At 44.4% G+C, this 106,351-nt stretch carries 96 protein-coding genes, 3 tRNA genes, 1 rRNA gene, 2 pseudogenes and 1 riboswitch; of the genes and pseudogenes, 48 read left to right on the top strand and 54 right to left on the bottom strand.

Annotated elements, in window-relative coordinates; genetic code table 11:
• Together BW947_RS15325 and metH are read right to left on the bottom strand one after the other, a co-directional pair.
• Positions 1 to 340, bottom strand: a pseudogene (locus BW947_RS15325) (transposase); the annotation flags it as partial.
• Positions 341 to 438: 98 nt separating this feature from the next.
• The gene (gene metH / locus BW947_RS15320) at positions 439 to 4,173 is read right to left on the bottom strand and encodes a methionine synthase (RefSeq protein WP_076501075.1); all 3,735 of its coding nucleotides are present in this window, start codon (positions 4,171 to 4,173) and stop codon (positions 439 to 441) included.
• 420 nt (positions 4,174 to 4,593) lie between these two features.
• Between metH and BW947_RS15315 the strand changes: the two genes are divergently transcribed.
• From BW947_RS15315 to cobO, 8 genes are all read left to right on the top strand, one after another.
• Positions 4,594 to 5,349: a histidine phosphatase family protein gene (locus BW947_RS15315; RefSeq protein ID WP_076501074.1), complete on the top strand. Its 756-nt coding sequence runs from the start codon at positions 4,594 to 4,596 to the stop codon at positions 5,347 to 5,349.
• A gap of 322 nt (positions 5,350 to 5,671) precedes the next feature.
• Positions 5,672 to 5,828, top strand: a riboswitch (cobalamin riboswitch).
• A 130-nt stretch (positions 5,829 to 5,958) separates the two neighbouring features.
• A complete protein-coding gene (locus BW947_RS15310; RefSeq protein WP_076501086.1) occupies positions 5,959 to 6,837 on the top strand; it encodes an ABC transporter ATP-binding protein in 879 nt (292 codons plus the stop codon).
• Between the two features lie 46 nt (positions 6,838 to 6,883).
• A complete protein-coding gene (locus tag BW947_RS15305) occupies positions 6,884 to 7,969 on the top strand; it encodes a FecCD family ABC transporter permease (protein WP_107881742.1) in 1,086 nt (361 codons plus the stop codon).
• A 100-nt stretch (positions 7,970 to 8,069) separates the two neighbouring features.
• Complete coding sequence (gene cobT, locus BW947_RS15300) at positions 8,070 to 9,134, top strand: nicotinate-nucleotide--dimethylbenzimidazole phosphoribosyltransferase (protein WP_076501072.1); 1,065 nt, start codon at positions 8,070 to 8,072, stop codon at positions 9,132 to 9,134.
• A 105-nt stretch (positions 9,135 to 9,239) separates the two neighbouring features.
• The gene (locus BW947_RS15295; protein WP_076501071.1) at positions 9,240 to 10,028 is read left to right on the top strand and encodes an adenosylcobinamide-GDP ribazoletransferase; all 789 of its coding nucleotides are present in this window, start codon (positions 9,240 to 9,242) and stop codon (positions 10,026 to 10,028) included.
• Entirely contained in the window at positions 10,025 to 10,636 is a 612-nt protein-coding gene (gene cobU, locus BW947_RS15290) for a bifunctional adenosylcobinamide kinase/adenosylcobinamide-phosphate guanylyltransferase (RefSeq protein WP_076501070.1), read from the top strand. The genes BW947_RS15295 and cobU overlap by 4 nt, the downstream gene beginning before the upstream one ends.
• Before the next feature lie 212 nt (positions 10,637 to 10,848).
• Positions 10,849 to 12,396, top strand: a complete 1,548-nt coding sequence (locus BW947_RS15285) for a cobyric acid synthase (RefSeq protein WP_425272283.1) — start codon at positions 10,849 to 10,851, stop codon at positions 12,394 to 12,396.
• Between the two features lie 29 nt (positions 12,397 to 12,425).
• Positions 12,426 to 13,049: a cob(I)yrinic acid a,c-diamide adenosyltransferase gene (cobO, locus tag BW947_RS15280; protein WP_076501064.1), complete on the top strand. Its 624-nt coding sequence runs from the start codon at positions 12,426 to 12,428 to the stop codon at positions 13,047 to 13,049.
• A gap of 154 nt (positions 13,050 to 13,203) precedes the next feature.
• Here the strand turns inward: cobO and BW947_RS15275 are convergent, their stop codons facing one another.
• Complete coding sequence (locus BW947_RS15275; RefSeq protein ID WP_076501052.1) at positions 13,204 to 13,647, bottom strand: CopD family protein; 444 nt, start codon at positions 13,645 to 13,647, stop codon at positions 13,204 to 13,206.
• A 618-nt stretch (positions 13,648 to 14,265) separates the two neighbouring features.
• Here BW947_RS15275 and BW947_RS15270 point away from each other — a divergent pair.
• A complete protein-coding gene (locus BW947_RS15270) occupies positions 14,266 to 15,090 on the top strand; it encodes a cobalamin-binding protein (protein ID WP_244153262.1) in 825 nt (274 codons plus the stop codon).
• Positions 15,091 to 15,149: 59 nt separating this feature from the next.
• On the opposite strand, the gene BW947_RS15265 is transcribed toward BW947_RS15270, so the two are convergent.
• Positions 15,150 to 16,541 (bottom strand): NAD-dependent succinate-semialdehyde dehydrogenase, encoded by a 1,392-nt coding sequence (locus BW947_RS15265; RefSeq protein WP_076501046.1) that lies wholly within the window; start codon positions 16,539 to 16,541, stop codon positions 15,150 to 15,152.
• A gap of 502 nt (positions 16,542 to 17,043) precedes the next feature.
• On the opposite strand from BW947_RS15265, the gene BW947_RS15260 reads away from it, so the two are divergent.
• Complete coding sequence (locus tag BW947_RS15260; protein WP_076501044.1) at positions 17,044 to 17,427, top strand: MAPEG family protein; 384 nt, start codon at positions 17,044 to 17,046, stop codon at positions 17,425 to 17,427.
• Between the two features lie 39 nt (positions 17,428 to 17,466).
• Here the strand turns inward: BW947_RS15260 and BW947_RS15255 are convergent, their stop codons facing one another.
• Both BW947_RS15255 and pyrC read right to left on the bottom strand, forming a co-directional pair.
• The gene (locus BW947_RS15255; protein ID WP_076501042.1) at positions 17,467 to 19,020 is read right to left on the bottom strand and encodes a methyl-accepting chemotaxis protein; all 1,554 of its coding nucleotides are present in this window, start codon (positions 19,018 to 19,020) and stop codon (positions 17,467 to 17,469) included.
• Positions 19,021 to 19,822: 802 nt separating this feature from the next.
• Positions 19,823 to 20,854, bottom strand: coding sequence for a dihydroorotase (pyrC, locus tag BW947_RS15250; RefSeq protein WP_076501041.1), 1,032 nt, complete (start codon positions 20,852 to 20,854; stop codon positions 19,823 to 19,825).
• 351 nt (positions 20,855 to 21,205) lie between these two features.
• Between pyrC and BW947_RS15245 the strand changes: the two genes are divergently transcribed.
• Genes BW947_RS15245 through BW947_RS15235 form a run of 3 tightly spaced genes read left to right on the top strand, consistent with a single transcriptional unit; the run spans position 21,206 to position 22,828 of the window.
• Entirely contained in the window at positions 21,206 to 21,616 is a 411-nt protein-coding gene (locus tag BW947_RS15245; RefSeq protein ID WP_076501038.1) for a curli production assembly/transport protein CsgE, read from the top strand.
• 10 nt (positions 21,617 to 21,626) lie between these two features.
• Positions 21,627 to 22,022 carry a curli assembly protein CsgF gene (locus BW947_RS15240; protein ID WP_076501036.1) on the top strand — a complete coding sequence of 132 codons (396 nt, stop codon included), beginning with the start codon at positions 21,627 to 21,629 and terminating at the stop codon, positions 22,020 to 22,022.
• Positions 22,022 to 22,828 carry a CsgG/HfaB family protein gene (locus tag BW947_RS15235; protein WP_076501034.1) on the top strand — a complete coding sequence of 269 codons (807 nt, stop codon included), beginning with the start codon at positions 22,022 to 22,024 and terminating at the stop codon, positions 22,826 to 22,828. Before BW947_RS15240 ends, BW947_RS15235 begins: the two co-directional genes overlap by 1 nt.
• 160 nt (positions 22,829 to 22,988) lie before the next feature.
• Here the strand turns inward: BW947_RS15235 and BW947_RS15230 are convergent, their stop codons facing one another.
• A complete protein-coding gene (locus BW947_RS15230; protein WP_076501032.1) occupies positions 22,989 to 23,594 on the bottom strand; it encodes a TetR/AcrR family transcriptional regulator in 606 nt (201 codons plus the stop codon).
• A 15-nt stretch (positions 23,595 to 23,609) separates the two neighbouring features.
• Positions 23,610 to 25,028: a coniferyl aldehyde dehydrogenase gene (locus BW947_RS15225; RefSeq protein ID WP_425272282.1), complete on the bottom strand. Its 1,419-nt coding sequence runs from the start codon at positions 25,026 to 25,028 to the stop codon at positions 23,610 to 23,612.
• 234 nt (positions 25,029 to 25,262) lie between these two features.
• On the opposite strand from BW947_RS15225, the gene BW947_RS15220 reads away from it, so the two are divergent.
• The 3 genes from BW947_RS15220 (at position 25,263) to BW947_RS15210 (ending at position 26,785) form a co-directional block, all read left to right on the top strand.
• On the top strand, positions 25,263 to 25,649 hold the full coding sequence (locus tag BW947_RS15220) for a SpoIIAA family protein (RefSeq protein WP_076501030.1): 387 nt from the start codon (positions 25,263 to 25,265) through the stop codon (positions 25,647 to 25,649).
• Between the two features lie 75 nt (positions 25,650 to 25,724).
• Complete coding sequence (locus BW947_RS15215) at positions 25,725 to 26,156, top strand: universal stress protein (protein ID WP_076501027.1); 432 nt, start codon at positions 25,725 to 25,727, stop codon at positions 26,154 to 26,156.
• A 191-nt stretch (positions 26,157 to 26,347) separates the two neighbouring features.
• Positions 26,348 to 26,785: a universal stress protein gene (locus BW947_RS15210; RefSeq protein ID WP_076501025.1), complete on the top strand. Its 438-nt coding sequence runs from the start codon at positions 26,348 to 26,350 to the stop codon at positions 26,783 to 26,785.
• A gap of 19 nt (positions 26,786 to 26,804) precedes the next feature.
• On the opposite strand, the gene BW947_RS15205 is transcribed toward BW947_RS15210, so the two are convergent.
• Positions 26,805 to 27,683, bottom strand: a complete 879-nt coding sequence (locus BW947_RS15205) for a substrate-binding periplasmic protein (RefSeq protein ID WP_083948227.1) — start codon at positions 27,681 to 27,683, stop codon at positions 26,805 to 26,807.
• A gap of 259 nt (positions 27,684 to 27,942) precedes the next feature.
• On the opposite strand from BW947_RS15205, the gene BW947_RS15200 reads away from it, so the two are divergent.
• A complete protein-coding gene (locus BW947_RS15200; protein WP_076501023.1) occupies positions 27,943 to 28,278 on the top strand; it encodes a winged helix-turn-helix domain-containing protein in 336 nt (111 codons plus the stop codon).
• A gap of 115 nt (positions 28,279 to 28,393) precedes the next feature.
• Here BW947_RS15200 and BW947_RS15195 read toward each other — a convergent pair whose 3' ends face one another.
• The 7 genes from BW947_RS15195 to BW947_RS15165 all read right to left on the bottom strand — a co-directional run bounded on the left by BW947_RS15195 (position 28,394) and on the right by BW947_RS15165 (position 34,002).
• On the bottom strand, positions 28,394 to 28,738 hold the full coding sequence (locus BW947_RS15195) for a DUF2956 domain-containing protein (protein WP_076501022.1): 345 nt from the start codon (positions 28,736 to 28,738) through the stop codon (positions 28,394 to 28,396).
• A 98-nt stretch (positions 28,739 to 28,836) separates the two neighbouring features.
• Entirely contained in the window at positions 28,837 to 29,664 is an 828-nt protein-coding gene (locus tag BW947_RS15190) for a heme ABC transporter ATP-binding protein (protein ID WP_083948224.1), read from the bottom strand.
• A 10-nt stretch (positions 29,665 to 29,674) separates the two neighbouring features.
• Complete coding sequence (locus tag BW947_RS15185) at positions 29,675 to 30,691, bottom strand: FecCD family ABC transporter permease (protein WP_076501019.1); 1,017 nt, start codon at positions 30,689 to 30,691, stop codon at positions 29,675 to 29,677.
• A 57-nt stretch (positions 30,692 to 30,748) separates the two neighbouring features.
• Positions 30,749 to 31,708, bottom strand: coding sequence for a heme/hemin ABC transporter substrate-binding protein (locus tag BW947_RS15180; protein WP_076501017.1), 960 nt, complete (start codon positions 31,706 to 31,708; stop codon positions 30,749 to 30,751).
• 105 nt (positions 31,709 to 31,813) lie between these two features.
• Positions 31,814 to 32,251, bottom strand: coding sequence for an ExbD/TolR family protein (locus BW947_RS15175; protein WP_076501014.1), 438 nt, complete (start codon positions 32,249 to 32,251; stop codon positions 31,814 to 31,816).
• The gene (locus tag BW947_RS15170; RefSeq protein WP_076501012.1) at positions 32,248 to 33,012 is read right to left on the bottom strand and encodes a MotA/TolQ/ExbB proton channel family protein; all 765 of its coding nucleotides are present in this window, start codon (positions 33,010 to 33,012) and stop codon (positions 32,248 to 32,250) included. Before BW947_RS15170 ends, BW947_RS15175 begins: the two co-directional genes overlap by 4 nt.
• Before the next feature lie 210 nt (positions 33,013 to 33,222).
• Positions 33,223 to 34,002 carry an energy transducer TonB gene (locus tag BW947_RS15165; RefSeq protein WP_076501010.1) on the bottom strand — a complete coding sequence of 260 codons (780 nt, stop codon included), beginning with the start codon at positions 34,000 to 34,002 and terminating at the stop codon, positions 33,223 to 33,225.
• Positions 34,003 to 34,259: 257 nt separating this feature from the next.
• On the opposite strand from BW947_RS15165, the gene BW947_RS15160 reads away from it, so the two are divergent.
• From BW947_RS15160 to BW947_RS15145, 4 genes are all read left to right on the top strand, one after another.
• Entirely contained in the window at positions 34,260 to 36,365 is a 2,106-nt protein-coding gene (locus BW947_RS15160) for a TonB-dependent hemoglobin/transferrin/lactoferrin family receptor (RefSeq protein WP_076501008.1), read from the top strand.
• Between the two features lie 131 nt (positions 36,366 to 36,496).
• On the top strand, positions 36,497 to 37,051 hold the full coding sequence (gene hutX, locus BW947_RS15155; protein WP_076501005.1) for a heme utilization cystosolic carrier protein HutX: 555 nt from the start codon (positions 36,497 to 36,499) through the stop codon (positions 37,049 to 37,051).
• A gap of 49 nt (positions 37,052 to 37,100) precedes the next feature.
• Positions 37,101 to 37,658, top strand: coding sequence for a heme utilization protein HutZ (gene hutZ / locus BW947_RS15150; protein WP_076501003.1), 558 nt, complete (start codon positions 37,101 to 37,103; stop codon positions 37,656 to 37,658).
• A gap of 345 nt (positions 37,659 to 38,003) precedes the next feature.
• Entirely contained in the window at positions 38,004 to 39,806 is a 1,803-nt protein-coding gene (locus BW947_RS15145; protein ID WP_181317903.1) for an ABC transporter transmembrane domain-containing protein, read from the top strand.
• A gap of 46 nt (positions 39,807 to 39,852) precedes the next feature.
• On the opposite strand, the gene BW947_RS15140 is transcribed toward BW947_RS15145, so the two are convergent.
• The 4 genes from BW947_RS15140 to BW947_RS15125 all read right to left on the bottom strand — a co-directional run bounded on the left by BW947_RS15140 (position 39,853) and on the right by BW947_RS15125 (position 45,781).
• A complete protein-coding gene (locus BW947_RS15140; protein WP_076501000.1) occupies positions 39,853 to 41,454 on the bottom strand; it encodes an AMP-binding protein in 1,602 nt (533 codons plus the stop codon).
• 445 nt (positions 41,455 to 41,899) lie between these two features.
• Positions 41,900 to 43,372 (bottom strand): cytochrome c oxidase accessory protein CcoG, encoded by a 1,473-nt coding sequence (ccoG, locus tag BW947_RS15135; protein ID WP_076500999.1) that lies wholly within the window; start codon positions 43,370 to 43,372, stop codon positions 41,900 to 41,902.
• Positions 43,373 to 43,544: 172 nt separating this feature from the next.
• Positions 43,545 to 44,999 carry a sigma-54 interaction domain-containing protein gene (locus BW947_RS15130; RefSeq protein WP_076500998.1) on the bottom strand — a complete coding sequence of 485 codons (1,455 nt, stop codon included), beginning with the start codon at positions 44,997 to 44,999 and terminating at the stop codon, positions 43,545 to 43,547.
• Positions 45,000 to 45,241: 242 nt separating this feature from the next.
• Positions 45,242 to 45,781, bottom strand: coding sequence for a thioredoxin family protein (locus BW947_RS15125; protein ID WP_076500996.1), 540 nt, complete (start codon positions 45,779 to 45,781; stop codon positions 45,242 to 45,244).
• Between the two features lie 210 nt (positions 45,782 to 45,991).
• Between BW947_RS15125 and BW947_RS15120 the strand changes: the two genes are divergently transcribed.
• Together BW947_RS15120 and BW947_RS15115 are read left to right on the top strand one after the other, a co-directional pair.
• A complete protein-coding gene (locus tag BW947_RS15120; RefSeq protein WP_076500993.1) occupies positions 45,992 to 47,533 on the top strand; it encodes a S10 family peptidase in 1,542 nt (513 codons plus the stop codon).
• A gap of 133 nt (positions 47,534 to 47,666) precedes the next feature.
• Positions 47,667 to 48,281 (top strand): LysE family translocator, encoded by a 615-nt coding sequence (locus BW947_RS15115; RefSeq protein ID WP_076500990.1) that lies wholly within the window; start codon positions 47,667 to 47,669, stop codon positions 48,279 to 48,281.
• A gap of 88 nt (positions 48,282 to 48,369) precedes the next feature.
• Here BW947_RS15115 and BW947_RS15110 read toward each other — a convergent pair whose 3' ends face one another.
• A complete protein-coding gene (locus tag BW947_RS15110; RefSeq protein WP_076500988.1) occupies positions 48,370 to 48,690 on the bottom strand; it encodes a DUF3144 domain-containing protein in 321 nt (106 codons plus the stop codon).
• A gap of 73 nt (positions 48,691 to 48,763) precedes the next feature.
• Positions 48,764 to 49,327: a prepilin-type N-terminal cleavage/methylation domain-containing protein gene (locus BW947_RS15105; RefSeq protein ID WP_076500986.1), complete on the bottom strand. Its 564-nt coding sequence runs from the start codon at positions 49,325 to 49,327 to the stop codon at positions 48,764 to 48,766.
• 183 nt (positions 49,328 to 49,510) lie between these two features.
• On the opposite strand from BW947_RS15105, the gene ung reads away from it, so the two are divergent.
• Positions 49,511 to 50,176, top strand: coding sequence for a uracil-DNA glycosylase (gene ung, locus BW947_RS15100; RefSeq protein ID WP_076500984.1), 666 nt, complete (start codon positions 49,511 to 49,513; stop codon positions 50,174 to 50,176).
• Between the two features lie 99 nt (positions 50,177 to 50,275).
• On the opposite strand, the gene ispB is transcribed toward ung, so the two are convergent.
• Entirely contained in the window at positions 50,276 to 51,247 is a 972-nt protein-coding gene (gene ispB / locus BW947_RS15095) for an octaprenyl diphosphate synthase (RefSeq protein ID WP_076501078.1), read from the bottom strand.
• A gap of 271 nt (positions 51,248 to 51,518) precedes the next feature.
• On the opposite strand from ispB, the gene rplU reads away from it, so the two are divergent.
• From rplU to BW947_RS15065, 5 genes are all read left to right on the top strand, one after another.
• Positions 51,519 to 51,830: a 50S ribosomal protein L21 gene (gene rplU / locus BW947_RS15090; protein WP_076500982.1), complete on the top strand. Its 312-nt coding sequence runs from the start codon at positions 51,519 to 51,521 to the stop codon at positions 51,828 to 51,830.
• A 15-nt stretch (positions 51,831 to 51,845) separates the two neighbouring features.
• Entirely contained in the window at positions 51,846 to 52,100 is a 255-nt protein-coding gene (gene rpmA, locus BW947_RS15085; protein WP_006080527.1) for a 50S ribosomal protein L27, read from the top strand.
• Positions 52,101 to 52,315: 215 nt separating this feature from the next.
• Positions 52,316 to 53,485 carry an Obg family GTPase CgtA gene (gene cgtA / locus BW947_RS15080; RefSeq protein WP_076500980.1) on the top strand — a complete coding sequence of 390 codons (1,170 nt, stop codon included), beginning with the start codon at positions 52,316 to 52,318 and terminating at the stop codon, positions 53,483 to 53,485.
• A 476-nt stretch (positions 53,486 to 53,961) separates the two neighbouring features.
• The gene (gene folA, locus BW947_RS15070; protein WP_076500975.1) at positions 53,962 to 54,444 is read left to right on the top strand and encodes a type 3 dihydrofolate reductase; all 483 of its coding nucleotides are present in this window, start codon (positions 53,962 to 53,964) and stop codon (positions 54,442 to 54,444) included.
• A 221-nt stretch (positions 54,445 to 54,665) separates the two neighbouring features.
• Positions 54,666 to 55,079, top strand: a complete 414-nt coding sequence (locus tag BW947_RS15065; protein ID WP_076500973.1) for a DUF3718 domain-containing protein — start codon at positions 54,666 to 54,668, stop codon at positions 55,077 to 55,079.
• 189 nt (positions 55,080 to 55,268) lie between these two features.
• Here BW947_RS15065 and BW947_RS15060 read toward each other — a convergent pair whose 3' ends face one another.
• The 7 genes from BW947_RS15060 to lptD form a co-directional block, all read right to left on the bottom strand.
• Entirely contained in the window at positions 55,269 to 57,290 is a 2,022-nt protein-coding gene (locus BW947_RS15060) for a methyl-accepting chemotaxis protein (protein ID WP_076500972.1), read from the bottom strand.
• A 92-nt stretch (positions 57,291 to 57,382) separates the two neighbouring features.
• Positions 57,383 to 58,207, bottom strand: a complete 825-nt coding sequence (locus tag BW947_RS15055; protein WP_076500971.1) for a symmetrical bis(5'-nucleosyl)-tetraphosphatase — start codon at positions 58,205 to 58,207, stop codon at positions 57,383 to 57,385.
• Between the two features lie 21 nt (positions 58,208 to 58,228).
• Positions 58,229 to 58,609: a Co2+/Mg2+ efflux protein ApaG gene (gene apaG, locus BW947_RS15050; RefSeq protein WP_076500970.1), complete on the bottom strand. Its 381-nt coding sequence runs from the start codon at positions 58,607 to 58,609 to the stop codon at positions 58,229 to 58,231.
• 49 nt (positions 58,610 to 58,658) lie between these two features.
• A complete protein-coding gene (gene rsmA / locus BW947_RS15045) occupies positions 58,659 to 59,465 on the bottom strand; it encodes a 16S rRNA (adenine(1518)-N(6)/adenine(1519)-N(6))-dimethyltransferase RsmA (RefSeq protein ID WP_076500968.1) in 807 nt (268 codons plus the stop codon).
• 14 nt (positions 59,466 to 59,479) lie between these two features.
• Positions 59,480 to 60,466, bottom strand: coding sequence for a 4-hydroxythreonine-4-phosphate dehydrogenase PdxA (gene pdxA, locus BW947_RS15040; protein ID WP_076500967.1), 987 nt, complete (start codon positions 60,464 to 60,466; stop codon positions 59,480 to 59,482).
• Positions 60,467 to 60,472: 6 nt separating this feature from the next.
• Complete coding sequence (gene surA, locus BW947_RS15035; protein WP_076500965.1) at positions 60,473 to 61,777, bottom strand: peptidylprolyl isomerase SurA; 1,305 nt, start codon at positions 61,775 to 61,777, stop codon at positions 60,473 to 60,475.
• Positions 61,778 to 62,019: 242 nt separating this feature from the next.
• Complete coding sequence (gene lptD / locus BW947_RS15025; RefSeq protein WP_076500963.1) at positions 62,020 to 64,317, bottom strand: LPS assembly protein LptD; 2,298 nt, start codon at positions 64,315 to 64,317, stop codon at positions 62,020 to 62,022.
• A 117-nt stretch (positions 64,318 to 64,434) separates the two neighbouring features.
• Between lptD and BW947_RS15020 the strand changes: the two genes are divergently transcribed.
• The 5 genes from BW947_RS15020 (at position 64,435) to BW947_RS15000 (ending at position 68,723) form a co-directional block, all read left to right on the top strand.
• A complete protein-coding gene (locus tag BW947_RS15020; RefSeq protein ID WP_076500961.1) occupies positions 64,435 to 65,520 on the top strand; it encodes an aminoglycoside phosphotransferase family protein in 1,086 nt (361 codons plus the stop codon).
• Positions 65,517 to 66,200, top strand: coding sequence for an N-acetylmuramate alpha-1-phosphate uridylyltransferase MurU (gene murU / locus BW947_RS15015; RefSeq protein WP_076500959.1), 684 nt, complete (start codon positions 65,517 to 65,519; stop codon positions 66,198 to 66,200). Before BW947_RS15020 ends, murU begins: the two co-directional genes overlap by 4 nt.
• Positions 66,201 to 66,266: 66 nt before the next feature.
• Entirely contained in the window at positions 66,267 to 67,055 is a 789-nt protein-coding gene (djlA, locus tag BW947_RS15010; protein ID WP_076500953.1) for a co-chaperone DjlA, read from the top strand.
• A gap of 40 nt (positions 67,056 to 67,095) precedes the next feature.
• Positions 67,096 to 67,728, top strand: coding sequence for an outer membrane beta-barrel protein (locus BW947_RS15005; RefSeq protein ID WP_076500950.1), 633 nt, complete (start codon positions 67,096 to 67,098; stop codon positions 67,726 to 67,728).
• 41 nt (positions 67,729 to 67,769) lie between these two features.
• Positions 67,770 to 68,723 (top strand): D-2-hydroxyacid dehydrogenase, encoded by a 954-nt coding sequence (locus BW947_RS15000; RefSeq protein WP_076500949.1) that lies wholly within the window; start codon positions 67,770 to 67,772, stop codon positions 68,721 to 68,723.
• 69 nt (positions 68,724 to 68,792) lie between these two features.
• On the opposite strand, the gene BW947_RS14995 is transcribed toward BW947_RS15000, so the two are convergent.
• From BW947_RS14995 to purT, 4 genes are all read right to left on the bottom strand, one after another.
• Positions 68,793 to 71,069, bottom strand: a complete 2,277-nt coding sequence (locus BW947_RS14995; RefSeq protein WP_076500947.1) for a hypothetical protein — start codon at positions 71,067 to 71,069, stop codon at positions 68,793 to 68,795.
• Positions 71,059 to 72,516 (bottom strand): DUF3142 domain-containing protein, encoded by a 1,458-nt coding sequence (locus BW947_RS14990; protein WP_076500945.1) that lies wholly within the window; start codon positions 72,514 to 72,516, stop codon positions 71,059 to 71,061. Before BW947_RS14990 ends, BW947_RS14995 begins: the two co-directional genes overlap by 11 nt.
• Before the next feature lie 139 nt (positions 72,517 to 72,655).
• Positions 72,656 to 74,380 (bottom strand): RluA family pseudouridine synthase, encoded by a 1,725-nt coding sequence (locus BW947_RS14985; protein ID WP_076500943.1) that lies wholly within the window; start codon positions 74,378 to 74,380, stop codon positions 72,656 to 72,658.
• A 303-nt stretch (positions 74,381 to 74,683) separates the two neighbouring features.
• Positions 74,684 to 75,859, bottom strand: coding sequence for a formate-dependent phosphoribosylglycinamide formyltransferase (gene purT, locus BW947_RS14980; RefSeq protein ID WP_076500938.1), 1,176 nt, complete (start codon positions 75,857 to 75,859; stop codon positions 74,684 to 74,686).
• Positions 75,860 to 76,127: 268 nt separating this feature from the next.
• On the opposite strand from purT, the gene BW947_RS14975 reads away from it, so the two are divergent.
• From BW947_RS14975 to BW947_RS14965, 4 genes and pseudogenes are all read left to right on the top strand, one after another.
• Positions 76,128 to 76,508 carry a DUF3302 domain-containing protein gene (locus tag BW947_RS14975; protein ID WP_076500922.1) on the top strand — a complete coding sequence of 127 codons (381 nt, stop codon included), beginning with the start codon at positions 76,128 to 76,130 and terminating at the stop codon, positions 76,506 to 76,508.
• A gap of 1 nt (position 76,509) precedes the next feature.
• Complete coding sequence (locus BW947_RS14970; protein ID WP_076500920.1) at positions 76,510 to 77,655, top strand: HlyD family secretion protein; 1,146 nt, start codon at positions 76,510 to 76,512, stop codon at positions 77,653 to 77,655.
• Between the two features lie 90 nt (positions 77,656 to 77,745).
• Positions 77,746 to 78,193 (top strand): annotated as a pseudogene (locus tag BW947_RS18470) (AAA family ATPase); the annotation flags it as partial.
• A gap of 315 nt (positions 78,194 to 78,508) precedes the next feature.
• Positions 78,509 to 79,915: a DUF1254 domain-containing protein gene (locus BW947_RS14965; RefSeq protein ID WP_076500918.1), complete on the top strand. Its 1,407-nt coding sequence runs from the start codon at positions 78,509 to 78,511 to the stop codon at positions 79,913 to 79,915.
• A gap of 326 nt (positions 79,916 to 80,241) precedes the next feature.
• On the opposite strand, the gene BW947_RS14960 is transcribed toward BW947_RS14965, so the two are convergent.
• The 4 genes from BW947_RS14960 to cysP form a co-directional block, all read right to left on the bottom strand.
• Entirely contained in the window at positions 80,242 to 81,372 is a 1,131-nt protein-coding gene (locus BW947_RS14960) for a sulfate/molybdate ABC transporter ATP-binding protein (protein WP_076500906.1), read from the bottom strand.
• Positions 81,369 to 82,235, bottom strand: a complete 867-nt coding sequence (cysW, locus tag BW947_RS14955) for a sulfate ABC transporter permease subunit CysW (protein ID WP_076500904.1) — start codon at positions 82,233 to 82,235, stop codon at positions 81,369 to 81,371. The genes BW947_RS14960 and cysW overlap by 4 nt, the downstream gene beginning before the upstream one ends.
• Positions 82,236 to 82,244: 9 nt before the next feature.
• Complete coding sequence (gene cysT / locus BW947_RS14950; protein WP_076500902.1) at positions 82,245 to 83,090, bottom strand: sulfate/thiosulfate ABC transporter permease CysT; 846 nt, start codon at positions 83,088 to 83,090, stop codon at positions 82,245 to 82,247.
• A 194-nt stretch (positions 83,091 to 83,284) separates the two neighbouring features.
• Complete coding sequence (gene cysP / locus BW947_RS14945) at positions 83,285 to 84,292, bottom strand: thiosulfate ABC transporter substrate-binding protein CysP (RefSeq protein ID WP_076500900.1); 1,008 nt, start codon at positions 84,290 to 84,292, stop codon at positions 83,285 to 83,287.
• 212 nt (positions 84,293 to 84,504) lie between these two features.
• Here cysP and cysM point away from each other — a divergent pair, with 212 nt between their 5' ends.
• On the top strand, positions 84,505 to 85,383 hold the full coding sequence (gene cysM, locus BW947_RS14940) for a cysteine synthase CysM (protein WP_076500898.1): 879 nt from the start codon (positions 84,505 to 84,507) through the stop codon (positions 85,381 to 85,383).
• A gap of 84 nt (positions 85,384 to 85,467) precedes the next feature.
• On the opposite strand, the gene BW947_RS14935 is transcribed toward cysM, so the two are convergent.
• Positions 85,468 to 86,004, bottom strand: a complete 537-nt coding sequence (locus BW947_RS14935) for a DUF4136 domain-containing protein (RefSeq protein ID WP_076500896.1) — start codon at positions 86,002 to 86,004, stop codon at positions 85,468 to 85,470.
• A gap of 160 nt (positions 86,005 to 86,164) precedes the next feature.
• Between BW947_RS14935 and BW947_RS14930 the strand changes: the two genes are divergently transcribed.
• Positions 86,165 to 86,470, top strand: coding sequence for a DUF1289 domain-containing protein (locus BW947_RS14930; protein WP_076500894.1), 306 nt, complete (start codon positions 86,165 to 86,167; stop codon positions 86,468 to 86,470).
• 51 nt (positions 86,471 to 86,521) lie between these two features.
• On the opposite strand, the gene BW947_RS14925 is transcribed toward BW947_RS14930, so the two are convergent.
• The 5 genes from BW947_RS14925 to BW947_RS14905 all read right to left on the bottom strand — a co-directional run bounded on the left by BW947_RS14925 (position 86,522) and on the right by BW947_RS14905 (position 90,395).
• A complete protein-coding gene (locus tag BW947_RS14925; RefSeq protein WP_076500891.1) occupies positions 86,522 to 87,787 on the bottom strand; it encodes an ATP-binding protein in 1,266 nt (421 codons plus the stop codon).
• Positions 87,788 to 87,798: 11 nt separating this feature from the next.
• Entirely contained in the window at positions 87,799 to 88,512 is a 714-nt protein-coding gene (locus BW947_RS14920) for a response regulator (protein WP_076500889.1), read from the bottom strand.
• Positions 88,512 to 88,922 carry a DUF3019 domain-containing protein gene (locus tag BW947_RS14915; protein ID WP_076500887.1) on the bottom strand — a complete coding sequence of 137 codons (411 nt, stop codon included), beginning with the start codon at positions 88,920 to 88,922 and terminating at the stop codon, positions 88,512 to 88,514. Before BW947_RS14915 ends, BW947_RS14920 begins: the two co-directional genes overlap by 1 nt.
• 5 nt (positions 88,923 to 88,927) lie before the next feature.
• The gene (locus BW947_RS14910; RefSeq protein WP_076500885.1) at positions 88,928 to 89,791 is read right to left on the bottom strand and encodes a MipA/OmpV family protein; all 864 of its coding nucleotides are present in this window, start codon (positions 89,789 to 89,791) and stop codon (positions 88,928 to 88,930) included.
• Between the two features lie 367 nt (positions 89,792 to 90,158).
• Positions 90,159 to 90,395, bottom strand: coding sequence for a hypothetical protein (locus BW947_RS14905; RefSeq protein ID WP_076500883.1), 237 nt, complete (start codon positions 90,393 to 90,395; stop codon positions 90,159 to 90,161).
• A gap of 912 nt (positions 90,396 to 91,307) precedes the next feature.
• On the opposite strand from BW947_RS14905, the gene BW947_RS14900 reads away from it, so the two are divergent.
• On the top strand, positions 91,308 to 91,871 hold the full coding sequence (locus BW947_RS14900) for an acetate uptake transporter (RefSeq protein ID WP_076500881.1): 564 nt from the start codon (positions 91,308 to 91,310) through the stop codon (positions 91,869 to 91,871).
• Between the two features lie 72 nt (positions 91,872 to 91,943).
• On the opposite strand, the gene BW947_RS14895 is transcribed toward BW947_RS14900, so the two are convergent.
• Entirely contained in the window at positions 91,944 to 92,414 is a 471-nt protein-coding gene (locus BW947_RS14895) for a YcxB family protein (protein WP_076500878.1), read from the bottom strand.
• 211 nt (positions 92,415 to 92,625) lie between these two features.
• Between BW947_RS14895 and BW947_RS14890 the strand changes: the two genes are divergently transcribed.
• The gene (locus BW947_RS14890; protein WP_076500876.1) at positions 92,626 to 92,964 is read left to right on the top strand and encodes a TehB family protein; all 339 of its coding nucleotides are present in this window, start codon (positions 92,626 to 92,628) and stop codon (positions 92,962 to 92,964) included.
• A 61-nt stretch (positions 92,965 to 93,025) separates the two neighbouring features.
• On the opposite strand, the gene BW947_RS14885 is transcribed toward BW947_RS14890, so the two are convergent.
• Positions 93,026 to 93,442, bottom strand: coding sequence for a VOC family protein (locus tag BW947_RS14885; RefSeq protein ID WP_076500873.1), 417 nt, complete (start codon positions 93,440 to 93,442; stop codon positions 93,026 to 93,028).
• A 56-nt stretch (positions 93,443 to 93,498) separates the two neighbouring features.
• Positions 93,499 to 94,113: an NADPH-dependent FMN reductase gene (locus BW947_RS14880; RefSeq protein WP_076500871.1), complete on the bottom strand. Its 615-nt coding sequence runs from the start codon at positions 94,111 to 94,113 to the stop codon at positions 93,499 to 93,501.
• Positions 94,114 to 94,260: 147 nt separating this feature from the next.
• On the opposite strand from BW947_RS14880, the gene BW947_RS14875 reads away from it, so the two are divergent.
• Positions 94,261 to 94,887 (top strand): helix-turn-helix transcriptional regulator, encoded by a 627-nt coding sequence (locus BW947_RS14875; protein WP_076500869.1) that lies wholly within the window; start codon positions 94,261 to 94,263, stop codon positions 94,885 to 94,887.
• 113 nt (positions 94,888 to 95,000) lie between these two features.
• Here BW947_RS14875 and BW947_RS14870 read toward each other — a convergent pair whose 3' ends face one another.
• Positions 95,001 to 95,918 (bottom strand): TPR end-of-group domain-containing protein, encoded by a 918-nt coding sequence (locus BW947_RS14870; protein WP_076500867.1) that lies wholly within the window; start codon positions 95,916 to 95,918, stop codon positions 95,001 to 95,003.
• A gap of 160 nt (positions 95,919 to 96,078) precedes the next feature.
• Here BW947_RS14870 and BW947_RS14865 point away from each other — a divergent pair, with 160 nt between their 5' ends.
• Positions 96,079 to 96,786 carry a pseudouridine synthase gene (locus BW947_RS14865; RefSeq protein ID WP_076500865.1) on the top strand — a complete coding sequence of 236 codons (708 nt, stop codon included), beginning with the start codon at positions 96,079 to 96,081 and terminating at the stop codon, positions 96,784 to 96,786.
• Positions 96,787 to 96,899: 113 nt separating this feature from the next.
• On the opposite strand, the gene hmpA is transcribed toward BW947_RS14865, so the two are convergent.
• From hmpA to BW947_RS14840, 5 genes are all read right to left on the bottom strand, one after another.
• Positions 96,900 to 98,093: an NO-inducible flavohemoprotein gene (gene hmpA / locus BW947_RS14860; RefSeq protein WP_076500863.1), complete on the bottom strand. Its 1,194-nt coding sequence runs from the start codon at positions 98,091 to 98,093 to the stop codon at positions 96,900 to 96,902.
• Between the two features lie 310 nt (positions 98,094 to 98,403).
• Positions 98,404 to 98,490, bottom strand: a tRNA-Leu gene (locus BW947_RS14855).
• 81 nt (positions 98,491 to 98,571) lie between these two features.
• Positions 98,572 to 98,658, bottom strand: a tRNA-Leu gene (locus BW947_RS14850).
• Between the two features lie 54 nt (positions 98,659 to 98,712).
• Positions 98,713 to 98,788, bottom strand: a tRNA-Phe gene (locus tag BW947_RS14845).
• A gap of 228 nt (positions 98,789 to 99,016) precedes the next feature.
• Positions 99,017 to 99,778 carry an outer membrane protein assembly factor BamD gene (locus BW947_RS14840; protein WP_076500861.1) on the bottom strand — a complete coding sequence of 254 codons (762 nt, stop codon included), beginning with the start codon at positions 99,776 to 99,778 and terminating at the stop codon, positions 99,017 to 99,019.
• Between the two features lie 122 nt (positions 99,779 to 99,900).
• Between BW947_RS14840 and rluD the strand changes: the two genes are divergently transcribed.
• The 3 genes from rluD to clpB all read left to right on the top strand — a co-directional run bounded on the left by rluD (position 99,901) and on the right by clpB (position 104,424).
• On the top strand, positions 99,901 to 100,875 hold the full coding sequence (gene rluD / locus BW947_RS14835) for a 23S rRNA pseudouridine(1911/1915/1917) synthase RluD (RefSeq protein ID WP_076500859.1): 975 nt from the start codon (positions 99,901 to 99,903) through the stop codon (positions 100,873 to 100,875).
• On the top strand, positions 100,876 to 101,652 hold the full coding sequence (pgeF, locus tag BW947_RS14830) for a peptidoglycan editing factor PgeF (RefSeq protein ID WP_076500857.1): 777 nt from the start codon (positions 100,876 to 100,878) through the stop codon (positions 101,650 to 101,652).
• 198 nt (positions 101,653 to 101,850) lie between these two features.
• Entirely contained in the window at positions 101,851 to 104,424 is a 2,574-nt protein-coding gene (gene clpB, locus BW947_RS14825) for an ATP-dependent chaperone ClpB (protein ID WP_076500855.1), read from the top strand.
• Between the two features lie 226 nt (positions 104,425 to 104,650).
• Here clpB and BW947_RS14820 read toward each other — a convergent pair whose 3' ends face one another.
• Positions 104,651 to 105,115, bottom strand: coding sequence for a DUF4124 domain-containing protein (locus BW947_RS14820; protein ID WP_076500853.1), 465 nt, complete (start codon positions 105,113 to 105,115; stop codon positions 104,651 to 104,653).
• A gap of 911 nt (positions 105,116 to 106,026) precedes the next feature.
• On the opposite strand from BW947_RS14820, the gene BW947_RS14815 reads away from it, so the two are divergent.
• Positions 106,027 to 106,351 (top strand): 16S ribosomal RNA (locus tag BW947_RS14815); the annotation flags it as partial.

The following is a 106,351-nucleotide window of genomic DNA, read 5'->3' as shown; positions in this document are numbered from 1 at the left end:
TATTTATTGCTCTCATTGAGCTTCTCGATTATCGAGAAGTGTTCAGCGAGTCCGACATCAAGAGAGCGGTAGCCTTTTTTAGGATTTCTTTCTCAAGGTTAATCCGCTCAATTTCTCGTTTAAGTGCCCTTATTTCAATCTGCTCAGGCGTCATGGGTGAGGCTTTAGGAGCAATCCCTTTGCGTTCGATCTGAAGTTGCGTTACCCACTTACTGACCGTTGATTTACCTACGTTCATGGCTTTGGCTGCCGCTTCTTGTGTATAGCCCTGGTCAATGACTAATTGGGCAGTTTCGAGCTTAATCGCTGCGCTATATCGTGCACGTTTACTTTTATTCATTTTGTCACCTAAATTCGCTATGAATGAGATCATAACATTTCTTATTAGGTGGCCAAATTCAGTGTGCCACTACAGCGTTAGCGTAATAAAGATCCTGATTATTCAGGATCATAATCCAATATTGGTGATAACCACCTTTCTGTTTCCTCAATGCTCATCCCCTTGCGAATAGCATAATCCTCCACTTGATCGCGGCCGATGTTGGTTACACCAAAGTAGCGGGATTTCGGGTGGGCGAAATACCAGCCCGATACTGCCGCTGTGGGGAACATGGCGTAGCTTTCGGTGATGTTCAAGTTGATAGTTTCATCGGGCTTGAGCAAGTCCCATAACAAGCCTTTTTCTGTGTGATCTGGGCATGCTGGGTAACCCGGTGCGGGGCGTATACCTTTGTATTTCTCGCGGATTAAGGCTTCGTTGCTTAACTGCTCATCGGCCGCATAACCCCAAAACTCTTTACGTACCCGCTCGTGCATCCGCTCGGCAAAGGCTTCGGCCAAACGGTCGGCTAAGCACTTGAGCATGATGGCGTTGTAGTCGTCGTGGTTGGCTTCAAAACGCGCCACATGTTCGTCTATGCCATGGCCTGTAGTCACCGCAAAGCCGCCCATGTAATCGGCGACGCCTGAGTCTTTGGGGGCAACAAAATCGGCTAAACAGAAGTTGTCGTTACCGACTCGTTCTAACTGCATCCGTAGGTGATGAGTGGTCATTTCTAAGGTGGTGCGCGACTCATCGGTATACAGCTCGATATCATCATGATTAACGGTATTGGCGGGGAATAAACCGATAACGGCTTTGGCGGTAAGCCATTTTTCGTCGATGATTTGTTTGAGCATCGCTTGGCCATCGGCGAACAGCTTTTGCGCCTCAATACCGACCACTTTGTCGGTGAGGATTTCAGGGTAATGCCCGTGTAACTCCCACGAGCGGAAAAACGGGGTCCAGTCGATGCGCTCGACTAAATCCTCTAACGGATAATCATCAAACACTTGGCGGCCAAGTACATGGGGTGTAAACGGTGTGTAGTTTCCCCAATCGTGTTGGCAGCGGTTTTCACGCGCAGCCTCAATGGTGGTAATTTGTTTGAGTTTGGTTTGCGACAAACGCTTAATACGCATTTCGTCATATTCCACATAGGCGGCGTCTATAGTGGCTTGGCGAGTTTCGTTATTAATCAGCTTGCTAACCATAGGCACAGCCCGTGATGCATCGGCGATGTAAATAGCACCGTGGGGATAATGGGGCGCAATTTTTACCGCAGTATGGATTTTAGAGCAGGTAGCGCCGCCGATAATGGCTGGAATGGTCAAGCCTTCGCGCTGGAAGGTTTTTACGTTATGCACCATTTCATCAAGGCTTGGGGTGATTAACCCCGACATGCCAATAATATCAATATTGTGTTCTTTAACCGCGGCGAGAATACGTTCAACCGACACCATTACGCCTAAATCAAATACTTCAAAACCGTTACAGGCGAGCACTACGCCAACAATATTTTTACCGATATCGTGCACGTCACCTTTTACCGTCATCATTAATATTTTGCCGTTAGATTGGCCAGCGACCTTTTCAAGCTCAATATACGGATTCAAATAAGCGACGGCTTTTTTCATCACCCGCGCCGATTTAACCACCTGTGGCAGGAACATTTTACCAGCACCAAATAGATCGCCGACCACGTTCATGCCGTCCATCAAGGCGCCTTCAATCACATCTAACGGACGTTTCGCTTCTTGGCGAGCGGCTTCGGTGTCCTCATCAATAAATTCGGTAATGCCTTTCACTAACGCGTGGGCCAAACGTTGGCTCACTGGCCAGCTGCGCCATTCTAAATCTTCTTTTTTACCGACCTGCGCGTTATCGCCACGGTATTTTTCAGCAATTTCAAGTAACTGCTCTGTGTTGCTCGAATCGGCAATGGGGCAAGGTAGGTTAAGCACCACGTTTTCGACTAACACTTTGAGCGCAGGATCAATATCGTCATAAATGGCTAACTGACCAGCGTTAACAATGCCCATATCCATGCCTGCTTGAATGGCATGGTATAAAAACACCGCATGAATCGCTTCACGTACTGGGTTGTTACCGCGAAACGAAAACGACACGTTCGATACGCCGCCCGAGATCATCGCGTGTGGCAAGGTGGCTTTAATTTCTTTAATGGCTTCAATAAAGTCGACGGCATAGTTGTCGTGCTCATCAATACCGGTGGCAATGGCAAAAATATTCGGGTCGAAGATAATATCTTCTGGCGGAAAGCCGACTTTATCGACCAATACCCGATAGGCGCGGGTACAGATTTCAATTTTACGCGCTTTAGTATCGGCCTGACCTTGTTCGTCAAACGCCATGATAATGGCCGCCGCGCCGTAGCGTTTAACTAAGGTGGCTTGTTCAATAAACTTGGCTTCGCCTTCTTTTAACGAAATCGAGTTAACTATGCCTTTGCCTTGAATGCATTTGAGGCCAGCTTCAATCACTTCCCATTTAGAGGAGTCGATCATAATCGGCACGCGACTGATATCGGGCTCTGAGGCGATTAAGTTTAAAAACTTATGCATAAACTCAGCACCATCGATCATGCCTTCGTCCATGTTGATATCGATTATTTGTGCGCCGTTGATAACTTGCTCGCGGGCAACATCGAGCGCTTGCTCAAATTTGCCTTCTTTAATTAGCTTTAAAAACTTAGCCGAACCTGTGACGTTAGTACGTTCGCCCACGTTAACAAACAAAGACTGCGCGTCGATAGTCAGTGGTTCCAAACCCGCTAAACGGCAGGCGACGGCAATGTTAGGTAACGCGCGTGGGTTGTGTTTATCAACGGCTTCTCGAATAACGCGGATATGTTCTGGCGTGCTACCACAACAACCACCAATAATATTGAGCATGCCTTCACGCGCCCAATCTTCGATAACGCTCGCCATATCCTCTGGGGTTTCATCGTAACCACCAAACTCATTTGGCAGGCCTGCATTCGGATGCGCCGACACATAACACTCACTAATGCGCGATAATTCTTCGACATAGGGGCGCAGCTCTTTTGGTCCCAAAGCACAGTTAAGACCGATGGATAACGGCTTGATATGGCGCAGGGAATTATAAAAAGCTTCGGTGGTTTGGCCAGTCAGTGTGCGGCCTGAGGCATCGGTAATCGTGCCCGAAATCATGATGGGTAATCTGTTTTCAGAATGCTGACCAAATAAGTCGTCAAATACCGATTCGATAGCAAACAGTGCGGCCTTGGCGTTTAGGGTATCGAATATGGTCTCGACCATAATGATATCTGCGCCGCCGTCAATCAGTGCCTTAGTGGATTCTCGGTAAGCGCTTACTAACTCGTCGAAGCTCACATTACGATAGCCTGGGTCGTTTACATCTGGGCTAATCGAGCAGGTACGGTTAGTGGGGCCTAATACGCCAGCAACGTAGCGCGGGACACCTGTGGCTGCGGCGACTTCATCACAGGCTTCGCGGGCGAGGCGGGCGCCTGCAAAGTTAATTTCGGCAGACAGCGACTGCATGTCGTAGTCGGCCATCGCGATAGGGGTGGCGTTAAAGGTGTTGGTTTCAATAATATCGGCACCGGCGTTTAAATAGTCGGTGTGAATTTGTTTGATGATGTGTGGCTGCGACAATACTAATAAGTCGTTGTTACCTTTAACATCCGTGTGCCAATCTTTAAAGCGTTCGCCGCGATAGTCCTCTTCTTCTAGCTTGTGGTCTTGGATCATAGTGCCCATAGCACCGTCTAAGATCAAAATGCGTTCTGCAAGCTGTTTGCGAATGTCTGCCAAAATTTGACTGGCTTTTGTAGAGGGTATCGTCATAAATAGCTACCTTAAATACAGCTAAGCTAAGCCCATGATTAAGCCTAGGATTAAATACAGGATTCGGTTCACAGCACTGCCTAACTATCGACCTTTATTATGCTCAGTGCATTTTATTCTGCGCAGTCGATATTATTAGATATTCACCGTGGACGTTTAAACGTATGGACGTCCATAGTACGCGACTTGTGATCGTCAGTGCAAGGCCAAAATCACCTGACGATTTACCCTGCTCATCGGAGGTTTTTGAGCGCTTTTAGCGGTGATTTATTGAGTGAATGTTTTAATGGCAAAGTAACAGGGCTGTTTTCATTGGCATTAAGCTATTTTTTAACAACATAATGGCCATAATATTAAGTATCACCGCCTGAATGATGTGTTTTTTGAACATTCGCTCTTGAATATTAGCCAAGGAATACGATGAAACAAATACAACTATTATTGCTACGCCACGGCGAGTGTGAAGGCGGCACCATCTTACGCGGGCGCGTAGATGTGCCGTTGAGTGAAACGGGTTGGCAACAAATGTCGACGGCGGTTGCGGCGCAGGCCAGCGTCTGTAGCGCTATTTATAGTTCAACCTCACGCCGCTGTGCTGACTTTGCCCAAGCTCTGGCCGCCGAGCTGCATTCAACTGTGCCGCTATCTTCAAACTTGACATCAGCAAGCACTATATTGACTGAGCATAAAAAACCATTACAGGCACAGTTTTTATCAGATTTACAGGAAATAGATTTCGGTGACTGGGACGGGCGCAGGCTTGATGAGCTTTATCAACAAGAGGGCGAATATTTAGCCGCCTATTGGCAAAACCCGTGGCAAACACCACCGCCCAACGGTGAGACTATGGCCAGTTTTGAGTCGCGAGTGAACCATGCTATTGAGCAAATACTTGCCGCTGAGTTTGAACAATTATCTATTGCCTTGGATTCAATAGCCTTCAATCAAGATGAGGCTCAAGACAGTACGCTCACGCCTACTGCTAAAATATGGTTAGTATCTCACGGCGGCGTTATACGCCATTTAATGGCGCGAGCACTGGGGGTTGAGCGAGCAGTAGGATTTTTCAGTCAACTTAATTTACCCGTCGCCGCAGTGGTAAAAATTAATGTGCTGCAAGATGAGCAAGGCAGCCGTTATTGGCGTTTAGATTGGCCGAGCGGTCGCTGCGAGTAACGGCGCAGTCAGATTACTCTTAACCGCTGCCAATCATGCGGCTAACACACAGTTAGTAAGCTCATTAGTAACAGCGGCGAGTAGTCATAGTTAGTCACATATTTTAGTCATATAGTTCGCCATTTGAACCGCCAGCTAAGTTGAAGATTTTTATCGTCTTAGCGGCGTGATTGCCGATTGCCTATTAGAGTAAATATAGGATAATGCCTTCTTCAGACGTTACTGATTGCATACGGCCTTGCTATAGCGTTGCGGCTAACGTCACAGAAATAGGTGTTGGAAGTTTTTAGTCGTGTGGGAAGATTTAGGCTGATATGGCTAAGCCTCTTTGCCAATTAAAGATTAATTTCAACATAATAGGGAATCGGGGAACTGCTCGCCAGTCAGCCCGAACTGTGCCCGCAACTGTGAGTCACTTTATAGCGCTTTAAATATAAAAAGTGACGAGTCAGGAGACCTGCCTATTTCTGTTATCGCTGCGTGCAGCTTAAATTCTTGAGCGGGTGACTCGAGGGAGCAGATGATTATGTGTATAACGATTATGTGTACAGCAACTATGTATATCCCTTTTTTAAATGCAGGTGTGGACTCGCTAGGAGCGCCACATTGGTGAAACTCTCTGCAATCCAAACAAGCCATGGGTTAAACAGCAAGGAGACCATTCCAGCCAGCCCACAAGTTGCGCTTGATGTGAGCCATTTAAGCTGGAGCATTGATGGCAAAACTATTCTTACCGATATTAACTTTGCGTTGCCGACGGGGCAGATGCTTGGGCTGATTGGGCCTAACGGTGCGGGTAAGTCTAGTTTACTGCGCTGTTTGTATCGTTTTGTGCGCCCGACTCAGGGCAAAATCACCTTATTTGATCAAGATATTGAATATTTATCGTCCAAGGCTTTTGCCTGTAGTGTTGCCGTTGTCCAGCAAGATACGCCGCATTATTTCGACATGACCACAGAGCAATTAGTCAGTATGGGGTTAACGCCGCACAAGGGCATGTTTGACACTAACTCTAGCAAAGATGGCGAACGCATTGCCAAGGCGCTCGAAAAAGTCGGCCTCAGCCATAAAATGCACCAGCAATATGAGCGGTTATCGGGCGGCGAAAAACAACGCGCTTTGATTGCCCGCGCCATAGTGCAGCAGCCACAATTACTGATTCTTGATGAACCGACTAATCATCTTGATGTGCGCTATCAAATTCAAATTCTTGAGCTGGTACGCAGTTTAGGTATTAGCGTGATAGCCTCCATCCACGATCTCAATTTGGCCAGCGCCCTGTGTGACAGTTTATTGCTCATTCACAACGGTGAAGTTAGTGCTATGGGCACACCGACAGAGGTATTAACTGAAGCGCGTATCGGCGATGTGTTCGGTGTTTGCGCTCAGGTGTCCGTCCATCCGCAACATAAAAAACCGTTAATTAGCTATTTTTATGGTTACTATGATGCCACTCATAACGCGGATGAACGAGGCGAGGGCGAATGATTAAGGGGAGTAAGCAAAGCTGTATTTCATCTCAAACTTGGGGTCTATGGTGACACTTTTAACAAGACAACAGTTTATGCTGCTGGCGTTAGCCATATTGACATTAATGACACCGATAGCCGCGACCAGTTTTGGCGCGGCAAACATCAGCTTTATGGATGTTATTCACGTGTTTACTAATAAGGTTGCCAACATTACTCAGGCAAGCGGTATGACTGAGCGCATTGTGATGGAGCTAAGACTGCCGCGTATTTTGCTAGCATTTGTGGCGGGGGCGGGTTTATCACTGGCGGGCAGTGTATTACAAACCGTAACCCGTAACCCACTGGCAGACCCTTATTTGTTTGGCATTAGCTCTGGGGCTTCCTTTGGCGCTGTAGTGATGTTGACGCTGTTTACCAGCTCAGGTTTTTTTGACAACGTTGCCATGGCGGCGCACTCGGGGATTTTTAGCGGTTCGGGCGCGTTATCGGGATTGTTGTGGTTTAGCTTACCTTTAGGGGCTTTTATTGGCGCCAGTTTGTCGGTGTTGATTGTGTTAGCGTTATCGGGTCTTGGGCTTAATAGTCAAGTTGAGCGCATGCTGCTTTCGGGCGTAGCAACCTCTTTTATGTTTGGCGCACTGACCAGTTTATTGTTGTATTTTGCCAGCCCGCAGGCCACGGCTTCGGTATTGTTTTGGAGTTTAGGCAGTTTTGCCAAGGCCAGTTGGTCGTTACTTATTTTGCCGACTCTGGTAGTTGGGGTGAGCTTATTGATTATCTTAGGCATGAAGCGGCAGATTATGGCGCTGCAAGCGGGGGATGAAACTGCCCATACCTTAGGGGTAAATGTACCTAAGTTACGACTCAGCATGTTGTTACTGTGCTCGTTAATTACCGCCGTTTTGGTTGCCACCTGTGGCGGTATTGGTTTTGTAGGTTTGATGATCCCCCATACTGTGCGCATGCTATTTCCTGGTCGTCAGCCGATTTTATTAACGGCGTTGGTGGGTGGATTGTTTATGGTATGGATTGATGTATTAGCGCGCTGTTTGTTGGGTAATCAAGAGTTGCCCGTAGGGATTATTACTGCAGCTATTGGTAGCTTATTCTTTTTACTGATTTTGCGTAGGCGCAGGGTGGTGGGGTAAGCCTGTGCGAGATGATTTTAAATCATGTAATTCAACCTAGTTCAATTCCATTAAGTTAAATTAAGTTCAATAAAGTTAAATAAGTATAAGCGGAGTAGGGATGCCTCAATCAGCTGTATCTTTTCAAATAAGCTCAGTGAGTAACGCGCAGGATCCAATGATTCAGCAGAAGATTGATCTTAAAACTAAACCGCTGGGCGCTTTAGGTCTGCTTGAATCCTTGGCGTTACAGATTGCCCGTGTGCAAGGCGCAATGTTGCCACAAGATACACTAAAAATCGCTCATCCAACTCTGCTAGTGTTTGCGGGAGATCATGGTATTGCCGCGCAGGGAGTGTCGATTGCGCCGAGCGAAGTCACGCGCCAAATGGTGCAAAACTTTGCCCATGGCGGCGCGGCGATTAATGTATTTTGTCGGCAGGTGGGCTTTAAGCTCGAAGTGATTGATTGCGGTATTTTAACGCCAGTTGAAGATGTTGATGGCATTATTAATCAACGTCTTGGCGCCGGGACTGAGGCGATTCATTTGGCGCCCGCCATGGCGCTAAATACTGTTGATAAAGGCTTTGCCATGGCGCGAGATTTAATTGAACGCCACCATCAAGCAGGTTGTAATTTGATTGCCTTTGGCGAAATGGGCATAGGTAATACCTCGGCAGCAGCAGCGATTATGGCGGCAATGATGCAATTTGATGTGGCTGATTGCGTGGGGCGCGGTACGGGAATTGATGCTGAAACCTTAGCGCGTAAACTGGCGTTAATAGAGCAAGCTTTGCAGTTGCATCAACGCGCCTTAACGGGACCCAAAGCCGTGTTAGCCTGCTTAGGCGGGTTTGAAATTGTGCAGATGACAGGGGCGATATTAGCCGCGGCTGAGCGCAAAATGCTGGTGGTGATAGATGGTTTTATCGCGACTGCTGCGGCGCTAGTGGCGGTAAAAATTGCGCCGAATGTGCGCGATTATTTAATTTTTGCCCATCAATCTGACGAACAAGGGCATCTGCGCATGTTAGATTTTTTACAGGCTAAACCCTTGTTGGCCCTCGGGTTAAGATTAGGCGAAGGTACGGGTGCCGCCTTGGCATTGCCGCTTATTCAAGCTGCAGTAAATTTTTACAACCAAATGGCGAGTTTTAGTGATGCAGGGATTGAGGCTGTTGTATGATGTACTCTGCTAAGTCTCTTATTTTACTTATTTAAAATAATAACTGTTAGCCAACTGTTTTAATCTTAAATCGTATAGCAAGTGTGAATTCACTAAGGATGCTTTATGTCAGAACGCGAAAGCTGGCACAAAGAGATAGATTTGTTTTTTGTTGCCATGGGCTATTTTACCCGTATTCCTATGCCGAGCTGGGTTGAGGTCGATGGCGATAAGTTGAATAAAGCCAGCCGTTATTTCGGTCTGGTCGGTCTTTTAGTCGGCCTGCTCAGTGCCATTGTGTTTTGGTTGACGCAGAACTGGCTCCCCGCTGGCGTTTCTGTGCTGTTGGCTATGCTCGTTGGCGTATTGCTTACGGGGGGATTCCATGAAGATGGCCTCGCCGATACCTTTGATGGTTTTGGTGGTGGTTGGACGGTCGAAGATAAGCTACGGATCATGAAGGACTCGCGCCTTGGCAGCTATGGCGCCTTGGCGCTAATGTTGGCTCTGCTGCTGAAATGGCAGTTGTTGGTCGAGTTAGCCCTGTACGATCCTGTGGTGGCGGGCTCGGCGCTTATCGTGGCGCATACCGTGAGCCGTGTGGTGTCGGCGAGTATCATCTTTAGCGAAAAATATGTTCGCGATGATGAGACCAGTAAGTCAAAGCCGTTATCGCAACATCAAGGCATTAATGATCTGTTTATCCTGCTCGCCAGTGGCGTGCTAGTACTGTTATTCCTCAAGGGATTAGCGGCATTGTCATTATTGTTGGTGATGATAGGATTACGCCGTTTGATCATCGTGATATTCAGACGTCAAATTGGCGGTTACACAGGTGATACCCTAGGTGCTGCGCAGCAAGTGGCTGAAATAGTGTGTTATTTTGTATTGCTCGTTGTTGGTAGCATACAGTGATCCACCTCGTGCTAGGCGGCGCCCGTAGCGGAAAAAGTCGTTACGGTGAAGCCTTAGTGCGTCAATATACAGCGCTGGGTTTTGATGCCTGTTATGTGGCAACGGCGCAGGCGCTAGATGATGAAATGGCAACACGCATTGCCAAGCATCAAGTGAACCGTTCTGACGATGGCGTTGAGTGGCAATTGTTTGAGGAGCCACTGGCATTGACGGCCACATTAGCGCGCTTAGCCAAACCTGGGCGAGTGATTTTAGTCGACTGTTTAACCCTGTGGTTAACCAATCAATTACTCGCATCCAATCCGCAAGTTGATAATGAACCCGCGCCGACCGAGTGGAATGCCTCAGACTTTGCCATTGCAACGTCAACAGATAAAGCTTTAGCGAATTGGCAGACAGAAAAAACCGCTTTTGTGGATGCGCTGACTGAGCTTGAAGGTGTAGTGATTTTGATCAGTAACGAAGTCGGCTCTGGCATAGTGCCCTTAGGTGAGTTGAGCCGACAATTTGTTGACGAAGCTGGCTGGTTAAACCAGGCCGTTGCTGCCTTAGCGGATAATGTTACCTTAGTCGTTGCGGGCTTACCCCTAGCATTAAAACCGCTTTAGATAGTCTTAGGTTGTCTTAGATAGTCTGAGACTTTAGTGGCTTAAATGATGTTCAGCTGAGTTTTTATGTTAACTCCTGCAAATTGAGAATAAATTTTTAACCTATGCCCTCTTCAAACACCAACAGCACAGCCTGTGCGAATGCACTCGATAATACCCAAACAACGGTGTTGAGCACTGTGCCTTTGAGCAGTACTACGCCTGTGGCAGGCATGAATCATCGCGCTAAGGTATTGATGATACAGGGCACAACTTCAGACGCTGGCAAAAGTACTTTAGTGGCTGGGTTATGTCGTTTATTTGCCCGTCAAGGTATTAAGGTCGCGCCCTTTAAACCGCAAAATATGGCACTCAATAGTGCCGTCACCGTTGATGGCGGCGAGATTGGCCGCGCACAAGCATTGCAGGCTGCGGCTTGTTACCTTGAGCCACATACGGATTTTAACCCCATTTTGCTTAAACCTAGCTCAGACACGGGCGCGCAAATTATTGTTCAGGGTAAAGCGTTGACAACGCTCGAAGCTTCGGCCTTTTTTGGGCCTAAGTCTAAGGACTACAAAGCAATGGCACTTGGCGCCGTGCTGGGATCCTTCGAGCGATTATCCGGCCAATATCAGACTATTGTGGTTGAAGGTGCGGGTAGTCCGGCTGAGATCAATTTACGTGAGGGCGATATTGCCAATATGGGTTTTGCCGAAGCGGTGGATTGTCCGGTGGTTATTATTGCCGATATCGATAAAGGCGGTGTATTTGCACATTTGGTTGGGACGCTGGCGCTGTTATCTGTATCTGAACAAGCGCGGGTAAAGGGCTTTGTGATTAACCGTTTCCGTGGCGATATTAGCTTGTTGCAATCGGGGCTGGATTGGCTTGAAGCCTATACAAACAAGCCTGTTTTAGGCGTGTTGCCTTATCTACATGATCTGCATTTAGATGCCGAGGATGCGCTGCAAAGTGCGCCGATTAAGGACACCCATCGTCGCTTAACAGTGCGGGTGCTAGTGTATCCAAGGATCAGTAATCATACCGATTTTGATCCGTTGCGGTTACATCCTGATATCGATTTTGACTATGTGTCGCTGCAAACCCAAGCCGCTAATCACGTCACTCATTTACCCGCTGCCGATTTATTGATTTTGCCTGGTAGTAAGAATGTGCGCGCCGATTTGGCCTTTTTACGCCAGCAAGGCTGGGATAATGATATCGCCACACATCTGCGTTATGGCGGAAAAGTGCTGGGCATTTGTGGCGGTTATCAAATGCTAGGCCAGTACATTGCTGATCCCCTAGGTATTGAAGGCAGTGCCGGCGATAGCATTGGGCTTGGATACTTGCCGCTAAGCACTGAACTTAAAGCCGACAAACAATTACGGCGGGTCAGTGGACAGCTTAACCTGCTTGGGCAAACTGTTGATGTGAAGGGATATGAAATCCACTGTGGTGAATCAAGCTATCTCACGCCTCAACATGCATACAATAATGCGCTTTTACAGTTAACCCCAGATTTTACCAGTGTAAAAGTGCCTGCGGTGAGTTTTGCCGATGGGTTGCAAAGTGCTGACGCGCAAATTTTAGGTAGCTATTTACACGGCTTGTTTGATAGTCCTGATGCCTGCCAACTTATTTTGCACTGGGCGGGATTAAGTGATGCTAAGGCGATAGATATCAATCAAATACGTGAGCAACAACTCGACCGTTTAGCCGATGTGTTAGCAAAACATTTAGACATGCCAAAATTACAGGCTATTTTAGAATCATAAGTTTTTAGCAGCAGAGCGAAGGAAAGACCATGACAGCACAAACCGATAACGAGCAAACGCAAATCAAGGCCGACCGCCACAAAGAGCGTCAACAGAAACTCAAACAAGGTGTTGATGCCAAAATTGCAGCAGCCCAAGAAGAAAAGGGCATTCTGCTGGTGTTAACCGGTAATGGCAAAGGTAAGTCTACCTCAGGTTTTGGTACCGTTGCCCGCGCTGTCGGTCACGGTAAAAAAGCGGCGGTAGTGCAATTTATTAAAGGCACTTGGGAGTGCGGGGAGCGCAATTTACTTGAAGGTGCTGGGGTTGCGTTTCATGTAATGGGCACAGGTTTTACATGGGAAACCCAAGATAAAGAGAAAGACACCGCAGCCGCCTTGCTCGCATGGGAAGTTGCCGAGCAATTATTACAAGATGAGAGCATAGATTGCGTGATGCTCGATGAATTGACGTACATGGTGAGTTATCACTATTTGGATGTGGAGCGCGTGCTCACTGCGCTGCGTAATCGCCCGCCAATGCAACATGTGATTATCACCGGCCGCGCTTGTCACCGTGCCATTATTGAACTGGCCGATACGGTGAGCGAAGTACAGCCGCTGAAACATGCCTTCGAAGCGGGTATAAAAGCGCAGCAAGGTTTTGATTATTGATTTATGGTTTTGTCGCTGAACTGTTGTGGCTGAGTTATATTGGCCACAACTTTATACTTTTCTATCTCACTGTGGGTTAAAAGTGCGTCCGTTCGAATCCAATGAAAACTGTTTTCGTGCGGCTACGCGCGGCATATCCTTATTTGTTAGCATTCTAATATAACCAGCCAGTTCTAAATGAAACACCAACGAAAACAAATAGTATTGAAAAAATTGTCACAGGTATAATATGCCAAGCCATGACTTTAAGGTTGCTTGGTGACAAAGCAGGGATTACGCGAAACCTAGCATCTATGGCAAAGCAAACAGTTAAAAATAGAAGTAGCAACTTAGCTGAAATAACATGAGAAATAGGATTGCTCATATTAAACCATTCACTAATGTTAGGTACCAATCTATATGCCAATAACAACCCTGTAATAACTTGGATTATCAAGGCAGGCATGCCAATTTTTTCATAAACTGATTCGAAATCTAATAACTGCTCTGGTGACTTGTCTCTTAGCACCTTAGGCAAAATAACGATAGATAAAACAATATGCCCTCCGGTCCAAATTGTCGCAGAAATAATATGCAGTAATAATAAAAATCCAAACATGCTTTTCTCCTAAAATACTAACGCTGTTAACACGGACTAGCGTAGCGAATCGACCCAGTTTGCTAGCGTTTGTGATTGCTCAATATGGGAATGAGTTAATGAGATGACAGTCCTTAGTAGGAAGTCACCATTCAATAACATGCCGTTATTAAACGTTAACTACTAGTGCATAGCAAGGGGTTACCCGTGAGGATTGGTCTGAAGGGAGCCATTAGCAAATTTGCGAGCTGATAAACCAGAATATTATACGATGCGTAGCGATTATGTTTACCAAAGGTGCATTTCTGACTGTGATACTCGTATGCATAAATTGTTTGGTTAATTAATAAACCACATGAAACTGACCTCTTCCTTTTGACTGCATTTTAACTCCCATCCTAATGCCTAGTATTTATGCGCGTTCCTCTTTGTCAGGCTATGGGCATATTTTATGTCAGTGTATGGTTACATTATTTAGCTAAGTAATTGTTTCTAGGTATACTGCTATGTCATGGTTTGGTGTCAGCGACAATGGCTAATAAGTATATGGCTATTTGATTAAAGGCTACCTTCAGCAAATAGCCATGGAATGATATCTATGGTGCCTATGATTGTAGGATTAACATTAAAGGGATGACGATGAAACGCTATTACGTTGGCTGCATATTGGGTCTGAGTATTTTGCTTTCTCAGCAGGCATTAGCCAAACCTGCCCAGCGTATTATTGCGCTTTCGCCCCACGCGGTAGAAATGCTCTATGCCATAGGCGCGGGTGATGCGATTGTGGCGGCGACCGATTATGCAGATTACCCTGAGGCAGCTAAAAAAATCCCGCGGATTGGTGGCTATTATGGTATTCAAATGGAGCGGGTGCTCGAGCTCAACCCTGATTTAATTGTAGTGTGGGATTCGGGTAATAAAGCCGAAGATATCAATCAGCTTAAATCGCTTGGCTTTAATCTTTATGGTAGCGACCCCAAGACCTTAGACGCAATTGCTAAGGAACTTGAAGAGTTAGGGCAATTAACCGGACACGTTGAAGAAGCGCGTAACGCCGCGGCTATTTATCGTGCTGAGCTGAGCCGTTTACGGGCAGAGAATGCCGAAAAATCAGCGCCCAAGGTGTTTTATCAACTCTGGTCATCGCCCTTGATGACGATTTCTAAAAACAGTTGGATCCAGCAAATTATGGATGTGTGCCATGGTGAAAATGTGTTTTACACTGCCGCCAGCGATTATCCGCAGGTGAGTTTAGAAAACGTGTTGTTGACTCTGCCCGAGGTGATTTTACAAAGCCAAGAAGAAGGTAATGTTAAAGGTGTTGATTGGAGTCAATGGCCCGAGATCCCAGCGGTTAAAAAACAACATATCTATCAAATCAATGCCGATTTATTGCACCGTGCTACGCCCAGAGCGTTACTTGGCGTGCAAGCTTTCTGTAGTGCATTAGATAAAGCACGTTAAAAATAAAAGCCAGACAGATAATCCTGCCTAGCTTTTAGTCGCATGTCTTAATGAATAGATTAGAACGGTGCGTTAATATCAACCACATTAATCAGTTTGTGGTTTACAAACTCTTTTAAGCCTAAACCAATGAGCTCGCGGCCATAACCTGAGCGGCGCACACCACCAAAAGGTAAATCGGCCTTGACCATAGTCGGATGATTAACAAACATCATGCCGGTTGAAACCTGCTTAGCGACCGCTAAACCGCGTTTATTATCAGCCGTAAACACTGAGCCACCCAGACCAAAGGGTGAGTCGTTGGCGATATCAATCGCTTCTTGTTCATCTTTCGCTTTGAGGATCATCGATATAGGGCCGAAAAACTCCCAATAGTAGGCGGGGTTATCTGGCGTGACATTAGTTAATATCGTCGGCTGCACAAAGGCACCTTTTTCTGGCACTTTAGGGCCTACTTCGGTGGCAGTTGCACCATGTTTTACCGCATCACGCACTTTTTGCTTCACTTCATCGGCAGCAGCCTGAGAAGATAACGGGGCCAATGTGGTAGTGGGATCCATAGGATCGCCCGCTTTTAGCGCTTCGACACCTTTGATATAACCTTGCATAAACTCATCATAAATGGCTTCAACTAAGATCATCCGCTTGGACGACACGCAAACCTGACCAGCGTTCCAGTGACGGCCAAATACTGCCCAATCAATGGTTTTTGGCAGCTCGGCATCTTCAAGCACGATAAAAGCATCAGCCCCGCCTAGTTCTAAGGTGGATTTTTTCAGCGCTTTACCAGCTTGTGCGGCAATAATTGCGCCTGCACCCTCAGAACCTGTGAGTGCTACTCCGTGTACTTTGGGGGAATTAATAATATATTCAATTTGATCGCGTGTTGCATACAGGTTTTGGAATACACCTTGTGGCAGCCCTGCATCGCGCATCAGGCCTTCAAAGGCCGCTGCGCATTGCGGCACATTGGATGCGTGTTTGAGCAGTAAAGTATTTCCGACGGATATCTGCGGCGCCAAAATTCGGGCAATTTGATAGTAAGGGAAGTTCCAAGGTTCGATAGCCAGCAACACGCCAAGGGGGTCGTGAACCAGTATCGCTTCACCTTCTGCAGGATCGGCTACTGGCAGTTTTTGCGGAGCTAACAGTCGCTCGGTATGTTCGGCGTAATATTCGAGAATTTGCGCCGAAAGCTCGACCTCAGCTTCGGCTTCTGCAATTACTTTGCCCATTTCTAACGTCAACAACTTAGCATATTGCCGCTTGTTATCTCTGAGAATGGTTGCAGCCTTAGACAGTATTACTGCCTTGTCGGCAAAGGGAGTGGTTCGCCAAGCCAAAAATGCCTGATGGGCGGAGTCTATCGCCTGCGTGACTTCGGTATCTGTTGCATTGGGAAATTCTTTGATGAGTTCTCCCGTAAAGGGATTGATCGTTGTATAAGCCATATGTTCCTCCAAGCGTTCAACGAATAGAGTGTCAATGCCAAGCCTTGGCATTAGGGATAAATGTCTTTATTTACCATCGCCCTTGTCATTACCTTTGTCATTGAAGATAGATAAGGTAAGGGATTAATCACCTACCTTTCTACTCACTCTAATTAGATAGCGATGTGAGTCGGATCACAGGGATGTAGATATCAGCCTTGTTTTTAGGCTTTTCATACTTTCGTTTTGGGTGGGTGGAGCGTGTTGTTAAACAACCCGAGTTAAGTAGGGTTGGCGCGACAACAAAGCCGCCAAAGATAGGTTAAGGGTGCACTAATGCTGTGAGTATTTGGGTTGATATCTTGCCTATGGCAAAGGTATAGGACAGTGAGTGATTTAATGATACGGCTGCATTTTGTGAATCACATCAGGTATTGGATGAAATAATCTTGCTGTGGACATACACTCATAGGCTCAACCTACTGAATACACTCAAATACTAAAATAATAGGAAGTGCCGCCCATGAATACCTTACTCATTTGTTTATTTATTGCGATGTTATTGCCGTATTTAGCCAAAGGCCCAGTTGCTTGGGCAATGGCGAAAACGGGTGGTTATGACAATAACCATCCTCGTGCCCAGCAGGCGCAGCTGACCGGTTTTGGTGCCCGCGCTTTAGCAGGGCATCAAAATGCCTTCGAATCACTCTTAGTTTTTGGCCTAGCGGTATTAGTGGTCATCGCCACTGGCAAAGTGACACCGACTGCAGAATGGCTTGCCATCAGCCATGTAGCAGCCCGTTTTGTGTATCACATCTTGTATCTTGCCAACAAAGGCACCTTAAGATCCCTCTCATGGTTTGTGGCTATTTTCAGCGCCTTCGGCATATTTTTTCAGGCTTTTTAGCATATTTGAGCGGTGACATCTCAATGATGCAGTGCTTTTCTAACGCTTGAAACGAACCACCAATTCGTGCAGATCATCGGCGGTATTTTTAAGCTTGGTAATGGATGTTGAGGTATCTACAGCACTTTCAGAGCTAGTGCTTGCTAAATCAGAGATACTTACCACTTGGCGGTTAATATCTTCAGCAACATGGGTTTGCTCTTCTACTGCCGCCGCCATTTGCGTCGACATATGGGCGATGTGACCAATGGCGTCTGAAATACCGTTAAGCATAGCAGCGCTTTCAACGACCTTTTCAAGTCCTTCATTAGCTGCTTCAGTGCCAAAATGGGCGGCATCAACAGCATGCTTGGCTTTTGCCGTTAACTCATTAATGATCCCATGAATACTGTGGGTTGATTCTTGTGTTCGTTGCGCCAGATTACGCACTTCATCTGCAACGACGGCAAATCCTCGGCCTTGCTCTCCGGCTCTGGCGGCTTCAATGGCCGCATTTAATGCCAGTAAATTAGTTTGTTCGGCAATTTGCTCAATGATTTGTGCCACTTGTGCAATACGAACCGTTTGATCTGAAAGCTCGGTCACTGAAATACTGATATCGCTAACGGTACTTTTAAGTTTTTGAATCGACTGTTGGGTAACCTCGGCCATATTTCTACCTTGGATCGCTAAATTATTCGCGGTATCTGCATGGTTTGCGGTTTCTGATACGTGTATTGAAACCTCGGCAATTGTGGTGGTCATTTGATTCATTGCTGTAGCCACTTGGCAAGTTTCTGCCTGTTGCTGCTCAATTGCGGCGCAAGTGTTAAGCGTTAACTGAAAGCCATTTTCTGACTCTTTAGCCACATTTAATGCCGCATTTTCAATCCGAGTAATGACTGTTCCTAGATGGGCATTCTGACTCAAAATACTGACCTTTAATAAACCGAGTGTACCGCTTGAATCTGTATAAGCTCTGGCGGCAAGTTCGTTAGAAAAGCTCATTTTCAACATGGAGTTTAGCGACTCAACTGTAGATGTATATTTGTATGTCATTGAAATAGCATATAAGATTGCGGCGCTCACCAGTAAAATAGTAAACAGAGTTGGGTATCCTGCGACATAAAGTGCACCGGCTGAAATTAAGGCCAAAATAAGACATAAGTTCGCAACAGAAATGCGCCGTGATGTGGCAAAAGATTTACCCGCATTAATTTGTTGATATAAAGTATCGGCCCTTGCTACGTCATCTCGCCTAGGACATGACCTTACTGACTCATAACCGACCACTTTGCCAGCGGTAGTGACTGGCGTAACATAGGCATCTACCCAATAAAAATCGCCATTTTTACAGCGATTTTTAATCACACCCATCCAAGGTTCGCCCGCTTTGAGATAAGACCACATTTGAGCAAATGCAATTGAAGGCATTTCAGGGTGCCTGACAATATTATGGTGTTGTCCGATTAATTCCGCTTTGTTAAAACCACTCACATCGACAAACGCATCGTTACATTCGAGGATCGTGCCTTGCAAATCGGTCACAGAAATGAGTTTTATCGATTCGGGGAAAGTTCTTTCTTGACGGGTAATCGGTTGGTTATTTCTCATGCCACACTCCTTTGTATATTGGCTGTTTCTCAACAAGATAAGGCTAAATAACCATTTGGTTAATGTTACCATTAGTTAAACCGATTAATCGCCATTTATAAGTATTTTTCTTGTGAAACATATACGTTATTCCTATGGAAACGTTGGATTTAATACTCTATTTACAATGTGTTTTCATCGGGGGTTATTAATTAGGCTAGTGCTAAAGTCAACCCTAAAAATGTTCGTATCAATGAAAGTAGCTACTCATTATTAGTATTGCGTTCGCTAAGAGTCGATTAAAAAACTCTCATTCACGTTGGGCTAATGTAAATGGTTGTAAATTGGTTATATTAGAGTAGAACATCCTCGAAGAATTTGCCTTCTAACTGCGGTTAATTAGATTTAGTACAGTGTTTGTACATGGATATGCCATTTGAGCCGTTAGGCAATTTTTATTAATGGATGAGGTTGGGAGTAAGTTTTTACCGCAAACATAAGTCGTTTAGCGACGGACATACTAAAATATTTATGAAATGAATCGCTTGTATGTCTGTGACCGTTGGCAGCGATGGATAACGCCGTCGAGTCCTCAGGGAGGCGTGTATGGCGTGTCACTGAAATGCAAGTGATTGACCCTATGTATTAAGTCATGAATAGTTCTTTAAACTAACAAGAGTATTGCCGTTAATTTCCCCTTGATTGAATGTGCGCGGCTAAAAAGAAAGCCGCAGATGCAGCTTTCTTTTTGATAGTATTGGCCTGATGTTTTTTGCTCAATAGCAAGAGGAAAACTTACCTAACTCAAGCTTAACTCAAGCGCTTATTCAACCTGCCAATCAATGGCTTCACCTGCGCGGATTGGTACGACGTTGGTGTCGCCCAGCGGATAGGTTGCAGGTACATCCCATGATTTTTTAACCAACGTAATAGTGTCTGTGTTGCGTGGTAGATTATAAAAATCTGGGCCATTGAAGCTGGCGAACGCTTCGAGTTTATCGAGCGCATTCACTGATTCAAATGCTTCGGCATACAACTCAATGGCGGCGTGGGCGGTATACGAACCCGCGCAGCCACAGGCGGCTTCTTTTTTATCTTGGGCGTGTGGCGCTGAATCGGTACCGAGGAAAAACTTCTTGCTACCACTTGCCGCAGCAGCCAATAGCGCCTGCTGGTGGGTGTTGCGTTTTAAAATCGGTAAACAGTAAAAATGCGGACGAATACCGCCAGCTAACATGTGGTTACGGTTATACAGCAAATGATGGGCTGTGATAGTTGCGGCCACATTATCAGAGGCTTGAGTGACAAAATCGACCGCATCTTTAGTGGTGATATGTTCAAGCACGATTTTAAGATTTGGGAAATCGGCAACAATCTTGCTGAGGATATTTTCGATAAAAACGCGCTCGCGATCGAAAATATCAATCGATGAGTCCGTGACTTCGCCGTGCACTAAAAAAAGCATACCGACTTCTTGCATGGCTTTAAGGGCGGGGTAAATGTTTTCAAGCGTGGTCACGCCAGAATCTGAGTTGGTTGTTGCGCCCGCAGGGTAAAGTTTTGCAGCGACAATTTTACCCGATGCCTTGGCTTTGCGGATTTCATCGGGGCTGGTTTTATCATTTAAATACAACACCATTAAAGGTTCGAACTGTGAGCCTGTGGGCACCTTGGCTTTAATGCGGTCGTAATAAGTTAATGCTGTTTGCGTATCGATAGCGGGCGGCACTAAGTTTGGCATAACGATAGCGCGGCCCATATAGCGGCTAATATCACGCACGGTATCTTTAAGTTGGGCACCATCTCTTAAATGGATATGCCAATCGTCTGGGCGAGTGATCGTTATTGTCGTCATAGGGTTTTATCTTTTGATTGTTTTGGCTACGAGGGTGGTAGGATCTTATGTGGCAAGGATTTTACTGTAAAGGGAAACTCAGTATTTTGGAGCAATAAGTTATCTTAGCCACCGTTTTAGCGATTTAATCGTGATACGAGCGTATATCATGCTGGATCCCGTATTACCCAAATGGGCTATTTTTGCTTTTTCACCTTAGCTTTTAGAGCTAATTTGACCTTGCACGTAATGACGGGAGATCTTCAACCCTGTTAACCTGCTCTATCAAAAAATTAGTGTCATCACTCTGGTTACGTTAACTGAGGCGGCAATGATTTTTAAAGCACGCTTACAAAGGTAAAGGATGAACCAGTGAAACCGTTAAAACAGCATCTGCTGATCTGCGTTTTATGCCCATTCCTGCTACTGAATTCCCCTATCGCACTTGCCGATAACGATATTGAAATTAGTGGTTTAGTGATAGATAGAACCTTAACTCGATTTGGTAAAGACTTTGGCTTTTATTATTCAAGCTATTGGCGCGAGCTGCCTTTTACGCAAGGCTTTAACGTCACCCTGTATGAGACGGTATTCCCTCAGGCCGGGACTGTTTTAACTTTAGAGGTAAACGGTACACGGATTTACACCACCCATTTTGGTCGTCGTGCAAATCCGATAAAAGAGAGCGCAGAGCAGGCAATTCTACTCACGATTGATTATTTAGCGCAAGTGAGAGCCAATGCAGTAACAGGCGATTTTTCAAAAACATCGGATGATTTTTAGGATAATAAGAATGACCTACAGGACGTTATTTGCTCTTGTTACGCTATGCGTAGCAGGTAGTGCTCAAGCCACTGAATTGATATATACCCCCATTAACCCCAGTTTTGGTGGCAATCCGCAAAATGGGGCCTTTTTATTAAATAAAGCCCAAGCGCAAAATGATAATAAATCAATGTCGAGCGAGAAGGACTTTGTCACTCGTTTTAAGGAATCCTTAGAGCGTAATATTATCAACTCGATTACCCGAGGTGTGGCCGACGGGGAAATCACCGATGGTGTTTACGATACTGGTGATTTTCGTATTGAAGTGGCAGCGACCGGCAATGGGGTAATGTTAACGATTACTAATATTGAAACGGGTGAAGTCACGGTCATTGAAATGCCAACATTTGGAGGTATCAACTAATGGCCCGTTTAGTATTAATCAGCCTGATGTTAATGAGTGTTTCGGCGTGTAGTTTAATCTCAAAACCAGATCTCAATATCACCACTGCAGAAGTGAATCCCATTAGTGAAGTAATGCGTGGGCTGCAAGCTCAGCCTGGGCCTAAGTTTCCTATACCCGTGGCGGTATATTCTTTTCGCGATCAGACGGGGCAATATAAACCACAGGCTAACGTAAGTTCGTTTTCGACCGCTGTGACTCAGGGCGCGACGTCGATGTTGATGCAGACCTTGCTTGACTCGAAATGGTTTACTCCCGTTGAACGTGAAGGGCTACAAAACCTGCTGACCGAGCGCAAAATTAGCAACAAACAAAGTGGCAGTAAGGGTGATGAAGTTCCCGTATTATCCACCGCCAGATTATTACTCGAAGGAGGCGTAATTAGTTATGAGACTAACACCAGCACTGGCGGTAGCGGTGTCGAATACTATGGTATTGGCGCATCAGAAATGTATCGTGAAGATCTAGTGACCATTTATTTACGCGCTGTGGATGTGCATACCGGCAAAGTGATGATGTCGGTTTCAACCAGCAAACGGGTTTTATCCCAAGAAATGCGCGCGGGTTTATTCCGTTACACCAGTTTAAATCGACTCGCAGAGGCTGAAGTCGGTTTTACTACTAACGAGCCTGTACAATTTTGCGTGCTGCAGGCCATTGAACTGGCGGTTGCAGAGCTGATTGATAAGGGAATTAAGCAAGGCTATTGGAACCCAACTCAAATAGCGCAACCTGCTGAAAAAGCGCAGGAGCTAAGCCAGAGTTAAGCTAGAGCTAAAGCAATCTAAGTTTTAACTCAGTCAGCGCTAGGTTTCGCTTTAGCCAGAGTTAAGGGATTTAATCTTCAAGAGTTAACCAGAAAACCGAGCCATTTAATCTGGCTCGGTTTTCTGGTTATCTCGCTCTAAGCTGTAAAGCACCTTTTTGTTAATCGGCTTGCATGGCCTTCCAAAACAGTTCAAAACTGGCATTGCGATATTGGTTATCACGGCCTAAATGTGGGTTATCAATAAAAAAGCGTGTGGCAGCTAGATACTGGCCATGGCAGTTTTCTAGCATCAGCTCCACAGGGTAGTGAGCGATTAATCCTATCATTTGCCCCTGCTTAATCAGTTCGCTAATAAAGCCTAAAATACTGTTCATGGCTTGATCTCGCACATTTTTTGCAATCATAGGCGACATTGAGTATTGCTGGAAAAACAATTGCTTAATTGGGTTTTCAAGCGACCAATCTATCGCACTTTGCCAGAGTTGTTTGGCATTGTGTTTAAGATTGCTGCCTTGTTGTGCATTTAACAGTAAAGCATTAGCAAACTCTTGTTTTATAGTCAGAAACAAACATTCCATCAGGGCTTCTTTAGAAGGGAAGTGATGGAATAAGGTGCCCGTGGCTACACCAGCTTGCTTTGCTATTGAGGCGGTTGAAGTGCCATGGAATCCTTGGCTGACAAACAGCGCCAAAGCAGTATCGAGAATGGCTTGGCGCTTGTCTGTCTTAGTTTTTATGGGTTGTTGCATTAACGGTGTGTTCACTATTTATCCCCGTTACTAGCGCAAGAACAGCTTCATCAACATACGTTGGATAAATGTACCGTAGGGCGGGTGTACAAACTTACCTGTATTGAATCGACCTCGGCTGAGTACAGTTTTAGCATGGCTGAAGGTTAAAAAGCCTTCTTTACCATGGTAATGCCCCATACCCGAGGGACCAATACCGCCAAAGGGAGCGTCGTCGGCGGCCACATGGAATACGGTCTCATTAATACAGACGCCACCAGAATGGGTTTGTAGGAGGATTTTTTGCTGGCTGGGCTCATCAAAACTCATGATATAAAGCGCTAAAGGCCTTGCTCTGTGATTGATATATTGAATCGCTTCATCTAGGGAGTTATAGCCAATTATCGGCAATAATGGGCCAAAAATTTCCTCTTGCATTAATAGCATATCTTCATTGGTATTAGTGATTAACTGAGTCGCGAGTTTACGGTTTTGGCTATCAATGGCTTCATCAGTCGCCGATATAATTCGTGCGCCTTTGGCCTTAGCATCGGTTAACACTGTGATAATACGGTCAAACTGACGGGTATTAATGATACTGCCGTAGTCCTTATTGCTATTTATGGCGCCATACATGGTATTAAACTTAGCTCGATAGGCGGCGATAAAATCATCGACTTTGGCTTTAGGGCACAACACATAATCGGGGGCAACGCAGATTTGCCCTGCATTGAGGCACTTGCCGTAAATCATTCGTTCTACTGCTATCTCAAGCGGCATATCGGGGGCGATAATCACTGGGGATTTTCCGCCAAGCTCGAGTGTAACAGGGGTTAGGTTATTGGCTGCGGCGCGCATCACATGACGACCCACTGTGGTGGAGCCGGTAAAGAGTAAATGATCGAAGGGTAGGGCAGAAAACTCCGCCGCCACATCTGCTTCACCTTCGATAACAGCAACATGGGATTCATCGAAGACTTCTGCTAATAGCTGTTTTATCACTTGATTGGTAGCAGGGGTAAACTCAGACAATTTGAGCATGGCATGATTACCCGCGGCAATGGCGGTCACTAACGGGCCAATGGATAGCATCACGGGGAAGTTCCACGGCACGATAATGCCAATAACCCCTAGGGGCTGATAATGCACTGTGACTTTAGCGGGCGCGAGTAAAATACCCGCATGACGAGGGCTAGGCTTGAGCCACTTTTTCAGATTTTTTAGGCTGTAATTGATGTTGTTGATGACCGGCATAATGTCTGAAATCAAGCTGTCATCAATCGAACGGTGACCATAATCTTGACTTAGTGCTTCAACTAAAGGGGTTTTAAAGCGTAGTACTGCGGTTTTAAGTTGGTTCAATCGCTCGCGGCGCATATCGTGATCTGGATTAGGCGCTGCCAAATAACTGCTGCGTTGTCGTTGAAATAATTCACTTAAAAGGGATATTTTTGCTTGTTCTGTGGTCATATTTATCGCCGTGATTGTAAGTGTTAGATGTTAACAACGGGTATTGGAACAGTTGGTTAATTCACCAATAAAAAACCGACTGATTAGTCGGTTTACTCTAGCGTGCTTAGTCTGATGATACAAGTCGTTTGGTGCATTTTTGAGCATGGTCACGGCATATGCTAGGGTTAACTTTTAAACTGAAGTCAGATATTTACTAACCGATTGATGATCAATTTTACATAAGGAGGATGTATGGCACTGTTAAAGCATGGAATTTCGATTGGTATTGAGCGTCATGGTGACGATGACTTTTTTGTTGCGGTTAAAGCTATTGGTACTTTGACGCATCAAGACTACGAGATGATGGTACCTGTGTTGGAATCTGCACTGGAAGGAGTCAAAGATCCCGATATTTTTGCCTTAGTGGATGTTACTGAACTAGAAGGTATGGAGTTAAAAGCCGCTTGGGATGATATTAAACTTGGGGTTAAACATATTCGACATTTTGAAAAGATTGCTATCGTCGGTAAAACAACGCTGCAGGAAGTATTAGCTAAATTGGCGAATTGGTTTACGCCTGCTGAAGTTAGATTCTTTGTCGATAATGGCGACGCTATTGCTTGGCTAAAAAACGAATAGCATTAATTGGGTTCTGTCAGGACAGTTCAGCTAACACTGCTCAGTCATCGATTAGCACTTAAAGGAGTACAGATTATGCGTACAGGTCAAATACTTTGGCCCACAGATTTTTCGGAAACTGCGGCCCATGCACTGAGCTATGCCATTGAAATGGCAAATCTATACCATGTAGGCTTAAAAATTTTACATGTGGTAGAGCAGCCGATCGGTGATGAGAACTTTATGATTTTGTCTATCACTCCTGAGGAGCTTATCAAGAGCATGGAGCAAGCTGCCGCAACCAAAATGCAGGCACTGTTAGAAAAGCTACATACTGATTTACCTGTCACTACCTTGATCCGTCGCGGTGATCCCGTTAATGAGATTTTAGATGAGGCTAACAGTAAAGATACTGGCATGGTGGTGATTGCGAGCCATGGCCGCACGGGTATTTCGCACTTTTTGCACACCAATGTCGCCGAAGCGGTGGCTAACGGTGCCGCTTGCCCTGTACTTGTGGTGAAGTAAGTTAGCGGCATGACTGACAAGGTGAAAGGACGCTCAATGCGTCCTTTCTTTTTGATTGATAAAGAATAATTAATTAGTCTGAGAATGCAAGAAGCATAGCTAATGGCTATAAGTTAATGGTATTTTTAGATTGATAATAAATCGTTAAGCCTGATAATCAGCTGATTAAAACTCAAATAATGGATAAGCTTATGCGTACTCAAGAAGTGTTATGTCCTACGGATTTTTCATCAACGGCGGCGCTCGCGCTAAAATATGCTGTTGAAATGGCAAATCTTTACCATGTCGATATCCGCTTATTACATGTGACAAGTCCTGCCCGTGGCGCTCATTGTTATGGTATTGCCGTTGATATTCCATCCACATTAGAAAGTGAACTCAAGGCATTTGTTGATGCAAAGATGCAAAGTTTGCAGCAAGAAATGCAGCAGGGACTTACCGAAGGGCTTAATATCAAACTCGTGGTGCGTCATGGCGATGCAATTGATGAAATTTTAGCAGAAGCTGTTGATGTAGGTATGCTCGTAATCGCTAGTCATGGCAGTAGTGGCTTAGCTGATTTTTTAAAGCCTCATGTCACGCAGGATATTGTGAAATATGCCAAATGTCCGGTGTTAGTGGTGAAATAGTTCGACACCAACAGTAAACCTAAAGGGGATCGTGCTTGATCATCTTGGGGACAATTAAATCCGGTGACGTCTCAGTATGATTATCAAAAGAGATGAGGCGTCGATATTTTTCTTTTAGTGCCCACAAAGTCCCATTGTCAGTAATTTGCTTGAGTCCAATATTAAAATCATCACGAATTTGTGCATTCAGAAACGCAAAACGGTATTGAGTGGGGGCAAATATGGGATGGCAAACAGTCTGTTGTGTTAAATCTTGTGGAGTCAGCTTGCCTTCAATAAAAGCCTGCTTTAAGTAGTATTCAAAAATATATTTATCCATCACAATCACATCGGCCCTGTGCTTCATTAACATATACACCTGTTGTATTTGCTGTGCTTGCTCTTGATAACCTTTGTTGCTCTTAGCCATTTGGGCAAATTCATCCCCAAGTAAGCTTGATGCGCGCTGGAAAGTGACGACATGTTTGTGATTTAAATCAGCGATACTATTGATATTATATTGGTTTGACATGAGGCTGATCGCGCAGTTTTGGTACGTTATTGCCACATCGGAATAAAAGACATTTTTAACCATACCTTCTTGAATATTAATAACACCATCAAGTTTAGCTTCTTTTAACTCGTGAAAAGTACGTGCTAATGGTAGGTAATGAATTGAGGCAGTATGCCCTTTAACCGCCAGTGCATTGAAGAGTAATTCCAGTTCTAATCCACTATTGGTTTCTTGAATGACATAGGGCGGTATAGATTGGCTCGCTCCAATTTTAAGCTCTAGTGCTTGGCACGGTTGAACGCAGCACAATGTAAGTAATCCTGCCCACTTATACTGACAATAGTGATACCGGTAGTGATTATGCCAAATGGCTGCTCTAGCGGATTTATGTGCAATATTGAACATAAATTATCAATACCTCCTGCTTTCAATTTGCAATGGCTAGAGGCCAAAGTAATGAGTCTCGATAGTCAGTGTAGTATGCCGTTGGATTGAAATATTCAATGTCTTTAAATTAAACATAATCATGTTAGACAGCAAATTTCAAGTCCTTACAATGTCGTGATTTCTTGAATGAAGGTTATTTAGTGCTGGCTCTTGCCTTATTAACTGAATATCAAGTAATTTTAATGCTAATTCAATTTGTCATTCGCCAGGTTATTTTATGTCACTTGCCATACCTACACCGCAAGCCGTTTCAAAGCAACATAAGGCGTTTCTTCGAAAGCTGTATTTAGCACATTTAATGGATGATGAGCGGCATAATATATTATCACTCAATAGGTTAACCGGTATGCCACGTCGCACCTTACAAGATGCTATTGCCGCCTTTGAAGATATTGGTATTAGAGTTGAGTTTGTGCAGGATGGGAGTCGTAACAACTCAGGTTATTATCGTATCGTCACCTGGGGGCCTATCAGTAGTGCTTGGGTTGATACGCATATCACTGAAATAGAACAGCAGATTGGTGTGGCTGATAATAACGCGGCGAGTGCGTGAACTCGCCAGTGTTGCTGATATCGAGTCAGCAGTCGGGCTTAGCTAATTATTTAGCTGTTAATCCTTAAGTGCATAACCGCTTAGTCATTATCCCAATGCTTGCCCAGTGTTCCAATCAAGCGGTGATAATATAGGCACCGAACCCCACCCAACTTAACAGCAGCATTACTATGACTATCCAAGTCGTGGTAGTGAACTGACTTTGGGGTTCACTATTATCGTCAAGTTCGTCAGTATCATCGATATTATTTGTTGCTTGAAATTTAGCTTTTAATTGTTGTTTGCGGGCTTTATCCCGTTCACGAGATTTGGCTTTTTGGAGCTTTTTGTATTCCGCGATACCTTTTTCAATCCCTTGGGCAATGAGCTTAGTTTGCTCTTTGTTTTGCCCCGGTTTTTGGATGGCTTTTGCCGCTGCGAGTGCGTTTTGCTGTGTTTCTGTCGAGATGGTGGGTTTCATTTGGATCTGCCTCAGTTAAAGCGGCTGTACTAAAAGTATATGTTATTGATTATACCCATATTCAGACTCAAAAACGTCAGGCTAGTAGTTTCATTGTGTTAAAAAATCAATGGATGGCCGCCCTGCGGAGCGGGTACATATATTGGTTCGTAGTCCCAGACTTGGCGGATGGTATCAACTGACAATGCCTCAGCAGGAACACCTTCACTTACAATTCGTCCTTGTTTTAACACAATTAATTGGTCGCTATAACGAGCGGCTTGATTAAGATCATGCAGTACGACGATGACGGTATACCCCTGTTGGTGGGCTAAACTTCGAGCCAATTCGAGCACTTTATGTTGCTGTGCAAGATCTAGGGCTGATGTTGGCTCATCTAATAACAGTATGGGCGCAAACGGTGATTGGCTCAGTTGAGTTAGTACGCGAGCGAGTTGTACGCGCTGTTTTTCACCCCCCGATAGCGTTGGATAACTGCGATTTGCCAGCGAGGTTAACCCCACTTCAGCTATTTGGTTAGCCACTAAAATCTCGCCTGCTTTTTTACTGATGGTTAAGGGATACAAACCCATGGCGACGACTTCACTTACCGTGAAGGGAAACGTCAAACTGGCGTGTTGTGGCAGTACCGCTAAGGACTTTGCGAGTTCAGCCCTCGGCCAGTCAGCCAGTTGGCGATGACCTAAGCGTATGCTTTGCCTTAGTGTGCTGATTTCTTGGCATAACGCTTTAAGTAGAGTGGATTTACCCGCACCGTTGGGGCCAAGAAGGGCGGTGACCGCGCCCGGCTTAAATTGCACATTGATATCACTAAGCACCGTTTTTTGTCCAATGGCCACATTAAGTTGGCAAATGCTTAGCTGGGTGTGCTCAATGTGCGCCTTAGCTGGGTGAGCGGTTATATTTAAATCAGAGGTGACGGCCATAGATATTCGCTTAGGTTAATTTGCTGCGCTGTTGCAGCAATAAAAAGATGAAAAATGGCGCGCCAATGAGTGCAGTAACTAGCCCAACGGGTAATTCGGCGGGCGGTAATAATGCGCGGGCGCCGATGTCGGCCAAGGCTAATAACGCTGCGCCCAATAATGCACTGATGGGTAATAGTTGTTTATGATCTGGCCCTAACATCATGCGGACTAAATGCGGCACCACTAAACCAATAAAACCGATAATTCCTGTTGCGGCAACGCTGACCCCCACGCCTAAAGCACAGAGTAAAATCAGCCGGAGTTTGAGTTTATCTACATCAATCCCTAGATGGCGTGCTTCAGCCTCGCCGAGCAGTAAGGCATTAAGCGCTGCCGCATCTTGGCGAAAGCGCCAACTGATCAAGATTAACGTTGCCAGGCTTAAGCTGACATAAATCCACTGCGCGCCCGCAATAGAGCCCATTTGCCATAGAGTTAAGTCACGTAGTGCCATGTCGTTGGCGAGGTAAGTCAGCACGCCAATACCCGCTCCCGCGAGTGCTGCTATGGCAACGCCCGAGAGTAGCAGTAATACGACTGATGTTCCTGTTGGGCTGCTGGCAAGGCGATAAACCACCAATGTGGTGATAAGTCCTGATGCAAACGCTGCAAGGGGGATGAATAACGCATTAGCATTGGGTAATAGCACAATACAAATCGCGGCCCCAAGTGCTGCACCAGACGACACGCCAATAATGCCAGGATCGGCTAAGGGATTACGAAATAATCCCTGCATCACTGCACCGCACTGGGCCAGTATGGCGCCGACCGCCAAGGCTAATAATGTGCGAGGTAAACGCACTGTGTTGATCACCAGTTGCTCGTGTGGCGCAATATTACCCATGTTTTGTTGGGTAGCCCAGTTCATCACCGCGCTTAAGGAGTCAATCAAGCTAATACTGACGGGCCCTGTGCTCACCGAGAGTAAACAACTCAAGGCTAACAATGTGAGTAAACTGGGCCACAGCCAGCGGCTAAGTAACATGGTTAAATTCCTATATTTATTTGCTGATCTATTTTCCGCTAGTGTTGGCGCAACAACTTACTGATGCAGAGTTAATAACGTGCTCGCAAGCGTATCTGCGGCGCTAATTGCGCTTAATCCTAAACCGCCTAATAAGGCTTGTGGAGCAAGAGTTTGAATATGTTTATTTTTACCTGCTGGTGTATGGGCGAGTAATGGCATTTCTTTTATTAACTCTTGGGCTATTTGACTGTGAGTTTGCTCGGAGGCTTGTTCGCTACGTGTTGACAGCAAAATAAGATCGGGTTGTAAGGATAATATCCCTTCCTGGGACATGCTTTTATAGCCTTCAAAATCGGCGACATTCTGTGCGCCTGATAGCTCAATAATGGTATCTGCGGCAGTGCCTTTACCGCCAACCCGTGCGCCGCGACCTTCTTGCAATAACATAAAGAGGATTTTGGGTTGAGTGCCGCCATCCCGTACTTGCTGTTTTTTATCTGCTAGGTGTTGCAACTGTTGATGTAGGTCTTGTTTAAGCTTGGTTGCCTTATCTTGGCGATTGAGTAACTGACCTAAAGTATCCACATTGTTCATTAGCTGCGGCTCATCGGTGGTAGTCGGTAATTGCACTACTTGAATATTGGCTTGTTTTAGCACCTTGAGTGTGGTTTCTGGCCCCATCACATCAGAACCCACTACGACGGTTGGCGATAGGGCAATAATGCCTTCGGCGGAGAGCATTCTGTGGTAGCCAAGTTTAGCGATATGGCTCAAATTTTCAGGGACGTAACTAGTGGAGTCGATGGCAACCAGTTTATTGCCGGCATCAAGGGCTAGTACCAACTCAGTGACTCCCGCCCCCGCACTCACTAGACGTATTTGTTGCTCAGCGCTGGAGGCATTAGGCGCAACTAACATAGTGATAGCAGCGCTAAAAAATAGGCATTTATTCAGCGATTTACTTATACGGTGAGGTAAAAAACTTAACATGCGAGAGCCTATTTTTATCGGCACTTTAGTGGCTTGAAACAACATGGTTTAACTCCTATGAAATCTGGGTCGCCACAGTATTAGGCTCAGACTTTGGGTTTATAGACAGATGGTTAAATACGTTCTGTTAACTTAACGTCGTGTAAATATTTAGTGTTCCATCAATATTTGTGTCTGACTGATGGATTGTGTTTGTAATAGCGCAAGCAGTTGCATTAGTGGCTCAACGGGCGCAGCTTTATCTGCGGCGATAACCACAGTTGCCTCGGGCATTACTTGTAAACGTTGTATCAATACAGTGGTAAAACGGGCTAAATCCATAAATTGCTCGCCATCGATAGCCCAATAGGGGGCCGTTGCCATAATATTAATGGCGATAGAAGGTTGGTTTTTTACCGCTGTAATGGCTGAACTTGGGCTTTGCGGCACCGCGATGGGTAAGCTAAGTAATTGGCTGTTTGCGGTGAGCAGTAAAAAGACTAATACAATAAAAATAATGTCGATTAATGCGGTCAAATCAACGCTTGGCAGTTGTTCTGGTGAAGATATGCCATTATGCGACAGCGAAGATTTATCTGTGCTTATCATCTCAGTGTCTCAAAGTGGTTATTAAGTGGCTGTTTAGGCTCTACACTCGACTGGCTGACGTGCTCAAATGCTTGATAATCAGGTGCATCGTGAGAGTCGTCTTTAATGCCGGCTAACCAAAGGTTAATTTGATTGAGTACATGGCTGGTGCGTTGACATTGATTTTGAGCCCAGATCCCAAAAAGATGTGCTGCTGTGATGGCGGGAACCGCGATAATAAGCCCCGCAGCAGTGGTATTCATTGCGAGCCCGAGCCCCGCACTTAATTGTGCGGGTGTGACCGGACCTTGCGATTGACCGAGCTGATTAAACATTTCAATCAAACCTAAAACGGTGCCGAGTAAGCCAAGTAACGGGCTAATGATGCCAATGACTTGTAATACTTTGAGCCCAGCCTGTAAGTCTCGTTGCTGTTTATTCAGCCACAGACTGACTAATTCTTCCCGTAAGATTTTAGGCTGGTGGGCTTGTTTGAGCAGTAAAGTTGCACCGCGTGAGAGTAAATCTTGCTGTGTGCTCGTCTGTATTAACAGTGTGTTGATGTTGTCAGTGGTGGCTATTGACGATGATTGGCGTAGCGTTTTTACCCAAGCTTGTTTTTTGGGCCATAGTGACAATAGCGTTTGATGCAAAAATAAAGCACCACGCTCAAGGCAGATCATAAAAGCCAGAAAAGCACATAACAATAGCGGCCATGTCAGTACGCCGAGCTGATTATGTAAAGCCGAAAAATGTAAAGTCGAAAAATCAGTTATGGGCATTAAGCCTCTCCAATCTATGTTAATTTCAATATCTAGGTGTTTCAGTATCTAGGCATCAACCAATACATAAGTTATTGGGTCAACATTAAGCAATGAACGCGTATATGTTGGGGATTGAGATTGCTTACATTTGTGTTTTTAGGGCAATTATTCAATTTAGTACAATCGTTCAATGAGATGCTCAGTAGTTGAGGTTATTAGTTGAGGTTATTAATTGAGTGCAAAACGTATAGGCACTGTGACCTTGTAATGATTCGCTAACTTTGGCGCAGGGGCCTCAAACTGCCAAGTCTCAACCGCTTGTAGTGCCGCTTGATCTAACAAACTAAATCCAGAACTTTTAACCAGTGTTAGCGCCAGTTGTTCCCCTAATTCATTAAACATTACTTCTACTGTTGCCGTTCCTTCTAGCCCTTTTCTACGCGCTATCCGTGGATATTCAGGCTTAGGTGGTTGCGTAGCAAAAAGTGGCTTTGTTAATTCCACTATGTTGGTTTTAGCGCTCGAGGTATCAGGTTTGGCCGTACTGGTGGTTGATTCTATTGGCTCTATATTGATGTTTTTATCCACTAAATCGGCAGCAACATCTTGTACCGCCAAAGCTTTATTTAATATTGAAGCTGAAGCTGAAGGTGTTGCTAGGTTCTGCTCAATTTGTTTCGCCACTTTAGCGTTATCCGCCGCAGCAACTATCGACTTATCTATTGGTTTTGACCTTAATCGTGGTTTAGCCGCGTTGTTAATATTTTTCGTACTGGATGTGGATTGCTGTATAGGCGTGGTGCTCGTGGTGTTTGCTGCGGCGCTGACACTTTTACTCGGCGTGATAAAGCTCAGCGTGACACGATTTTGATTCGTGTCTACGGATGGCTTTGCCGCGCTAGATAGCAGCGAGTTTTGTAACATAGCGGCCGAAGGCTGTGAGGCAATAACTACGGTTTGTATCGCAATCGTCAAGGCGCCAAAAGCCAGATATCGTTTTGGTGTCACAGCAATCTCTTATCCATAAAAACATTTCGCTAATTAAGATACTGCAATATAAACAAGATCGCAAATGATAATGATTAGCATTTGATCTATTTTATTATCTCAGGTAGAGTGCCTGCAATAGCTCGACTGAGCGCTTAAAAAAACAGCTAAGCTGCTAATTTACGCCACTTAATTGGCCATGAGTTTGTTTGATAACAATCTATAAACTCAGCATTAAATTACGCAGTAACCGCTGATTATCACTTGAGGATGAAGAGATGAAGAAAAAGCCGTTAGTGATCGCCATGGCGATAGCACTCAATGGTACGGCCCTTGGTTTAACGGCGCTCAGTTTTACTGTTGCGGCTGAAGAAAACAAAGCGCCTATTATTCAACAGGATGTGCAAAAAAAGCTAATCACAACCGAATTTGATGAAGTATTAGTGAGCGCAACAAGAGTCAGCGAAAAAGCGTCCGAAACCAGTCGCAGTGTTGCTGTGGTGGGTGAAGAACAACTCGCCGTTGCTCAAGCATCGTCCGTTGCCGATGCCCTTAAAAACGAAGCGAACATCACGCTGACTAATGGCCCAAGAGCATCATCACAAGGGGTTGAGATCCGTGGTTTAAGTGGCGATCGAGTATTACAAACGATAGACGGTGCAAGGCAAAACACTAGCTCTGGCCACCGAGGATCTTATTTTATGGATCCAGAGTTATTGAAATCTATAGAAGTATTACGTGGTCCCGCGAGTAGCTTATGGGGCAGCGGAGCTTTGGGTGGCGTTGTCGCGCAGAACACTAAATCGGCACAGGATTTTTTAGCGGCCAATGAGACTTTTGGTGGGTATTTCAAACAAGGTTATGAAACCAATGGCTCGCGCACTAAAACCAGTGGTGCTATTTATGGTCAACAAGACAGCATCGATTGGTTATTGAACGGCTCTTACACCGACTCAAATAATATAAAAACTGGCAATGACGAAACCCTAAATAACAGTGCATCTAACGGCAGTAGTGGTTTGGCCAAATTGGGTTGGCAGGCCGATGAAGCGTCACGGTTGGAATTATCAGCAAGAGTGAATAAAACCAACGAATTAGTGCCAAGTAATCCTGCTGCTGCCGTGAGTAGCTCAGTGCCTTTGGTGCGCCGCAAGACAGACGATCAAAATATCACCGTAAATTACAGTTTTAATCCTGCTAATAATCCGTATCTGGATACTAAGATGCAAGTGTACTGGAACAGTACTGACTACGATGAAGACCGCATTACTAAAGGCCAGCAAGACAGCACTGAGTATCGCACTGTGGGCATTAACCTCAATAACAGTTCGCGCTTGGGCAGCACTTTACTGACTTATGGTGTTGACGGCTATCGCGATACCATAGAAACGCAGCGTGATGATTCTGGGCAAGTGGGCCAACGTCCGGGGGATATTGATGGTGAAACCACAGTGTTGGGTGCTTTTACGCGCGCAGATATTGAGCTGACTGAGACATTAAATCTCGATGCCGGTCTGCGTTATGATCGCTATAAAAATGACAGTAATAACCTTAATCTCTCATCCGATGACAATGAGTTATCACCTTCGCTGGGTTTAATTTGGCAAACTCAATCTTGGTTAACCTTAAGTGCCCGTTACGATCAAGCCTTTCGCGCGCCTACGGTAGAAGAGATGTTTTCTAGTGGTACCCACTATTGCATTCCGCCTATTCCTGGATTTTTACCCCAAGGTTTATGTAATACGTTTGCGACTAATCCTGATTTAAAGTCTGAAACTGCGCGTAATAAAGAAATTAAAGCAGACTTACGTTTCAGTGAGTTAGCGGGCGATGATGAGCTGGCGTTAACCTTTAATATCTTCCGTAACGATGTGGATGATTTTATCGTGCAGCAGGTATCTAACCCTTGGCGCGGCATTCCTGGGTTCGAGCAAACGACCTCGTGGAGTAATGTTGAAGATGCGCGCTTAACTGGTTTTGAAATTAGCGGACGTTATCGTATTGGTCAAACTCATTTGGCGATGAATTATGGTCAAACACACGGTGAAGATCGCAAAAGCGATGATGATATTGAGGGGATACCCGCCAATAAATTCAATGTCGATTTATCCCAAGGCATTATGGATGGCGACATGAAACTCGGCACGCGGGTCACGTATGTAGCGAGTCAATCGAATACGCCTGATGGTTTTAAAGTGGCAAAATACGATGATTATACTCTATGGGATGTGTATGTCGCATGGGAGCCCACTATGGGCGCTATGGCTGGCGTTAGAGTCGATTTCGCCATTGAAAATATCGGTGATGAACAGTACTTACAAGCGTGGCAAACATTACAACAACCGGGCCGTAACATGAAGTTATCGGCGCGCTATATGTTCTAAGTAGCACATTGAAGAGGCTTGATCTTCGTGTTGATGGCGTTAAAACCCATCAACGCGGCCAATACATTTATATCGGTGCGCAAGTCTTTTATCTGCGACCACTTAGTAGCCACTCTATTTGGAGAACATTAATGAAGATGACACTCGATACCGAGCTTGATGTTGCGTCAGACTTAACCGCTCAGCAAATTGAGCAACAGGCGCAATTACGTCAACGATTTGAGCAACAAGCCGATGTAATGCCGGCGCAACTCGCCAGTGAACTCGGTATTGCCGAGCTTGATGTGGTTGCTGCATTGCCGCCGGAACAAGTGATATTTGTGCCTCTAGCTCAGTTAGATGAATTATTACAAGCCTTACCCAAGTGGGGCAAATTAACTACGATTGTGATGCTTTCAGGCAGTGTGTTTGAATTTAAAGGTGACTTTCCGCAGGGGAAATATGCCCACGGTTATTACAACCTTTACTGCAAGGGCGACGGTTTACACGGGCACCTTAACGTCGATACCATGCGTGCCATTGCATTAATCAGTCGACCATTTCGAGGCAGTGAAAGCCACTCGATTAACTTTTTTGGCAGTGCTGGCGAAGTGGTATTTAAAGTGTATTTAGGCCGCGATAAACAAAGGGCGTTATTTCCTGAGCAAGTTCGCCAATTTAAAGCGCTGGCAACGGCCTTTACATAATCACAATCAAGCCGCTGAATTAAATTATTATATTTAAGGAACATAACTCATGAAGCCTGAAATAACCGAACAAGAAAAGCGTTTAAGAGACAAGCTGTTACCTGAAATAGAAGCTTTTAAACAACAACATAAAAGCTTGCAGCTGGCCACGCTTGGTATTGATGGACAGCCAAATGCGAGCTACGCACCTTTTGCGCTGGCCGATGATGGTTTTTACATCTTGGTCAGTGATTTAGCTCGTCATGGGCATAACCTTAAGCACTCGGCTAAAGTCTCGGTCATGTTGGTTGAAGATGAAACTGTGGCTAAATCAGTTTTTGCCCGCAAACGTTTAACCTTTGATGCGATTGCCGAAGTGGTTCCCCGTGGCAGTCCAGCCTTTAGCAAAGGGGTTGGCGTATTGTCAGCGCGGTTTGGTGAAATGTCTGAGAATCTTGCCGCATTAACCGATTTTAACTTATACAAACTCGCGCCCCATCAGGGATTATATGTAAAAGGTTTCGGCCAAGCTTTTGTTCTTAGTGGTGTAGAGTTATTAGATGTGGGTTGGAAGCGCGATGGGCACCATGGTTCAGCCCAGCTGACTGAAAACACACAGTCTGCTTAACGTTCAATGTCACTACTTTAATGAGTATATCTAACCAAACCCGCACTTGATGCGGGTTTGGCTTTTATTATTTAGTTATAATATTCTGTAAGCGCTTGAATTTAGCATTCACTGCCAGCATCTCTTTTATATGCCTTATATAATATCGCGCAGCAGGCACTTTTATTCATGCCGATGTAATGCTTGACCTGCAATTCTACCTTAAGGATATCAAGAGTGAACGAGCCAACATCTCAGCCGCCTGAACCGATTCAATCTGTTGCCGATCCATTGAACCGCTCGCAGGAATGCGCTCATCAAGCGGCTAATGTTACAAATAATATTACAGATAACGTCACTGCTAACATTACGTCAAATGTAACGGCAAAGAGTAAAGCTGACATCTTTAACAGACAAAGGTCAGTGCTACCTTGGATTGCGGGGTTTCTCAAGCCTTACAAAATGAAAGTCGTCGCCTCGATTATTTTTCTCATAATAGGTTCACTTGCTTGGTTGTCCCTTGGTCAAGGTGTGCGGCTGATGGTCGATGAAGGCTTTGTGCGTGATAACGCGCAAAGGCTTAATGAGATCATATTACTCGTGCTGGGGATCACCGCGCTGAGTGGTGCTGCTGTGTTTTGCCGTTTTTATTTGATGACTTGGCTAGGTGAGCGCGTCAGTGCTGATATCCGCCTTACTGTTTATAACCAATTACTTAAACTATCGCCTGCATTTTATGCCAAGGTGCGAACGGGTGAAGTGATCTCTCGTTTTACCGCCGACTCAACCTTGCTACAAACCGTAGTGGGGTCAAGCCTTTCTATGGCCTTGCGCTCTAGTGTTACTGTGCTTGGTGGTTTGGTCATGATGGGGATTACCAGTGTAAAGATGACATTATTGGTGTTATTAGCAGTGCCTTTAGTATTAGGGCCTGTATTATTTTTCGGTCGTAAAGTGCGCGTACTGGCACGTGAAAGCCAAGATAGAGTTGCCGATCTTGGTGCTTATGTGGATGAAACGCTGCACGAGATCCATACAGTACAAGCCTATGGCCATGAGGATAAAGACCGCAGCTTATTTAACTCCCGCGTCGAAGACGTCATGACGGCAGCCAGTGGGCGGATCCGATATCGCGCTTTGTTGATTTCATCAGTCATGTTTTTAAGTATTGCAGCCATCGTGCTGGTGACTTGGGTGGGGGCGCAAGATGTGATGGTTGGCAAGATGACTGGCGGCGAATTGTCTGCGTTTATGTTTTATGCAGTTATGGTCGCAGGCGCAGTAGCCACCATCAGTGAGGTTATCGGCGATATTCAGCGAGCCTCGGGCGCCGCCGAGCGGTTAATTGAGCTGGCTGAAACGCAAGTCGATATCCCTGTCGCCGCAAATCCTGTGACATTACCAATAAATATTCGTGGTGAGCTCGCGATAGAATGCCTCAGCTTTTCCTACCCAGAACACGATACCTCAGTCTTAAAACAGCTCAATATGATCATTGCTGCGGGCGAGCGGGTTGCGTTAGTTGGCCCTAGTGGTGCGGGTAAAAGTACATTATTCCAGCTGTTACAGCGTTTTTATGTGCCGTCTAACGGGCGTATTCGATTAGATGGAATTGATATTGCCGATCTAACGCCCCAAGATTTACGCGCCCAATTTGCCTTAGTGCCGCAGGATTCGGTAATTTTTGCCACCAGTGTGCTTGAAAATGTGCGTTATGGACGAGTCGATGCAAGTGAGCAAGAAGTGATTGATGCTTGTATTGCGGCACGTGCCCACGAGTTCATTAGTGAATTTAGTGACGGTTATCAAACCTATTTAGGTGAACGTGGTGTACGGCTTTCTGGCGGACAAAAACAACGTATCGCCATTGCACGGGCGATTTTAGCGGATAGACCGATATTATTGCTCGACGAGGCAACCAGCGCTTTAGATGCGGTGAGTGAACAAAAAGTGAAGCAAGCGTTAGATATTTTAATGGCGGGTAAAACCACCTTGATTATCGCCCACCGCCTATCAACGGTTATTAATGCAGACAGAATTTTTGTATTTGATAAAGGGGAAATAATTGCCTGTGGTCGTCACCAAGAACTTATGCAATCGAATGATTTATATCGTGAGTTTGCCAGTTTGCAATTGTTAACCGAAGAGGCTAATGCCAGTTTTGCCTAAGGGTAAAATCCAGTGACATGTTTCATTCACTGGGAATAGCTAAGGCTCATACGTGGTCTTTAAGCTCGCGGCGCAAAATTTTACCGACGGTGCTTTTAGGTAATTGACTCTTAAATTCAATCACTTTAGGTAGCTTATAGGCGGTTAATTGTTTGCGGCAATAGAGTAGGATGTCACTTTTCTGTTGCTCTTGGTCAACACCATTATCTTTGAGTACGATAAAGGCTTTGACCGCTTCCCCCGAATGCTCGTCTTTTATCCCGACGACCGCGCATTCGATCACATTGGGGTGGCTGGCTAATACGTTTTCTACTTCGTTAGGGTAAACGTTAAAACCAGAGACAATGATCATGTCTTTTTTGCGATCAATAATCTGATGAAACCCTTCTTCGGTGGCAATAGCGATGTCACCGGTTTTGAAGAAGCCATCTGCTGTCATAGCATTCGTCGTTTCTTGTGGATTGTTCCAATAACCTTGCATTACCTGTGGACCGCACACGGTTAATTCTCCGGCGATGCCGAGGGGGGCTTCAAGGTTATTTTCATCTAACAGTTTAACCTCAGTGCCAATTACGGGTTTACCAATAGTGCCAAGCTTTTGATAACCAGGCGCATTAAGTGAAACAACTGGTGAGGTCTCAGATAATCCATACCCTTCGCTAATCATGTTACCTGTGGTCTTTTGCCAAATATTTGCTGCAGCTGCAGTGAGCGCAGTGCCGCCTGATATAGTGATTTTCAAATGGCTAAAATTCAGCGCGGTAAATTCGGGTTGATGGCATAGGGCGACAAACAAAGTGTTAAGTCCCGCAAAACCCGTAAAAGGATATTTAGCTAACGTCTTAATTAAGCCACTAATATCCCGAGGATTAGGGATAAGTACCGAGCAACCACCACATTCGAAATACAAGACTAAGTTCACCATAAACGCGTAAATATGATAAATCGGTAGTGGTGCAACGAAGATATCTTCTCCTTCGGTGATGACGCTGCCAATGCGGGATTTTACCTGCGCGGCATTGGCAAGCATATTACCGTGGGTCAACATGGCACCCTTAGATAATCCAGTGGTGCCACCGGTGTATTGCAATGCACTGAGAGTCGCCAATGTAGGGGCTATGCGCGTAAAACTAAGTTCAGCACCTTGTTTAAGTATTTGGCAAAACTCGATATTTTTAAGCCTTGTTTTTGGCTGTACCTGTGGGGCAATTAAATCTAATGGATGGGTGGAAATGACCAGTTCTATTTGGGTGCTGTCGATAACTTTGGCTAAGGTTGGTAATAAGTCAGACAGCACTACCAACGCCTTAGCGCCAGAATCATTAAACTGATGAATTAACTCGCGTTCGGTATATAGGGGATTGGTGTTAACCAGAATCAACCCCGCCCTGATTGCACCGTAGGCTGCAATGACAAACTGGGTAATGTTAGGTAATTGAATCGCAATGCGATCGCCGGGTTTGAGTGCTGTTTCATTTTGTAAGTAGGCGGCAAAGTAGCGAGAATCGCGCTCTATCTCATTAAAACTGCTGGTTTTACCAAGGCAAACATAGGCAGGCTTATCGCCGTAACGCAGACTGGTTTTCTCGATCAAATCGACAAGTGAGCTGTAGTTTAGTTTAAGTTGGGAATCTTGATCGTATGCCATGCTGAACTACCTCAAAGATGATGTTTATTAGTTGTTATTATTTTGGGGTTAAACAGGTGTTTAGATTAGAGGTTGTCTGTACTTAAGGTCAATGCTTATCGCGAAACAATCGTGATGCCAATAATGCTATCTTTATGTAAAAAAAGTATTTTTACTCTAAAGCCTAGGGCTTAACTGTAGCTTAAGTTTGAACTTTTTGATTGTGTTTTAGCTGTGCTTTAATATTGGCTTGAGTGAATTTCTGTACGACAATGAGTTAAGTTTTAGTTAATTTTTTATTGCAACGGTATCAAAAGATAGCGTGGATAATCAATATCATGGTTTGACTATCGATGGCGTGGTGAGTTTATCGGTAGTGATGTTAAATGGATGGCATAAATCAGCACTTAAGTTGGTTCCTTCAGTGCTGATTTAACGGTTAATACTATTCATTAAAGGTTAAGTTTTAAGGGCTAAAAAATCCTGTTTTTTGACTGACTTGCTGATCGGGTTGTTTAATATCAGTCACTGAGAATTGAATTATTTTACGCCCCGAGGCGAGGTTATCTCTATCGGCTAACACAGTGACTGGGTAGTCGAGTTGTTCACCAGCGGCTAGGGTAATAATTGGATTGGCAATAAGGCTAAAGGGCATTTCACTATCAACGGCGAGTTGATATTGTTTAGTCTCTTGGGTTTTGTTGCGGATCTTAAGCTGATAAGTATTTTCAATCTTATTGTCTGCCGTTTCGCGGTACAGACTTTGTCGATCGCGAATAACATTTAGCTGGATTTCGCTACGGCCATGTAAATCTAAGCCGATGACAATTAACATGATGATGACCGCAATCCCATAACCTAAGAAACGCGGTGAGCGCCAATAAGTGTAACGCACTCCTTTTATGTCATTTTCACTCATATAACCGATAAGATTTTGTTTATAATCGAATTTGAGCATTGTTTCATTGCAAGCATCAACACAGGCGCCGCAGTTGATGCATTCATATTGTAAACCGTTGCGAATATCTATGCCTGTTGGGCATACTTCAACACATAAATTACAGTCAACACAGTCACCCAAAGTAGGCTCATTTAGGCTTGTTTGTTGCTTACGTTTACGAGGGCCACGCGATTCACCGCGCTGTGCATCGTAGGTCACTGTTTTGGTGTTCGCATCGAACATGACTGCTTGAAAGCGAGAATAAGGGCAGCAATGTAAGCACATTTGCTCACGCATCCAGCCCGCATTGAGATAGGTACAAACGGCGAAAAACCATACCCAGCAAGTCACCCAAAAGCTGGCGTTACTTGTAAATATATCCACATAGAGTTCACGGGCAGGAATAAAATAACTAATAAAGGCACAGCCAGTAAGCAGAGCTGTGAGCCCCCAAAGAAGGTGTTTTGTTGTTCTTTTCGCTATTTTACTGGCAGACCACGGCGCTTTGTCGAGTTGCTTACGTTTGTTACTGCTGCCTTCAATGCGCGTTTCGATCCACACGTACATAAAAGTCCATGCTGTTTGCGGGCAGAGGTAACCACACCAAACACGGCCCCAAAATACAGTGATAAAAAAGAGGCTAAAAGCGGCGGCGATAAAAATCCACGCCAGTAGCGTAAAATCCTGTGGCCACAGTGTGATACCAAAAAAGAAAAACTGTTGTTGGCTGACATCTAACAGTATCGCTTGGCGGCCATCGATAGAGATAAATGGCAGAGTGAAAAATAGCACGATCAGCAAGCTATTCATCATGGTACGCAGGCGTTGAAAATAGCCTTTCTGCTCTCGAAAATGTATGTTGCCAGATGGTGTACTTGTTGTCAGCAAGCTGTGGCTAGAGAGATTTTTAATCGGGATGTGCAGTTCTACAGCGGGCGGCTTCGCACCCACACACTTATTCACATTTGGAGAATTTGGGGTAACTTCGCACTTTGGCATAAAGGGTCCTAACGGCTTAAATAAGATCTGCCTCCCTATAGCAAGCGCTAGGCCAAGTTAGCGTTGATTTAACTGTTTGATATATGTGGTTATTTTTAGGTTCAGCCCAAGTGCTAGTCACGATATATCACACATTGGCGATATATCGTGCATTTTCGTATGTATGCTGCGCTTATATCTCAGTAGATTGACGCTTAATCCCCAGTTTTTTCATTCGTGATCTTAACGTACTTGCTGGCACGCCGAGTACATTTGCTGCACCTAATGGACCCGATATACGCCAATGTAAACGTTTAAGGGTTTGTTCTATATGTAGGGCTTCTGCTTCAGCTAAAGTTTGCCCGTGAGCCTGAGTGAGTGGGTGGCTATTAGGCATAGCGTGAATGTGTAAAATATCGCTTTGGGATAAAATCGCTTCGCGTTCAAGAATATTTTGCAGCTCACGCACATTACCGGGCCAAGTGTATGCCATAAGCTTTTGCAGTCCCTTCTGGCTCACTCCGCGAATTTTTTTACCAAGCTTTCGATTTAAACTGTGCAGAATATGGCTGACTAGCTCAGGAATATCGTCGATCCTTGCTCGCAGTGGCGGCACTTGAATAGGGAATACATTTAGGCGGTAATACAAATCCATTCGAAATAATCCCAGCTCAACTCGCTTGAGTAAATCGTGATGACTGGCAGCGACTAAACGGATATCCACTTGAATAGTTTCACTGCCGCCAAGGCGCTCGAAGGATTGCTCTTGAATAACGCGCAATAATTTTGATTGCGCTTCTAAGCTCAGTTCCGCCACTTCATCGAGAAACAAGGTGCCTTGATGGGCGAGTTCAAAGCGACCTTTTCGGCGGCTTATGGCGCCGGTAAATGCTCCTTTCTCATGGCCAAAGAGCTCACTTTCTAATAAAGAGGCTGAGAACGCAGCGCAGTTAACACTGATCATTGGCTTGTCTTTACGATGGCTTAATTGATGTAAATTACGGGCGACTAACTCTTTACCTGTGCCATTTTCACCACAAATCAACACTGTGCTATCGGTATTGGCGACTAGATGCAATTGCTGGATCATATGGCGGATCACGCCGCTATTTCCTGATATATCCACATCGCCAGTTTTATCTGCGAGTGCGGTTTGTAGGTAATGGTTCTCTGAAGCGAGTCGTTCTGAGAGGGCTTGTACTTGGGCTAATGCTTGGCGTAATGACAGCTCAGTTTGTTTTTGAATGCTAATGTCGCGAAATATCGCGACCACGCCAACCAGTTCATTGGCGCGGTAAACGGGCGTAGAGCTGTAATGAACCGGAAAACTGCTACCATCTTTACGCCAAAATACGTCATGGGTTATCTCACGCGTAATGCCATCTTTTAAAGTGTTATAAATGGGGCAATCTTCTTGTGGGTAGTGGCTCCCGTCTGCGTGGCTATGGTGATGACAATCATGGATGTTTTTCCCGAGTAACTCTTCATTCTTCCACCCTGTCATGCGTTCTGCCGCAGGGTTAATAAAAACGGCATTACCACTTAAATCAAAGCCATAAATTCCTTCGCCAACAGCATTAAGCAATAATTGGTTCTCGGGTAAAAAATGGTTGTTTATGAGTGCTGCAGTAGATGAAAGCTGAGACATAGGCTGGTTTGCTCGATTCGCTAGCAGATAGCTTGAGTGTACCTTTAAATATAATCACGCGATATATCGCGGATTAATGGGCGGCTTTAAATGTGTTCGCAAAACTTGGTTTTAATATGCTTTTTGTGGCCATAGACAGACTGATAGCTAATATTTTTGGATCGAATAAATTGTTTGGTTACATTTTAACTGCTGTTACTAAAAAGGCTGTCAGGCAGCCTTTTTATGTATAACTGATGAGCTTAACGAGCAGCTGTTAGGCCATTGAGTACGTCGCTAATACTGAGTTTTGATGGCAAAAGAATGCCATTGGGGTGGCTTGGACCGTAGATTTTATTGTAGGGTGTTCCTGGCACGCCTTCATTTCGCATATAGCTTTCAATTGTTTTGTTGGCTTCACTCCAGTTGCCTTGCATAAGAATAATATTGTCGGCCATCAAAGCATTGACAACTTTTTCTCTATGGGTGACTTCGGCTTGATTGGTTTTGCAAATCATGCACCAATCAGAGGTGATATCAACAAAGACGGTATAACCTTTGGCAACTAAAGGCGCAATTTGCTCTGGTGCTAAGGTGCGCCACTGTAGTTTTTGGTAGGCTTGGTAATCCTCACCCTTATGTACAAATCCAATAATCGAGCCGAGTCCCACAGCGAAAAATCCCAGCACAAATATCACAGCTAGCGGTATGGTTTTGCCTTTTTGTCTTTGCCAAAGTAGCAGCAAGATAGCGCCTATTAATAAACAAAGAATGAAAATACTAATAAGAGTGATGGTGCTCATAAAACTTCCTGCTTGAGATCTGCCGATAGAGGCTTAGGTTGCGCTTATCTTAGCGGCTAACGGCTTAAATTAGCGTTAATTTATGGCTTTTTAGTCGGCAAGTTTAACCCTCAGTATTGACGCATTTAGTTGCAATTGTGTTTTGCGCCTTTTGTTAAGTATTTGTAAGCTTAAGCAGATTATGAATATAACGACTTATAAGGGAACAAGATGACAAGTTTAAGCTGGCGTAGACGAGAGTCCGCTGTATCACTGTGGCCACTATTAGTGCTGCCTCTGTTGCTATTATTTTCGATGATTGGCCATGCCGAGTCGGTGAAAAAGGTTGACGTTAAAGCTGAAAGTACAGTCCCCGAAGTGGTTAAAACAGATCATAAAATGACGATTCAAGGGCAGAAAATAAGTTATCAAGCGATAAGCGGCGAAACTATTTTAAAAGATGATAAGGGTGAGCCGCTGGCAAGTATTTTTTCAATTACCTATCTGCGTGATGACGTTAAAGATAGTCGTCAGCGTCCGGTGACCTTTGTGTTTAATGGTGGGCCAGGTTCGGCGTCGCTTTGGTTGCATATGGGCTTGTTTGGTCCTAAACGTGTGGTGGTACCCGATGCTAAAGATGATGGTGCTGCGCCTTATCATATTGAATCAAATGATTACTCTATGCTTGATGAATCCGACTTAGTATTTATCGATCCTGTTGGCACCGGCTTTAGCCGTGCTTTGGGGGATAAAAAAGGAGCTGATTTTTGGGGCGTAAAGGAAGATGCTCAGTCAATTGCTGAATTTATGCGCCGTTGGTTGATTGAACATAAGCGTTGGAACTCACCTAAATATCTGGCCGGTGAAAGTTACGGTACTACCCGTGCAGCCGCGCTAGTCAATGAATTACAAGGTGGCTGGACTGATATTTCTATTAACGGGATTATGCTGATTTCATCCATTCTTGATTTTAGTCATGCGCGTTATCAACCAGGTAATAACCAACCTTATATTGGTTTTTTACCGACAATGGCGGCAACGGCTTTTTATCACAATAAAGTCAGTGATGCAGATAAAGCCTTGGGATTAGAAACATTTATTGATGAGGCGCGCCAATTTGCTATTAAGGATTATGCCCTCGCATTACTACAAGGCAGTCGTTTAACCCCCGAGGTATATCAAACGGTACGTAAAAGCTTGGCGCGTTTTACCGGTTTAACAGAGCATTATTTAGATCGGGTTAATTTGCGCGTCAGTGCCAGTCGATACACGAAGGAGTTGCTAAGAGATCAAGATTTAACTATTGGACGCTTAGATAGCCGCTATATAGGTAAAGACTACGACAGTGGCGGCGATTCAACCGACGATGATCCATCAGGTTATGGGGTTGATGGCGCTTATACGGCTGCCATGCATCAATACCTATATGACGATTTGGGGGTCACTTTATCGCGTCCTTTCAACGTACTCTCCGTTGATGTGAACCGTAGCTGGAATTGGAATATCAGTGGTAAACAGATGCACTATGTCAACGTCGCGCCTTACCTTGGTCAAGCGCAGCGCGAGAACAAAGATCTGCGGATTTTTGTCGGTAACGGTTACTTTGACTTTGCTACGCCATTTTTTGCCACCGAAAACACCTTTGCCGATAACGGCATAGATATGAGCCGCGTTAGCATGCATTACTATAAAGCGGGACACATGATGTATGTCGAACCCACATCGTTAGGGCAACTGGTACAGGATATTCGTGCTTTTTATCATCCTAAATAGTCGTTGTTGTATGTTAAAACTGATTTATTCGCGTTAACGCCCTTATGGCGTGATGTTAGAATCGTCAGCAAGTTTACGGCCCCAGAGTTTACATACATCATAGGGGCCTTTTTATTCGGCGTAGGATGTTTTAATGAGTTTGAGTACCTGGTTAGGGTTATTGGCCATTTGTTGTTTGGGCGCTATGTCGCCGGGTCCCAGTTTAGCGATGGTGGTGCGCCACACATTAGGCGGTGGGCGAGGTAAAGGGATTGTTTGCGCGTGGGCACATTCGATTGGCATTGGGATTTATGCGTTGGTGACCTTGCTCGGTTTAGCCGTAGTGTTAAAAAAAGCGCCTTTAGTCTTTAACGGTATTGCAATTATTGGAGCGTTATATCTGGCTTGGATGGGAGTTCAAGCGCTGTGCTCAAAAGGTGGCATGCAAGCTAAGTTAGCCGCAGGTGAAGCAACTGATACTTTAACCGCCGCCCGTGACGGTATCGCGATTTCTTTATTTAATCCTAAGATAATGTTGTTTTTTCTCGCGCTTTTTAGCCAGTTCGTTATGGTGGCCGATAGCATAACGGCAAAGGCATTAATCATCTTTACGCCTTTAGTGGTCGATGGTCTCTGGTACACCCTGATTGCTTTACTGTTATCTCACTCGAGTGTATTGCCTAAGTTGAGAGAAAAAGCCAGCTTAATTGATAAATTATCCGGCGTGGTATTGATACTGTTGGCTATCCGCGTGGTGTATACGCTTTAGCTATTTATCGGCGATTTTTTGTTTCAACAAACAAAAACGCCATCAATCGATGGCGTTTTTATGTTATCGCTATGCATGAAGGGCGTGCTTAGCCTTTAAACATTTGCACCGAATTATCAGCTTCTTCTGCCGCTGCTTCTTGGGTGATTGGTGGATTTGCGATGTGATCATCTAAGTTATCACTCAGCATTTCTTTAAATTCACTGCTAAACCATTCTAATGCGCTTTCTTTCTCTGCGCCGAGATCCGCTGATTTAATCGCGGCTTCAAAGGCGTTAAAACGTGCGGCAGCAAAACGGAGGGCAGTGCCTACTTTACCTACATCGGTTTCTTGCTGACTTAGCTGGTTGGCTAAGGCAATAAACTGATCGGCAAGTTCGTAAATGGTGGTATTGCTCGTGTCTGTCATGGCGTTCACTTTAGAAAATAGCGAAATAAAACTCGATTCTAACTTAATTCGCGTAATAAGGAATCGTTAGGCATTAACTATTGGGATCTGTGTCAGTAATGACGGTTCCTGTTTGTGAGTCATAGCTAATTGACAGCTTATTGTTAACTCGATAGAAATAAGTGCACTTGCCTGGGTTGGTATAGCGGGTTTTGTAGTCGGTTTCAGTCGCATCTATATCTAAGCGAGAGACACTAGGTTGAGTGTTTTGAAATAACACTTCCCATACTGAGACACAATCTTCAACATTATCAAGGGATGGTGAGGCTTCATTGCCATAGATATAGTGCTGTGCAGGCCAGCCAAAGGCATTAAAATCAATTTGTTCAGATTGCGCCGTACCAAATACGGGTAAATCTTCTTTTGGGCCTGAGCCAACCTTAACCGCCCAAACGGCACGTGCTAGATTAATGGCTGACTTAAAGCCGCCGCCAGCTGCTTTAACAGTGGCGATTTGGGCATCCTGTTGCACATTGATAAATTTCGGTAAGGCAACGACGGCTAGAATGCCCAGTACGATGACCACCACTACAAGCTCAATCAGGGTAAAGCCTGTTTGCTGTGTTTGAATCGATTTATCAGAATGTTGGATCATCATAGCGTATTAGACAGTGCGAGAATGGACGCACTATAGCACTGAAAGTAATATGTTTTAAATGGGACTAAACATAAAATATGATGAAGCGCCCTGTATCACTTAACCATAGATACCTTTTCAAACTTGCCATTGAATGGCAGGGCTTTTAAGCTAGCTCAATAATGGAATTGAGGAAGTAGAATAGTGACTCTGGCGACATGGCAAGCATTTATCAATGAGCAAAAGGCATTGCCTTATTTTCAGCAGCTCAGTGCTTTTGTAGACAATGAACGCAGGGCGGGGAAAGTGATTTATCCACCAAAGGCCGATGTTTTTAATGCCCTTAATATTACTCCTCTCGAAAACGTCAGAGTTGTTTTGATTGGACAAGACCCCTATCACGGCCCTAATCAAGCCCATGGCTTATGTTTTTCAGTTAAGCGTGGTATTAAACCGCCGCCTTCTTTAGCCAATATGTACAAAGAATTGACAGCGGATATTACTGGCTTTTCAACACCGTCTCATGGCGACTTGTCTGCATGGGCAGAGCAGGGGCTGTTGATGCTTAATACTGTGCTGACAGTTGAGCAAGGCAAGGCGCATTCCCATGCCAAAGCAGGTTGGGAAACCTTTACGGCCGCTGCACTGGCGTTATTAAATCGCCAGACACAGCCGATTATTTTCATACTTTGGGGCAGCCATGCGATAAAGAAAGGCCAAGTGATCACCGCACCGCAACATCATGTACTTACAGGTCCACACCCGTCTCCTTTATCGGCTTACCGTGGTTTTTTTGGTTGCGGACATTTTTCTAAAGTGAATCAATTACTAATTGAACGGGGCGAAGCGCCCATCCTCTGGCAGGTTTAATGTTAAGATTAAAGGCTGAGTAGACCAAAAATCAAACAATAAAAAGGTCTTACCTAGTAAGACCTTTTTATTGGGCGATAAATAAAAATTAGCAAATAATCAATGATTACGGTCGACTGATATTTTAGCAAGTGTGACTAAAGCTTGCTTGTAGTCGCTATCGGGCAAAATAGACAGTGCGGCAATGGCTTTTTCTGACTCTTCTATCGCTTTTTGCTGGGTATAGTTTAAGGCGCCGCAATGGTGCAATGCTGCGACTATTTTATCTATAGCTTGTGTACCATCACCTTGCTCTATTGCTTGACGTATGAGCAGTTTCTCTTCTTCTGTACCATGGGCAATCGCATAGATTAGCGGCAGAGTCGGTTTACCTTCAGCAAGGTCATCACCTATGTTTTTACCTAAATCGTCACTGTCAGCGGTATAGTCGAGTAAATCGTCCGTGAGCTGAAAGGCCGTACCAAGATACTTACCATAGTTACCTAGCGCCGTTTCTTGCTCAGGCGTTGCATTTGCTAAGACCGCAGCGAGTAAAGTTGCAGCTTCAAATAGTTTGGCTGTTTTACAATAAATGACCCGCATATAACTTTCTTCAGTGGTATTAGGATCGTTGCAATTCATTAATTGCAATACTTCTCCTTCTGCCAGCACGTTAGTGGTATCGGCGAGCACTCTAAGCACTTTCATGCTGTCGAGCTCTGTCATCATTTGAAACGAGCGCGTATAGAGGAAGTCACCGACCAGTACGCTGGCGCTATTGCCGAACAGTGCGTTGGCGGTTTCGCGCCCACGGCGTAGCGTAGATTCATCAACCACATCATCGTGTAGCAATGATGCTGTATGGATAAACTCAATAATCGCCGCAAGCTTAAGATGCGCTTCGCCTTCATAATTCACCGCACGGGCGGCTAATACCGATAGCAGAGGACGAAGACGTTTACCACCACCATTAATAATGTAAAAACCTAATTGATTAATTAGGGCGACATCTGATTCAAGCTGTTTATATATCAGCTGATTGACTGCTTGCATATCAGTGTCAGCCAGTTGACGAATAGCGTTTAAATCCATAATAGACTCTGGTTGTGGGGTCATGCGTATCGGCCCCTGTTTAGGCTCGCGTGTTATAATGAAATGAATTTTACCTAAAATTTTGACATATGACAGCACTAGCTCAACTAATGTGAGAGTTAATCCGGTCTTTTTTTATTCTTTCCTAATTAGGGGTTGCCAGAGTTGGGTTCTTCGCGTAAACTCCGCGCCCATTGTCAATAAAGTTTTTTATAGCACCCTGCCTCATCAAAGTATGAGCCCGCGTGTTAGGAATTGGAGTAAAATAGCTATGTACGCTGTTTTTCAAAGTGGTGGTAAACAACACCGTGTAGCCCCAGGTCACACTGTTCGTTTAGAAAAGTTAGAAGTTGAAACTGGTTCTACTATCGAGTTTGATCAAGTTCTTTTGATCGCTGATGGCGAAACAGTTCATGTTGGTGCTCCTTTAGTTGCTGGCGGTAAAGTCATTGCTGAAGTTGTAAGTCACGGTCGTGGTGATAAAGTTACTATCATCAAGTTCCGTCGTCGTAAGCATCACGACAAGAAGATGGGCCACCGTCAGTGGTTCACTGAAGTTAAAATTACTGCTATCAACGCATAAATAGGAGTCTAACTCATGGCACATAAAAAAGCTGGCGGTTCTACTCGTAACGGCCGCGATTCAGAAAGTAAACGTCTAGGTGTAAAACGCTTTGGCGGCGAATCAGTTCTAGCTGGTAACATTATCGTTCGTCAACGTGGCACTAAATTCCACGCTGGTGTAAACGTAGGTATTGGTCGTGACCATACTTTGTTTGCTCTGACTGACGGTAAAGTTAAATTCGAAGTTAAAGGCGCTAATAACCGTAAGTTTATTAGCATCGAAGCTTAATTTTCGAAGCTAGCCTATACTGTGAAAGCCCCGCCATTGGTGGGGCTTTCTGTTTTTTACGCTTCTATTTACACATGTAAGTGGCTGTTTTTTGGTAATAAATTATCAAGGAGCTTCATTGGCAGGTAAGATTGGGGGCAAAGTATCTCGAGTTTTTTGGCGACCAATGAAGTTAGACGGTATAATTGCTTCATTCAGTGGTGCCAGGAGTAAGTATGAAGTTTGTCGATGAGGCAGTAATTAGGGTCGAAGCAGGCGACGGCGGTAGCGGTTGTGTTAGCTTTAGGCGCGAAAAATATGTACCTGATGGTGGTCCTGATGGTGGTGATGGTGGCGATGGCGGCAGTGTTTTTTTGCAGGCTGACGAAAACTTCAACACGTTGATCGAGTTCCGTTTTGAACGTTTTCACATGGCTGAACGTGGCGAAAATGGTCGTGGCCGTGATTGTACCGGTCATAGCGGTAAAGATTTGATCTTAAGAGTTCCTGTCGGTACGCGCGCTGTTGACCATGATACTGAAGAAGTGCTGGGGGATCTTACGACCCATGGCCAAAAACTATTGGTTGCCAAGGGCGGTTTCCATGGTTTAGGTAACACCCGTTTTAAGAGCAGTACTAACCGTGCTCCGCGTCAAAAGACATTAGGAACACCGGGTGAAGTTCGTAGTCTTAAATTAGAGTTGTTACTGTTGGCTGACGTGGGTTTACTTGGTATGCCTAACGCTGGTAAGTCGACATTTATTCGTGCCGTTTCCCGTGCAACGCCGAAAGTAGCAGACTATCCGTTTACCACTCTTGTGCCAAACTTAGGTGTAGTTAATCCTCGCCCAGGTCAAAGCTTTGTGATTGCCGATATCCCAGGTCTGATTGAAGGCGCTGCCGATGGTGCGGGTTTAGGTATTCGCTTCTTAAAGCATCTTGAGCGTTGCCGTATTTTACTGCACATTATCGATATCGAGCCGATTGACGGAACCGATCCAGTTGAATCTGCACGCGCAATCGTGGGTGAACTCGAAAAGTATTCACCTAAATTAGCGGGTAAGCCACGTTGGTTAGTCTTTAACAAAACCGATCTACTGCTTGAAGAAGAGCTGCAAGAAAAAGTGGACCGTATCGTTAAAGAAATGAACTGGGAAGGCGATGTTTATACGGTTTCTGCCTATAATCGTCATGGTACCAGCGAGTTAGCATTAAAACTGCTTGATTACATTGCCAGCTTACCACCAGAAGACAACAAGGTTGATCCTGATAGCGAAGTTGAGTTCAAGTGGGATAATTATCATCAAGCTAATATTGATTCATTGAATGAAGATTATGTTGATGAAGATGATGATGACGACTTTGATGATGATGACTACGATGTAGAAGTTATTTACCAAAGATAAGGTAATTGCTTGAATTTTGCGAGTTCTGTATACCTTGATACTCAAGGTGATATAACTCGCCAAGTTGTGCATGCTACACAACGGTTACTGACCTACGACGCAAGTGCTGATTTTGTTAAAGATCAGCTGGCGTCTAGGTCAGGTTTTAAATGTTACTCGCTTAAATTTTTCCATCCTTTCCAGTTCTCCGCGTTAGCCTATTTATACTCTCGTTTATGCACCACTTTGCGCTACCCTAGTAGCAAGCATGGGATTAATCAGCACATTATTCTTACTATTCTAAATATCTATGGCTTTAAAGTGTTGATAGCTTTAGTTCAATTCATCATCCAGCTAAAATCAGTACATCAATCATGGTTTATGGCTTATAAAGTGCTTTGATTTTAGATTCTTTGGCATTGACCTGAGTGGTATAAATAGCATGTTAGAGCGCTATTTCGTCATTTAATGATTTTTTATATAAATAAGGAGTACGCATGCGTATTGCTATGATAGCCGCGATGGCAAACAATCGAGTAATTGGGAAAAATAATAAAATGCCATGGCATCTGCCAGAGGATCTACGCCACTTTAAGGCTATGACCTTAGGTAAGCCTGTTGTCATGGGGCGTAAAACCTTTGAGTCCATCGGTAGACCGCTTCCAGGGCGACATAACATCGTTATTTCACGCCAAACAGATCTTGTTATCGCTGGAGTGACTTGCGTGACGTCCTTTAATGCAGCGAAACGTATGGCAGGTGATTGTGAAGAGCTTGTCATCATTGGTGGCGGCCAGCTTTATGCTGAATTATTACCTGATGCGGATACTTTATATTTAACGCACATTAATCTTGACGTCGAAGGCGACACTTTTTTCCCAAAATGGGATGATGGCTCTTGGTATGAAACGGAGTCTTTGCAGGGTAAAAGTGCCGAAGGTTTGGAATATCGCTTTATCAACTTAAGCAAAAGATGTTAAGTTACCCGTTCTGTTGTATGCCCTGTGTGTATGCGGTGTAGCTTTATTTGAAGTGTTTTATCCTATTGGACATAGAGTTAACCCTGAAAAGGGATCGTTTCACCTGGTGATTTTGGATGTAGAACGATAGCTAAAAACCAAAAGATTGGCATTATTTAGATAATAGATGCAGCCCATACAATATTAATTATAAAAAATAAGAAAGTATTGAGGAGTATCGGATGCGTCTTATACCTGTAGCCTTAGCTGCGATGATTGGATTTAGTTATGTTTCTGTACCTACATCTGCCGTTGCTGCTGGGGATCCATTGATCGATAGTATTTGTGATTACGTAAAAGCTAACGATAAAAACCGCTTACGTAAAAAACTAAAAGAAAGCCGTGTTAAATTACGTCAAATTTACAGTAATGTTAGTTGCGATGGCGTGAGCCTGTTAAGAACAGCCTATAGTGTAAAAGCTGATGATGTGGGTGAGTTTGTTGCGAAACGTTTGTCAGTAAATGAATTGAGTGTACCCGAAGCTGATGGTGTGACAATTTTTGCTTGGGCTGAAGCTAATGGGTATGGTGCTAGCCCAATCACAGCAGCAGTTAAAGAGCGCTTGGGCGCCGCCGCTGGTGGTGAAGAAGAGTAAGCTTACTTGAGCCTGAGCCGTGATTAGCTGGCGCGTAAGCCTAAGCGAAGTAAAAATGCCGAACTTTAGTTCGGCATTTTTATTTTTAATTCAAACTAAACGTTATACAGACTTTTGAGGATAAACCATCACCGGTTTAGCTCTTAACCTAGGGCTGCTTAGTAACGCTAGGTTACGTTATAATAACGATCAGAGTCTAAATTCCCCGACAGAAGCTTGTAGCTCTTCGGCTAATTTAGCTACCTGATGACTAGATTGAGCCGTTTGATCTGCACCCATAGCGGTTTCTTCTGAAATAGCGGCAATATGCTCAAGTTTTTCAGATACTTGTTGGCTTACTAAGTTTTGCTCCTGCGCGGCATGGGCAATATGAGTACCAGAGTCATAGGCTCTGTGGACCGATTGGATGATGGTTTCCAGCGCAGTGTTTGCTTGCTCTGTTTTCTCGACACAGGCATTGGCCTGTGTGCGGCCCATGTCCATTGCTGCGACGGCTTGCTCTGCACCCAACTGTAGTACTTCAATCATCTGCTGGATTTCTCTTGTTGATGCTTGAGTACGAGAAGCTAGATTACGAACCTCATCTGCAACAACGGCAAAACCACGACCTTGTTCACCCGCTCTGGCCGCTTCAATGGCGGCATTTAATGCGAGTAAGTTAGTCTGCTCAGCAATACTGCGGATCACATCTAAGATTGAGCCAATGGATGCACTATCTGATTGCACTTTATTGATCACTAGAGCCGCTTTGGCCACTTCATCGGCTAATGCCAAAATGGTCAGTTTATTCTCTTCGGCAATAGTACGCATATGCTGCGTTTCTTGGTCAGCCTGTTTGATTTGTTCAAGGGCTTCATCTGCACTTAGTGTGACTTGCTGAGCACTAGAGCTCAGTTCTGTTGTGGCTGCGGCGACTTGATCAACTTGACTTTTCTGCTCTTGAATCCCTGAAGTGGTTTGAGCTGTAATAGCTGAGGTTTGTTCGGCCGCTGCGGCAAGTTGGTTCGAGCGATCTAAAATACCAATAATCAAACTCCGCAAGCTGTCGACAAGACGATTACAGTTTTTCGCTAGTTCAGCAAATTCATCGTGTCCAGAATCATCAAGTTTATGAGTGAGATTACCTGAGGCTAGCACGTTAAGGGCGTTATTTACTTGGCTGAGCGATCGTTTTAGCGGATTGACTACGGCAAAACTGACTATTACAGCGACCAAAATAGCAATTAACACCACTAAGCTTGTCTGCATGCTGGCTGAGTCAATTTTATCTATGTTGTCTTTGCTCATATTGGCGGCAATAAGTTCGATGTTATCGCTGACATCATCCATATTAGCATTGATAACGGTGACATCTTTTTCAATAACGCTGAGTTTTACTTTGGCTTCTTTAGTATTACTGAGTTGGCTCGATTTCACTTGCAGCATAGATTGCGGCCCAGTAACGAGTGTTAGGACTTTTTCAATATCTTTTGTGACCGAGCTTAAAGTATCTGCTGCAATAATGCCTTGACCGTGGCGATTGACATAATCCAGCTTGTTCTTCGTTTCGCTAATAATGTAGTCAAGTTCTTTAGAGATCAGTTCGTGCTTGCTCTCTTCTTCGTTACTGACTAAGTCTGCGATAGTAGTGATAATATTGCCTAGACTGGTGTCTATGGCACTTGCTGATGCTGCAAGGCTTTGTAAGTCAGGTCTATCACTATTTTCTAAATCAACAATATCGAGTAATTCTGATGACGCATCATCAGCCGCATTTTCGAGTTTTTTCTTCAGATTGATTAACTGTTCTTGTTTACTTAATGCCGCTTCACGTTCGGCAAACATGGCTAGGCTATCGCGCTCAAAGGTAGAAAAACTGCTATTTAATTGAGTGATTAAAGAAGCAAGATTGGGTTGGTTTTTTAATAACTGACTCAGGTTTGTAATTTCATCTTTAAACCGAGCTGTATGACCGTCGAACACAGTGCGGATACTTGGGATCGCTGTGGCTTTTGGGGCGTGATAGGCAATGAGGATCTGTTTTTGTTGCTCACTCAATGTCTCACTTAAATGATTGGTTGATTTAAGCGCGGGCAGGCTTAACTCTTGCATCATAGTTGAACTTTTTTTGAGGCCATTGTTGGTGAGATAAGACGTAAACCCTAGCAGCACAAGTAACAGTATAACAATACCAAATCCACCAATGACTCTGGTGGCTACATTAAACTTCATAGGAGACTCCGATTTTTATTATATTTTTCCAAATGACAGTAGGATTATATCAGGGGAAGTACAGTCGTTTATCGACATCAAGTGACTTTAGTTTAACTCTTTTTTAACTTCTTTTGGGTAATTATTTGGTCTTTTTCGAGGTGCCATAGCGTTAAATGTTCACCCCAGCAACATCCGGTATCTAAAGCTTTTAATTTAGTATCGCTGACTTTACCCATTAGTGCCGCCCAATGTCCAAATACTAAGGTATGGCTCTCACGCAAAGGTGAAGAGAAGTCAAACCAAGGGCGTAATTGAGGATTGTTACACTTTTCTGGTGGCTGCTTACAATCAAAATTAAACCTCCCATCAAGATAGAGGTAACGCATGCGTGTTAATGCATTAATGCAATAACGTAATCTGGTTATGCCAGTCGCAGACGGATCCCACTGTTCTGTTCCATCGGAGTACATTTGACTAATTAATGCTTCTAAGTAGTCATCTTGTTGTAATGCTTGGCTGACTAACGCGACTTCTTGCCTTAATACATCTAATGACCATTGTGGCGGTATACCTGCATGGCTCATGATGATTTTATGCTCAGGTAGCTCACGCATAAGCGGCTGCTGCCTTAGCCAGTCAATGGATGCTGCAATGTCGGTAGACTCTAGAATCTCAGTAAGATGATCGCTAGGTTTAGGCCGTTTAAGCTTACCGTGTAATGCTAATAAATGTAGGTCGTGGTTGCCTAACACTGTTTTAGCTGCATCGCCTAAAGAGCGAAAAAAACGCAGCGTGGCTAAGGAATCTGGTCCGCGCGCAACAAGATCGCCTACGGCCCAAAGCTCATCGCGGGAAGGATTAAAATCGACCTTGGCGAGTATTCTTTGTAATTCAGCGAAACAGCCTTGAATATCACCAACAAAATAATGCGCCATAGCAATCTTTCCTAAATAATATCAGTGAAGTAACCCAGGCGTTGCTAAACGAAAGGGACGGATCGTTGCCTGAAAACGTTCACCTGATTCACTGACCATACCATAGGTACCGTGCATAATGCCTAGCGGTGTATCGAGCACTGTGCCACTGGTGTATTGATAGGCTGTATTAGGCGCTATGGTGGGGGTTTCACCGACCACTCCTGCACCTTGGACTTCACTGATATTGCCGTTGGCATCAGTGATGATCCAGTGGCGAGTTTCGAGCTTGGCCGCTTTATTACCTAAATTAATGATAGTGATGGTATAGCTGAAGAGATATTTTTCATCTTCGGGAGAGGATTGTTGCTCGATATACTCAGTTTTGACTTCGACCCGAATGGAGGTATCCAAAGCGCTCATTGTGGTTTCCTAAGCTCTGGTCTAAGGGCACCTAAGTGCCCTGACGGTGTTATGCTTGCTTATCACATACCATGTTAGCCATTGCCACATATTGCTGAACACTGATTTGCTCAGGGCGTTGACTGGAATCTATGCCTAATTGTTCAAACTCGGCATCGGATAGCATGTGCTTTAAGTTATTACGTAATGTTTTACGGCGCATGTTGAAAGCCGTAGTACAAAGGTGGCGTAGCACTTTTACGTCTTTACAAGGAAATGGCTTTACTGCGTAGGGTAATAAGCGAACTACTGCAGAATCTACTTTTGGTGCTGGAGTAAAGCTGTGTGGTGGCACTTCGAGTACAGGAACCACCTGGCAGAAATATTGCGCCATTACGGTTAAACGGCCATAAGCTTTACAGCCAGGGCTCGCCGATAAACGCAGTACCACTTCTTTTTGTAACATAAAGTGCATTGTTTCAATCTGTTCAGCAAACTCAAACAGATGGAACATTAGCGGCGTTGAAATGTTGTAAGGTAAGTTACCGAACACCTTCATTTTTTTGCCTGGTACACTCAATTGACCAAAATCAAACTGCAATGCATCGCCTTGGTGAATGGTCAGTTTATCTTTAAGTATTGGGTGCTGATGTAGGCGCTCAACCAGATCGCGGTCAAGTTCAACCACAGTTAGATTATCGATAGCATCTGCAACGGGTTCGGTTAAGGCACCAAGACCTGGACCGATTTCCACCATGACATGGTGATTGTCGGGGGAAATTGCACCCACAATGCGATCAATCACATTGCTGTCGGTAAGGAAGTTTTGTCCAAAACGCTTTCTGGCCGTGTGGCCTAAATGTACTTTGCTGCTCATTAATAATGTAATCGTTAGTTCTTTGAGGATAACTCAATGGCTTTATTCAGAGCACAAACAAAACTGCCAATATCGGCCTTGCCTGTACCCGCGAGATCGAGCGCCGTACCGTGGTCAACCGAGGTACGAATATAAGGTAAACCTAAGGTGATGTTTACCGATTTGCCAAATCCTTGTGACTTGAGAACGGGAAGCCCTTGGTCATGGTACATGGCTAAGACGACATCGGCGTCCTGTAAATATTTAGGTTGAAACAGAGTATCGGCCGGTAATGGACCGACAATATTCATTTGAAACTCTTCTCGCAACTCGTTGAGCGTAGGAATAATCACGTCGATTTCTTCACGCCCTAAATGGCCATCTTCTCCCGCATGTGGATTAAGACCGCTGACATAAATCTTCGGTGAAGCAATACCAAATTTATTAATAAGGTCAGCATGTAAGATTTTGATAATATGTCGTAAACGTCTGCGAGTGATGGCTTTAGCAACATAGGCTAATGGAATATGAGTTGTCACCAGCGCCACTTGTAATCCTGGTGTTGCTAGCATCATCACCACGTCGGGGCAATTTGCTTGATGGGCAAAAAACTCGGTATGGCCGCTAAAGGAAATCCCCGCTTGATTAATAATCCCTTTATGTACCGGGCCCGTCACCACAGCATCAAACTCGCCGCTCATATTTTTCTCGCCGGCATAACGCAACGTTTCAATTACATAGCTGCTATTTTGCTCATCGAGTTGGCCACAAATGACGTCAGTGACTAACTTGAACGGTGCAATCGTTAAGGTGCCGGCTTCTTGTGGTCTGGGCGCTTGATTAGGCTGGTAAGAACGAAACGTCACGGATAAGCCAAGTTGTTTAGCGCGGTGTGCTAATAATTCGGGATCTGCACAAACGACTAACTCAGCAGGCCAAGCCTGCTGAGCAAGTTGTACGACTAAATCGGGGCCGATACCAGCGGGTTCGCCTGGGGTAATGGCAATGCGTTTAGTGCTCAATTAGAATTAACCTCGGTTGGTCTCTGGCTGGAAGATTTCAATGTATGCGTCTGAACGCATTTCGTCTAGCCAGTTTTGCAGCTCTTCGTTAAATTTGCGACGGAAGATTAACTGATGCGCACGATTGCTATTAAATTGATCGGTTGCATCAGTTTTTCTGCGTTCTTCTAACTGCGTGATATGCCAGCCGTGTGTGGTACGAAATGGCTCACTGATTTGGTCTGTTTTTAAGCTATTGAGCGTTTGAGCGAACTCGGGCACATAAATGCTGGGTTCTGCCCAACCTAATTCGCCGCCTTTAGTGGCAGAGCCTGGATCTTCAGAATATTGGCGCGCAAGATCTTCAAATTTAGCTTCGCCTGAACGAATTTGCTTAACGAATTGCTCCAACATGGCTTTAGCACGGTCTTCAGACAGAATTGGTGATGGTTTAAGCAGAATATGGCGTGCTCTGACTTCTTCAATTTCTTTAGTTTGTAGACCACGTGCATCCATGATTTTAATGATATGGAAACCGGCACCACTTTTAATAGGGCCGAAAATATCACCTGTTTTCGCGCCGTTAATCACTTCGGCGAATAGGGTCGGCATTTCGTTGATGTTCATGTAATCCCAAATACCGCCTTCCAGAGCCTTTGGGCCTGAAGAGGAAGCAATTGCCGTACTACGGAAATCTTCACCCTTTTTCAAACGTTCCAATACGATATTAGCGCGTTTACTCGAGGCTTCTAATTGCTCGCTGGTTGGGTTATCGGGTACATCAATTAAGATGTGGCCAATTTGGTATTCCACATCTTTTATACCTTGCTCTTGGATGAGTTTAACTAAACTGGTTATCTCCTGAGGTGACACTTGAATACGGCGCTGTACCTGAATACGCTGAATTTCGCCTAAGGTGATTTCTTCACGTAGCTGTTCACGGTATTGGCTAAAGCTCAACCCTTCGCTTTCAATTTTTTGCTGCATCTGAGCGACAGAAACTTTTTGCTCACGGGCGATGTTTTCAATTGCCTGATCTAACTGTAAGTCACCAATGTGCAGACCAATACGGTCAGCCATTTGTAGCTGTAAACGTGTCAGAATTAAGCGCTCAATAACCTGAGTGCGCAGGGCGCTGTCAGAAGGTAACGATTGATTAGCAGCTTTAGCATTGGCTTTTACTGTGTCAATCATGTTGATGATTTCACTTTCGAGCACTATGCCGTCGTTAATTTGAACCGCAACTCGGTCAAGTGGCTCTGGTGCGGCCAATGTAGATTGGCTCATAGCGAGTGCAAATAAAGCAAAAATTAGATGTTTACTGGGTTTCATCCACAAAATCCTTGGCACGTTCTAAGGTCAGGTTCGACGGCTTAATTAAATTAATTTTACCATTTATATCGAAATTACAGCGAGTTGCCTTAATGTAATTTTTTGACGATGCATTTGAATGCAGAGTTAAACCTTAATATTCACTTTTGTAAGCGTTAATAAAAGGCACATCACCAAGCACTCATTAACCTGTTTGGACTCTCAGTCCTTGTTGAGGTTCAGCAATCTATCACAATTCTTTACTAATTCCTTAGATAAAGCGGTTTTCTATAGTTAAACAGACCGTCGTTGAGCATATCAGATACGCCTAATGGGCCTGAACCACCGAGTCCTTTGATGACTAAATTCAAGTAAAAACCGCTATCAAATTGTTCACGACTATCGATAGCTGCAGTACCAATATTATCATCGTAATTGGTTTTAATTCGGTAATGGTAACTAAATCGCAATGCGTAACAGCATGATTCATATTGAATACCGGTATAGGTTTCTATACTGCGGCTTTCATTCAAGTCGTAATACCAGTTACCCACAAAATAAAGATTATCACTAATTGGCCAAGCGCCGCGCACGCCTGCTTGGGAAATATTAACCGTATCATTGGTATTTGAGTTTAATAAGTCGGGTACGTAGCGATAGCTCAATTGCAGTAGTTTGTTCACTTCAGGCCTGAAGTCTAAGGTGACTTCAGTTTTTTTATTTTCACTGGTATTTGTGTCGTATTGAATCGCAGCGCCCATATACCAATCCTGCGTTAAACGAGTATCTAATTCTGCAGCGAGTACAGATGTTGATTGATTTGATTCAAAAATACTATCTTCGTAACCGACTTTACTGTCTTGAAGGTAAAAGATTTGGCCAAGGCTGAATTTAGTCACTTCTTGGTTATGATCGTCTAACAAACGTGTGGTTATACCCAAAGTCGCTTGATTGGCATCAGAAATACGATCGAGCCCCGAGAAACGACGATCACGGAACAGACCAAAGTAGTCATCCTGTAATTGAGCTGTATCATAAATACCGATACCACGTTGATCTTCGTAGCCTACATAAAGATATTGAAATTGTGGTTCGAGTGTTTGGCGATAATTTTCATCGAATAACTCGGTAAAACGCTCAAAGTTAATCTGACCATTAATACGAACCTGCGGCAATGTACGGCTTACCGTATCATCGACAACCCTATTGGGATCTTCATTCTGCTGCCAATAGTTAGTTTGCATCAGCTTAACTTGGCTGGTGAGCGAGCCTGAAGGCCCATGAATCGGTAGCGTTACGCTCGGCGACATATGTAAACGTGTCGCGGTATTGATGTTGTTGTCTTGATGAGCAAAATTTGTCAGCTCTGAATTAAAGCCAAAATCTAAGCTCTTCCAAAAATCGGCGGCACGATAATTAAAGTTGACCTGCGGCATTACCTGATAAGGTTTTTCATCTTCACCTAGCACTTTAATATCTTGTACACGAGTGCTCAGATCCCAGTTTTTTTCAAAGTAGCTGATTTCGCCAATCCGTGATAACTGGTTATCGGTTGCACGGTTAACGTCTGAATTTAAATCGTTGAAATAATTGTTATCTGAAACATCAGTAAAATTGGCTAATACGCGCCAATGTTTATCAATAGCCCCTTGATGCTGCCAGTTATACAGGTAGCGGTTGGGGTTGCCACTGATTAAGTCGTCATCACTTAAATATTCTAAATTTAACCGCCCATTTTGGCGCTCACCGGCTAAATAACGGAACTCAGTTTTAGTGAATAAGCCGCGGTTAGACATATAACTAGGGGTAAAGGTTAAGTCATATTCTGGCGCAATATTCCAGTAATAAGGCACCGAGAACTCAGCGCCATTAGTGGTGCTGGTGCTAAAGCTTGGGTAGAGAAAACCCGACTTTCGTTTATCTGAAACGGGAATGGTCATATAGGGAATATAAAATACGGGTACACCGTGAATTCTTAATTTAGCATTCCAAATTTCGCCCCATTCTTCTTCACTGTTGATTTTGATTTTTTCAGCTTCGAGCAACCAAGATACATTGTCTGGTGGACAAGTCGTAAAGTTGGTATTGGTTAAAATCAAATTATTATTGATGGTAATTTGCAGTTTTTCAGCATCGCCATGCACTTGTTGGCCGTGTAGCCAATATTGTGCCCCTTGTAACGTGGCGCGGTTAGATCGCATTTGCGCTTGTAAGGATTTGGCGGTGACGGTGAAATTGCTGTCTTGGAAAACTAAATTGCCATTGGCATCAAACTGTTCGGTCGCTTGGTCTAAAATAGCTTCATCGGCGGCTATGTGTCTATCGCCTTGGCTAAAAAGTACATCTCCACGGAAAATGGCTTGTTTGCCCATTTCAGCATTGGAGTTATCCGATACGATACGAATTTTACTCAGCTCGGCAGCGGTCATCCCCTGAGTTTGAGATACGATACGGGGTACTGGCGGTTCGATTAAGCATTGAGATGCTGAAGCGGTTGGAGAGTCGTCTGCCAGGACTAATTGCGGTAACAGGCTCAAGGCCAGAAAGTAACGGATCTGCATCTTTAGGTCAGTAATTATGATTTCTTAGTCTGGACAAGTATCGATGGGGAAAGTCGCAATGTACATATGCAACATCGTTAAATAAATCTCTCGATTTCTTAGCTGTTTCCAAATTATATGCCAGCTATAATAAAGCAATTTTTCTTTAAGAGCCATGAAATGACTTTATCCAATCCGAGATTTCTTTCCCTAAATCAGTGGCTGAAGGCTTATTTTTCCGATGAAGTGACTCCAGTGTTGATTTCCGGTGACGCGAGCTTCAGACGTTACTTTCGGATATCCACCCCTGATGCCAGTTTTATCGCAGCCGATTCACCACCCGATCTAGTGCCTATTGCGCCTTTTATTTCCTTATCGAATGCTTATGCGGCAGTGGGATTGATAGTTCCAAAAGTGATTCATGCTGATGCAAAGCAAGGCTTTATGTTGATGAGTGATTTAGGCGATACCCAGCTGTTATCTGTGCTTAGCGCCCAAAATGTGGGGCGCTATTATCGTCAGGCGCTTGATTTACTGCCGCAAATAACTTCAGTGGTAGAAAGCCAAGATGTTAATAGCGGCCTAATTCACGCATTACCGCTCTACAATGAAGCCTTCGTCCGTCGTGAATTGCATATTTTTACTGAGTGGTTGTTAGGCACCCACCTTAGTTTGTCCTTAAGCGATGATGAGCAACAATTGCTAAATCAGAGCTTTGATTACCTTGTCGTCAATGCGTTATCTCAACCTAGTGTGGGAATGCACCGGGATTTTCACAGCCGCAATTTAATGCTGCAAGCAGGCGAGTTGTGCGTTATTGACTTCCAAGATGCTGTCGTTGGCCCTGTGACTTATGATGCGGTATCGCTGCTGCGTGACTGTTATATTCGTTGGCCGCAGGCATTAGTCACCGATTTGATGCAGTATCATTATCAGCAAGCCGTAGCCCATGCATTTATTTCGCCAGTGACTGGCTTTGACCAATACCAAACTTGGTTTGACCTTATGGGCTTGCAACGCCACATCAAGGCGGTGGGAATTTTTGCGAGATTAAATTATCGCGATAGTAAGCCAGCTTATATGGCCGACATTCCACTAACTTTAACCTATATTGTTGATATCGCGATTAAGTATCCTGAGTTAACGTCATTTGCACAATGGTTAACTCGCCGAGTGTTACCTGCGTTTGCATCGAGTGAGCCTTTAACTGGGGTTAAGCCATGAGAGCGATGATTTTAGCGGCAGGACGCGGTGAACGCTTACGACCATTAACCGACACTTTGCCTAAACCTATGGTGCCAGTGTTGGGTAAGCCTTTGATTGTTTACCATATTGAAAAACTCGCCGCGTTAGGCATAGTCGATATCGTGATAAACCATGCTTGGCTTGGGCATAAGCTAGTCGAAGCCTTAGGCGATGGTAGCCATTTGGGTGTACGAATTCAATATAGTGCTGAAGAGCATGCGCTGGAAACAGGCGGCGGTATCAAACAAGCTTTGCCTTTATTGTGTGAGGACGGAAGTAATGAACCCTTTTTAGTGATTAATGGTGATGTGTTTATAGATGCTTTGCCACCCATCACGCCGCTTGCCAAGGATATGCTAGCCCACCTCTGGCTAGTACCTAATCCGCAGCAGCATCCGCAGGGCGACTTTGCCTTGAGTGGTAATCAAGTGCATGAGCATGGCGATACCAAGTATACGTTTTCGGGTATGGGCATATATCATCCCGCATTCTTTAACGACTCGCCAGCGGGTGCTTTTGCCTTGGCGCTTTTATTGAAAGCGTGCATGGCAGAGGGCCGCGTGACCGGTGCTTTGTTTGACGGACTTTGGTGCGATGTGGGCACTATTCCACGTTTACAGGCGCTTGAGTTAACATTGCAAACTAACATGTCAATCTAGGTACGTAGCGTATTTTGTCTCAATTGCGCTGGCACATTTAACACATTATAAATATCAGGATATAAGATGCGGCTTTGGGGTAAGTTTTTTGGGTTTGTTATTGGCTTTATGTTTGGTCGTATCTTTGGTGCGTTATTGGGTTTATGGCTTGGTCATCTCTACGATAAACGTGCGTCTTCAGGCGTAGGATTTCGTGAAATACTTGGTCAAGCTAAGAATCGCCAGGCGATCTTCTTCAATACTACGTTTGCCGTGATGGGCCATGTGGCTAAAGCGTCAGGGCAGGTAACCGAAACCGATATTCGTATCGCGACGTTATTGATGGATCAAATGCGTTTAACCGGTGAAGCGCGTAAAGAAGCGCAACAGGCATTTCGTGAGGGCAAATCAGCTGATTTTGACTTACGTAGCAGCTTACACGCTTTCCGAGCGATTACCATGGGACGCAAAGAGCTCGTGCAGATGTTTATTGAAATCCAGATCCAAACGGCGTTGTCCGATGGTGAGCTGGATGCCGCTGAACACGCTATCTTGATGACGATTGCACAAGAGTTAGGTTATGGTCGCTCGCAGTTGGATGCTTTACTTCAACGCTGGCAGGCTGAGTTTCGCTTTAATCAAACATCTAATGGCAATAAGACCTCGGTCACCGATGCTTATAGTTTGCTGGGTATTACCGACGAAGCCAGTGATCAAGATGTTAAACGAGCTTACCGTAAGTTGATGAACGAACATCATCCCGATAAGTTAGTGGCTAAAGGTTTGCCACCGGAAATGATGGAGCTGGCAAATCGTAAGGCTCAGGACATTCAAGCCGCCTATGATAGAGTCAAATCTGAGCGTGGTATGCGGTAAATTTGGTTATATTGAACATATAAAAGATAAGGAATTCTTTATGAAATATATACATAACGGCCTACTTTTTGTCACGTTATTACCAGTGGCATTGTTTGCGCAGGCTGACGTTTTTATCGCACCTTTCGGGGGTTACAGTCTTGGTGGCGGCCAATTTGATGTGAGTCAAATTAAGGTTAATACCGCCCAGACCAATGGTAATGAAAGCGTAAAGATTGAAGAGTCTAGCCATTACGGTTTGATGTTGGGAGTGAACACCAATGATCCCGGCAACATTTATTTGTTATATAGCCGTCAAGCCTCTGAGTTGAAAAGTAATGGCATGTTTACGCCAAATCTTTTGACCTCATTAGATGTAGATTATATCCATTTGGGTGGCACCTTATATTTTCCCCAGGGAGATATGCTGCCCTACGTTACTGCCAGTGCGGGGATCACCCGCATGCAGCCTGACGGTTGGTCGAACGAAACACGCTTCTCTATGGGCATTGGCGGCGGGGTTGAATATAAAGTGACCTCAAACGTGGGCCTTTTTGCCGATGTCCGTGGCTATGCGACGTTTATCAACAGTGACAACACACTGTTTTGTGATGAAAACGAGTGCCTATGGCACATTACTTCAGATGTGATGTGGCAAGCGCAGGCTAACCTTGGGCTAAAAATGAGTTTTTAGCCCATCGCTTAACTGAATTAATCGAAAGGAGATTTTACAGCATGAAGATAGTGGTACTTGATGGTGAAAGCTTAAACCCTGGCGATCTCAGTTGGCAATCCTTAGAACAATTGGATGAGTTTACGTGTTTTGCCCGCACGGCAAATGAGGACATTATTACTCGCGCTCAAGCAGCAGAGATCATTCTAACCAATAAAACCCCGCTTAACGCTAAGACATTGGCACAGCTTCCTGCGCTAAAATATATCGGGGTATTGGCGACGGGTACTAATGTTGTCGACTTAGCTGCTGCTAAAGCGTGTGGCATAGTCGTAACCAATGTGCCGGCCTATGCGCCAGACGCTGTTGCGCAAATGGTGTTTGCCCATATTTTGCATCACACCCAAGCGGTGGCTGCTCATCATCAAGCCGTGGTCGATGGTCAATGGGTAAATAGTAAGGATTTTTGTTTTACCTTAATGCCGCTGCAATCATTAAAAGGTAAAACGCTAGGCTTAATTGGTTATGGCGATATAGGCCAGCAGGTTGGGGCGCTCGGCCTCGCATTTGGCATGAATGTTCTGGTTAACACTCGCTCAGAGATCAAACATTTACCCCAAGGCGCTAGGTGGGTAGAGCGTGATACTGTACTTAGCGAGTCAGATATTATTTCGCTACATTGCCCGCTCACCCCCGAAACCGAGCAGTTTATCAACCAACAAACTCTTGCGTTAATGAAACCCAAAGCCTTGCTGATTAATACCGCGCGCGGTGGATTAATTGATGAGGCCGCGCTTGCCGCCGCACTTGTTCAAAATCGCTTATTTGCCGGTGTCGATGTGTTATCAACCGAGCCACCCAGTGCAGATAATCCCTTATTGCATGCGCCCAATATCAGCATCAGTCCCCATAACGCGTGGGCGACTAAAGAGGCTAGGCAAAGTTTGCTCAATATTGCTGTAGCGAATGTGAATAGTTTTCTAAAGGGGAAAGTGATTAACTGCGTAAATTTGTAAATTGATATGCGTCCTCTCTCTTTATGTTCATGGTGACATTTAAAGAGAGAGGACGTTAATCGATGTTGATTATTGAGTCTTTCTTCTACGTATCCACCATACACCCATTAATCCTGCGATGGCTAATAAGCCAAAGACGATGGGCTTTTTCAGCTTGTGGTATAGAGCGTTCCATTGTGCCATGTCATTGGCCCGTGCGCGTTTTGCTGCGCTATCAAAATCGGGTGCTTCACACTGCAAACCAAAGTTTTCGGCCCAAGGGACAAAGGCGCCATTAGTGACGTATTTTTTATAGTAACGCAGGGCAAGCTCCTGATCTCGATACAATACCCAACCGGTCGCTTGGCAGAGTAGTGCGGCGTAGGCTTGGCTATTTTGCGGCACAAAGTCGGCCGCTTTGTTGGCAAGCTCCGCTGCTGTGTAGCGATAATGGAAGCGTTTATCTGGGATGGCCTGGCTGGCGTTTACCCGTGATTGTTCTTTTTCACTCAGTTTACTAGGCTCATTCCAATCGCTTAAATCAAATACACCTTGGTAGATAGCGTAATCGGGTGCTAATTCAAACCCCAAGATCTCCATACCTTGATGGCGAGCAAGTCCAGCCGCCGCCCAATAGGCCTTGGCACTATCAATACCTTTTTCATTTTTTGCTAAGGTTAGCTGATTGCCATAGTCGAGGGCGCTGGCATTGAGATTAGGGTTAGGGAAGTAAGCAGGTGCTTCCTTTATCGCCCCTTCGCGTAATAGCCTGCGACCGAGTAAGTAGCGTAAGCGATTGTTTATTGGCTCGATATTATCGTACCAATCGCTATCTTTTGGGTATTCAAAGGCGATAAGCGGCACATGTTCATCGACAAAAAGTTTAAGTTCAGCTGTGGTCAGTACGCGCTCCGCCACATAGGCGATATCCTGCCAGTACTCATCACCACTTTCGAGTAAGTGATTTAACGCATCTAGGTATTCACCGCGCTCTAGGGATAACACGCCTTGCTCAGCGCGAATACGGCAGTAGGTGGCGATATCTTTATCAGCATCAATGGCTTGTTGCTGGGTTTCTTTGGCATCAACAGTCGCTAAGACTTTGGACTGCTCGGGAAAGTGGCGCGCTGCCTCGGCATAGGCCTTAGCTGCCTCAACTTGGTCACCCTTTTGTAGCATTAATTTTGCAGTGAGCCACCAGGTTAAGCCGCTGGGTTTAGCTAAGGCTAATAGGCGCTCTGCACTAGCATAATCCCCTAGCTGATAATAAATAGCGGCTAATTTATCGCCATGACTAAGTTGTAAGCCATCGATTGGAAATACCTTGAGTATTTCTGCGACCTTTAGGCCCATTTCAGACAGCTGGCCATCATAGGCAAATTCATTAGTGCTACTTTGCCAGTAGGCAATTAATAACTGCTGCACACTCGCTTGTTGCAATAGAGGCTTAAGTTCTGCAATGTCTTTGCCCATCAAGGTGCGGCTGAGCATCAACAATGAATCATAACCGCTACTATCGCCCTGTACCGATTGGGTTGCATAAAGCTCAATGGCTTTATCGAGTGCCGCAGGGGTAAGCGTGATGGGCAGTTTAGCGTCAGCTGTATCATCTTTTTTAGTGGCTTGGGTTAAGGGTTGACCTTGATGCAACAAAATATATGCTTGCTCACCTAAGCTCGCCAAGCTTAAACGTAGGGGATCAGCGGCGCCTTTGATCACCTCAGCTTGTAGCTGTGTTAAATAAGCATTAGCACGATTTAAATGTTCAGGATCCGCAGAGGTTTTACTTAAAATAAGCTCAATTCGTGAGAGCGAATACAGTGCCCACAAGCTGCGAGAAGCGCGTTCGCTTTCTGGTAGCTGCATGACTTTATTAAAGTAATTAGCGGCTCTTTCATAATCTTTGGCCTCAAATGCGACGGCCCCTAAGGTGTACCATATTAGAGCTTGGGGCAATTCTTGATCTAGCCTAGCCGCCATTTGCTCAGCCTCAATCGGGCCTGTCGCATCGCGTAGAGTGTTGACTAAAGCTAAATGAGCTTCACTTAATTCGCTACTTTCAAAGGCGCGGGTTTGTGACAGATAACGACCATGGGCTTCATCCCAGAGATATTCCTGCGCAGCTGGCGCACCTTGATACTGCCAAGGCAAAGGTTTTGCGAGGGTTGTGAGCTGCTGGCTAAAGGATGTTTGCGGCAAGTAGCTGAGATTACTCTGTCTGTCTTGAGTCAATTGCAACGGAAAATCGGGGCCGCATGCCAACAGCATTGGTGAGAATAAGCTTAAACAGATGAGCGTGGTTTGTTTAAGCTTAAAAGCCCGATGAGATGTTGCTATTGTGGTTGATAATGTTGGCTTATGGCGCATAAATCCCCTGTAAATATAATGACTCACAACGTGCCCAGCCTATCACTTTTTGGCCGTTTGGGTTGAGCATGTATTTTTGAGTCTCTCTGTTTGGTTGCAGTACTGACATCATGTTAGTACGTGGAGCTTCAATTGAGGTTAATGCGGCGGTCGTTTCAGCTTGCGATTGCCACGTTAACAGCCCATCTTTCTGTATTACGCGATAGCCATTTTGCGCATCATACGCGCTACAAGCGTGTCCCGCTAGCGACAAAATAGTGGGAGGTTCACCCGCAATATTACCGCGATTAATTAAGCTCAGTTGGAATAATTTCGACTGAGGCATAGTGTGGCTTTTTACCGTATTTTCAGCGGTTAATTGCGCTTGGTTGGTGACGTTGTTATCGCTTGATATCACCAGCTCAATTTTGGCTGCGAGTTCCCCGTGCTGCGCAACAGCAATTAAGGTGTTGAGCGGCCACACTCTTTTATCCCCTTCTAGCGGTAGCCGAAACCAGATAATGCCTTTAAGTTTTGCATCCGTTTGGTTTTGCAGTCTTTTCACAAAAGTCTGTAATACTTTGGGATCAGCCATTAATTCTTCTACGGCGTTAGCGGATTGGCGTTGATGGCGCAGCGGCGTTTCACTCTCAACTTGATAGCCTGAAGCTGTGCTGATAACCGCAGAGCCATAGGCGGGCAGTGCAATAAGATAAGGCACTGTGCTGATGCGTGACAGTTGCTCTACCCATTGCCAACCTTTAACAGCATCAAATAGGCCGTGGCGTGGGTCGCTTACGCTGTGAATTTGCAGTACGAGTTCATCGATAGTGGCCTGTAACGTAGGAAATTCAGCGCTATTGAGCCAAGCGGGCAGTGCGGTAATACTGAGTTTTAGCTGGGTGGGTAAATGTGCTTTAAGCTTTTTAAGAAACTCTCGATAAGCAGGCAGTTTACTGCTGGCGCTATCGTGATCGATTTCCACTCCAACAATGTGGGTGCCTTTAGCTTGCCAGTTTGCCAGAACTTGGTTGATTTTATGAATCACTTCTTCATCATTTAAATGAGTGAATTGACCATCTAAACGCACCACGAGGATTTTGGGCCTTGGGTCGGCCTGCAACCAAACATGATTAACCGCCACCTCAAACCAAATATCGGCGCCATTAGGCTTTGGGTGTGCTTGCAGTGCCAGAATGCGTAATCCCTGAAAGGCGTTTTGGCTTTGCACTAAGGCGGTTTGGTTCGCTGGGCGCCATTGGCGTTGCCAAATATAAACTTCTTGCGAGAATGGCTGTTCAGAAGTTATAGGTGCTAAAGCCGTTTTTACTGCATGAGGAGCATTCGGGTTTGACTTAAGCTCACTTTGATCCGCAGCGGGTTGGCAGGCACTCAGCCATAATGAGGCGATGAATAAAGTGAATAATCGCCACTGATTTCGCCTCATGTTGTTAATCAGATTGCCCATGTTACTGCTATCGTCCCTGCGTTTAATGAAATATGACTATGCCTGAAAAATACCGCTTATACATCGCGAAAAAGTACCAAATCTCTGATGCTTAGCCTTAAATGTCGATCTTAAAAATACTTATCTTTGGCATAAGCGCTTAAAACTCGGCATCAACTTGAAAGCGCATTGATTCACCAGTTACAGGATGTTGGAGTATCAATAAATCAGCATGTAAATGCAGGCGATTAGCGCGAGTCCCGTAGAGATCATCACCTAAAATCGGCGTATTTAACCCTTCTAAATGGGCACAATGCACTCTGAGTTGGTGGGTTCGACCCGTTTTAGGCGACAAATACACTCGGGTTTGATTGGCCGATTCATCGATTTGACTCGCTTGCCAATAGGTTTGCGCCGCTTTACCAAACTCATGGCACACCAGTTGCCTTGGTCTGTCGTCTAAATCTCCCCGCAGGGGTAAAGATATTTCGCCATTTGGCTGTTTGCTGGCCATTACAGCAGGGATCCCCGCTAAAAGAGCCACATAACGTTTAGTTACCGTGCGCTGGATAAACTGTTTTTGCAGTTGTTTATGGGCATCTTTTGTTAGTGCGATCACCATTAACCCCGAGGTCGACATATCGAGTCGATGAACGATAAGTGGGCCCGTGGCATTAGGAAAGGTTTGTTGCATGCGTGAATACACTGATTCTGTAATGTCTTTACCCGGCACGGATAAAAACTCGGCGGGTTTATTCACAATCGCCATGATATCGTCTTGATAGATAATAGCTAAGGTTTTGCCTAGTGCAGGATTAGCAAGTAGCGGATTGTCATCAACGCTGAGCCCTTCGAGCATATGCCCTAAAATTGGATGGCATTTACGTCGGCAGGCGGGATAAAACTGTTTATGTTGGCGGATTTCTGATTTTGGCGGTGCGCCCCACCAAAACTCGGCAATCGCCAGCGGTTTGAGATTGTGTTTAAAGGCGTAATGTAACAATTTTGGTGCGGCGCATTCACCCGAACCCGCAGGTGGCGTTAGTTCTACTGTGCCTTTAAAGATGCTGTAAAGGCTCTTTTCTACGCCCTGAATATTCAAAAAACGATACTGTTCAAACAGCTTTTGCTGCAGCGCCGCAGAGAGTTGTTTACGTTGCAGTCTTAATGCATCGCGATCATCGGTAAGTAGACTTAACTCTTGGCTGATGGCATTAATTCGCTCATCCCAATAGTGTTTAATATCTCTTAGCTGATTTTTTTCATTAATGCTTTCTTGGTTAAGCTTGGCTTCTATTACTGCATTTTCACGTAAGGTCTCATCAGTCGGCTTGATCGCCAATTGGACTGCGAGTTGATTGCGCTGCGCCTTGCGTGATTGGCGGCTGTCGATCATCAATTGTCTGTGGACGGCAAGTTTGGTTGCTGCTTGCGCTTGTTCAACATTAAGATTGATTGATAGACGGGGAATATCGGGATGATTTTCTAGCGCGAAGAGTTGGGCATTAAGCTGATTGATTTGCAGATTTTCAGCGTGAAAAAAATTATCCTTTGCTAGCATATCAAACACCGGTGGGACGAAGTGTGGCCAATGGTTTTGCTCGGCTAACTTGCCCGAAAATGCTGATAAATAACCCACTTCACCCTGCGGGTTTTGCACCAGTAATACGCCAAACATTTTGCCAATGGCGCCAGTTAACTCACCCGTTAGGCCAAAATTATGCTGCCAATTATTTTGAGTCTCAAGATGCTGCTGTAATTCGTTTGCGGCGATAACGCACAGTGGATGCGGCTCGTAATAGAAAGGAAACGTAAAACGCTGCGGCAGCGCATAGGCATCAATGGCTTGGGTGAAAGGGGTAAAGCATGAGGGCTGAAGAGGCATATTGAGTTCTACTTTCTACTACTGTTGGTTGCTGCTGTGGTGTTTTATAAGTCACACGCTTGACATAAAGAGTCTTAAATAAAAGCTTAAAATAAAAAAGTCAGGCACAGCGCTTATGGTGCAAGGCGTGGAAACACCGGCCATAGAATAAGGCCGCTAGTTTACTCTGTGCATTCTGCGTGGTCACTTTTTATTGAAGGTGGTTGATTATTCTGGTTCTGTATTAAAAAACGGGAAATGCGCAGATGCTTATCTCCCGTTTTTTAGTGTGTGCTTGAGCTTAATGTTAAGCGGCTAACATAGTTAAAAAATGACTTTTATCTTGCTAGCGCTATCGAGTGCCTTACTTATTGCGCTGTCGATATCGATATCACGTGCAAGCGCGACACCTAAGCGGCGGCGGCCATCAATGTCGGGTTTGGCGAATAATCTGAGTTGAGTGTTGACCGCTTCTAATGCAGCGGCAATACCTTGATAGCGAATATTACTTGAGGTGCCTTCAGCCAAAATCACCGCCGAGGCACTTGGCCCATGCTGGTGGATATTGGGTATGGGCAGGCCAAGAATCGCCCTTACATGCAGGGCAAACTCGGATAAATCTTGGCTAATGAGTGTGACTAAGCCGGTATCGTGCGGCCGAGGTGAGACTTCTGAAAAGTACACGTCATTGCCTTTGATAAACAGCTCTACGCCAAATAATCCATAACCGCCAAGGTTCTCAACGACTTTACTGGCAATCGTTTGCGACTTTGCTAACACTTCAGCGGACATGGCTTGTGGCTGCCATGACTCACGGTAATCACCATCTTCTTGCCTGTGACCAATGGGCGCACAAAAATGAATACCATTGACGGCGCTTATGGTTAACAGCGTGATTTCATAATCGAAGGCTATAAAGCCTTCTACGATAATGCGACCACCGCCAGCGCGGCCACCTTCTTGGGCGTATTGCCACGCTTTATGGTTTTGGGCAACATCGCGAATAACGCTCTGGCCTTTGCCCGATGAGCTCATGACTGGCTTAACCACGCACGGCAGACCAATTTTACTTATAGCTTGATTAAATTCGGCTTCAGTATCACAAAAAAAGTAAGGTGAGGTGGGTAACCCTAAGGTTTCGGCGGCGAGGCGACGAATGCCTTCTCTGTCCATCGTTAGCTTCGTTGCCCTCGCTGTCGGGATGATATTTACGCCCTGCGCTTCCATTTCAACTAAGGTTTGGGTGGCGATGGCTTCAATCTCAGGGATAACTAAATGCGGTTTTTCTAACTCAATGACTGCCCGCAGCGCGTTAGCATCGAGCATATTGATCACATGGGAGCGATGCGCGACCTGCATAGCAGGAGCGTTGGCATAACGGTCAACGCCAATCACTTCTACGCCTAAGCGTTGTAGCTCAATGGCTACCTCTTTGCCAAGTTCACCGCAGCCGAGCAACATGGCGCGTCGTGCGCCCTCAGTGTAGGGAGTGCCTATCATGTGTGGATACCTTTTAAACAGTTGTAGGGATTGCGTCATGGCGCGCAACTTAACCCTGAGTTTAGCGCGAACAGTAGTTGGGATCATGATGTAAATAAGCAAGTGTGCAGCGGATCACTGGGTTTAGTGTGAACTCAGTCAATTTTATAACCTACAAAGTTGTTAGTTTTTTGCTTAACTTGTTTATTAAATGTTAATTTGCAAAGTAAGGTATTCAATAAAAATTATTTTAGACGTCAACATGGCAAACAAAGGGGGGGGCTTGATAATGTTTTTAGATTACTTTGCGTTAGGAGTGTTGTTGTTTGTAGTAGTGGTCATTTTTTATGGGGTGATTGCGATCCATGACATTCCATACGAAATTGCAAAAAAACGTAATCACCCACAGCAAGATGCTTTGCATATTGCGGGATGGGTCAGTTTGTTTACTTTGCATGCTATTTGGCCATTTTTATGGATATGGGCGACCTTGTACCGAGAAGACCGTGGTTGGGGTTTTAGTACTGTAGCGAAGCGAGAGTTGAGCCTAGAGGAAGATGTGAGCACTCTACGCCAGACAGTAACTAATCTACAAGCAAGGCTAGAACAATTAGAACAGGCGAAAACAAATGTTGTAGAGCCTGTTATTACAAATAAAGTCGAGGTGTAACATGGATTTATTACTCATACTGACCTACGCCGCTATTTGTATTGTTATTTTTAAAGTTTTTAAAATCCCGTTGACAAAATGGACGGTACCCACCGCAGTTTTGGGAGGAGTAGTGATCATTAGTGCATTGATATTAGTGATGAACTATAACCATCCTTATTCGAGCTTTGCGCGGGAGTATTTTGTCTCTATTCCTATTACACCCGCGGTAAAAGGGTTAGTGATTAGTGTTGAAGTACAGTCTAATACTCAGGTTAAACAAGGAGATGTACTTTTTCGTATTGATCCTATTCCCTTTGAAGCTGTGGTTAAGCGTAAACGTGCCGCTTTAATCGCCGCCGAGTTAGAAGTGCCACAGCTCGCTGCCGCATGGGAATCGGCTAAAGCCAATGTTGAGCGGGTTAATGCCGATAAAGAACGCAATAAATCTGCATACGAGCGCTATGAAAATGGTCATCGTAAAGGTGGGGCTAACTCTCCATTTACTGCGCTGGAATTGGATAACAAACGTCAGCTTTACCTCGCTTCTGAAGCACAGTTAATGGTAGCTAAATCAGATGAGTTACGAGTTAGGCTAGCCTATGAGTCTAATATTGACGGCGTTAATACTAAAGTCGCGGGCTTACAGGGTGATTTAGATGGTGCTATCTATGACTTAGAACAAACCGTGGTTCGTGCGCCAGCCGATGGTGTGGTGACGCAAATGGCGCTACGTCCAGGTGCGATGGCGGTGCCTATCCCATTACGCCCAGTGATGAGTTTTATCCCTAATGAGCAACGTTATTTTGCGGGTGCTTTTTGGCAAAATTCCCTACTACGCCTAAAGGAAGGTGATGAGGCTGAGGTGATTCTTGATGCTGCACCAGGGCAAGTGTTTACTGGTCGTGTCGCTAAAGTACTGCCAGCCATGTCAGAGGGTGAAGTACAAATGGGTGGAGTGCTACAGTCCTCGGATCGTATGTTTCAAACCGGTCGAGTTATCGTCTTAATTGAGATTGATGACGATGTCATTCGTAAAGGTTTCCCCGCGGGGGTATCAGGGCAAGTGGCTATTTATACTGAGCATTTTCACCACGTGTCTGTTATGCGTAAGGTGTTGCTCAGGATGCAAGGTTGGTTGAATTACTTGTTTTTTGATGGACATTAACCCTTAGACGGTTAAATCTCATTTGTTGAGCATGCTATAAAGTCCAGTTCGCTGGACTTTTTTTTGACACATTTTTGGTTAATAAAAAAGGAACTGGCCGACATTATGTCACCTTGCATGCTTTGGTTAGATGAAATTGAAAAGGCTTAAACAACAGTAGCTGTGATGAAGGTGCATCAACTCGCATACTCGGCATCTTACTGACTTAAATGATTGAGCGTAAATCAGAGGTTTTTGTGATGGTAACCGCCAATGATATTCAAGCCTTGCCGCCAGAGCTAATACAAAAGGGTGGGATGGATGAAATTTTCTTTATCGATTTATCCGACGGGGGACACGCAAAGCAATCTTCTTGATCCGTTATTGCCACCATGTATACCGCAAAAAGTATTGATAGCAGTGTCGATCAAGCTTTATCACTTGAGGAGCTCAGCAAAACTCGGCTTTTATCTGTGGCCATGAGCGATAAAATCAATGCACTCAAGCAATGGACTAAAGGCAATGGGCTAAAGGCCGTACAGTGAATGCCCATGAGTAGGTTTTCAATCTATAACATAGAGATAAATGTTGATAACTTTACAAAAACACAACATTATCCTCTGATACGCAGGATTTATTCTCAGTCCTTAACCTTCTACCACTATATTGATGTTAATTATTACCACAACGCTAAAAATATCAGGCGACCTAATAGGCTTTATGTATTAGAAAATATGTAACTTAGCATCCGTGTGTAAATTTCCGTTGTTTTGCATCAGCATGCCGCACAAGTTTTGAACTGTTCAAATATCTACATTTATGTGATGTGAACGGCCTATCAGCAACGTAATTCAATGAAAAGGAGAGCACAATAATGAGAATTCCCATGGTAAAGTTTTTCCTATGCCTGTTGTTTATATCTATCTCATCGGGGGGGGATGTTCAAGCGGCTATCTCGCCTGAGCAAGCGCGTGAGATCGCTAAAGAAGCATATATTTATGGTAATCCTATGGTTGACAACTATCGGATTCAGTATGCGTATTTTGTCGATACACAGAGTCCTGAATACAAAACTTCTTGGAATCAGATATTCAATATGGCGCGGGTGTTCACATCGGATGACAAAGCGATCCAGACCGCCAATTCTGATACGCCTTATTCTTTCGTCGGGATGGATCTGCGAACTGAGCCATTAATTCTCACTCTGCCGCCTATCGAGAAGAATCGATACTTCTCGTTGCAGTTTATCGATTGGTACACGCACAATTTCGCGTACGCCGGAAGCAGAACAACCGGCAATGATGGATCTGTACTTCTCGTGGCCGGTCCGGACTGGCAGGGTGAGACTCCCAAAGGAGTCGCTAAGATGATGCGTTCTGAAACGCAGTTTGTCTTTCTTGCATACCGCACTCAGTTGTTTAACCCCGCAGATATTGACAATGTGAAGGCTGTGCAGGCAGGCTACAAGGTGCAGACACTCTCGGCTTATATGGGTAAACCCGCCCCTAAAGCTGCATCCAAGATTAATTGGATGCCTCCGCTATCCGCTGTTGAGCAAAAGACTTCATTGGAGTTTTTCAATATTCTGAACTTCGTTCTGGAGTTTACGCCTACAGTTCCTTCGGAGAAGGCACTCATGGCACGTTTCGCAAAGATTGGCGTTGGTGGAGGTAAACGAATTAATTTTGAGTCACTGTCACCTGAAATGAAGCAGGCATTTGCGGACGGTATCGTCGATGGCTGGAAAGCTCTGGATAATTTGGAAAAGACTGACATTGCCTCCGGCAAGGTGACTACCGCAGACCTCTTCGGTACACGAGAAGTACTCAAAAATAATTATCTCTACCGCTTTGCTGGTGCGGTGCTTGGTATTTACGGTAACTCTAAGGATGACGCGATCTATCCACTCTACAGAGAGGATGCTGATGGTCAGCCCTTGGATGCATCAAAACATGACTACACTTTGCGCTTCGAGCCTGGACAATACCCTCCAGTCAATGCGTTTTGGTCAGTGACTATGTACAACCTACCTGAGAGCTTGATGGTTGCAAATCCTATTAATCGTTATTTAATCAACTCGCCAATGCTCCCTGAACTCAAAAAGGATGCTGACGGTGGCTTGACTATTTATGTTCAGAAGGACTCCCCAGGTAAGGATAAAGAGGCTAACTGGCTACCGGCACCCGATGGACCGTTCTGGATCCCTATGCGAATTTATTGGCCAAAAATTGAGGCGCTCGACGGTACATGGAAAGCTCCTCCGCTGAATAAGGTTCAATAGTTAAGTGGAGTGATGATCGCGACTATTTATTCTATAAGCTAAGAAGTGGTTATAGCGGGCGTGTCGTTTTGCGCCCGCAGCCGAACTTAAACGTTAATTCTTAATATTTATCGCAATCTGATTATGGTTGCATAGCTAAAACGTTTTTGTCTCGAGTTCTGTTCTCTACATTATGTACAAATCATGGGTGGGTGAGTTCATGCCCATATATGATTGGTCAATTATTTCTTCTGTGGCAACAACGCCAACGTCTAGCTAACGGCTTTGGCGATATCACGATCCTGTGGCACGCCAACATTATTGTCTATTCCTGCCAATATAAAAATTTAGATATCAAAGGCGAGGCTACCCGGTGTTAAGAATGGCCAGCTTAGACGGGTCGGTGAACTGTCGCCCTTTACACCAAAGAAGTAACCTGTTCTTGGCGTGGCGTATACCAAACTACCTTTTTGTAGCCCGAGCTCCTGCAGATGATGTTGGGTGAATTTAGCCTCCCATAGTTCTTTGCTATGCCAGCCGTGTGGTGCTAATTCCACTCTCACTTCGGCGCCTACTGGGGTTATGGCAACAATATCAAACGGCAAGTTGGCCTGACTATTAGGTTTGTCTGACAGTGTTAATTCGTGACTACGGACATAAAGTGCGCCATCTTGCTGCAATGTCTGCTGCGCTGGAGGCACCAAAAATGCTTGGCCATTTTGCCAACGACTTTGCTGCCAACTGGCTTCAAACACATTGACGTTACCCAGAAAATCAAACACAAAGCGACTATTGGGGTGCGAGTATAGCTCAGCAGGCGTATTAATTTGTTCTATATGACCATTGCTCATTACGACCACTCTATCAGAGAGCTCAAGTGCTTCATCTTGATCGTGGGTCACAAATACACTGGTGAATTTCAATTCCTCATGCAGGCTACGTAACCAGCGGCGTAATTCTTTACGCACTTTGGCATCTAAGGCACCAAAGGGTTCATCTAGGAGCAGCACTTCGGGTTGCGTCGCTAATGCGCGCGCCAAGGCAATCCGCTGTTTTTGACCGCCCGACAGTTGCTCAGGGTAGCGCTTAGCGAGATGGCCTAATTGCACTGTTTCTAGCAGTTGTGTCACTCGTTTACTAATTTCTGCCGCTGGAAGTCTTTGTTTTTTAGGCATCACTTCGAGTCCAAAGGCGACGTTATCTGCTACCGTCATATGGCGAAATAGCGCATAGTTTTGAAATACAAACCCTACTCTTCTTTCACGCACATGGACTTGGGTAACCTCTCTGTCACCAAAATGAATGCTGCCGCTATCAGCGCCTTCAAGACCGGCAATAATTCGCAGTAATGTGGTTTTACCTGAACCAGAGGGGCCCAGTAAGCCAATCATTTCTCCTTCTTGAATATCAAGAGTGAGTGGAGAAAGCGCTTGGAACTGGCCAAACGTCTTAGAAATATTAGTCAGTCGAATACTCATAATGGACTCTGCTCTTTATTGTCATTGGCGGTTAAACTGCGTTGTTGTCGCCATTCAACTACGGCTTTTAGCATTAGGGTCAATAGGGCAATTAAGGCCAGTAATGACGCGCTCGCGAAGGCGGCCTCAGCCTGATAATCTTCGTACAATAATTGTACATGTAATGATAAGGTGTTGGTTTCACCGCGGATATTACCTGACACAACTGCAACCGCGCCAAATTCCCCCACGGCTCTAGCATTGGTGAGGATCACACCGTAAATCAGTGCCCATTTGATATTGGGAAATGTCACGCGGCGAAATAGTTGCCACCATGATGCTCCGAGAATAACGGCCGCTTCTTCTTCCGACGCCCCCTGTTGTTGCATTAATGGAATGAGCTCTCTGGCGACAAAGGGGCAAGTAACAAAAATGGTCACTAGCAGTATTCCTGGCCATGCAAACATGACCTGTAAATCGTGCTCATATAGCCATTCGCCAAGCCAGCCGTTACTGCCATAGAGTAGTAAATACAGTAAACCTGCGACGACAGGGGATACCGCAAACGGGATATCAATGAGTGTGATAAGTAACTTGCGGCCGGGGAATTCAAACCGAGTAACACTCCATGCCAGCATAATGCCGAATATTAAGTTGATAGGCACCGTGAGCGCCGCCACAATCAAGGTTAAGCCAATCGCATGTAGCGTATCAGGCTGACTTAGGTGCCCAATATAACGTTGCCAGCCGCCAACGAGAGCTTGTTGAAAAATACTTACCAGCGGTACTAGCAAAAATAATAAGGCTAAGAGCACTGCGAGTGTAATCAGGCTCCATTTTATAAGGGGCGCTTCACCGACTCTTAAGGGTTTAAATGAGTTCATATTCGCTCCTTAACGTCCATGAATACGGCGCAGATAACGCGCCTGCCACAGATTTATTAGCAGTAATAACAGTAACGAAGTCAGTAAAACTACCGAAGCAATGGCACTGGCACCTGCAAAATCAAACTCTTGTAAGCGGACAAAAATCATTAATGAAGTGATTTCGCTGATATAGGGCATATTACCGGCGATAAAAATAACGGCGCCAAACTCACCCAAACTACGGGTAAAAGACAGTGCGGTTCCCATCATTAATGCTGGCCATAAAGATGGTAAAATAATGTGCCAAAATACTGCTCGATCCGAGGCGCCAAGGGTCATGCCCGCTTCTTCTTCATCGTGGGACAACTCTTCCAGTACCGGTTGTACTGTTCGTACCACAAAGGGAATGCTGGTGAAAATCATCGCTACCACTATGCCTAAGGGGGTGTACGCAACTTTTATTCCAAACTCGGCAAGCAGACTACCAATTTGGCCATTTGCGGCATAAAGGCTGGCTAAGGTGATACCTGCAACTGCGGTGGGTAATGCAAAGGGTAAATCCACTAATGCATCAACTATGCGTTTACCCGGAAATTCATAACGCACCAGTACCCATGCGAGCAATAATCCGAAAAGGCAGTTAAATAACGATGCCGCTAGTGCCGATAAAATAGTAACGCGATAACTGGCCACCACTCTGGGATCGGAAATCACGCCCCAATATTCAGACCAGCTCATTGAACTGGTCTGCATGATAAGCCCTGAAATCGGCAATAATAGGATCAGGCTGACGAATAGTAGGGACACACCTAAGCTGATGCTAAAACCTGGAAGAACCCGCTTATGGCGTAAACGCCCGTTATTAAAAATCACAGAATAATCACCCGATCAGGTTAATTGAATTAAAACCAATACAATTTGTTTATCGTCAGTCATTTGCGACCAGAGATAAGACAATCAAAACTCTCTTCACTGTTTGCAATAATGACGACTGAATACCACAAAACTGTTGAACCCGGGACTTAGCCCGGGTTGCAATGTTTACCTTTTATAACATCAGTTTGAGATTAACGCTTAAGTAATTGATCAAGTTTTGCACCGTTAGCAAATTGGGTTTTCATGGCGTTATCCCAACCACCAATGATTTGCTCAACAGTTAGCAGGTCAACCGTAGGGAACTGTTTAGCAAACTCCACCTGAACTTTTTCGTTATGTACTCGATAGTTGAAACCTGCCAATAAACGTTGTGCTTCTTCGCTGTAGAGATACTGTAAATACTCAGTTGCTAGTTCAATCGTACCGTTACGTTTAGCATTTTTCTCGACAACTGCAACTGGGAACTCAGCTAGAATCGATGTTTTTGGTACAATAACTTGGTAATCGTCAGCACCATACTGTTGGCGGATATTGTTCACTTCTGACTCAAAGGTAATCAATACATCGCCGATATTACGCTCTACAAAAGAGGTGGTTGCACCACGACCGCCAGTATCAAATACGGCTACATTGCCGAGAAACTTTTTCAGGAATTGATCCTGTTCAACCAGATTATCTTTCCCCAAAGTTTTCTGGGCATAACCTAATGCACCTAAATAAGTATAGCGGGCATTGCCAGAGGTTTTTGGGTTAGGGAATACCAGTTTAACGTCATCTTTAGCTAAATCACCCCAGTCACTGATTTGCTTTGGATTACCTTTACGCACCAAAAATGCAATGGTGGAATAGTAAGGTGAGCTGTCATTTGGTAACAATTTTTGCCAGTTCTCAGGGATCAATTTACCGCGATCGTATAGTACTTGTACGTCTGTCACTTGGTTAAACGTCACCACATCTGCTGGCAAACCCTGCAAAATAGAGCGTGCCTGCGCCGATGAACCCGCGTGAGATTGTTTAATCTCGACAGTTTTACCGGTTTTTTCTTGCCAATGTTTAGCAAAAACAGGGTTATAGGCACTGAATAATTCCCGTGCAATATCGTACGAAGAATTTAGCAGGGTTTGATCTGCGGCAGCCACATTGAGTGACGTCCCCAGAAAGAGGGTCCCTAGCAGGGCCTTTATCAATTTTACTGGCATTTTTAACTCCTTGGACTGGCGACTTTGTCAGCGTTGTTACCTATAGATTAATAGAAGTAATTGTTTATAAGAAGTCAGTTGTATAGAACCTTTTTGAATAACTATGAGCGATTTATTGTATACCATCAGCAATATTCAGCGTGTCTGTTCACGGTAACCCACATAGAATAGGCTATCGCTTAGCTATTTCTATCAAGTAAAGGATAACCACAGTGTCTGACTTTCCAACCATTGAAGCCTGTATTGGACAAACTCCACTCGTGCGCCTGCAACGGCTTAACTGTGGTGATTCCACTGTATTGTTAAAGTTGGAAGGGAATAATCCGGCGGGTTCAGTCAAGGATCGCGCAGCACTCAATATGATTATTCAGGCAGAGCTGCGCCAAGAGATAAACCCAGGTGATACGCTCATCGAGGCGACGAGTGGTAATACTGGGATCGCACTAGCGATGGTGGCGGCCATTAAAGGGTACAAGATGATCCTGATTATGCCGCAAAACTCGACTCAGGAACGTAAAGATGCGATGCAAGCCTATGGTGCAGAACTTATGCTGGTGGATAACATGGAGACCGCGCGGGATTTAGCGTTGCAGTTACAAACTGCAGGCAAAGGTAAGGTACTGGATCAATTTAATAATCAAGATAATGCTAACGCGCATTTTATGACTACTGGCCCTGAAATTTGGCAGCAGAGCCAAGGTAAAATCACTCATTTTGTGTCTAGCATGGGCACAACAGGCACCATTATGGGGGTGTCTAAATACCTTAAAAGCTGTAATACCGACATCACTATTATTGGTATTCAGCCTGCCGATGGCAGTGCGATTCCAGGGATCCGCCGCTGGCCGCAGGCGTACTTACCCGAGATTTTTGATGCATCCCGCGTGGATGTCGTGATGGATATTGAAGAGCAAGATGCAAAAGACATGACTAGAACCTTAGCCCGAGAAGAAGGGATTTGTGCGGGAGTCAGCTCTGGCGGCGCCGTGTTTGCTGCGCTAAAGATTGCCAAACAATATCCGGGGTCAGTGGTGGTGGCGATTATTTGTGATCGCGGCGATCGCTATCTTTCATCAGGGCTTTTTTCCTGAATCTACGATCGTGGCTTCGGGCGATGCGAATACCTTATCAATAAAAATGGGCGATATACGCCCATTCTATTAAGTTATTAGTAGTTATTTTTGCGGTGGGAACTGCGCTAAAATCCGGCTAACCGCCTTAGCGGTATCTTGGGCTTTTTGATCTCCGCCAGCATCAAAGTTAAAACTATCGCTGCCGCGCCAAATCAATGCTTTAGTTTTAGGATCGATAATATCAATTTGAATAGTCTGAATTTTTGCGCTATCACTGCCCAGTGGTACGCCAACGCTGGTGCCTATTCCTATACCCCCTGAGCTACCAAATGTACCCGTGCCTAAGCCGATTGAAAGGCCTGAGTCTTTAGGTTTGTCTTGGGTTAGCAGTGCGTAAGAGACATTAAAGTCAGGCACTGGAGCATTCTCGGTAAAACCCTTCTGGCTCAATTGATGACTTATTTCAACCTGAATACGCTGGGCGCTTAATGGATCGTCGGTTTTCTGTGGTGTGAGCTGTGCAAAGTTATGTAGCGCGCTGAAATCGTAATTAAGATCGTAATCATTTTTCGGTTTACTGCTGCAAGCGCTTAATAAGGCAACAGCGACTAGCAGACTAGCAAAGTAACGGTATCCCATAATAGTGCTCCAAGTTGTACAAACTCCGTCCAATGTGCCTTGATTATAGACGTTTCTGCAAGTACTTTAGATAAGAGTGTTGTATTTACATCCCTTTTACCATCAGGCAGCGACGTTATTTAATAGGCGTTGGTGCTTGAGAGAGAAATTGCAGCAGGTTATGGAACAGTTAGCCTTTTTTGAAATACCCAGTCCTTGTATCGGAGTGTGCCATACCGATGCGCGTGGTTACTGTAATGGTTGCCTGCGTAGCCGTGACGAAAGATTTAATTGGTTAACGTTTTCAGCTGCGCAAAAGTACGATGTGATCCGCTTATGTACCCAACGTAAACGCCGTCGTCAGCTGGCAATAATGAAAGCACGGCAAACCCAACTTGAGCGAGAAAGGGCCGAATTAAATCCGCAACTGAATTTCGACCCTGAGCCAGAAGCCTCGCTAGATTTTGGTGGTTTTGAGCTTGACTAACCTAGTATGAGGCCATAGCTTGAGTGTCACTATTACGGTTAAAAGGTTGCATTACAGCTGGCGTTTTATCGGCCAATTAAGGTTAAAGCACGTCTGGTATGGATTACTGCTAACGCTGACATCGCCTTGATGTCGCTGCATAATACGTTTGATTATAGCAAGCCCTAAACCGTGCCCTTTATTACCATTTTGCACCGATTGGCTGCGATAAAAAGGCTCAAATACTTTAGGTAAATCAACCGCCGGTATAGGTTCACCATCGTTACTCACACTTAAATTCACTCTGTGCTGTGTCTGTTTAACTTCTATGATGATTTCAGTGCGGGCAAAGCGTTGTGCATTGGTCAGTAAATTTTGCAGCGTACGTTCGATTAATGCAGGTTCACCTAGTAGTGGCAGTTTATCAATAGTCGTCTTAATGACGAGTGGGATTGGACTTAAGTTTTCTAAACGTTTAATCGTTTGATTGATTAGCTGAATTAAATCGTACTCATCTAATTGGATCCCTTCTCGCTGGGATTCTAAGCTGGCATAAGTCAGTAGTTCTTGCAGTAAATCTTCAATCTCTTTGATATCGATTTGCATTTCATCAATAAAATTTTGTCGCTTTTGTGCGTCAGAATCGGGCTGACAATACATAGGAATTAACGCAAGGGCGAATTTAAGCCTAGCCAGCGGGGTGCGGATCTCATGGGATACCGCATTCGATAGGTGTTTTTGATTTTCAATTAAGGCGCTGATGTGCCGTGCCATTTCGTTAAATGTATTAGCTAAAGGTTTAACTTGAGAGCGATTTGACAGGGTAATACGGGTGTCCCATTTGGCCTCGCCAAATTCTTTGGTTGCCTTACGTAGTATGCTCAAATCCCGTGAAAGTGGGCCGACCCAAATTAGTGCCACAAGAGCGAGTGATAAATAAAAGAACAGCGTGAATAGGCTGCGAAGGTTTGCTCTAGGATCGATATCCAGCGGCCCCGCCATTAATACTTGATCGCCGACTCTAATAAATTGCAGCAGGCTATTGTTGTTAGTGGTGGTGAACACCTTACTGCTACTCAAGGCTTGATTGTCTAACAACGCAACTTGATCGGCGTTTAGTAATTGTAGTGGCATTACAGGATTAGCTGGGATCGTCTCCAAATATCGTTGACGGGTATCGGCAGGGAGCTCAGCTAATAATTGCGCGAATGCGACTAGTGGCGCATCGAGAGCATTATTATCATCGACATTTTTCTGCCACAGGCTGTCGAGTGTCCAGCTAATCCCAAGCACGCTGAGACTGAGTAGCAGATATAAACTGATAAAGAGGCGCTTCACTGGATGGTTACTTAGTTATTCCAAGCTTCAGGAGCAAATAAATAACCTTGCCCCCAAACGGTTTTAATTCTGAATGGTGTCTCAATACTATCGTTGAGTTTTTTACGTAATCTAGAAACACGCACATCAATTTTTCTATCTTTACCATCAAAATCAATGTTGAGTAGTAATTGATAGATATATTGACGGCTAAGCACTTGGCCTGCTTGTGAGGCGAGTAGCCATAATAACTCGAACTCGTGACTGGTTAAATCGACTTCCGTTTCGTTAAGGCGAATCGCATGGGTATGCGGGTCGATACTCAGTTTTCCAAAGGTTAAGCAGTGTGATTCGGCCTGCGGTGGCTGGTTTTGACGACGTAGTAAGTTGTTAATTCGCGCCACTAATAAGGCGGGATCGACGGGCTTAACCACATAGTCATCGGCACCGAGTTCTAAGCCTTTGATTTGATCTTCGGGTGAACCTAACGCGCTCATCAGTAGGATCGGGCCGGCGAAATAATCGGGTAGTTTTTCACACAGGGTGAGACCATCCATACCGGGCAGCATAATGTCTAACAGTATGATATCGGGCTTGTAATTGATTAATCGAGTTAATACCGTATCGCCACGGCGTTCAACTTCAACATGCATACCATGGGACTTTAAGTAATCGACAATAAGGTTTGCAAGGCGAACATCGTCTTCAACCAATAATACTCTGTGGTTCGATTGTGGGCTGGTCATTAAAATAAACTCCAAGGGTTGCGATAACGTCTGCGAACCTGAGGTTGTGCTGCAGAAGTGATTTTAAGTTTGGCGCTCGCCAACGTTTGGTTACTGTCTTTACTCACCATGATAAATTCAATGTCCGTTGAGGTATGAATTTTCATCTGTAAATTATTTGTTAAAACGGAATCGCTACACCATTTTGGATAGGCAATATTGTCAGATAAAATACAGACAAGCTCATTTTTGGCTAATGTCCAGTGTAGTTCTATATCGATGTCGCAGGCTTGATTATCTGAACTAGTGATACAAATTTCAGGTGTCAGTTTAAGTGCAGCATCGCGGCTATTAGCTTGTGCTAAATGTGGGCTTACTAAACTGAGGCTTAAACCGATCAAAGCCAGCCAGCTTAATTGAGACAGCGTCACTAATATTAGAACCTATAAGCAGCACCGACAAAATAGGTGCGGCTATAGTCTTGTATTAACAAGGGGCTGGCGGCAATTTCATCGGCTATTTGAGTATAACGAACTGCCAACAGTAGATCCCAATTGTCAGTTAATACATAACGAGTTGTTATTTCTGCACCTTTATTCCACCCCGATTTTGCTTGGTAGTGTTCGCTCCAGTAAGCGTTTTCACTGGGCCGAACGCCGTAATAATAATCCACCACGGCTTGGCTCTTCCAATCAAATATCAATGCAAATTCAAAAATGAAACGATCGACCTCCCAGCCATTGCTCCACTTTATTTGGGCTTCAGAACCTTGGTGAACATTAAACATATCGTGGGTGTAGGCTAGGCGAACAATCCCCAACCTTGTATAGATAAAGGCTTCAGCGCCGCCAAGCATAGTGAAATTTCGCGTTTCTAGCGTATTAAACTCTGCTTCTGGTTCTGTGGTTAATGCTAAATTTGTCGTTGCCTTTGTCGGCATCTGGCTACTACGCTCTAAAAAAACATTCGATGGGTCCCAGCGATAAAAATAGGCTCTATCTAAGCTATAACTGGTCACTAAGTTGATGGTAAAGCTTTCTTGCTCGGCTAAGGTGTAACCTAAATTGCCATTATCAAAGAACCAGTTGTTACCGTAATAGGCGATGGTCGGAATAAAAAATAGAGGTATATCATTAAAGTCTTTTAATGGATTAGATTTTTGTCCCCAGCCAATCGCAACACCTAAGTCCCAGTTGTTCATCTCAATGCATTGACTTTCAGGCACGCAAGTCTGCTTCGCCATTCCAATTGAAGGCAAAATACTTAAGCTAACAATGAGGATAAATAGGATCCGGTGCATGATTTAACGATTAAAGCTGCAGTTGCCTGTACTGGAGGACAGAGTAGCACTTTACGAAAAATTCAACAGCGGTTTCATAAGGGGTGATGCAAAGTGATACAGTTATCGTGTAAATAGAATAAATGTAGAGCCTAGAAGTTGTAATGCATTAATTACATGTAAAAAAACCTATTTTCACATGGTGTTATGATTGGTTTTTTAAGATTTAAACGAGCCATTATTACATTTGGCTTTTAACCCAAATAAGGTCAGCTGTCGTTAAGTGATTATTTAAATTATAAATAATAATGCCATTCGCTGATGTGAATGGCATTGGATGAATATAGAGCTTATGTTTTGCGATAATACGATGAGATTTGAATGAAGATTAATTGACCTCAGTAACCGATTTGTAGCCTATCTCAGTGAGTTGATCATTTACACAGTCCAGCACATATTGTGTAAGTTCCGCATTCTCGACTTGATCTTCAGAGGCCATCTGTTGACAGACTTCTTTCAGCTGAGCTACATCGGCTGCGGGTGCAGACGGTAAACTTGAATCGTCAGCAAACGAAGTGGCACTAACTAATGCTAATAAGGTAAAAACAGCTGATAACTTCTTCATATTATTTCCTTTAGTTATGTATTGTTAACAACAGTTCAAGAAGTATCCTCTTAATATAACTGCGTCAACCATCGCAATTTAGCACTGCTATTCTGTTTTTGATATAAATAATTTTGACCTTTTGAGGTTAAGTGTTTTTTTGCTATTTTCCCTTGATTCGCTTCAGGTCAGTGGAGTGATTTAGTTACCTTCACGAGTTTCAATTATGCCATCCTCCCGGTATTTCACGCGGTTTAAGCTATGGGTAATTAAAGTTGTACTCTACGGCTCGCGAGTTAAGTCGGTATTTTACCAATGTGTTTTATCCATAGATAAATATTGTCTATAGAGTTTGATGTCAGTATCAATATGCGCTGTTAGCTGTACAAGTTTTATGCCTTGAAAGTCATGTCGCAAAATTTATGCTCCCTGAATAATGCTCCCTGAATTCTAGCTAAAACTTAAGCGTTCAACCCATATAGACCATTAGCGTTCTAAAATGTGGGTTTCTGCCAAAAGTGCCGCTTTCGTCACCTTAAGGGTTAATTTGCGGTAAAGAGCATAATTTTCGCAGTTTTACCCTTCATTTATGGTGATGATTTTTGAGTGTTTATAGCTGAATAATGCGCTAGCTGTAGAAATTGGTATTAAATGCGACCTGAAGCAGGTTGCAGGCGATTTTTATTTTAGGATATTGAATTAAAAAGGATTAATTTCTACGTGTTTTTTAGAATGACTTTGTTTTGTATTTTAAAATATTTAACATGATGTTTTTAAATGATTTTTTGTTGTAACTACCTGTTTTAAATGATTCCTTTGCTAACGGTATTGTTATTCTCTAGAATGCGCCGCTCTTGCTGATGTGCAAATAGAAGGTTAATAGCTAATGCTATTGATTTTTTTATTGAATTATTTATCTTATAGGGGAATGCAGTGTCTGCAAAATTGGCTAATCCGGCACCACTGGGTTTAATGGGCTTTGGTATGACAACGATTTTATTAAATATCCATAACGCGGGTTATTTCCCTATTGATTCGATGATCTTAGCCATGGGGATTTTTTACGGCGGCATTGGTCAAGTGATTGTGGGTATTATGTGTTTTATGCGCGGCGATACTTTCGGTACGACGGCATTTACCTCATACGGTTTGTTTTGGTTAACACTGGTGGGGTTAATTCTGATGCCTAATGCGGGTATTGCGGCCAGTCCAACGTATTTTATGGGGTGGTATTTGACGCTGTGGGGCATATTTACTGCATTTATGTTTGTGGGTTCTTTGCGTTATCCCAGAGCTAAGCAGTTTGTCTTTGCTTCATTGACTATTTTGTTTTTTTTGCTTGCAGCACGTGATTTTACCGGCAATGTCTTAATCGGCACTATTGCGGGCTTTGAAGGTATCATTTGCGGCGCGAGTGCAATTTATTTTGCGATGGCGCAGGTACTTAATAATGAGTATGGCCGCACGATTTTACCGATTGGTGAACTAAAGCTGTAACCCTTAGCGCATGTGTAGCTGTAAAAAAGGCTGATATGGATCAGCCTTTTATTTGGATTTTTTTTAGCAACATTAGATTTTAGTTTTAATATAGGCTGCAGCAGCCTCATCTAAACTACGTAATGAAACATAACTCGTGCCCGCTTTGTGGGTGATTAAAAAGCCCTTTTCGGTTTCTTTAATCCGGTAAATATCGGTCCATAAAATTTGGCTAGTCACCGACATCGATTGAGTGTGAATACCTAACTCATCAATTGTAAGACTCACCTCATTACTAGCGGCTTTACTCATCATCTGCCGCATTAGCCACCAAGCCTTGTGATACTTCACATTGAGCGCTTCGATAACACCTAATCCAACAAAAAAGTAAGCTAAATACAGACTAATGCCACTGAAAATAAGCGCAATACCTATTAGAAATAATCCAATGGCTTTGTAGTAGGGTTTAAGCGTGGGATCGGGTATGACTGATTGACTATAGCATTCTTCAAAATGAGCTTTATCTAAAATATAGGTGGTCGAATAGGAATAAGGCGTTGGCATAATGTCATCTAATTGAGGTCAAGCTTAAGGCGCTAGTGTAGCGATTACCAATGACAAAGTAACTAGACGCTTGAGAAAGAGGGTGATTTTACCACTTAATATCTTTGCAATTAGGCAAGTGGGTTGGACTGCAATGCGGTAACCGTTATAGTGAGTGTGTCGTCAGATTTATTAGATTCTCAACCATTTATTCAAGGAGCGTAGTCGCATTATGGCCTTAATTCCTAAAGATTTTGTTAATTATAAATCAACGCCCATTTTCTCCCATGATAGTGTCCCTAAAATGTTGCTGCATATGCACAACACCAAGGCTGGCGTGTATGGGCAAATTCAAGTGTTAGCCGGCCAGCTGACCTTTTACGGTTTTACCGACAGAAGGGGCGAGTTAGACAAACAAATCGTCATTAATGCCGGAGAAACGGCTATTTCTCATCCTGAGTATTGGCATAAAGTGGAGCTGATGACCGATGATACCGAGTTTAGGATCCACTTTTATGCCCAAAAAGATTCAGAGATTGTCGCGCAGCAGCAATCTGAGCGAAATGAGTAGCTTATGCTACTCACTCAGGTTATGTCGGTATTTAATACCAATACTGACATAACGATGCGGCTTAATAACGGTTTCGCTCGGTAGGCATGTCACTCAGATACTGGACAAACTCGACTTCAAAGCCGTGTGCGTCGAAGAAGTAAATATTGCGTCGATAGGGATCCTCCATACCTTCTTTGGCAATGGGGAATCCTGCTTGGGTTAATCTGTCTATCACAGCATCTAAATTGTCGGTCACAAAGGCAAAGTGTGCGAGGCCTATTTGGTGGCCGGTTAAATCTCGATTTTCTCCCTCACCATTATCACTAAAAGCAATATATTGATAATCATCACCAAAATGAATCCAATTGCGGGGTTTGCCGTACCAAGAGCTTTTATCGCCACCGCGAACACGCCAGTGAGGAAAAGCTGCTTGATAAAAACGTAGTGCTGCGGGAATGTCGTCTACCACTAAGTTAATATGTTCTAAATGAATCATAATGCGTTCCTTGTAATGATTTTAGTCTGTTACTGGTGGTTAAAATCTCAAGCCGCTCACATACCGTAACAGTACTCTTGCTGTTTTGGGTACGCTTGATTTGCGTGTCGTTCACGAATAGGTGCCAGGGCTTGGGCATATTGATGCAGCATATGTAAGCTGTATTGCACTCTTTCCCTGAGTGCGATATCGCGAGCATCCTCGGGTATTGGATTTAGCACATTGCTAACATTGCGAATAATTAAGTGGTCGGGAATCGGCACTAATTTATTATTTTTGAGCGCATTCATCTTTACTTCAACGATGGGGTAAGTACCGCCAATTCCAGTGGATACTGAGATTAATAGTGCTGGTTTATGGGCAGTTTCTTCGCGAGTGCACATCAATAAAAAGTTCTTCAGAAGTGGTGATGCCATACCGCCCCATTCAGGGGTGATTAGCACTAATGCATCAGCTTCATCGATTTTTTGTTCTATTTCGGGCCAGTGCTTACCTTTACTGTGTTCTTCACCATCCCAAAAGGGCAGTTCAAAACGGCATAATTCTAAGTGATGTATGGCGTCGTATCCCATCGTATGGGGTGATAGAAAGCTGCTGTCGGCAATATAGCGCCCAACTTTTGCACTCTGTGAGTCAAGTCTTTGACTGCTGCTGATAATGAGTAATTTCATTAAGTAAACCTATTTGTTTATAATTTAATTGTAAGGTAATCACTTTACTTAATATTGTAAAGGATAAAGTAAATAAAAAAGTTTATTTAATCTATTAAAGCGATGGTGGTTCAGCGATAATGCTCTGGCTTAAATTGGAGATAACAGATGAAAACCACTGATAAAATTATTCAATTGCTCAAGTTGCATGGCCCGTTAACGGCTAAAACCTTAGCGGAAGAATTGGTGTTAACAACTATGGGTGTGCGTCAACATCTTCAAGCCTTAGAAGACACTGGCGATGTGGATATTGAAGATAGAGCTGAGGGGCGTGGTCGGCCAACGCGGTATTGGACTTTGACTGAGCAAAGCCGAGTTCACTTTGCTGATCGCCATGAAGAATTGACGGTACAGCTAATTGATTCGGTGAGAATGATTTTTGGCGATCAAGGCTTAGACAAGTTAATTGACCATCGGGAGCAAAGTGCGTTAATCCAATATCGTGCCGCGATGGTAGGGGCGACAGATATTCCTACTCGTTTGGCGATACTTGTGCAGCTGCGTTCAAACGAAGGCTATATGGCGACGATGGAGCAAATGGGTGGCGTATATTTTCTACTAGAAAATCATTGTCCTATTTGCGCTGCAGCCACCAAATGTTTAAATTTTTGCCGTTCAGAGTTACATCTTTTTCAGCAGTTATTCGCTGATATTGCCGTGGTGACCCGTGAAGAACATATTATTGAAGGCGCACGCCGCTGTGCATATAAAATTGAAGTCATCACTTTAAAGTGACCTTAAACAACTCCTCTGCGATGCTTTATCTATTGTATAAAACATCACAGAGTTGATAACTGAGTCAAGAAGTGGACCAAATCACGATAGAACCGCTATCAATATTCTTGTGTTTAAGGTTCGTGATAAGCCAATAGCGTATCGAAACGTTGGTGCCCTTTAAGTTGTGAAAAATCAGCCTCATCTAAAGCCAGTTCCTTAAACGAAGCGCTGTTATCGATAGCGCGCTCCAAATCAGAAATTGCTCTTTCTTCAACCCCTAAACAGGCAAAAGCACAGGCTCTTTGATAAAACGCGTGGGCGTTAGTGGGGTCAACCTCTAATACGCGATTACATAGGCTTTGTGCCCAGTTAAACTCGCGCATTTCCATGGCCGCATCAGCCTTGTAGGTCAGCGCCTCTAAATCCCCCGGTCGAACCGTGAGTATTTCATCATAGACTTCTATCTTTTGTTCTGGGGTTTGTGCGCTTTGGGCACGCAACCAGAGATTATGGATCTCATTAATAATTTCAATCTCGCGATTATTGTCTGTGATCGTGCGACTCTTACGCTGAAGTTCTTGCTCTAATGCTTTAAATTTATTTTCATATTGCTCAGCAATACTTTGTAGCTGATTAGCTGCCAGTTTGGCGGTATGTGTTTTGATTTCCCGCAGGGATTGCCAGCCAATAAAAGCGACTAAAGAAGCGACCCCCGCAATGATGTAGAAGAAGTAAGTCACAGTGACATTAGCGTAATTCATCGACGCATTGGCTACTGCCAGCTCGCGATCGGTAATATCAATCGTGAGGCGTCGTTCGAGATCCTGTTGATCGTGTCTAAGTAACTTAAGTTCATCGAGAACATAACGCTCGATAAGCGGTTTATCATGTATGGCGGAAGGTTGAGGTGCTGCGGGCGGGCTAGAGGTATCATTAGCTTGAGCGAAAAAAGAGCTCGCAAGCATCACTAAAAATAAGGCTAAAAATAGCGGGTTCGAATATTGTATAACGGGATTTGCAGATAAGTTTTTGATGCGGCAACCACTCACAGTAAGATGAATTAAGCGCCTAGCTTAACAAAATTTAGCGAGTGCGATCCAATTTAGTCCCGAAAATCTTCGTTACATAGAGTGGTAATGGCTCGCTATGAGCGCAACGATCATCCTGATAGAATAGCCATTCCATTCATATTTCGTCATTTGTGGTGTTATGCAATCTAAGCGCGGCCGACTCGATCGCTACCTTTGTAACCAGTTACAAACTCACCGTAAAGCGGTACGTGAACTCTTGCTTTCAGGTAACGTCAGTGTCGATGGATTAGTTGTCAAAGACATGGATAAACAAGTGGATGAGTTTTCGCATATTCAACTTGGCGATCAAATACTGCAAGCCAACACGCCGGTTTATTGGATGCTGCATAAGCCAACAGGTGTAGTGAGTGCCACCAAAGATACTCAACATAAAACGGTCATTGATTTGCTTGATTGCGAAGGCCGTGATGAGCTGCATATTGCCGGTAGGTTAGATTTAAATTCGTCAGGTTTACTGTTATTGACCAATGATAGCCGTTGGTCTGATGCGTTAATGTCGCCGACCCAGAAGGTAAATAAAGTCTATCGCGTTAGTTTAGCTAACCCATTAACAGAGGAATACATTGCTGCATTTTCCGCTGGCATGTACTTTAGTTTTGAAGATATTACCACTCAACCCGCTAAGCTGGTGATCCTTACTCGCAATGTGGCCGAAGTGACTTTAAGTGAAGGTAAGTATCATCAAATCAAGCGGATGTTTGGACGATTTCGCAATCCTGTCGTTGGCTTACATCGATTATCTATAGGCGATATTGTATTAGATGACACGTTAGCGCCGGGTGAAGGCCGTGCATTGACGAGTTTAGAAGTGGCTTGTATCAGCTGAAAACTGATAGAGCAATATAAAAGATACATTGTTGTTCCATCATCTTTAACGTTTGCCATTTCAAGCACAAAAGCGGACTTGAGAGTTAATTCCCTCAAGCCCGTGGCATGCGTTTAAAGATCGGCGTGTGGACCAAATACTTCATAGTGCATGTTTTCAATTGCTACACCCAGCGTAAGTAATTGCTGTTTGATAGCAGACATGAATCCAATTGGACCACAGAAATAATAACGTGCGTTAGGGGCCAGTTGTTCGGCTACTTTGCTTAATTCCATTTGTCCTTTGAAATCATAGTCTTTACCTAACACATCCGCTGGGTTCGGCTCACGATACCAGACATGGCTAGTTAGATTAGTATGCTGCTGTCGCTTGGCATGAATTGCATCTTTAAAACCGTGCACGGGACCTTGTTCACAGGCATGCAACCAAGTGATATTACTTGGATGCTGTTGCTTGAGTAGCTGGTTTAACATGCTTTTCATTGGAGTTTGGCCTACACCTGCAGAAATCAATACGACTGGCATTTCAGGTGTCACCTTCAGCATGAAGTCACCAGCAGGAGGCATAACCGTAACCTTGTCACCCGCTTGTAGTGCATCGTGAAGCAGGTTTGATACTTGGCCACCGATTTCACGTTTTACACTGATGCGATAACTGTTGCCATTAGGCGCATCGGATAGCGAATACTGACGAATTTCTTCATTTGCCAAGTTAGGATGCTTTAACTTCAAACTTAAATATTGACCAGGAATAAAATCTTTAACTGGCTTGCCATCTTCAGGAGTCAATATGAAAGAGGTAATGACTGCTGATTCGGTGTTTTTTTCGCTAATGATAAAGCGACGTTCACCTGACCAACCACCTTCTTGTTCTGCTTGTGCTTGATAGATTTGCGCCTCACGCTGAATAAAAATATTGGCTAAAAAGCCATAGGCTTGTCCCCAAGCTTCTAATACTTCAGCGGTCACTGCATCGCCACCTAACTCTTCAAGAGTGGCTAATAAATGGCCACCGACAATGGCATATTGCTCAGGCTTAATTAAAAAACCTGTATGCTTTTGGGCTATGCGCTCAACAGTTGAGCCAAGCACGGCTAAGTTTTCAATATTTTTAGCATAGGCTGCGACAGCGTTAAAAAGGGCGACAGGCTGACCACCAGAATGCTGGTGGGCTAAGTTAAATACATCTTTTAACTCAGGATTATGTTTGAACAAACGTTCATAAAAGTGAGTGGTAAGTGCTGGGCCTGCTGATTCTAATAGGGGAATGGTGCTTTTAATTACTTGGATGGTACGGCTATCCAACATAGAAAATCCTTAACGCGCAAATAATATGAATGTTTAATAAGTTTAAAGATCTATTTGATTTGGATCAATAGTTATTGCTGTTTTCTGTGCTATGCACAAAGGTGCGTGAATGTATTGCCGGCGTTTGATGTGAAGGTGTTATAGGCGTATTGAAGTGTATTAATTCTTATATTTCAATAGGTAAAATGGCTTACCGTAAAGCCAACTAAAGATAGGTTGGTGCGTTTAAGCGAGGAGCAATAAGAGGCTTATTTTATTACAGACATAAAAAACAGATACAAAAAAACCTCGCATTGCGAGGTTTAAATGTTGGTACAGATGAGAGGACTTGAACCTCCACGCCCTTGCGAGCACCAGCACCTGAAGCTGGCGTGTCTACCAATTCCACCACATCTGCATGGCTATCGAAATTTCATCGAATGAATAATCTTAATATCGAATAACAAATCGTAATGGTTTGTTTCGTTGAACTGCAATTTGGTACAGGTGAGAGGACTTGAACCTCCACGCCCTTGCGAGCACCAGCACCTGAAGCTGGCGTGTCTACCAATTCCACCACACCTGCACTGTACCTTTTGCAGTTCTCTAACATTAGCCGCTGTAGCAACCAATTTAAAGATGGTGCCCGAACCCGGAATCGAACCAGGGACACGAGGATTTTCAATCCTCTGCTCTACCGACTGAGCTATTCGGGCGACGGGCGCAATTTAAAGTCTTTTCGGGTTTTGAGTCAATAGATTTTTACGAAATAACCTAAAAAACGACTTGGTTGAGTAAGATTCACTCGAAAGTATCATTTGTGTGGCTACTGTCGATGTCAAAATCGTCAAACTTCAATATAGACTGAGTACTTAGCAAAACTAAAGAATGACGGATTTGCAATCCGAAGCAAAAAAAAGCCCCTATCACAGGGGCTTTCTACATTAGTTTGATAAGATTTCATTGTTTGGATAGTTAGCTTGCATTACCATGAGCACGTTTTGCTTCAGCTTGCTCTGACCTAATTCGCCATAAGCTTCTATCATTATTTCTAATGCCCGCTCATTTGAAGGGGTGCCAGGGTATGTTTCCATGACTGATTGTGCTCGAATCGCTGCGGCGCTCCAAGCATTCATCTTGAGGTAATACTCGGCAACTTGAATTGAATATCTTGCTAAGCGATTCTTTAACGCTAACATGCGTTTTTGCGCATCTGCGGCATATTTGCTGTTAGGATAGGTTTTGATAAGACGATCAAAATCTTTGAAAGCATCTTGAGCATTTTTAGGATCACGATCGGTTCGGTCGATATTAAGCATATCGTGGAACAAGTAGTTGTCTGCTTGCATGTTCACTAAACCGCGCATATAGAACACGTAGTCAACATCAGGGTGAGTAGGATTAAGACGGATAAATCTGTCTATGTTCGCAATCCCCGAGGCAACATCGTCCATTTTGTAGTAAGCATAAATCAGGTCTAACTGGACTTGGGTTTTGTGAGGTCCGAAAGGGAAGCGCGAGTCTAACGCCTCCAAAGAACGGACAGCTTTAGAGTAATTGCCAAGTTCCATAGAGGTTCTTGCCTGAGTGTAAAGTACATCAGGTGACGTTTTGGCGGCAATATCGTTATCATCAGGGCTGCTGCTACAGGCTGATAACGCTAGTGAAAATAGGACTAAGGTAACGCCTTTGGAAAATTTATACATACTTGAATTCAATTCTTTTTAAGTTGTAGTTAAGAATTTTTCCATTTCACTATAAAATAGAAAACATCCGATTGTAACAGATAGCACACATTTTTTGACCCCTAAATGGGGATACGGTTCCTATGACACAAGAGATTAATCTAAAAAGCGAGATTTCGGCAACACAAACTGGACTGAGATTAGATCAGGCCCTAGCAGAGTTGTTCCCAGATTACTCGCGCACGCGCATCAAGGAATGGATCCTATCTGATGCAGTTCATGTTGACGGCGTCGTCGTTAATAAGCCCCGTGAAAAAGTTTATGAGCTGCAGCAGATAGTGATTGATGCCACGCTCGAAGAAGAAGTACATGCGGCAGCGCAGGCTATTGACCTTGATATCATCTATGAAGATGACGATATTATGGTGATTAATAAGCAAGCTGGCCTTGTGGTTCACCCTGGTGCTGGCAATGCCGATGGCACTTTGATGAATGCGCTATTGCACCATTGTCCTGATATTGAGCATGTACCGCGAGCAGGTATTGTGCATCGTCTTGATAAAGACACCACAGGTTTAATGGTGGTAGCTAAAACTGTTGAAGCACAAACGCATTTAGTTGCAGCGTTGCAGGCCCGTGAAATCACTCGTGAATACGAAGCGATTGTGATGGGGACTATGACGGGTGGCGGTACTGTGGATGAGCCAATTGGTCGCCATCTCACCAAACGTACTCACATGGCTGTGCTGCACTCAGGTAAACCTGCGGTGACGCATTACCGTGTTGCAGAAAAATTCCGCAACCACACGCGATTAAGACTGCGTTTGGAGTCGGGGCGTACTCACCAAATTCGTGTTCATATGGAATACATTGGGCACGTGTTGGTTGGCGATCCTACCTATGGTGGCCGCCCAAAACCGCCTAAATATGCTAGCCCAGAGTTTTTCGATATTCTGAAAAACTTTAAACGCCAAGCATTGCATGCGGTGCGTCTTGAATTAGCACACCCAGTGAGTTGTGAAATCATGAGCTGGCAAGCGCCAATTCCTGAAGACATGGTGATTCTGACTAAAGCACTGCGCCAAGACACGGTTGAGCATCCGATCGAGTATTTGTAAATGTTACATCACGATTGGCCTGTTCCTACCAATGTTGGCATCGCTATGACAAATCGTCATGGCGGTGTGAGCACGCATCCCTTTGATAGCCTTAATCTTGGGCTACATGTTGGCGATACGATAGAGCGGGTGATGGCTAATCGTGAGTTACTTTCTAAGCAATTAACATTAGCTGCCGATCCTGTTTGGCTTGAGCAAGTCCATGGCACTCATGTGCTTAATTTAGACTCGCTGAACTTAGTTGACCAGAGTTTGGATAATACGGGTTTAGTTAATCAGAGTTTAGCTAGTTCAAATACGCTGATTGCCGATGCCAGTTATAGCCAAACAGCGAGCCAAGTTTGCGCGATAATGACCGCTGATTGCTTACCCGTGTTATTGTGTAATCAAGCAGGAACCGAAGTGGCTGCGGCCCATGCCGGTTGGCGTGGTTTGTGTGATGGTGTTATTGAAGCCACAGTAGCGCAGTTTAGTTCACCAATGAATGAGCTAATTGCGTATTTAGGTCCAGCTATTGGGCCACAAAAATTTGAAGTTGGCGCCGAAGTAAAGCAAGCATTCTGTGCTTTGCATCCGCAGGCGGCAGCCTGTTTTATCCCTAGTGGTGATAAATATTTTGCCAATATCGTAAGTTTAGCTAAATTGCGCTTGAGTTTGCTTGGTATAAACCATATTTATAGTGCCGATATCTGCACTGTTACCGACACGAATTATTTCTCTTATCGACGCGATAAGGTAACGGGGCGTATGGCTTCGTTGATCTGGCTTAAGTCTTAAGCTTATATCCCTAAAATTTATCTCTATTTATGTCGTGTCCGCTTGAAATTGGCTAAATAGCCCCCATCTTTTAACTAACGAAATGTAACACCAATCCTATTTAGAATTTTCCATTAGCAGTACTTATCTAAAGCTACTTAATTGGCAAGATATCTTGTGGATTGGTATATCTCTATTATGTGAGTTTTAGGAGGCTGTATGCGACTCGATCGTATGACCAATAAATTTCAGCTTGCCATCTCAGATGCCCAGTCTCTTGCACTTGGGCGTGATCATCAGTTTATTGAACCACTGCATTTGATGATGGCATTGTTGAACCAAGATTCAGGTTCAATCCATCCGTTATTAACCCAAGCGGGCATTCGCGTGAGTGCGCTGCGATCGCTTTTGAGCCAAGAGCTTGAGCGTTTACCGCAAGTCGAAGGTACTGGCGGCGATGTGCAATTATCCCAAGGGTTGATACGGTTATTAAACCTGTGTGATAAGTTGGCGCAAAAGCGTAAAGACAAATATATCTCTAGTGAGTTATTTGTGCTGGCGGCCTTAGAAGGTACCGACGCCCTTGCGCAAGCGCTGAAAAAATCCGGTGCGACTAAAGAATTACTGGAACAAACGATTGAACAGATGCGTGGCGGACAAAAAGTAGACGATCCTAATGCGGAAGATCAACGCCAAGCGTTGAAAAAATTTACCATCGATCTTACTGAGCGAGCAGAGCAGGGTAAATTGGATCCTGTGATCGGCCGTGATGAAGAGATTCGTCGCACAATCCAAGTATTACAACGTCGTAGCAAAAACAACCCTGTGCTCATTGGTGAGCCTGGTGTGGGTAAAACTGCGATTGTTGAAGGGCTTGCCCAGCGTATCGTTAATGGCGAAGTGCCCGAAGGTATTAAAAATAAGCGAGTGTTATCGCTCGATATGGGTTCATTGATTGCGGGCGCTAAATATCGTGGTGAGTTTGAAGAACGTTTAAAAGCGGTACTGAACGAACTAGCTCAGGAAGAGGGCCAAGTCATCCTCTTCATCGACGAATTACATACTATGGTCGGTGCGGGTAAAGGCGAGGGCGCAATGGATGCTGGTAACATGCTCAAACCTGCATTAGCGCGCGGTGATTTGCACTGTGTCGGCGCAACGACGCTCGATGAGTATCGTCAATACATTGAAAAGGATGCGGCGCTTGAACGTCGTTTCCAAAAAGTACTGGTGGATGAGCCCAGCGTTGAAGATACTATCGCTATCTTGCGTGGACTGAAAGAGCGTTACGAGCTGCATCACCATGTTGAAATTACCGATCCGGCGATTGTGGCGGCAGCGACTATGTCGCACCGTTATGTGTCGGACCGTAAGTTGCCCGATAAGGCAATTGATTTAATTGACGAAGCTGCATCGAGTATCCGTATGCAGATGGACTCTAAGCCCGAGTCGCTTGATAGATTAGAGCGTCGTGCTATTCAGCTTAAGTTGGAAGAGCAAGCGTTAGCAAAAGAAAGTGATGAGGCGAGTCGTCGTAGGCTTGAAACCTTGCAAGAAGAATTACGTGAAGTTGAAGCCAAAGCCTCTGATCTGAACGAAATTTGGCATACTGAAAAAGCCGCATTAGCGGGAACTCAGCACATTAAAGCTGATCTTGAGCAAGCTCGAATGGACTTAGAAGTGGCGCGTCGTGCGGGTGATTTAACGCGGATGTCTGAGCTGCAGTACGGTCGCATTCCTGAGCTTGAAAAGCAGCTTGATTTAGCATCCCAAGCTGAGATGCAAGATATGACTTTATTACGTAATAAGGTGACTGAGTTTGAAATCGCCGAAGTCTTGTCTAAAGCGACGGGCATTCCCGTATCGAAAATGCTTGAGGGCGAGCGCGAAAAATTACTGCAAATGGAAGTGGCGTTGCATGAGCGGGTTATTGGCCAAAATGAGGCCGTTGATGCGGTTTCTAACGCGATCCGTCGTAGTCGCGCTGGATTGGCGGATCCAAATCGTCCGATTGGGTCGTTCCTGTTCTTAGGCCCAACGGGTGTGGGTAAAACTGAGCTGTGTAAATCATTGGCGCGGTTCTTATTTGATACCGAATCGGCTTTAGTACGTATTGATATGTCTGAGTTTATGGAGAAACACTCAGTATCGCGCTTAGTGGGTGCGCCTCCTGGATACGTGGGCTATGAAGAGGGCGGTTACTTAACAGAAGCCGTTCGTCGTAAACCATATTCGGTGATATTGCTCGACGAAGTTGAGAAAGCGCATCCTGATGTGTTTAACATCTTACTGCAAGTGCTTGACGATGGACGTTTAACCGATGGTCAAGGTCGTACTGTAGACTTTAGAAATACAGTGATCATCATGACCTCGAACTTAGGCTCCGACATTATCCAAGAAGGATTTGGTCAAGTAACCTATGCAGAGATGAAAGCAGCGGTAATGAATGTGGTCACCCACAGCTTCAGACCCGAGTTTTTAAACCGTATTGATGAGTCTGTGGTATTCCATCCATTGGATGCTGCCAATATCAAACGTATTGCTTCGATACAGATTGCTTCTTTACGCCAACGTTTGGCAGAGAAGGACTATACATTGGAGATCACCGACGACGCATTATCGTTGATTGCAGAAATTGGTTTCGATCCTGTGTATGGTGCAAGACCCTTGAAACGGGCATTGCAGCAAGAAGTCGAAAACCCACTGGCGCAAAGATTGTTGCGTGGCGATTTATTACCAGGCAAACCAATCAAAGTCAGCTGTGCGGGTGGTGAGTTAGTATTTGAGCAATAACAATGTGTATTGTTTGAATGTGAGATGAATGCTTGAGGTAAGTGCACCGGTTATTTTAAAATAAGCGTTCTAGAATCTGAGCTTGAAATTAATCAGTACAGAGCTAATTTAATCGGTACCTAACCTACATCAAAGCACTAAAACCTAAAAGGGCTGAGTTTCTAACTCAGCCCTTTTTATGTACTCAAGCACTTTTTATTGTTGATATTAGCGGCTGCTATTTTTATCACTTCTTATTACAGAAGAGTTTGATTCTTTCTTGTTGCTGAGCAATCGATGTTTGGCGGTCTTCTTCAGTCATCGCGACAGGCTTGCTCGAATCTGAAGTTTGGCGGATAAGATTAGTATGCGTCGTCAGTACTTCTAAATTATGTGTTGCACTCTCACAAATCGATTGAGCCTGTTTGGCATCTTTTTGTTTAATCAAAGCTGCTGGCTTTTCTACTTCACTGGTTTGTGGCACTTCTTGTTTCTTTACTGGTGCAATAAAACCCACTTTAGCCTGCGACAAATCTTTACTGTATAACTTCTCAGCTTGAATACTCTCTTGTTGTGGAGCCTGCTGGCTGTAATGCGTTACCCCATTATCATCAACCCAAGTATAAATAACGTCTGCCAAAACAGGACTAGTAAAAAGGCCTAGCCAGAGCCATTGGCATAATATTGTGCTGAACTTGTTCACTGGTAACATTGAAATTATTCCTAATGGCAGCTTATCGATACAATAAAATATGCTTTCTTGAAGGCTAGAGTCACGCCCATGGCTTAACACAAATCAGTGTATGCAAAATTCATCCAATCAAACAGTAAAAATAGCAATATCTGTTTATAGAGCAATGACTGAGTATCTCATCACGCTAAGAATGCAATGGTACAGTGAATTTGGCAGTGATGTGGTGATCGCCTTCCTCTTATGCCATCGCAACTATCCTTTCTATTTTTGAGAACGTTTACTTATTGCAGATAAAATACCTATTCACCTCTGTTTATAGGAGTTCAATCCATTAAAACCACGATAGTTGGTGATTTTCTTAGTCAAATTTATCAGTTCAATAGGGATAATCAGCCAATTGTGCAGCATATTTCTGCAGTTTGATGGTTATTCATGCGTTTGATTTTAATTGTTTAAAAAGCCCTTGCACAAAATCTCGCGCTGCCTATAATGCGCATCCACTGACACGGCAGACAGCGTTAAGCCGCCTGATGTGACAGCTCATCAATAAGTTTACTGATTGATGAGCGTTGAGAAAGTTTGTAAAAACTCCTTGACGCACAATGGGAAATGCGTAGAATACGCAGCCCTAGCCACCTGGAAGCATTTGATGCTCAGTGTGGTACTCAGATTCTCTGATGAGATTGAGTTGCTCTTTAACAATATAAAACAAGAAATCTGTGTGGACACTCACAGGTGTTGAGTTAATCGAAACTGCTTAGCCTTCGGGTTGGCAGTCAAAAATTTAAATCAATGTAACAATGAGTGTTCATAGCAATATGTACAGTTTGTTTCTGCTTCCTTTATAAGGATGTGGAAACAAAAAAATCAGAATTCATTGAGCCGCTGATTGGCTTCTTATTTATAAGAAGTTGAGAAGCAAAAAACTTTAATTGAAGAGTTTGATCATGGCTCAGATTGAACGCTGGCGGCAGGCCTAACACATGCAAGTCGAGCGGCAGCGCAAGGGAGTTTACTTCTGAGGCGGCGAGCGGCGGACGGGTGAGTAATACCTAGGGATCTGCCCAGTCGAGGGGGATAACAGTTGGAAACGACTGCTAATACCGCATACGCCCTACGGGGGAAAGAAGGGGACCTTCGGGCCTTTCGCGATTGGATGAACCTAGGTGGGATTAGCTAGTTGGTGAGGTAATGGCTCACCAAGGCGACGATCCCTAGCTGTTCTGAGAGGATGATCAGCCACACTGGGACTGA

It is taken from the genome of Shewanella morhuae (assembly GCF_900156405.1).
GTDB lineage: Bacteria > Pseudomonadota > Gammaproteobacteria > Enterobacterales > Shewanellaceae > Shewanella > Shewanella morhuae.
The sequence above is the reverse complement of the archived record's forward strand: the minus strand, read 5'-3'. Positions and strand labels throughout refer to the sequence as shown.

Coding starts and splice junctions, on each gene's coding strand:
- metH (WP_076501075.1), bottom strand. CDS start 4,173: ATGACGATACCCTCTACAAAAGCCAGTCAAATTTTGGCAGACATTCGC.
- BW947_RS15315 (WP_076501074.1), top strand. CDS start 4,594: ATGAAACAAATACAACTATTATTGCTACGCCACGGCGAGTGTGAAGGC.
- BW947_RS15305 (WP_107881742.1), top strand. CDS start 6,884: ATGGTGACACTTTTAACAAGACAACAGTTTATGCTGCTGGCGTTAGCC.
- cobT (WP_076501072.1), top strand. CDS start 8,070: ATGCCTCAATCAGCTGTATCTTTTCAAATAAGCTCAGTGAGTAACGCG.
- BW947_RS15295 (WP_076501071.1), top strand. CDS start 9,240: ATGTCAGAACGCGAAAGCTGGCACAAAGAGATAGATTTGTTTTTTGTT.
- BW947_RS15285 (WP_425272283.1), top strand. CDS start 10,849: ATGAATCATCGCGCTAAGGTATTGATGATACAGGGCACAACTTCAGAC.
- cobO (WP_076501064.1), top strand. CDS start 12,426: ATGACAGCACAAACCGATAACGAGCAAACGCAAATCAAGGCCGACCGC.
- BW947_RS15275 (WP_076501052.1), bottom strand. CDS start 13,647: ATGTTTGGATTTTTATTATTACTGCATATTATTTCTGCGACAATTTGG.
- BW947_RS15270 (WP_244153262.1), top strand. CDS start 14,266: ATGAAACGCTATTACGTTGGCTGCATATTGGGTCTGAGTATTTTGCTT.
- BW947_RS15265 (WP_076501046.1), bottom strand. CDS start 16,541: ATGGCTTATACAACGATCAATCCCTTTACGGGAGAACTCATCAAAGAA.
- BW947_RS15260 (WP_076501044.1), top strand. CDS start 17,044: ATGAATACCTTACTCATTTGTTTATTTATTGCGATGTTATTGCCGTAT.
- BW947_RS15255 (WP_076501042.1), bottom strand. CDS start 19,020: ATGAGAAATAACCAACCGATTACCCGTCAAGAAAGAACTTTCCCCGAA.
- pyrC (WP_076501041.1), bottom strand. CDS start 20,854: ATGACGACAATAACGATCACTCGCCCAGACGATTGGCATATCCATTTA.
- BW947_RS15240 (WP_076501036.1), top strand. CDS start 21,627: ATGACCTACAGGACGTTATTTGCTCTTGTTACGCTATGCGTAGCAGGT.
- BW947_RS15235 (WP_076501034.1), top strand. CDS start 22,022: ATGGCCCGTTTAGTATTAATCAGCCTGATGTTAATGAGTGTTTCGGCG.
- BW947_RS15225 (WP_425272282.1), bottom strand. CDS start 25,028: ATGACCACAGAACAAGCAAAAATATCCCTTTTAAGTGAATTATTTCAA.
- BW947_RS15220 (WP_076501030.1), top strand. CDS start 25,263: ATGGCACTGTTAAAGCATGGAATTTCGATTGGTATTGAGCGTCATGGT.
- BW947_RS15215 (WP_076501027.1), top strand. CDS start 25,725: ATGCGTACAGGTCAAATACTTTGGCCCACAGATTTTTCGGAAACTGCG.
- BW947_RS15210 (WP_076501025.1), top strand. CDS start 26,348: ATGCGTACTCAAGAAGTGTTATGTCCTACGGATTTTTCATCAACGGCG.
- BW947_RS15205 (WP_083948227.1), bottom strand. CDS start 27,683: ATGTTCAATATTGCACATAAATCCGCTAGAGCAGCCATTTGGCATAAT.
- BW947_RS15200 (WP_076501023.1), top strand. CDS start 27,943: ATGTCACTTGCCATACCTACACCGCAAGCCGTTTCAAAGCAACATAAG.
- BW947_RS15195 (WP_076501022.1), bottom strand. CDS start 28,738: ATGAAACCCACCATCTCGACAGAAACACAGCAAAACGCACTCGCAGCG.
- BW947_RS15190 (WP_083948224.1), bottom strand. CDS start 29,664: ATGGCCGTCACCTCTGATTTAAATATAACCGCTCACCCAGCTAAGGCG.
- BW947_RS15185 (WP_076501019.1), bottom strand. CDS start 30,691: ATGTTACTTAGCCGCTGGCTGTGGCCCAGTTTACTCACATTGTTAGCC.
- BW947_RS15180 (WP_076501017.1), bottom strand. CDS start 31,708: ATGTTGTTTCAAGCCACTAAAGTGCCGATAAAAATAGGCTCTCGCATG.
- BW947_RS15175 (WP_076501014.1), bottom strand. CDS start 32,251: ATGATAAGCACAGATAAATCTTCGCTGTCGCATAATGGCATATCTTCA.
- BW947_RS15170 (WP_076501012.1), bottom strand. CDS start 33,012: ATGCCCATAACTGATTTTTCGACTTTACATTTTTCGGCTTTACATAAT.
- BW947_RS15160 (WP_076501008.1), top strand. CDS start 34,260: ATGAAGAAAAAGCCGTTAGTGATCGCCATGGCGATAGCACTCAATGGT.
- hutX (WP_076501005.1), top strand. CDS start 36,497: ATGAAGATGACACTCGATACCGAGCTTGATGTTGCGTCAGACTTAACC.
- hutZ (WP_076501003.1), top strand. CDS start 37,101: ATGAAGCCTGAAATAACCGAACAAGAAAAGCGTTTAAGAGACAAGCTG.
- BW947_RS15140 (WP_076501000.1), bottom strand. CDS start 41,454: ATGGCATACGATCAAGATTCCCAACTTAAACTAAACTACAGCTCACTT.
- ccoG (WP_076500999.1), bottom strand. CDS start 43,372: ATGCCAAAGTGCGAAGTTACCCCAAATTCTCCAAATGTGAATAAGTGT.
- BW947_RS15130 (WP_076500998.1), bottom strand. CDS start 44,999: ATGTCTCAGCTTTCATCTACTGCAGCACTCATAAACAACCATTTTTTA.
- BW947_RS15125 (WP_076500996.1), bottom strand. CDS start 45,781: ATGAGCACCATCACTCTTATTAGTATTTTCATTCTTTGTTTATTAATA.
- BW947_RS15120 (WP_076500993.1), top strand. CDS start 45,992: ATGACAAGTTTAAGCTGGCGTAGACGAGAGTCCGCTGTATCACTGTGG.
- BW947_RS15115 (WP_076500990.1), top strand. CDS start 47,667: ATGAGTTTGAGTACCTGGTTAGGGTTATTGGCCATTTGTTGTTTGGGC.
- BW947_RS15110 (WP_076500988.1), bottom strand. CDS start 48,690: ATGACAGACACGAGCAATACCACCATTTACGAACTTGCCGATCAGTTT.
- BW947_RS15105 (WP_076500986.1), bottom strand. CDS start 49,327: ATGATGATCCAACATTCTGATAAATCGATTCAAACACAGCAAACAGGC.
- ispB (WP_076501078.1), bottom strand. CDS start 51,247: ATGGATTTAAACGCTATTCGTCAACTGGCTGACACTGATATGCAAGCA.
- rplU (WP_076500982.1), top strand. CDS start 51,519: ATGTACGCTGTTTTTCAAAGTGGTGGTAAACAACACCGTGTAGCCCCA.
- rpmA (WP_006080527.1), top strand. CDS start 51,846: ATGGCACATAAAAAAGCTGGCGGTTCTACTCGTAACGGCCGCGATTCA.
- cgtA (WP_076500980.1), top strand. CDS start 52,316: ATGAAGTTTGTCGATGAGGCAGTAATTAGGGTCGAAGCAGGCGACGGC.
- folA (WP_076500975.1), top strand. CDS start 53,962: ATGCGTATTGCTATGATAGCCGCGATGGCAAACAATCGAGTAATTGGG.
- BW947_RS15065 (WP_076500973.1), top strand. CDS start 54,666: ATGCGTCTTATACCTGTAGCCTTAGCTGCGATGATTGGATTTAGTTAT.
- BW947_RS15060 (WP_076500972.1), bottom strand. CDS start 57,290: ATGAAGTTTAATGTAGCCACCAGAGTCATTGGTGGATTTGGTATTGTT.
- BW947_RS15055 (WP_076500971.1), bottom strand. CDS start 58,207: ATGGCGCATTATTTTGTTGGTGATATTCAAGGCTGTTTCGCTGAATTA.
- apaG (WP_076500970.1), bottom strand. CDS start 58,609: ATGAGCGCTTTGGATACCTCCATTCGGGTCGAAGTCAAAACTGAGTAT.
- rsmA (WP_076500968.1), bottom strand. CDS start 59,465: ATGAGCAGCAAAGTACATTTAGGCCACACGGCCAGAAAGCGTTTTGGA.
- surA (WP_076500965.1), bottom strand. CDS start 61,777: ATGAAACCCAGTAAACATCTAATTTTTGCTTTATTTGCACTCGCTATG.
- lptD (WP_076500963.1), bottom strand. CDS start 64,317: ATGCAGATCCGTTACTTTCTGGCCTTGAGCCTGTTACCGCAATTAGTC.
- BW947_RS15020 (WP_076500961.1), top strand. CDS start 64,435: ATGCCAGCTATAATAAAGCAATTTTTCTTTAAGAGCCATGAAATGACT.
- murU (WP_076500959.1), top strand. CDS start 65,517: ATGAGAGCGATGATTTTAGCGGCAGGACGCGGTGAACGCTTACGACCA.
- djlA (WP_076500953.1), top strand. CDS start 66,267: ATGCGGCTTTGGGGTAAGTTTTTTGGGTTTGTTATTGGCTTTATGTTT.
- BW947_RS15005 (WP_076500950.1), top strand. CDS start 67,096: ATGAAATATATACATAACGGCCTACTTTTTGTCACGTTATTACCAGTG.
- BW947_RS15000 (WP_076500949.1), top strand. CDS start 67,770: ATGAAGATAGTGGTACTTGATGGTGAAAGCTTAAACCCTGGCGATCTC.
- BW947_RS14995 (WP_076500947.1), bottom strand. CDS start 71,069: ATGCGCCATAAGCCAACATTATCAACCACAATAGCAACATCTCATCGG.
- BW947_RS14990 (WP_076500945.1), bottom strand. CDS start 72,516: ATGGGCAATCTGATTAACAACATGAGGCGAAATCAGTGGCGATTATTC.
- BW947_RS14985 (WP_076500943.1), bottom strand. CDS start 74,380: ATGCCTCTTCAGCCCTCATGCTTTACCCCTTTCACCCAAGCCATTGAT.
- purT (WP_076500938.1), bottom strand. CDS start 75,859: ATGATAGGCACTCCCTACACTGAGGGCGCACGACGCGCCATGTTGCTC.
- BW947_RS14975 (WP_076500922.1), top strand. CDS start 76,128: ATGTTTTTAGATTACTTTGCGTTAGGAGTGTTGTTGTTTGTAGTAGTG.
- BW947_RS14970 (WP_076500920.1), top strand. CDS start 76,510: ATGGATTTATTACTCATACTGACCTACGCCGCTATTTGTATTGTTATT.
- BW947_RS14965 (WP_076500918.1), top strand. CDS start 78,509: ATGAGAATTCCCATGGTAAAGTTTTTCCTATGCCTGTTGTTTATATCT.
- BW947_RS14960 (WP_076500906.1), bottom strand. CDS start 81,372: ATGAGTATTCGACTGACTAATATTTCTAAGACGTTTGGCCAGTTCCAA.
- cysW (WP_076500904.1), bottom strand. CDS start 82,235: ATGAACTCATTTAAACCCTTAAGAGTCGGTGAAGCGCCCCTTATAAAA.
- cysP (WP_076500900.1), bottom strand. CDS start 84,292: ATGCCAGTAAAATTGATAAAGGCCCTGCTAGGGACCCTCTTTCTGGGG.
- BW947_RS14935 (WP_076500896.1), bottom strand. CDS start 86,004: ATGGGATACCGTTACTTTGCTAGTCTGCTAGTCGCTGTTGCCTTATTA.
- BW947_RS14930 (WP_076500894.1), top strand. CDS start 86,165: ATGGAACAGTTAGCCTTTTTTGAAATACCCAGTCCTTGTATCGGAGTG.
- BW947_RS14920 (WP_076500889.1), bottom strand. CDS start 88,512: ATGACCAGCCCACAATCGAACCACAGAGTATTATTGGTTGAAGACGAT.
- BW947_RS14910 (WP_076500885.1), bottom strand. CDS start 89,791: ATGCACCGGATCCTATTTATCCTCATTGTTAGCTTAAGTATTTTGCCT.
- BW947_RS14905 (WP_076500883.1), bottom strand. CDS start 90,395: ATGAAGAAGTTATCAGCTGTTTTTACCTTATTAGCATTAGTTAGTGCC.
- BW947_RS14895 (WP_076500878.1), bottom strand. CDS start 92,414: ATGCCAACGCCTTATTCCTATTCGACCACCTATATTTTAGATAAAGCT.
- BW947_RS14890 (WP_076500876.1), top strand. CDS start 92,626: ATGGCCTTAATTCCTAAAGATTTTGTTAATTATAAATCAACGCCCATT.
- BW947_RS14885 (WP_076500873.1), bottom strand. CDS start 93,442: ATGATTCATTTAGAACATATTAACTTAGTGGTAGACGACATTCCCGCA.
- BW947_RS14880 (WP_076500871.1), bottom strand. CDS start 94,113: ATGAAATTACTCATTATCAGCAGCAGTCAAAGACTTGACTCACAGAGT.
- BW947_RS14875 (WP_076500869.1), top strand. CDS start 94,261: ATGAAAACCACTGATAAAATTATTCAATTGCTCAAGTTGCATGGCCCG.
- BW947_RS14865 (WP_076500865.1), top strand. CDS start 96,079: ATGCAATCTAAGCGCGGCCGACTCGATCGCTACCTTTGTAACCAGTTA.
- hmpA (WP_076500863.1), bottom strand. CDS start 98,093: ATGTTGGATAGCCGTACCATCCAAGTAATTAAAAGCACCATTCCCCTA.
- BW947_RS14840 (WP_076500861.1), bottom strand. CDS start 99,778: ATGTATAAATTTTCCAAAGGCGTTACCTTAGTCCTATTTTCACTAGCG.
- rluD (WP_076500859.1), top strand. CDS start 99,901: ATGACACAAGAGATTAATCTAAAAAGCGAGATTTCGGCAACACAAACT.
- pgeF (WP_076500857.1), top strand. CDS start 100,876: ATGTTACATCACGATTGGCCTGTTCCTACCAATGTTGGCATCGCTATG.
- clpB (WP_076500855.1), top strand. CDS start 101,851: ATGCGACTCGATCGTATGACCAATAAATTTCAGCTTGCCATCTCAGAT.
- BW947_RS14820 (WP_076500853.1), bottom strand. CDS start 105,115: ATGTTACCAGTGAACAAGTTCAGCACAATATTATGCCAATGGCTCTGG.